The organism is Streptomyces sporangiiformans, from assembly GCF_005768555.2.
Lineage (GTDB): Bacteria > Actinomycetota > Actinomycetes > Streptomycetales > Streptomycetaceae > Streptomyces > Streptomyces sporangiiformans.
In genome coordinates this window covers 1-83,166 of record NZ_VCHX02000147.1, presented here as the reverse complement: position 1 = coordinate 83,166, position 83,166 = coordinate 1, and the positions used below count along the sequence as shown (strand labels likewise).

General features: G+C 70.1%; 67 protein-coding genes and 1 riboswitch. Of the genes, 36 read left to right on the top strand and 31 right to left on the bottom strand.

The window, feature by feature from the left end; translation table 11 throughout:
- A partial coding sequence (locus tag FGD71_RS22675) for a hypothetical protein (protein ID WP_140935931.1) occupies positions 1 to 445 on the bottom strand: 445 nt, incomplete at its 3' end.
- A 225-nt stretch (positions 446 to 670) separates the two neighbouring features.
- Between FGD71_RS22675 and FGD71_RS22670 the strand changes: the two genes are divergently transcribed.
- Positions 671 to 2,356, top strand: a complete 1,686-nt coding sequence (locus FGD71_RS22670) for an AMP-binding protein (protein ID WP_219925797.1) — start codon at positions 671 to 673, stop codon at positions 2,354 to 2,356.
- 42 nt (positions 2,357 to 2,398) lie between these two features.
- Complete coding sequence (locus FGD71_RS22665; protein ID WP_119102333.1) at positions 2,399 to 3,199, top strand: thioesterase II family protein; 801 nt, start codon at positions 2,399 to 2,401, stop codon at positions 3,197 to 3,199.
- Between the two features lie 72 nt (positions 3,200 to 3,271).
- Here the strand turns inward: FGD71_RS22665 and FGD71_RS22660 are convergent, their stop codons facing one another.
- Positions 3,272 to 3,988, bottom strand: a complete 717-nt coding sequence (locus tag FGD71_RS22660; RefSeq protein ID WP_162931205.1) for a response regulator transcription factor — start codon at positions 3,986 to 3,988, stop codon at positions 3,272 to 3,274.
- Positions 3,989 to 4,295: 307 nt separating this feature from the next.
- Between FGD71_RS22660 and FGD71_RS22655 the strand changes: the two genes are divergently transcribed.
- The 10 genes from FGD71_RS22655 (at position 4,296) to FGD71_RS22610 (ending at position 16,996) form a co-directional block, all read left to right on the top strand.
- A complete protein-coding gene (locus tag FGD71_RS22655; RefSeq protein WP_119102331.1) occupies positions 4,296 to 5,444 on the top strand; it encodes an FAD-dependent oxidoreductase in 1,149 nt (382 codons plus the stop codon).
- 928 nt (positions 5,445 to 6,372) lie between these two features.
- Positions 6,373 to 7,281, top strand: coding sequence for an endonuclease/exonuclease/phosphatase family protein (locus FGD71_RS22650; RefSeq protein ID WP_119102329.1), 909 nt, complete (start codon positions 6,373 to 6,375; stop codon positions 7,279 to 7,281).
- An 87-nt stretch (positions 7,282 to 7,368) separates the two neighbouring features.
- A complete protein-coding gene (locus FGD71_RS22645) occupies positions 7,369 to 8,511 on the top strand; it encodes a phosphotransferase (RefSeq protein ID WP_119102328.1) in 1,143 nt (380 codons plus the stop codon).
- A 181-nt stretch (positions 8,512 to 8,692) separates the two neighbouring features.
- Entirely contained in the window at positions 8,693 to 10,033 is a 1,341-nt protein-coding gene (locus tag FGD71_RS22640) for an aminotransferase family protein (protein WP_119102327.1), read from the top strand.
- Positions 10,030 to 11,853, top strand: a complete 1,824-nt coding sequence (locus tag FGD71_RS22635) for a 1-deoxy-D-xylulose-5-phosphate synthase N-terminal domain-containing protein (protein WP_119102326.1) — start codon at positions 10,030 to 10,032, stop codon at positions 11,851 to 11,853. Before FGD71_RS22640 ends, FGD71_RS22635 begins: the two co-directional genes overlap by 4 nt.
- Positions 11,850 to 13,295, top strand: coding sequence for a glycosyltransferase (locus FGD71_RS22630; RefSeq protein ID WP_240436715.1), 1,446 nt, complete (start codon positions 11,850 to 11,852; stop codon positions 13,293 to 13,295). Before FGD71_RS22635 ends, FGD71_RS22630 begins: the two co-directional genes overlap by 4 nt.
- Positions 13,292 to 14,122: an SDR family NAD(P)-dependent oxidoreductase gene (locus FGD71_RS22625; RefSeq protein ID WP_119102325.1), complete on the top strand. Its 831-nt coding sequence runs from the start codon at positions 13,292 to 13,294 to the stop codon at positions 14,120 to 14,122. The genes FGD71_RS22630 and FGD71_RS22625 overlap by 4 nt, the downstream gene beginning before the upstream one ends.
- Positions 14,119 to 14,748, top strand: coding sequence for a DUF1349 domain-containing protein (locus FGD71_RS22620; protein WP_119102324.1), 630 nt, complete (start codon positions 14,119 to 14,121; stop codon positions 14,746 to 14,748). The genes FGD71_RS22625 and FGD71_RS22620 overlap by 4 nt, the downstream gene beginning before the upstream one ends.
- Before the next feature lie 11 nt (positions 14,749 to 14,759).
- Positions 14,760 to 15,761, top strand: coding sequence for an acetylserotonin O-methyltransferase (locus tag FGD71_RS22615; protein WP_240436714.1), 1,002 nt, complete (start codon positions 14,760 to 14,762; stop codon positions 15,759 to 15,761).
- Positions 15,752 to 16,996: a hypothetical protein gene (locus tag FGD71_RS22610; protein WP_140935930.1), complete on the top strand. Its 1,245-nt coding sequence runs from the start codon at positions 15,752 to 15,754 to the stop codon at positions 16,994 to 16,996. Before FGD71_RS22615 ends, FGD71_RS22610 begins: the two co-directional genes overlap by 10 nt.
- Positions 16,997 to 17,069: 73 nt before the next feature.
- Here FGD71_RS22610 and FGD71_RS22605 read toward each other — a convergent pair whose 3' ends face one another.
- Both FGD71_RS22605 and FGD71_RS22600 read right to left on the bottom strand, forming a co-directional pair.
- Entirely contained in the window at positions 17,070 to 18,119 is a 1,050-nt protein-coding gene (locus tag FGD71_RS22605) for a Gfo/Idh/MocA family protein (RefSeq protein ID WP_119102321.1), read from the bottom strand.
- Positions 18,120 to 18,236: 117 nt separating this feature from the next.
- Positions 18,237 to 19,175 carry an aldo/keto reductase gene (locus FGD71_RS22600; RefSeq protein ID WP_119102320.1) on the bottom strand — a complete coding sequence of 313 codons (939 nt, stop codon included), beginning with the start codon at positions 19,173 to 19,175 and terminating at the stop codon, positions 18,237 to 18,239.
- Positions 19,176 to 19,546: 371 nt separating this feature from the next.
- On the opposite strand from FGD71_RS22600, the gene FGD71_RS22595 reads away from it, so the two are divergent.
- From FGD71_RS22595 to FGD71_RS22550, 10 genes are all read left to right on the top strand, one after another.
- Entirely contained in the window at positions 19,547 to 20,272 is a 726-nt protein-coding gene (locus FGD71_RS22595) for an HAD family hydrolase (RefSeq protein ID WP_240436713.1), read from the top strand.
- Positions 20,266 to 21,561 (top strand): ferritin-like domain-containing protein, encoded by a 1,296-nt coding sequence (locus FGD71_RS22590; RefSeq protein WP_162931204.1) that lies wholly within the window; start codon positions 20,266 to 20,268, stop codon positions 21,559 to 21,561. Before FGD71_RS22595 ends, FGD71_RS22590 begins: the two co-directional genes overlap by 7 nt.
- Positions 21,558 to 22,415: a hypothetical protein gene (locus FGD71_RS22585; RefSeq protein WP_140935929.1), complete on the top strand. Its 858-nt coding sequence runs from the start codon at positions 21,558 to 21,560 to the stop codon at positions 22,413 to 22,415. Before FGD71_RS22590 ends, FGD71_RS22585 begins: the two co-directional genes overlap by 4 nt.
- Positions 22,416 to 22,586: 171 nt before the next feature.
- Positions 22,587 to 23,996, top strand: coding sequence for an APC family permease (locus FGD71_RS22580; RefSeq protein WP_119102317.1), 1,410 nt, complete (start codon positions 22,587 to 22,589; stop codon positions 23,994 to 23,996).
- 204 nt (positions 23,997 to 24,200) lie between these two features.
- Positions 24,201 to 26,816 (top strand): helix-turn-helix transcriptional regulator, encoded by a 2,616-nt coding sequence (locus tag FGD71_RS22575; RefSeq protein ID WP_140935928.1) that lies wholly within the window; start codon positions 24,201 to 24,203, stop codon positions 26,814 to 26,816.
- A gap of 197 nt (positions 26,817 to 27,013) precedes the next feature.
- Positions 27,014 to 29,869 (top strand): type I polyketide synthase, encoded by a 2,856-nt coding sequence (locus FGD71_RS22570; protein WP_162931203.1) that lies wholly within the window; start codon positions 27,014 to 27,016, stop codon positions 29,867 to 29,869.
- Between the two features lie 46 nt (positions 29,870 to 29,915).
- Positions 29,916 to 31,007 carry a prephenate dehydrogenase gene (locus FGD71_RS22565; RefSeq protein WP_119102314.1) on the top strand — a complete coding sequence of 364 codons (1,092 nt, stop codon included), beginning with the start codon at positions 29,916 to 29,918 and terminating at the stop codon, positions 31,005 to 31,007.
- Between the two features lie 355 nt (positions 31,008 to 31,362).
- A complete protein-coding gene (locus FGD71_RS22560) occupies positions 31,363 to 32,208 on the top strand; it encodes a sugar phosphate isomerase/epimerase family protein (protein WP_119102313.1) in 846 nt (281 codons plus the stop codon).
- A 95-nt stretch (positions 32,209 to 32,303) separates the two neighbouring features.
- Positions 32,304 to 32,996, top strand: coding sequence for an EboA domain-containing protein (locus FGD71_RS22555; RefSeq protein ID WP_181359257.1), 693 nt, complete (start codon positions 32,304 to 32,306; stop codon positions 32,994 to 32,996).
- Between the two features lie 2 nt (positions 32,997 to 32,998).
- Complete coding sequence (locus FGD71_RS22550; RefSeq protein ID WP_119102312.1) at positions 32,999 to 33,865, top strand: TatD family hydrolase; 867 nt, start codon at positions 32,999 to 33,001, stop codon at positions 33,863 to 33,865.
- Positions 33,866 to 34,061: 196 nt separating this feature from the next.
- Here FGD71_RS22550 and FGD71_RS22540 read toward each other — a convergent pair whose 3' ends face one another.
- The 4 genes from FGD71_RS22540 to FGD71_RS22520 all read right to left on the bottom strand — a co-directional run bounded on the left by FGD71_RS22540 (position 34,062) and on the right by FGD71_RS22520 (position 39,685).
- Complete coding sequence (locus FGD71_RS22540) at positions 34,062 to 34,730, bottom strand: thymidine kinase (protein WP_119102311.1); 669 nt, start codon at positions 34,728 to 34,730, stop codon at positions 34,062 to 34,064.
- Positions 34,731 to 35,007: 277 nt separating this feature from the next.
- A complete protein-coding gene (locus tag FGD71_RS22530; protein WP_119102310.1) occupies positions 35,008 to 36,252 on the bottom strand; it encodes an alkaline phosphatase family protein in 1,245 nt (414 codons plus the stop codon).
- Positions 36,252 to 36,839, bottom strand: a complete 588-nt coding sequence (locus FGD71_RS22525; RefSeq protein WP_171059775.1) for a DUF5998 family protein — start codon at positions 36,837 to 36,839, stop codon at positions 36,252 to 36,254. Before FGD71_RS22525 ends, FGD71_RS22530 begins: the two co-directional genes overlap by 1 nt.
- A gap of 41 nt (positions 36,840 to 36,880) precedes the next feature.
- Complete coding sequence (locus tag FGD71_RS22520) at positions 36,881 to 39,685, bottom strand: bifunctional acetate--CoA ligase family protein/GNAT family N-acetyltransferase (RefSeq protein WP_119102308.1); 2,805 nt, start codon at positions 39,683 to 39,685, stop codon at positions 36,881 to 36,883.
- 153 nt (positions 39,686 to 39,838) lie between these two features.
- On the opposite strand from FGD71_RS22520, the gene FGD71_RS22510 reads away from it, so the two are divergent.
- Positions 39,839 to 40,120: an HPr family phosphocarrier protein gene (locus FGD71_RS22510; protein WP_119102307.1), complete on the top strand. Its 282-nt coding sequence runs from the start codon at positions 39,839 to 39,841 to the stop codon at positions 40,118 to 40,120.
- 141 nt (positions 40,121 to 40,261) lie between these two features.
- Here the strand turns inward: FGD71_RS22510 and FGD71_RS22505 are convergent, their stop codons facing one another.
- The 4 genes from FGD71_RS22505 to FGD71_RS22490 all read right to left on the bottom strand — a co-directional run bounded on the left by FGD71_RS22505 (position 40,262) and on the right by FGD71_RS22490 (position 45,057).
- Positions 40,262 to 40,957 carry a GntR family transcriptional regulator gene (locus FGD71_RS22505; protein WP_119102306.1) on the bottom strand — a complete coding sequence of 232 codons (696 nt, stop codon included), beginning with the start codon at positions 40,955 to 40,957 and terminating at the stop codon, positions 40,262 to 40,264.
- Positions 40,958 to 41,167: 210 nt separating this feature from the next.
- A complete protein-coding gene (locus tag FGD71_RS22500) occupies positions 41,168 to 41,950 on the bottom strand; it encodes a M23 family metallopeptidase (RefSeq protein ID WP_119102305.1) in 783 nt (260 codons plus the stop codon).
- A gap of 12 nt (positions 41,951 to 41,962) precedes the next feature.
- Positions 41,963 to 42,121, bottom strand: a riboswitch (cyclic di-AMP (ydaO/yuaA leader).
- Positions 42,122 to 42,334: 213 nt separating this feature from the next.
- The gene (locus FGD71_RS22495; RefSeq protein WP_119102340.1) at positions 42,335 to 43,705 is read right to left on the bottom strand and encodes a M16 family metallopeptidase; all 1,371 of its coding nucleotides are present in this window, start codon (positions 43,703 to 43,705) and stop codon (positions 42,335 to 42,337) included.
- Between the two features lie 17 nt (positions 43,706 to 43,722).
- Positions 43,723 to 45,057 carry a M16 family metallopeptidase gene (locus tag FGD71_RS22490; RefSeq protein WP_119102339.1) on the bottom strand — a complete coding sequence of 445 codons (1,335 nt, stop codon included), beginning with the start codon at positions 45,055 to 45,057 and terminating at the stop codon, positions 43,723 to 43,725.
- A 236-nt stretch (positions 45,058 to 45,293) separates the two neighbouring features.
- On the opposite strand from FGD71_RS22490, the gene FGD71_RS22485 reads away from it, so the two are divergent.
- Positions 45,294 to 47,741: a DNA gyrase/topoisomerase IV subunit A gene (locus FGD71_RS22485; protein ID WP_119102304.1), complete on the top strand. Its 2,448-nt coding sequence runs from the start codon at positions 45,294 to 45,296 to the stop codon at positions 47,739 to 47,741.
- Positions 47,742 to 47,812: 71 nt separating this feature from the next.
- Here the strand turns inward: FGD71_RS22485 and FGD71_RS22480 are convergent, their stop codons facing one another.
- Entirely contained in the window at positions 47,813 to 48,919 is a 1,107-nt protein-coding gene (locus tag FGD71_RS22480) for a CobW family GTP-binding protein (RefSeq protein WP_240436712.1), read from the bottom strand.
- Between the two features lie 356 nt (positions 48,920 to 49,275).
- Between FGD71_RS22480 and FGD71_RS22475 the strand changes: the two genes are divergently transcribed.
- The 3 genes from FGD71_RS22475 (at position 49,276) to FGD71_RS22465 (ending at position 50,774) form a co-directional block, all read left to right on the top strand.
- Complete coding sequence (locus FGD71_RS22475) at positions 49,276 to 49,827, top strand: DUF6082 family protein (RefSeq protein WP_338120074.1); 552 nt, start codon at positions 49,276 to 49,278, stop codon at positions 49,825 to 49,827.
- A gap of 193 nt (positions 49,828 to 50,020) precedes the next feature.
- Positions 50,021 to 50,257, top strand: coding sequence for a hypothetical protein (locus FGD71_RS22470; RefSeq protein ID WP_119102301.1), 237 nt, complete (start codon positions 50,021 to 50,023; stop codon positions 50,255 to 50,257).
- A gap of 283 nt (positions 50,258 to 50,540) precedes the next feature.
- On the top strand, positions 50,541 to 50,774 hold the full coding sequence (locus tag FGD71_RS22465) for a hypothetical protein (protein ID WP_119102300.1): 234 nt from the start codon (positions 50,541 to 50,543) through the stop codon (positions 50,772 to 50,774).
- Positions 50,775 to 50,808: 34 nt separating this feature from the next.
- Here the strand turns inward: FGD71_RS22465 and FGD71_RS22460 are convergent, their stop codons facing one another.
- Positions 50,809 to 51,972 (bottom strand): citrate synthase/methylcitrate synthase, encoded by a 1,164-nt coding sequence (locus tag FGD71_RS22460; RefSeq protein WP_119102299.1) that lies wholly within the window; start codon positions 51,970 to 51,972, stop codon positions 50,809 to 50,811.
- Positions 51,973 to 52,082: 110 nt separating this feature from the next.
- Between FGD71_RS22460 and FGD71_RS22455 the strand changes: the two genes are divergently transcribed.
- From FGD71_RS22455 to FGD71_RS22440, 4 genes are all read left to right on the top strand, one after another.
- Positions 52,083 to 53,342: a citrate synthase gene (locus FGD71_RS22455; protein ID WP_119102298.1), complete on the top strand. Its 1,260-nt coding sequence runs from the start codon at positions 52,083 to 52,085 to the stop codon at positions 53,340 to 53,342.
- Positions 53,343 to 53,394: 52 nt separating this feature from the next.
- Positions 53,395 to 54,345: a ferredoxin family protein gene (locus FGD71_RS22450; RefSeq protein ID WP_119102297.1), complete on the top strand. Its 951-nt coding sequence runs from the start codon at positions 53,395 to 53,397 to the stop codon at positions 54,343 to 54,345.
- Positions 54,346 to 54,417: 72 nt separating this feature from the next.
- A complete protein-coding gene (locus tag FGD71_RS22445; protein ID WP_119102296.1) occupies positions 54,418 to 56,142 on the top strand; it encodes a sensor histidine kinase in 1,725 nt (574 codons plus the stop codon).
- Positions 56,139 to 56,819 carry a response regulator gene (locus FGD71_RS22440; protein WP_119102295.1) on the top strand — a complete coding sequence of 227 codons (681 nt, stop codon included), beginning with the start codon at positions 56,139 to 56,141 and terminating at the stop codon, positions 56,817 to 56,819. The genes FGD71_RS22445 and FGD71_RS22440 overlap by 4 nt, the downstream gene beginning before the upstream one ends.
- A gap of 109 nt (positions 56,820 to 56,928) precedes the next feature.
- On the opposite strand, the gene FGD71_RS22435 is transcribed toward FGD71_RS22440, so the two are convergent.
- From FGD71_RS22435 to FGD71_RS22425, 3 genes are all read right to left on the bottom strand, one after another.
- Positions 56,929 to 58,521: a solute symporter family protein gene (locus tag FGD71_RS22435; RefSeq protein ID WP_119102338.1), complete on the bottom strand. Its 1,593-nt coding sequence runs from the start codon at positions 58,519 to 58,521 to the stop codon at positions 56,929 to 56,931.
- Between the two features lie 20 nt (positions 58,522 to 58,541).
- Positions 58,542 to 59,105, bottom strand: a complete 564-nt coding sequence (locus tag FGD71_RS22430) for a DUF485 domain-containing protein (RefSeq protein ID WP_119102337.1) — start codon at positions 59,103 to 59,105, stop codon at positions 58,542 to 58,544.
- A gap of 160 nt (positions 59,106 to 59,265) precedes the next feature.
- The gene (locus FGD71_RS22425; protein ID WP_119102294.1) at positions 59,266 to 61,389 is read right to left on the bottom strand and encodes a DNA gyrase/topoisomerase IV subunit B; all 2,124 of its coding nucleotides are present in this window, start codon (positions 61,387 to 61,389) and stop codon (positions 59,266 to 59,268) included.
- 454 nt (positions 61,390 to 61,843) lie between these two features.
- Here FGD71_RS22425 and FGD71_RS22420 point away from each other — a divergent pair, with 454 nt between their 5' ends.
- Positions 61,844 to 62,074: a DUF7455 domain-containing protein gene (locus FGD71_RS22420; RefSeq protein ID WP_119102293.1), complete on the top strand. Its 231-nt coding sequence runs from the start codon at positions 61,844 to 61,846 to the stop codon at positions 62,072 to 62,074.
- A 128-nt stretch (positions 62,075 to 62,202) separates the two neighbouring features.
- On the opposite strand, the gene FGD71_RS22415 is transcribed toward FGD71_RS22420, so the two are convergent.
- From FGD71_RS22415 to FGD71_RS22390, 7 genes are all read right to left on the bottom strand, one after another.
- Complete coding sequence (locus FGD71_RS22415; protein WP_119102292.1) at positions 62,203 to 63,021, bottom strand: S1 family serine peptidase; 819 nt, start codon at positions 63,019 to 63,021, stop codon at positions 62,203 to 62,205.
- A 133-nt stretch (positions 63,022 to 63,154) separates the two neighbouring features.
- Positions 63,155 to 64,699, bottom strand: a complete 1,545-nt coding sequence (locus FGD71_RS22410) for an RNA polymerase sigma factor (RefSeq protein WP_119102336.1) — start codon at positions 64,697 to 64,699, stop codon at positions 63,155 to 63,157.
- 428 nt (positions 64,700 to 65,127) lie between these two features.
- Complete coding sequence (locus FGD71_RS22405) at positions 65,128 to 66,015, bottom strand: FadR/GntR family transcriptional regulator (RefSeq protein ID WP_119102291.1); 888 nt, start codon at positions 66,013 to 66,015, stop codon at positions 65,128 to 65,130.
- A 163-nt stretch (positions 66,016 to 66,178) separates the two neighbouring features.
- Positions 66,179 to 67,939, bottom strand: coding sequence for an ABC transporter ATP-binding protein (locus FGD71_RS22400; RefSeq protein WP_119102290.1), 1,761 nt, complete (start codon positions 67,937 to 67,939; stop codon positions 66,179 to 66,181).
- Positions 67,940 to 68,031: 92 nt separating this feature from the next.
- Positions 68,032 to 68,790 carry an NUDIX hydrolase gene (locus FGD71_RS22395; protein WP_119102289.1) on the bottom strand — a complete coding sequence of 253 codons (759 nt, stop codon included), beginning with the start codon at positions 68,788 to 68,790 and terminating at the stop codon, positions 68,032 to 68,034.
- 82 nt (positions 68,791 to 68,872) lie between these two features.
- Positions 68,873 to 69,049, bottom strand: a complete 177-nt coding sequence (locus tag FGD71_RS47480; RefSeq protein WP_162931202.1) for a hypothetical protein — start codon at positions 69,047 to 69,049, stop codon at positions 68,873 to 68,875.
- 88 nt (positions 69,050 to 69,137) lie between these two features.
- Positions 69,138 to 70,766, bottom strand: a complete 1,629-nt coding sequence (locus tag FGD71_RS22390; protein WP_119102288.1) for a DUF4192 domain-containing protein — start codon at positions 70,764 to 70,766, stop codon at positions 69,138 to 69,140.
- Between the two features lie 133 nt (positions 70,767 to 70,899).
- Between FGD71_RS22390 and FGD71_RS22385 the strand changes: the two genes are divergently transcribed.
- Both FGD71_RS22385 and FGD71_RS22380 read left to right on the top strand, forming a co-directional pair.
- Positions 70,900 to 73,062, top strand: a complete 2,163-nt coding sequence (locus FGD71_RS22385; protein ID WP_119102287.1) for a RecQ family ATP-dependent DNA helicase — start codon at positions 70,900 to 70,902, stop codon at positions 73,060 to 73,062.
- A 222-nt stretch (positions 73,063 to 73,284) separates the two neighbouring features.
- Entirely contained in the window at positions 73,285 to 73,911 is a 627-nt protein-coding gene (locus FGD71_RS22380; RefSeq protein ID WP_119102286.1) for a hypothetical protein, read from the top strand.
- Positions 73,912 to 74,181: 270 nt separating this feature from the next.
- Here the strand turns inward: FGD71_RS22380 and FGD71_RS22375 are convergent, their stop codons facing one another.
- The 3 genes from FGD71_RS22375 to FGD71_RS22365 all read right to left on the bottom strand — a co-directional run bounded on the left by FGD71_RS22375 (position 74,182) and on the right by FGD71_RS22365 (position 76,283).
- Positions 74,182 to 74,811: a hypothetical protein gene (locus FGD71_RS22375; RefSeq protein WP_119102285.1), complete on the bottom strand. Its 630-nt coding sequence runs from the start codon at positions 74,809 to 74,811 to the stop codon at positions 74,182 to 74,184.
- Between the two features lie 68 nt (positions 74,812 to 74,879).
- Positions 74,880 to 75,581 carry a ribonuclease HII gene (locus tag FGD71_RS22370; protein ID WP_119102284.1) on the bottom strand — a complete coding sequence of 234 codons (702 nt, stop codon included), beginning with the start codon at positions 75,579 to 75,581 and terminating at the stop codon, positions 74,880 to 74,882.
- Between the two features lie 60 nt (positions 75,582 to 75,641).
- A complete protein-coding gene (locus FGD71_RS22365) occupies positions 75,642 to 76,283 on the bottom strand; it encodes a TetR/AcrR family transcriptional regulator (RefSeq protein WP_119102283.1) in 642 nt (213 codons plus the stop codon).
- A gap of 172 nt (positions 76,284 to 76,455) precedes the next feature.
- Here FGD71_RS22365 and FGD71_RS22360 point away from each other — a divergent pair, with 172 nt between their 5' ends.
- The gene (locus FGD71_RS22360) at positions 76,456 to 78,003 is read left to right on the top strand and encodes an MFS transporter (RefSeq protein ID WP_119102282.1); all 1,548 of its coding nucleotides are present in this window, start codon (positions 76,456 to 76,458) and stop codon (positions 78,001 to 78,003) included.
- Positions 78,004 to 78,133: 130 nt separating this feature from the next.
- Here FGD71_RS22360 and FGD71_RS22355 read toward each other — a convergent pair whose 3' ends face one another.
- The 4 genes from FGD71_RS22355 to FGD71_RS22340 all read right to left on the bottom strand — a co-directional run bounded on the left by FGD71_RS22355 (position 78,134) and on the right by FGD71_RS22340 (position 82,438).
- Positions 78,134 to 79,903: a DUF4153 domain-containing protein gene (locus FGD71_RS22355; RefSeq protein ID WP_420878335.1), complete on the bottom strand. Its 1,770-nt coding sequence runs from the start codon at positions 79,901 to 79,903 to the stop codon at positions 78,134 to 78,136.
- Between the two features lie 259 nt (positions 79,904 to 80,162).
- Positions 80,163 to 81,080, bottom strand: a complete 918-nt coding sequence (locus FGD71_RS22350; protein ID WP_119102281.1) for an ADP-ribosylglycohydrolase family protein — start codon at positions 81,078 to 81,080, stop codon at positions 80,163 to 80,165.
- A gap of 11 nt (positions 81,081 to 81,091) precedes the next feature.
- Positions 81,092 to 81,751, bottom strand: coding sequence for a histidine phosphatase family protein (locus FGD71_RS22345; RefSeq protein WP_119102280.1), 660 nt, complete (start codon positions 81,749 to 81,751; stop codon positions 81,092 to 81,094).
- 81 nt (positions 81,752 to 81,832) lie between these two features.
- Positions 81,833 to 82,438 (bottom strand): YdbC family protein, encoded by a 606-nt coding sequence (locus tag FGD71_RS22340; RefSeq protein WP_119102279.1) that lies wholly within the window; start codon positions 82,436 to 82,438, stop codon positions 81,833 to 81,835.
- A gap of 107 nt (positions 82,439 to 82,545) precedes the next feature.
- On the opposite strand from FGD71_RS22340, the gene FGD71_RS22335 reads away from it, so the two are divergent.
- Positions 82,546 to 83,115, top strand: coding sequence for a TerD family protein (locus tag FGD71_RS22335; RefSeq protein WP_119102278.1), 570 nt, complete (start codon positions 82,546 to 82,548; stop codon positions 83,113 to 83,115).
- The last annotated feature ends 51 nt before the right edge of the window (positions 83,116 to 83,166 follow it).

Here is an 83,166-nt window from a genome sequence, read left to right as displayed (position 1 = left end):
CATTCCCCAACGCGAAAAACCCGCCACGGCCCAGCAGATACGCCTGCTGCAGATCCGTCAGCCCGAACGGCTCGAACCGGGCCTCGTCGTCCGGTGCCACCACGTTGCCCGTCAGCGGAGCCGACGCGTCCTCCAGCAACTCCAGGATCCGCTCGGCGAGTTGCCGCGCGCTCAGGGCGCGACGCAGCTCCTGGAGGCCGAGCTCCACACCGAGCCGGGCTTCCACAACCGCGTTGAGTTCCACCGCGACCAGCGACTCCAGCGCGGTGGTCGTCTCGATGTCCGCGCCCCGGTCGAGGGAGCCGGTGCGGACGAGGAACGACAGCAGGGCACCGGACAACAGGTCGCGGCGTCGCGCGATGTTCTCCTCCCGCAGGAGCAGTTCCACGAACTCGGGGTCGGTCAGGTCGAGTCCGGTGGGGGTGGGGAAGGACGCAGCATCCACGGCGGTCACTCCTCGTGCTTTCGAGGTTCAGGGCACAGGGCCTTGACGCTTCCTCCCGGGACGGCACGTCACAACGCCCGTCGGAGCAGAGAGATGGATGGTGGCCACATGGCTACGTCTTCCGACCATCCGCCTCGCCCCGAAGAGGTAGCCGTCGGCCGCATGCGGCATCGGCTGCAGACCTCCTAGCGTCGGCGCCACACATCACCGATGGCGGAGGTAGCCGTGGCGTCCCACCCTGTCCCGAACCGGTCCTTCCTCGTATCGGAGGCGAGTGGTTATTCGATCAGCGAGGGGTTGCTCAAGGCTCGCGCCGGCGCGGGGCTGACGGTGCTCGGCGCCGATCTGAGCCCCAGCCGTATCGGTTACGACGAGCTCGCGGAGCTGGCCGAGCAGGCGGCCCGGGCACTGCGGGCCAAGGGAGTCTCCGCGGGCGACCGCGTCTGTCTGCTGTCGCCCACGACCAAGGACCTTCTCATCACGCTCTTCGGCATCTGGCGGCTCGGCGCGGTCCCGGTGGTCCTGCCACGCCCTCAGCGCACAGACGCCGAGGCGTTCGTCGAGGAGGTGCGGCGGAGGATCAAGGCCGCGGCGCCCGTGCTCCTGGTGACAACCGAGAAGAGCGCCGAACTGTTCGCCGGGCGGGTCGCCGTGCCCACGGTGAGCCTGCGCCAGCTGCGCACGTGCACCACCGCCCCTGGCGCGGAGCTGCCGATGCCGTCCCCGGACAGCATCGGCCTGCTGCAGTTCACGTCGGGGACGACGGCGCTGTCCCGCGCCGTCCCGGTGACCCAGGCCCAGCTGATAGGCAACATCGCGGCCGTGGGCGAGCGCACCGGGTTCGGTCCCGACCACACGTACGTCAGCTGGCTCCCCCTCTACCACGACATGGGGATCGTCTCCCTGGCGGGCGTCGCCGCCGGCGGAGCGCACTCGGTCATCATGGCCACCGAGACGTTCATGCAGCAGCCCGCATGCTGGATGCGGACGATCAGCGACTACGGCGGCACGCTCACCGCGGCCCCCAACTTCGCGTACGGCCTGGCCGCCAAGATGCAGGCACTGCGCCCGGCCGCGCTGAACCTGTCCGGGCTGCGCGTCGCCATCAACGGCGCGGAGGCCATCGACGCCGACGCCCTCGCCGCGACCCAGGATGTACTCGGCCAGTACGGCTTCGGCGCCGACGCCATGTGTCCGATGTACGGCCTGGCCGAGGCGACGCTCGCGGTCTCCGGTAGCGACCACGCCAGTCCGGTGCGTGTCGTCGCCCCTGTCGGCGACCGCGGAGAGGGTGGATCCCCGGGCGGCCAGGCCGCACCGACACGCCCTCTGGTGAGCTGCGGTCGGCCGATCCCCGGAACCGAGGTCCGTATCAGCGACCCGGAAGGCCGCGCCCTCTCTGCCGGCACGGTCGGTGAGGTCTTCGTCAAGGGCCCTGGTGTGACGCCGGGCTACTGGACGGCGGGAGGACAGGTCGATTCCGACGACTCCCACCAGGACGGCTGGCTGGCCACGGGGGACCTGGGGTTCCTCGACCAGGGGGAACTCGTGATCTGCGGCCGGCTCAAGGACATGGTCATCGTGGGCGGTCGCAACCTCTACCCCGAGGACTACGAGATGGTCGCCGAGCGGGTTCCCGGCGTGCGGGCGGGCAACGTCGTGGCGTTCTCGCTGCCGGACCGGGAGCGCATGGTGGTCGTGGCCGAGGGGCGCAGCGCCGGCGCCGATCTGGAGGCACTCTGCCGTCATGTGATGGACAGCCTGTGCGAGACGTCCGAGCACGCCCCGTACGAGGTCCTGTTCATCAAGCCCGGGACGCTCCCGAAGACGTCATCCGGAAAGAGGCAGCGGCAGGCAGCACGCCGCCTCTACGAACAGGGCGGCCTGGACGTTCTGCACTCGGTTCGGTGAGCGCTCGGCAGCGCCGAGACCACCACGGAGGAGAGATCACGCATGTACCAGTCCAGTTCGACCGCCTCCCGCCCCGGTGGGGGCACGGCTCCGTGGCTCCTCAAGCCTCAGGTGCCGGTGTCACCTCAGGCCCTGACCCTGGTGTGCGTACCGCACGCGGGGGCTGGGCCCGGTGTGTACCGGGCTTTCGCGCGGCAGCTCGCCCCACACGTCTCTCTGCGGCTCGTGCATCTACCGGGCCGGGAGTCCCGGGTCGGTGAACCGGCCCTGGACAGTCTGCCGCGTGTGGTCCGGGCCGCCTTGCCCGCGCTGGTGCCCGAGCTCCGCGGCCGGTTCGCCCTGTGGGGACACAGCATGGGCGGCTTCGTCGCTTTCGAGCTGGCCCGGGTACTTCAGGCCCGCTTCGGTCTGCGAGCGGAGGCCCTGGTGGTCTCCGGCTGCCAGGCACCCCGGTCGCCCGAGCGGGCCGCTCTGCCGCAGCGCCGCCTGATGGAGGACGACGAACTGTGGCTGAGCGCGGCCGACTTGAACGGGATTCCTGCGGAGATCACCGGCAACGGTGCCTTGCGGGAGCTTCTGCTGCCGACGCTGCGTGCGGACTTCGCCGTCTTCGAGACGTACGAGTACCGTGCGGGTCCGCCCTTGAGCTGTCCGCTGCACGTGTTCGCCGGCCGGGACGATCCCGAGGCGTCGGCTGGGGACATGGAGGCATGGAAGCTGGAGACTCGGTCGGACTTCACGCTCACGGAGCTGGCCGGTGGCCACTTCTTCCACCTGGAAGATCCAGTGGGGTTCAGCGACCGGCTTACGTCGGTCCTGTGGCCTCGGCACGCCACGCGATGACAAGTGTTCCAAGCGGCCGTGGGGCTTCCCCGTATCTCACCGGAAGAGGACCGGACGGAAGCCCCGCGGCTCCTAGTTTCTGGTCGCCGTGTCCCAGTCGACCAATCCCAGTCGCAGACCCAGCGTGACCGCCATGGTGCGGTTCTGGCAGCCGAGCTTCACCAGGATGTTGGCCACGTGGCGTTTCACTCCGTGCACGGTGATGCACATGCGCTTGGCTATCTGGCGGTTGCTCAGCCCCGCGGACATGAGCCGCAGCGTGTCCAGTTCACGAGCGCTGAGCGGTGGTCGGGTCGCTGCCCAGGTCCCCGCCGAATCCGTGGCGAGTGCCAGCAACTCCCGCATCGTGTTCCTGGTGACGGAGACCATCCCCCGGCGAAGTGCACCGAGCATCTCGGCCAGCGACTCCACGGAGAGATCCTGCTCACGCACCACAGCATCGACCGGCAACTCGGCGGCAAGATGCAGCCGGTCCCTGTCCAGGGCACCGGCGAGCAGAACAAGCCGCGTGCATGGGCGGGCCAGCAGTGGGCTCAAGGAACTCGGCACGCCCGAGAGAGATCTGACCGAGAGCATGAGCGTCACGCAGGTGCCAAGGCGTTCCGCCGGTACGTCGTCCGGAGTCGCGACGGCCACGACGTCGGCCCCCAGGCCGGCCTCCTCGAGCATGTGCCGCAACCCGGTGCGGGTCACGGTGTGCGGCTCGATCAGGACGGTGGTGGTGCTTTCGCAGTCGGGGCACGCGTCGGTCAGCGGAGCAGGGGTGTGTGCTGCGGTCGCTCCGATCATGGGCCCACCGGACATCGGACCCCCGCGGTGTTGCTGCGAGCGTTCCGTGCCTGGTGATCGTCCGTTAAGGACAAGGGCGTCCTGCCGCCCCCATGCCTCCTGCCTGCCTCGTACCTGCTTCCGGTGTTCGCTTCACCGTTCGCCTCACCAAAACTCCACATGGCCAGGCCTTCCCCGTTGTTCACAAAGCCCCCATTGAACTGAAGGTATGTCGCATACCGACGTCATGTACTGTGGTCCGCAGTAGTTCAACCTGTCAAGTACGTTCACGCTCTGTAACCAGCGTCGCCGAGGGGAAATCGTTTCCATGAAATTCGATGTCGTGGTGGTCGGAGGAGGTGCGGCGGGCGTGGACGCGGCGGCCGCCGTGCGGCGACAGGCCCCGGACGCGAGCGTCGCGCTCATCAGTCCGGAACCCGACCTGTTCTACCGCCCCTGGCTGGTCTACCTCCCCGCAGCCGCCGTCCCTGCACAGGATCTGTCCATCCCGCTGTCCGGCATCGCCTCCCGTCACGGTTTCGAACACATCGAGGACGGGGTGAGCACAGTCGACCTGGCGGCCCGCGAGCTCGCCCTGACGTCCACCGGCAAGCGCGTGGAGTACAGCCAGCTGATCCTCGCCCCCGGCGCTCCCGCGGACCGGCAGCGCATCCCGGGCGGCGACGAGCACGCCGCGTTCCCCTGCGACCCCTCCGAGGCGCGAGAGCTCCTGGACCGGCTGAAGGAACTGGAGGAGGGAACCGTCGCATTCCTCCTGACCGGTGAACGGATCGGTCCGGGACTGGAGTACGCCGGCTGGGTCGCCCGGGCCATGCGCGCCGCCGGGCGGAATGCCCTCCACATCCTCGCCGTCGAGCACGATGACGCCTTGGACCGTCAGTTCGGCACTAAGGCGGCCGATCGGCTGGTGACCGTCGCAAGCGCCGTCGGCTTCGACGTCGTCCGGCACGCTCGCGTCGAGCGGATCGGCGATGGCGAGCTGGTACTGCCGGACACCACCATCGGCGCCGACCTGATCGCTGTCACCAGCCCTCTGCGCGGACCCGACCTCGGTTTGCCGGCCGAACTTCTCGACCCACGAGGCCTGCTGAAGGTCGACGCCACGCTGGCGGCACCGGCGTTCCGCAACGTCTTCGCCGCAGGCGACTTCAGCGACGTACAGGGAGTTGGACTGGAGTTGCCCAAAACATGGATCATGGCGCGCCTCCAAGCGGAAACAGCGGCCCGCAACGCGGCAGCGGCACTCGCAGGGGGCAGCCCCGTCGAACTCGACGCACGCAAGGCAGCACGGATGGCTGCCATTTCCATGCCGGACGTCGGCGGCCGCACCCTCTTCGTCCGGAACCGCAAGCCGGTGGTGGCCGGAAGCTGGCCGCTCAGGTTGCGCTACCGCATGGACGGCAAGTACCTCTCCCGATACCGCGACCGCCCCGGGGCGACCCGCCCCGCCGCGTAAGCACTTCCTCTGGATGCCGGTGTGCAGCACGAACAAGATCCCGCACAAGGCCTGCCGGTCCGGCACCCAGGACCGTCCCTCGACCTCGCCCTGGGTACGGCCCTCTACAACCTCAGCAGTGATCACCAGACGTCTCTTCGACATCGCCAGACCCTGCCCCCGAGGTCATGCTGATGTCTTGAGACACCCCGTTCCCATGTCCTGAGCGAGCACACCGCCCGGGATTCCTGCCTGCGCGCAGACCCGTCGTCGAACCGACGGGTCCCACGCTCACAGCAAGACCGCTGCCGTGACCACCAGCAAACCCTCGCCAGCCCACGCCGACCCGGCTTTCCAAGTTCTGCGGCTCCTACCGGGGACTCGAACCCGCGGCCAGCGCCCGCTCCGAGTCACCACCCCATCTCGCTGACGAACCGTCCGCTACATCCCGCGCCGATCCAGCAACGGTACGGATAGCCAGGGACGACGACAGGTGACGACGTATCACCCCAGCGGAGACCGCATGTGACCTGCTCTGATGCGCCGATTGGTGACAGAAGACGCAAACGGTTTGGTGGGTCGTTGCCGCGAGCAGGGGGTTCACGCGCGCCTGACGGCCTGGGTGACCCGCCACAGGTGCGCACGCACGTACAACGCGGTATCCAGAAGGGGGTGCTCTTCGTTCACTCCGGTGTCCAGAACACACATCGCCGGGGGGGCGTCGGGCGGGGCGGCCTCGACGCGTCCGACGAGGTTGTCAGGCGCTGCCCCGACCCGCGCAACCACCGTGCGGTCATCGAGTCCGGCAGTATCTGCGCCAACACCCCAGGGGGCAACCGGAGACTGCGACGACGTCGCCAATACCGCGCATTCGTGTGTTCTGCGGCGGTCGTGCGCGCTTCGATGATGAGGGCGATTCGCAATTGGCGATCACCAACCGGAGGCATCTGTGCAAGAGGTGAACATCCTCTGCTGTAACTTCGAGAACAACGGCTTCGGGGATCCGGCACGTCGGGCGAAGATGTACAAGCTGCTGGCGGAGTTGGAGCCGCATGTGCTGTTCCGCCAGGAGATGTGGGACGCCGCCGACGACGGCAGTGGTATCGCATACGAGATGGAGCACGCGCTGGGGCTGCGCTGCTGGCTTGGGCCCGAAAGTTGCACGGCGCTGTTGGTCGACACGAAGGTCTTCCGGCCGCTGAAGGAGTGGCCGTGCACAGGGCCGATGTGGACTCAGCCGCCCACCGCTCTGACGTTCCAGTACGCGGCGGCCGGACCCGCCGCCGTCCCGTTGCTGCTGGTCAGCTATCACCTGAACTACGCCTCGTCCGCGCTGCGTACCGTCGAGGCCGAGTGGCTCACCACATGGAACGACCAGAAGTGGCGGGGCGGCGATGGTCCGGCCGTACCCCTTCCTGCCGTCTTCGGCGGGGACAACAACTCCTTCCCGGTGCCGGGCTCCGAGGGAGATCCGGCCGTGCCGGCACTCCTGGAGATCGAGGACCGGCCGCACCGGGTCCACCGGTCGCGGGTCGGCGCGGGCGGCACGCGGATCATGGACACGTGCCCCGACGACATCCTGCGGAGCGCCGGGATGGAGGATGTCGCGCGTCATGTCGCCGAGGCGAAGGGAGAGCGGGCGGCCTTGCGACCCACCGTCCACGCGAGTCCCACCCATGGCCCCGCCGCCCGCATCGACCGGGTGTACGTGTCACGGGCCCTGCTGCCCGCCGTGGCTTCGGCCGAGTCCGTCGACCCGGCCGGTTTGTCCGACCACCATGTGCTGCTGGTGAAGCTGGACGGGGATGCGCTGAGCGAAATCCTCTGTGCGGAAGGCCAGTTACGAAAGGGCGAGTAGTGCCACTCACTGCTTGATCGGGTGATGCGGCGGCCGCGGCCCCGGCGACAGCATTGACATCGCAACCCATCGAACCTGGGAGTGCCGATGGCAGGCAGCGAACTGGGGCACGCGACCGCGGAGTCTCTACGGAACACCGATTTCGACGAAACACCGCGACCCGGCAGCGCGGAATGGGTCACGCAGGTCGTCGAGGCTCATTGGGGCGTCACTCTTGGTTCGGCCGTTCTCCGGCCGCTGGCCTCCGCGTCGGGGGAGCGCCCCCTCAGCCACACCTCCGGGCTGTGGCGGGTGAGCCTGCCGTGGGGGCGGGACGGCGAGCGAGCCGCGTTCGTGTTCAAGGCGCAGCTCAACGCGGCGGCGATCCGGCCGCTGGAGTTCCATGGGCTCAAGCGGCGGATCATGAAGATCTGTGCCGAGCAGGGCGTCCCCGTCGCGGTCGCCGTACCGGCCGTCGACGGCTCCCCCGTGGTCAGGCGGGACGGTGTCGACTGCGAGCTCGCCCCGCTGCTCCCCGGCACTGCCCGTAGAACCCTGACATCCGCTCAGGCGGCGGGAGTCGCGTCCACCGGGCTGACCTTGCGGTCGGTCCTGGACGGGCTGCCCGACAGTCTGGTCCAGGCACTTGAGCCGTATCCGGTGGATCCGCTGGTCGAGGAAGAGCGATGGCAGGTCGCCCTGGACGACGCGCTGGGGCGCCTGCTGCCGCTGGCCGTGCACCGCACGGATGAGTGGGGTCGGGTCATCGCCCCCGTTCTGCGACAACTGGAACACTGCAAACCGCTCCTCGACCGGTTCGTGGCGGCAGATGGTGACGCCGCACGGAACACCTCCGTCGTCCATGGCGATCTGCACCGCCATCACTTTCTGTTCGACGAACTGCGGGAGGATCGGGTCAGCGCGGTCCTCGACTTCGACAACCTCCGCCTCGGCAACCGCCTGCTCGACCTCGCCTGGATCGCCAGGACCGCCGACCACGTGGCCGGGACCCGGGCCGTACGGCAGCGCAGTACGACCGCGTTCGTAAAGGCCGCCGAAAGCGCCGGCCTGCTGGGGCCAGGTGAGACACGGCTGCTGATGCCCACTCTCATGGCCTACGCCGTCCCGGTCGTCGTCGACATCGCCAAGGACATCCTGGAACGGGACATTCTCGACGACCTCTGGATCGAGTACCTCGACCTGCTCTCCCCGGCCCACATGACCGAGACTCACGCCCTGCTCACGGGCTGACCTCCCCCTCTCCCCCTCTCTCCCCCGGGCCAAGCCACACGCCCCGCTCAGCGACCCGACTGCCCTTTCCCCCCTCCTTTCTCATCGCCCCTTCCCTGCTCTGGCGGCCCGCCATGGCCGGCTCCCTCCGAACCACGCCGCATCCCCCGTGAAGTGTGGCCCGATCCGAAGGATGAAGACGATGCCGTCTACCCAGAAGAGCACCCAGCCCACGCCTTGGGACTTCACCGACAAGTCCGCGTTCTGCTTCGAAGTGCCCTACTCGACCGACTCGATTCTGTTCGAATCCGCCAAGGGCATCCGGCTGACCGACGCCTCGGGGCGCGAGTACCTCGACTCGATGTCGGGTGTCTTCGTGACCTGCTTCGGGTACGACTGCGAGCCGATCGTCAACGCCGTCACCGAGCAGGTGCGCCGGCTTCCGTTCAACCCGCCGCTGCACGGCACCAGCCGCCCGGCCGTCGAGCTGGCGGCTGAGCTCGCGGGCCTGGCCCCGGCTACGTTCTCGCTGACCAAGCTGGTCAACGGCGGTTCGGAGGCCGTGGAGGCCGCCGTCCGACTGGCCCGCCTGTACCACCGGGAGAAGGGCAACGCGGGCAAGTACAAGGTGCTCAGCTACTTCCACGGCTACCACGGCGCGACCTTCGGCTCGCTCACCGTGACCGGCCGCCCCGATACCAGCCGATTCGGGCCCGGGGTTCCTGGAGCCGTCCACGTGTGGACGCCCCACTCGGTCGCCCGGCAGCTGGGGGTGCCGCTGGAGGAGGCCGCCGATCTGGCGCTCACCCTCATCGAGCAGACCATCGAGGCGGAGGACCCGGGCGCGATCGCCGCCCTGGTGGTGGAGCCGGTGGTCCATCTCCTCGGGATGGCGACGCCGCCGCCCGGCTTCCTGCCCGGGCTGCGCCGTCTGTGCGACAAGTACGGCATCCTGCTGGTCTTCGACGAGATCGTGACCGGCTTCGGCCGTACAGGCCAGGCGTTCGCCGCCGACACCTTTCACGTCGTCCCGGACCTGATCTGTGCCGGAAAGGGCATATCGGGCGGCTACGCGCCGCTGGCCGCTGTGCTCATCAGCGAGCGGATCGCCTCCGTCCTGGCGACCAGTGACGACGCATACGCCTTCGCCCCATCCCACACATACGCGGCCAACCCGGTCAGCGCGGCGGCGGGACTGGCGTCGGTGCGGCTGTTCAAGGAGCTCGACGTGCCCGCCAGGGTCCGGCGCCTGTCCACGAAACTCACCGCCCTGCTGGAGAGCGCGGTGCGCGAGCGGGGTGTCATCCGCGCGACCGGGCTGCTGTACGGCGTGACGCTGACCGCCGAGCCGGTCGCCGCGGAGGCGAAGGCATCCCCGGGGCAGGCGCTGGCCCAGGCGTGTCTGCGGCGCGGACTGATCATCCGTGGTGAGGACGATTGGGTGGTACTGGCTCCGGCCTTCGTCGCCACGGACGAGGACCTGGACGAGATCGTCACCGTCCTGGGCGACGCGCTCGACGAGGTCTTCGGCGGTGCCCGATGACGACCGTCGCCTCACAGTCCCTCGACCTCGCCGAACGCGCCCCGCTGCTCGACCGCTTCGAGGACGTGGCCCGCGCGGCCATGCCCAGGCTCACCCCGGACGAGGCCGCGACCGTCGAACGCGAACTGGCAGCTTGGACGCGCCTGGACGCGCGGTACCCGACGCCCTCGGCGGAGCTGGCCGGCGTGGCCGCGGCCGTGCCCGAGCGGCTGTACGATGACAGCGCCCAGGTCCTGCTGCGCATGCACGAGATCGCCGGATCCGGCAACTACCAGAGCTGTCTGTCCTCGCTCCCCCTCGTGAGGGCCTGCTTCGACCTGGGCCTGGTCCCAGGCCACCACCCCGGTGACGCGGAGGCCACGGACGCCGAACTCATCGTCGGCCGAGGCCACATCGCCCCCAGCTTCTACGCCGAGCGCTACGTACGCGGCGCCTTCCCGTTCGCTCCCCTGACCACCCTGCACCGCGACGGCCTCACCGGTGTGGTCCACCAGAACTGGGGCTTCCGCAACACCATGCGCTACAGCCTCGGCGTCGGTGTGGCCCAAGCCGTAAGCCTGGCCTGGGAGCTGCGTCGCCGGGGCAAGCAGCGCAAGGTGGTGTGCCTGGCGGGTGACGGAGAACTGCATGAGGGCGTCACCTTCGAGTGCCTCCGCTTCGCGTACGAGGCGGGGCTCGACAACCTCATCCTCGTCGTCGACGCCAATGGCAAGGGCATCGAGCCGCTGCGCGCCCCGGTCAGCCGGGAATACCTGTCCCACTACCTCGGCACGGCCACAGACGCCGACGGCCAGGACACCGAGTCCGTCGCCAAGGCACTGCGGGAGCTTCTGGACACGCCGGGCAGCGGGGTTCTGCTGTGCGCCACCCGGAAGGAGGGCCACAGCTTCAAGCCGCCGGCAACCCCGTCCGCACCCGCGCCCCGGCCGTCCTTCGCCACCACCTCCGGCAAACTGCTGGCCAGCTTCCAGGAAGCGACGGAACGTCAACTAGCGGTCTTCACTGGTGACATGGCCGCCCGCTTCGGGCTCACTGGCGCGGTGCCGTACGAGAACGTGGGACTCGCCGAGACACTGTCCCTCGGGCTCACACTGAGCCTGCCCGACGACACCGTCAAGGTCGTCGCGACCGACGCCATGTACTACATGGACTCCCTGAGCATGCTCACCGAGGCCACGACGAGCACGCGGAACCTCCTCGTGCTGGCCGGCCGCAGCTGGGGCGCCTGGGGCGGTGCGAGCAACGCACTGAACCTGCTGGACCAGGTCATGGGCACCAAGGTCTACGAGCCGGTCACCGCCGCCGAGTTCACGGCCTGCGCGGCCAGGCTGCTGACCGACCCCTCCACCGCGCACGTTCTGAGCATGGTGGACGCCCGCTTCGCCGAACCGGGCACGCACTGCGCGGCCGACATCGACGGCGCCGTATGGATCACCCCTCCCGGAACGGACGGACAGGACGCCCCGGACCTCGACTGCGCCGTGATCAGCTTCGGCTACGCGACCGTGCTCGTCGAGGAGGCCAACCGCGAGTTCGGCGTGCCGCATCTGCACTGCGCGGCGCTGCGTCCCCACCTGGACCCGGCCCTGACCGAGCGGCTGCGGCGCTGCCGGTCATTGCTGAGCGTGGAGTACAACGGGGTGCCCGGCGGCTTCGGCGAAGGGCTGCGGGCCCGCCATCTGCTGCCGGTGACCGCGCACGGTGTCACCGGGGACATCCTGAACTGCGTCCACGACAAGCAGCTGGCCCGGCACGACATGGCACCCGCCCAGCTCACCGAGCGGTTGCGGGACCTGCGGGAGAACGGGCCCGCCGCATGAGCGTGCGATGGCACTTCCACGACTACCGGTCCCCGGATCTCGACGGGATCGTGGACGGCGCGATCCTCATGCACCGGGAGATGGCCGAGCTGCTGGACGGCCGTGGCGCCGTCCCGCACGACCTGACCCGGGGCCCGGACGGGCTCCATAGCCTGCTGAGGGAGGGCGGGCCGCAGGACGCCGTGTACGCCGGCAGCGGCCCGTACGCCTTCCTCTACCATCTGTGGCGCGAGCGGACCGGGGGCGCGTACCGCATCGTGCGGGAGGTCCACACCAGCCTCTGGTCCGGTTACTGGGCGCAGGAAGAGCTGTGTCGGCCGCTCGTCCGCGACGGCGATCTGGTGCTGTTCCCGACGGAGTTCACCCGGCGGCTCTACCTCCGCGAGTTCGACAGCGTCCGTGAGGAGAGCTCGGCGGTCGCCTACCCACTGCTCCACCGGCTGCCGACGCGGCGGCCGGTGGCCGCGCCACCAAGCACCGCGCCGCTGCGCATCGGGTACCTGGGGGCGCTGTCCGAGGCGAAGAACTTCGATCAGGTGGTGAACATCTTCGCCCGGGTGCACCGGCTGAGCGGCGGCCTGGCCAAGCTGTTGTTCGCGGGGAAGCCGAACGCGGACCGGTTCGCGCCCGTCCACGTCCTCGAATCCCTTCGACAGCAAGGCATCGACCCACGGCACGTCACCTCAGCGGGCGTCCTCGGCCCGAACGATCTGGGCCGGTTCTTCCAGGCCGTCGACGTGCTGCTCTTTCCGAGCACGGCCTCGCGCGAGACGCTCGGCCGGGTGGTCGTCGAGGCGCTGGCGCACGGTGTCCCGGTCCTCGCGGCGGACGTCGGCCCCGCCGTGGAGCTCCTCCCGGCGACCAACCTGATCCCCACGGTCCTGGACACGGCCACGGAGTTCACCATGGGCCGGATCCTGCCGCTCGGCCGGGTCGACGAGGAGTGCGCCGCCGACCGGCTGCTCCGCCGCGCCTACGCACCGGCCCGGCTCGCGGACACCGCTCCGTACGGTATCGACGCGCTGTGGCAAGCCCTGGAGGGGCGGGCCCCGAGCGTGCAGACCCCCTACGACCGTCGCGTCATCGACGCCCTGCGGGTGGAGCCGCGGCCCACCGACCACCCCGGCCTCGACCCGGAGCGGGCCGAGCGGCTCTTCCTCGACTACTTCCAGCGGCACGACGACGAGCTGCTCGTGGCCATCGCGGACCTTGAGGCCCGTACGGGCCGACCGCACCCGGAACTGCGCGAGATCGTCGCCCGTCCTGGACGCAACCTCGCCGACTACCGGGCCTTCCCCCGGCTGCTGGACGCCCTGCTGCTCGAACCCCTGACATTCCGGCAGACCGCCGCTCAACCGCCGTGCCCGGCAACGGACTTCGCCGCGGCCAGGGGGCCCGCCGGCTCGCCGGGCCCGATCGCCATGGACAAGGAGAGCTCATGACCACGCACCCGCAACGGTACGACGGCCGAGTCGCCCTGGTGGTCGGCGGGGGCCGAGGCATCGGTGCCGCCGTTGTGGAGACGTTCGCCCAGCAGGGCGCCACCGTGGTGGCCGCCGACGCGGAGTTGCTCACCTCGGACGTCAACCACTACCGCAGCAAGCGGGTCGGCGGATACGCCGCCGCCCGTGAACTCGCGCAGAATCTTCAGGACAAGGGACTCAGCGTGTCCGCCGCCGATGTGGACGCCGGCGACGAGGACTCCGTACGCGCACTGCTGGCCCGCGTCGACGAGGAGTACGGTCGGCTCGACGTGGTGGTGAACGCCTTCGGCATCACCCACATCTCCAAGGTCGAGGACATGACGCTCGCCCAGTTCGAGTCCGTCGTCTCCGGCAACCTCAACGGAGTCTTCCTCTTGTCCAGGTACGCCATTCCGTTGCTGCGCCGTGCCGGAGGCGGAGCCATCGTCAACTTCTCCTCCATCTCCGGACGGATGGGCTTCGCGAAGGAGGCACACTACTGCGCCGCGAAGTTCGGGGTGATCGGTTTCACCGCGTCCCTCGCCAAGGAACTCGCGACGAGCGGCATCCGGGTCAACGCCGTGTGCCCCGGCATCGTCCGCTCGAACATGTGGGACTACCTGCTGAGCGAGTTCGTCCGCCCCGGGGAGACGCAGGAGGAGTGCTGGGAGCGGATGCGGGCCCTGATCCCGCAGGGCGATTTTCAGACCCCGCAGGACATCGCCGACGCCGTCCTGTACCTCGCCTCGGCGCCCCGGGTCACCGGCCAGGCCATCAGCGTCGACGGCGGGATGGCCCAGCCGTGACCCAGGTCTCCAGGGCGCCCCGGCCCGAACCCGGGGCGCCCTTCCCTGGCGAGTGGTCCTGGCTGGGACCGCCGGCGGAGTGGACCGCGGGGCCGTCGTCGGGCGAGCTCCGGCTGACGGCCGGGGCCGGTGCCGACCTGTACGCGATGCCCGCCGTCCGGGAGGTCGACGCCCTGCCGGCCCTGGTGCGGCGCTTCGACGGCGACTTCCGACTCCAGGCCCACGTCACCGTCGAAGACGGCGACACGTTCGCGGACGCGGGCGGGCTCGTCGTTCTGACCGGCGCCGGCTCCGTCAAGGTGTGCGTGGAGCGCACCACCTCCGGGTCCTGGGCCGTCGTCACTGTGGCGTCCCTGCCGCACTCCGACGAGGCCATGGGACCCTCCCTTCCCGGCCCTGCTGCCGAACTCCTGGTGACCCGTCAGGGACAGCGGTTCGCCGCACTGTTCCGCACTCCGGTCCGCACTCCGGCGGACGGGGACTGGCGGTTCGCCCGCACGTTCACCCTGCCCGATTCCCGTGAGGTCTGGGCGGGCGTGTTCGCCCAGGCCCCGCTGTCCGACAGATGTACGGCCGAATTCCGCGGCCTGTCGTCCAGTCCCGTACCCCTGCGCGACCGCAGATGAAGGAGCCCGACGTGAACGTCGTCGCACCGACCCTGTTCAATGAACTCCATTGGAACTACTGGAAGACCAAGGTCTTCGTCAGCGCCATGCAACTGGGTGTCTTCACCCAGCTCACCGAAGGACCCGCCGACTCCACGACCCTGGCCGACCGCCTCGGGCTGAGCGAGCGCACCGCCCCCGACTTCCTCGATTGCCTGGTGGCCATGGGGCTGCTCCGGCGCGACGCCGGCGTCTACACGAACACCGAGGAGAGCGCCCAGTACTTCGACCGCGGCACGTCCCACACCTACCTGGGCGATGTCATGCTCACCGAGGCCGGCCACCTCGGCAACGACCTGACGGCCGCCCTCAGGGCGGAGCGGTCCCGGGAGGGCGCCTCCAGTGCCCGCGAGTTCTACGACAACACCTACGCCGACGCCGACCGCACCGCTTCGTTCCAGCGGGCCATGACCGCGATGAGCTACGAGTCCGGGGCGGCTCTGGCCGACCGTCTGCCCTGGGGGCGGTACCGGACGTTCGTGGACGTCGGCTGTGCCGAGGGCGCCGTGGGCGTGCACCTGCTGCGGGCACACCCGCATCTGAACGGCATCGGCTTCGACCTGCCGGGTGCCCGGGCCGGCTTCGAGAAGTACACCGCCGCCCACGGTCTCGCCGACCGGGCCGTCTTCCAGGGCGGCGACTTCCTCCGGCAGCCGCTGCCCGCCGCCGATGTCGTGATCTTCGGCCACGTCCTGCACAACTGGGACCTGGACGTCAAGCTCCACCTGCTGGGCCAAGCCCATGCCGCGCTGCCGCCCGGCGGGCTCGTCGTGGTGTACGAGGCGCTGATCGACGACGACCGCGAGCGCAACGTCGTCGGACTGCTGCTCAGCCTGATGATGCACCTGTCACTGCCCGGCGGCTTCGACTACACCCCGGCGGACTGTGCCGAGTGGCTGCGCGAGACCGGGTTCACGGACATCCGCGCCGAGCACCTGGCCGGGGCGGAAGCGATGGTCGTCGGATGCAAGTGAGCGGACTGGAGCGGCTGGCCCGGCGGGTGCCCGGCGACGCCACCCCCGAGTCGTTCGCCGGCTACCTGGCCGAGGTCTCGCGGGACCTCCTGGACACACCCGAGCCGTTGTCCGCTCAGGAGGCCATTGCCTGGGCCGGGCGCAAGGCACGTGCGCTGGGCCTCGCCCCCGGCCGGCTCGCGGAGGACCTGGGGCGGGCGCTCGCCCAGACGGGCTCCCTCGGCCCGGACGAGGTCGCCGAGTACCGCCGCAACCTCGCGACGCTGCTGCCCGGGGCCGCCGTGACCCAGGGCGGGCGTCCGCCGGACCCGGCCGAGCTGTACGAGGCGCTGTACCAACTCGGCCGCGAGACGGTCGGGTTCCTGCGGAAGGCTCTCCTCGGCAACGACCGGACGGTGGTCTTCCTCGGCACGGACGCCGAGTTCCTGAAGATCTCGTACGACGTGTGGACGGGGACCTCGGACGCGTCCCGCGCCTTCTACCTGAGCCGACTCTCGCTGCTCAGTGGTGCCGAGCAGCGGATCCTGGCCCGTACCCGGCACGAGGTGTTCGGCGCGGACGGGATCTGTGACAACGCTGTCGGCGGTGCCGGTGGCGGACGGCACTTCGCCTGGATGGACAACGGGCTCCTGGCCTCGCAGCTGTACCTGCTGATCACGGCCGCCCGGGAGCGGGCGGCAGCCGGTGAGGCGGTATTCGGCGAGTTGTTCCCGCGGATGTTTCGCGAGGAGCTGATCCACGGCCTTGAGCAGGCCAAACGGCGCGACCAGGGGCCGCTGACTCTGTTCGGGACCGCCCACCCCCAGGTGGACGCGGTGATCCGGCAGGGCATCGACGAGGGTTTCTTCGCGGCGCGCTGCGGTGAACTGACCCGGCGTTTCCGCACCGAGGTGGGCCGCAACGCGTCCAACCCGGTGATCGTGGACATCGGGGCCAACGGCACCCAGCCCTGCCTGCTCCTCGGCGTCCTGACATCCGGGCTCGTACCGCCGCCGTCCGTGGTCCTGTTCACCTCGGGGCGCCGGGCCTGGGGCCCCGATTCCCCGGCGTTCCGCAGCATCGCGGTGACAGGGCGTTTAGCCATGGCCGTGGAGTCCGTGAAGACGTACATGACGAACTACCGGGGAACGGTGGAGGGTGACGCCCGGGAACTCGCCGTGGCGCCACCGGACCAGCAACTCCTCGCGTTTTTCAAGCAGTTGGCCTTCCATCGGGCGGCTTTGGAAGAGCGTTGACCCACTCCGGAGGATCACGGAAGCCGTACGACGGACCGCTGTGGTCCGTCGTACGGCTTCCTGCTGATGTCTGTCAGGACGCGGCGCCCGCCCGGGCCACCCGCACTCGCCCGCCGGTCGTCAGCGACTCCCGTACCGCCATCGCCAGCCGGACAGCGCGCACCCCCTCGGGGACGCCCGGCGCCGGGGGCGTGCCGGCTCCGACACAGTCGACGAAGTGGCGCAGGGCGGCGGCGCTGATCCGGCCTCGGGAAGGCAGCTCCCAGTTCTCTCGCACGGCCTCGGTGTGCTCGGCGGTGGCCCACGTCAGGGCGTTGACCATGTGGTCGCCTCCGGTCAGCACGGCCTGCCCCCGCTCGGTGCAGACGGACAGCCGGGCCGGGGTGCGCAGGGCCTCGACGCCGAGGTTGCCGCCGGTGACGACCGCGGTGCCGCCACCCTCGTACCGGATGGTCACGGCGATGCCGTCCTCCAGGGAGCCGCTGCGGTAGGCGCCGCCCTCGGCGTGCACGGAGACCGGCTCGCCCAGCAGGAAGCCCAGGGTGTCGAAGGTGTGGCAGGTGTTCTCGTTCACGATGCCGTTGCCGTTGGCCGGGTCCCACACCCAGGCGGGGCTGTCGTCGCGGGGCAGCACCAGATCGGCGTTGGCCACCAGGGGCCGGCCGAGCGGACCGTCGAGGAGTTCCCGCAGCCGTACGACCGCGGGCAGGTGCCGCAGGCAGAAGTCCAGCATCACCGGTGTCGCCGGGTACTCGGCGCACAACTGGGCCAGTGCCTCGGCGTGCGCGTCGTCCGTGGCGAACGGCTTCTCCAGGAAGAGGGCGAGCCCCGCCTGAGCCACCTCGCGGATCAGCTTCTCCCGGCCGCGCGGCGGCACGGCGAGGACGACGGCATCCAGCTCCTCCTCGGCGATCATGCCCAGGCCGTCGCGGTAGGCCCTGGCGCCGAGTTCCCCGCCGAAGGCATCCAGGTCAAGGCCCTGGCTCTCGGGGTCGAGATCGGCAACCGCCACCAGGTCGGCACCGTCCATCCGGGCGATCTCCTGGGCGTGACACCGGCCGAAGCCCAGCCCCACCACCCCGAACCGGAGCGGACGGCCGGACCGGCCGTCGGACACAGTCATACAAAACCTCCTGAGTCGTCGGGAAAAGCGGTACTCGGCGGGGCGGCCGGTCCGGCTGTCGAGAAAGTCACGGACTCGGGGAAGCCACGCGTTCGCCGCAGTCACGGGGCAGAAAGGTCACGAACCCGGCGCGCCCCACGCGCCGTCGCCGCTCGGCCACGTCCTCTCGGCGACATCGGCGAAGCACCCGAGCACCGCCTCAAGCAGCCCGGGCTCGGCGGCCGTCTCCACCGCCAGCAGGTTGCGGTCGAGGTGGACCGGATCACCTGCGCCGGTGAGCACCGCGTCAAGGTGCGGGCAGGCGAGGGCGTACCGCATGGCGAGGGAGGCGAGATCGGTGCCGTGTGCGGTGCACAGGGCGGCGGCCTCGCGGGCGGCAGCCTTGAGCGCCGGGTGAGCCGGGTGCCATTCGGGCGGGCCTGCCTGAGTGAGCAGGCCCATGACCACAGGGCTGCCCAGTATCGTGGCCACCCCCCGGGCGCGCCAGCCGGTGGCAGGTTCGGCCAGGCTCTGGTCGTGGAGGCCGTAGCGGCAGTACGTCTGTACGACATCGGCCCCGGCCTGCTCGACGGCCGTACCCAGTGGTTCGAGCAACAGCCCGGACACGCCGACGGCGCGGGTCTTGCCCTCGTCGCGGAGCGTGGCGAGCAGGGGCAGTACCTCGCCGAGTATCTGCTCCGGCCGCCCGTACTCGATGTCGTGGGCGAAGAGCACGTCCACATGGTCGGTGCCGAGTCGGCGCAGACTGTCCTCCAGGCCGGCGCGGATCCGGCCGGGGGAGAAGTCGAAGGTCTCGGGTACGTAGCTACCCACCTTGGTGGCGAGCACCACCTCGTCGCGGCGGCCGCGCAGCGCCCGGCCCACCATCTCCTCGGCCAGGCCATCGCCGTACGAGGGCGCGGTGTCGACGAGTGTGATGCCGGCGTCCAGGCCGCGTCGCAGGACGCGTACGCAGTCGTCCGGAGAGCGGCGGGCGAAGATGCCCATGAACGTCGTCGTCCCGAGGCCGAGCCGGGAGACCTTCAGCCCGGTACTCCCCAACGTGCTGTATCTCATGACGGCACCCTCCGTTAGGTCCCGGGCCGGTCCGCGCCCGGGTGGCGCCGGACCAACGGCTCCTGCCTGGGGAAGCGTCGCACCGAGACGCGGGGTGCCACACCACGTGATCGAGTAGTGCGCTCGGCGCGGCACCGCATCCAGTAGGGGGCCTGTGGAGGGATCGCTTCCGCTTGGCCCTGAACAGGGCCCGCACCCGGCCGGCTTACCAGCAGGTAATGATCGATCGGGTGGTGTGGGCGGGCAGGCCTGGCCGCAAGACTGGACCCCGGGCCCGATCACGGTGGCAGGCGCCCCCGTCCGCTGTGTCGGCCGAGCGCTGAGTCCGGTCCTGCCCGGCACCGGAGAGAGATAAATCTGAGGCTGTCATAGTGATAACAGAGGCACAGGACGATCGCGAGCGGACCGCGCTACCGGTCGCCGCGGTGATCTTCGACTTCGACGGCATCATCGTCGATTCCATCCAACCCGACCTGCTGGCGTGCAGCGCCCTGTACCGCGAGTACGGCCACGGTGAACTGCCGGTCGAGTGGTGGGCCAGGGAGGTGTGCGGCCAACCCGCCAGCTATGAGCGGCTGTTCGACCGCCTGCTCGCGGCCCGCGAGGGCGCCCGCCACCCCGACCGCACCCGGCTGCGCCAACGCCTCGACGAGTTGTGGAACGTGTACTTCACGGACGAACACGTACGGCTCATGCCCGTCGTGCGGGAGACCCTGGCCTCGCTGCACGCGGCCGGACTGCCGCTGGCCATCGCCTCGGCCTCGCCCCTGCGATGGGTGGAGCGCTGGCTGCGGCACTACGAGCTGACCCAGTGGTTCACCACCGTCGTCACCAGCGACGACGTCACCGATCGGAAACCGGACCCGGCCGTATACCTTGAGGCGCTGCGCCGCTTGGGCGTCCCCGCCCAGGCGAGCGTGGCGTTCGAGGACTCGCTCAGCGGCATCGCGGCGGCACGGGCCGCCGGGATGACGGTGGTGGCCGTCCCCACGTCGGCCACCCGCTTCCTTGACCACTCCACCGCGCATGCGGTGCTCGACGATCTCTCGGCCGTCTCACCGAAGTGGCTGGCGAAAGTGAGGCGTACGGCGTGCTGACCGACGATCGGGCGTGGGCCGCGCGGGCCCAGCTCACTGAGGCGCTCTGCGAAGTGGCGGAGCTGGAGCACTCACTGTGCCTCCAGTACCTTTACGCGGCCTTCTCCCTCAAGACACGGCCCGACGAGGGCGGCCTCGACGAGGTCCAGGCCGAGTTGGTCCGCGAGTGGAAGGGCCAGCTGCTGCTGCTGGCCCGCGAGGAGATGCTCCACCTGGGGCTGGTGCTCAACCTGCTGGCCTCCGTCGGTGGCGCCGCGTACCTGCGTCGCCCCAACTTCCCGCAGCCCGAGCGGTATTACCCGCTGGGCACGGTCGCCGCGCTGGAGCCGTTCTCCGCGACATCGCTGGAACGCTTCCTCTCCTACGAGTTACCGTCCGCGCTGCTGCGCGCCCAGCCGTCCGACGACGAAACGGGAGAAGACCTGCGGCTGACGGTGGGCCAGCTCTACGACCGGATCCGGCACATCATCACGACGGTGGAGGAGAAGGATCTGTTCATCGGCTCCGAGCTCCGCCAGGTCGACACGGCGGCCGTGATCGACCCCGAGGGCGTCTTCGACGACGACGTGACGGTGGGATACGGCGTCGAGCCCTTCGTGATCAACAACCGGGCCTCGGCGCTGCGTGCCGTCGATCTGATCGTGGAGCAGGGCGAGGGGGCCACCGAGGACGAGGAAGACTCCCACTACAACCGGCTGCTGCGCATCAAGGCCCAGCTCACCGCCGAGGTGGAGGAGGCCACCCGTAGCGGCCGGCCCTTCGAGCCCGCCCGTCCCATGCTCGACAACCCGGTCGTACGGCTCGCCGCCGACGCCGAGGGTGCGACCGTCATCCGCGAGCCGCTGGCCCGGGAGGCGGCCGAACTCTTCGACGCCGGTTACAGCCTGCTCGTCCTGATGCTGCTGCGCTTCTACAGCCGAGTGGACGAGTCGCCGGCCGAACAGAAGCGGATCCAGCGAATCGCGTTCTTCCCCCTGATGACGATGTTCACCCGCCCCCTCGGCGAGATCCTCAGCGAACTCCCGGCGCTCACCGGGAACCCGTCAGTCACGGCAGGCCCGCCGTTCGAGTTCCAGCGAGGCCTGGCCCTGATCCCCGAACGCGACGTGGCGCACCGGGTGTTCGCCGAGCGCCTGGCCGACCTGGCAGGCCGCGCCCGCCGCTTCGCCGACCACATGAACGCGGCGCCCGTGCCACCCCGTCTGCGGCACCGCGCGGAACTCATGGCCAAGGACGTGGAACGGATGTGCCGCTCCTTCGTCGAGGACGAGATCGGGATTCGCCCATGAGTGATGAGCGGGCAATGCGCATCGAGTTCGGCGGCTGGTTCATGTGCCGACTGGCCACGGACCCGGACCCCACGGACGAGCCCAGGGGCGCGAGCGGCAGCACCTTCGCGCTGGCCGGAGAGCCTGACCTGGACCGCGTGATCGTGCTGCACGACCCCCCGCCCGGCACCGTACGCAGCCACGCCCCCGAAGTCGGTGTACGGGTGACTCGTGCCACCGTCGCCGGGACGGACCTGCCCGACGGTCTGGTGGGGGGCCGGGTGGAGCTACTGGACCGCCCCCGGTTCGAGAACCGCAACTTCGTACTGAACGTGGCCGGCCAGGAGCCGATCGTGCCGTTCCGCCTGAGGGTCGGCGGCGCCGACGGGAAGCCCCGGCTGGAGCGGACCATGGTCATGGCCCCCGAGGCCCCGGATGCCGACGTGCACAGTGTGCCGCAGTCGGTGCTCCAGGCATACGGGGGCCGCTCCTTCCGCACGGACGCGGCGCTCGTCGCCTCGGCCACCGGCATCCATGGCCCGTACGTCAACCGCGTCGAACGGCGGGCCGAGCTCGCCGCCGAACTCGGCGACCCCAGCCTCTCCCGGCTGCAGAAGGCGGCCCTGGGCAAGCGGATCCGCGAACTCGACATCGCGCTGAAGAACCCCGCCGACGAGCGCGTCGTCAACATGACGGCCGTCGAAGAGTTCGACTTCCCGCTGCTGGGCACGCCCATCCTCCACGGCGAACTGCCCGGCGGCGCCGGACTGGACCTCAACGCCCCCTGGCGCGTGACGTTCTGGATGGGCGGCTGGGACCCGGACGTCCTGTGCGGATTCATGCGCGGCGACCTGACCGTACCGCTGAGGGCGTGACCCTGCCTGCGGACGGGATCCGCCGTACGGATATCGGATGCATGAACGGCGAGGCTCGCCGCACGCCTGAAGACCGTTGCCGCCCCGTCCCACGACCGAGGTGAGACCGACGTCCTCGTCCACCGACGCCCACTCCACCACCGCCGACCGAAAGGACCGGGTAGCACAGCCATGGTCGAATCCCTGACCCCGCAGGCCGTCGCGCCTCCCGACCGACGGCTCAGGCAAGGAGCCCTCGGGACCTCCGGGATCACCCTCATGGTCCTGTCCGCCGCCGCGCCGCTCACCGTGATGGCCGGCATCGCGCCGCTCAGCATCCTGCTCGGCGGCATCGGCGCCCCCGCGGGCTATCTGATCGCCTGCCTGGTCATGGCCCTGTTCGCCGTGGGGTTCATCGCGATGACCAAGTACGTCGACCGTCCTGGCGCCTTCTACGCGTACGTGGAGCGAGGGCTGGGCCGACGGGCAGGCTCGGGCGCGGGGCTGCTGGCCCTGCTTGCGTACAACGGCATCCAGATCAGCGGCTACGCCATCCTGGGCAGCTCCGCCGACCTGGTCCTGCGCACCTTCTTCGGGGTGGGCGTGCACTGGGCGGTCCCCGCGCTGTTGGGCGTCCTCCTGGTGTGGTTCCTGGGGCACCGGGGCGTCGAGGTCGGGGCGCGGGTGCTCGGGGTGCTGCTGGCCGCCGAGGCGGTCGCACTGGCCCTGGTGGCCGGGGCCGTCGTCGTCCAGGGCGGGGCGAACGGGCTTTCCCTGGAGTCGTTCCACCCGTCGCACACCTTCACCGCCGGTATGGCGGCCGCCCTGACGGTGTGTTTCGGCTCCTTCCTCGGCTTCGAGTCCACCGCCGTATACCGCTCGGAGGCGCGTGACCCCGACCGGTCCGTGCCCCGGGCGACCGTGGTGACACTGGCCTTCCTCGGCATCTTCTACACCTTCGTGGTGTGGAGCGTCATCCAGGCGTTCGGGCCGGAGCGGGTAGTCGCCGTCTCGGTCGAGAACACCAAGAACATGTTCTACATCGCCGCCGAACGCTACGCGGGCGCCTGGATCGCGGACGTCATGAAGGTACTCATCCTCACCAGCGTGATCGCCTCGGCGCTGGCCTTCCACAACACCGTGAACCGCTACGCCCACTCCCTGGCCGTGCGGGGCATGCTGCCCGCCACGCTGTCGCGGGTGCATCCCCTGCACCGGTCACCGTCCACTGCCGGGACGTGGCAGAGCCTGGTGTCCATCGTGGTGATCAGCGGTTTCGCGGCGGCCGGCAGCGACCCGTACCGGACGATGCTGATCTGGCTGAACACCCCAGGGATCATCGGTGTGGTGCTCCTCCAGGCAATCACGGCCCTGGCGGTCGTGGTGTTCTTCTGGCGCAACCCGCAGTTGCCGCGCAGATCGTCCATCCTCGGCGTGGCGCTTGTGTCGCTGGTCCTGATGGCGGGCGTCACGGGAGTCCTGGTCCGCTACACGGACATCCTCACGGGCGCGGGCATGACGACCAATGCCGTACTCGTCGGTCTGGTTCCGGTCGTCCTGCTACTCGGGTTCACCCGGCCCGCGCCCCGCTCCGGTAAGTGACCGATTCTCGATGGCGTCCAACTGGGGGCGGCCAGGAAAACGCCATCCTGATGGATCACGGCGGCGCATCTTTCGGCGCGACATGGGAGGTGTCAGATGACTTGCCTATACGGACGCAATAAAGAACTGGGTCTTCTGGACACGCTGCTGACGAGAGGCGATGAGACCGGAACAGGACTCATGATCATCACCGGTGCTCGCGGCATGGGGAAGACACGGATCCTGGAATCGTCATGCCGGCACTCCGCCAAGGCCGGATTGGAAGTCGTACGGCTCAACGGCGCAGGATTATCTGGAATATCACTCCGGTACTTCCTCGACGATCTGTCCGACGCCCCGACACTCGAGCAGTTCGCTCACCGGTGGTCCGACTGGGTCGACTTCTACCACCCGGGCAACAGCCTGGACGGGCCCGTCGTCATCGCGATCGACGACATAGACTGGGTGAGGTCCGTCATGTCGGGCGCACGGATCTTCCGAATCATCGGGCGGCGGCTGCGCCGACCCCTCGTGGTCCTGCTCTCCTGCTCCGACGACTGCACGGACCCGCTCCAGTCCGACGACGAGCAGGTGCAGCAGCACGGCGACCAGACCTTGGCCGTGGTCCGCTGCAGGCTGCTGCCGCTGTCGCACGAGGCGGTCGGGCAGATCGCAGCCGAGGTCCTGGGGATGCCCCCGGGGCCCGCGATCATGGACATCTGCGCCTATGCCGATGGCGTACCAGCACAGCTCTTCAGCATCCTGGATGGTCTCGTCGAGGCCGGCGTCGTCGAGGGGCAGGACGGTACCGCCCGGCTCGACCCCCAGGGTGTGCTGCCGGCGAAGATCCGTTCACTTGCCCGCAGCCGGCTCGTGGGCCTGTCCGTCGGTACTCGCCGGATGGTCGATGTCGCCTCGGTCATGGGGGAGTCGTTCAACCTGGAGGAGCTCTCCACCGCCCTCGGCCAGACCCCGCTGAGCCTGCTGCCCGCCGTCCGGGAGGCGCAGGAAGCGGGGGTGTTGGTCGACGGCGGCTCCTGCGCCACTTTCAAGGACACGCTCGTCTGGCAGGCCGTCAGGGAGAATGTGCCGCTCCCGGTCCGAGGTGCCCTCCTGCGGGACGTCGGTCACCAGCTCCTCGTCTCCGGCGACCAGGACACCGTGGGTGACGAATATCTGCTGCGCGCGGCCCAGAGTGGGGACCGCCGGGCCGCCACGAGCCTGCCCGAGGCGGTGGCGCGCAGGGCGACGACCGATCCCGGCGGCGCCGCGGACCTCGCCGCCGAGGCGCTGCGGCTGTCGCTGCTGGACGAGTACGAACAGTTCCGGCTGCTGCGAATCAGGGCCGACGGGCTGGCTTTCCGCGGCCTCATGACAGAGGCCGTCAGCTGTCTGAGCGACGCCCTGAAACGGCCGCTGAAGCCGGACTCGGTCGGCGCGCTGCGGACCAAGCTCACCTTCCTGCACATACTCAGCGGCGATTTCCAGGCCGCCACCGCCGAGGCCCAGCAGCTGCTGGACCGACCCGACCGCGCCTCACGTGAGATCGCGCTGCTGGTGGACTACCTCGCCCACCGGTGGGGCTACGCCGATGCGGGGCCGCAGATGTCAGGGATCGCCACACAGGAGAACGATTTCGGCGGGGCGGCTGACCTTCGGTATCTCAGCAGTTTCCGGTCTTGGTGCAACGGGCGTATTGGGGAAAGCCTCACCTTGCTCAGCGACCACACCGAGACCGGCCTCTCGCCGGCCGGAGGCAGTCAGGCGGGCGCCTTCCTTTGTCAGTCGATCCACATCCAGTGCCTGGTGAGCCTGCGCCAGTTCGCTGAAGCGGAGGTGGAGCTGCGGGCGCTCGTCGCGGAGGCCGACGAACGAGGCAGCCATGGGTGGCACGCGGTGACCGAGAGCCTGCGCGCGCTGCTCGCACTCGAACGGGGAGACATCGGGGCCGCGGTGGCGGCCGCCACCGCGGGGCTCGAGCTCGGTGAGCAGTACGGCACGGGTACGCTCGCCCTCCTTGCCCACGCGGTCCTGGCGATCGCGGCGCTGCGGCGCACGCAGATGCAGGCCGCCGTGAGGCATGCCGGAATCCTCAGCGACCCGCTGCTGGCCGGCCGGTCCAGCGGGGTCACGCAGCCGACGCTGTGGGCCGTGCTTATGGTGACCGAGGCCCACGAGGGCCCCCGGGCCGCCGTGGACCTGGCCGAGCGGCTGCTCGCCGAGGGAATCACGACGTACGCGATGCTTCTCTACGCCCCCTACACCGCGCCCTGGCTGGTGCGCACCGCGCTGGCCGCCGACCGGCCAGAGCTCGCCGCCCGGACCGTGGTCGCCGCGGACTCGCTGGCCGACACCAACGCCGACTGGCACGTCCTCAGTGCGGCGGCCGAGCACGCGCGGGGGCTGCTGGAGGGCGATGCCGACGCCCTCCGGGTCGCGGCCGACCTGCACCAGGACCCGTGGTCACGAGCCTGGGCGGAGGAGGACCTCGGCGGTATGACCGAGGACCGGGACACCGCCATAGGCCATCTGGAGACGGCCGCCGAGACCTATGTGCGGTCCCGCGCGCTTCGGGACGCCGCCCGGGTTCGCCACAGCCTGCGGGAGCGGGGTGTGCGCAGGCGCCATTGGAACAACGTCGATCGGCCGAGTACGGGATGGATGGCGCTGACGGATACCGAGCAGGCCATCGCTCGTCTGGTCGCTGCGGGGATGACCAATCGTCAGACGGCACAGCAGATGTCGCTGTCGCCCCACACTGTCAACTTTCATCTGCGAAACATATATCGAAAGCTCGACATATCGTCACGCGTCAAGCTGGCGGCAATAGTTAACCAATAGTGAACCCAGGGTGGCGACGCCCCCGGGAAAGGGTGAGGGAAATGTCACGAGAGGCTGCGGGAGACACTCATTTTCAGCCTTTGGGGAATCCGTCGTTCCGTTCAACGGAACATCGCCCCTATAGCTCGTCTCAAAACAGCTTGCTCCCGTCGGAGAGCACGTCTCCCCCGCCACCGGAAAATTCCCGGCAGGACACGTTGGAAAGGCTGGCGGAGCTGTCGCGGGACGACCGTCTGCGTGCCCTGGAGGACCTCGTACTCAACGTGATGGCACAGACCGGGAAACGCATACGGCGTTGGGACATGCACCGCTCGTTCAGGGAACTGGGGGTGAGCGGTGGACGGGCCATGCGGCTGCGCCGGGCGCTCGCCGACCGCACCGGACAGACCGTGACGAACTCCGTCTTACTGGACCACCCCACCCCGCAGGCGCTCGCCCGGCACTTCGAAGCGAGCCTCCTGCGGGACGGCGGCGCGTCGGTGGGGCCGGCCGGCTCCGAGAACGGGGGTCCCGCCCCGCGCGACGAGGACGAGACGGTGGCCGTCATCGGCATGGCGTGCCGCTACCCCGGGGGCGTGCAGGGCCCCGACGACCTGTGGCGGCTCGCGGATCAGGGCACGGACGCGATCACCCCGCTGCCCACCGACCGAGGCTGGGACCTCACGGCGCTGACCGACACCGAGCGCGGGAGCCACAACACGACCTATTCCCGAGGCGGCGGATTCCTGACGGAACCCGGTCTGTTCGACGCCGAGTTCTTCGGGATGACTGACGCCGAGGCGTACGCCACCGACCCCCAGCAGCGGCTGTTGCTGGAGACCTCGTGGGAGGTGATCGAGCACGCCCGGATCGACCCCTCATCCCTGCGCGCCACCCCGACCGGCGTGTTCGTCGGCGTGGCGCACCAGTCCTACTCGGCGCCCCTGGACCAGGAGCCCGAGGAACTTCAGGGCCACAGCCTGGTGGGCAGCCTCGGCAGCTCACTTTCCGGGCGGATCGCGTACGCGCTGGGCCTGGAAGGTCCCGCGCTCACCATCGACACCGCCTGCTCCTCGGCCCTGGTCTGCGTCCACCTGGCCGCGCAGTCCCTGCGTTCCGGCGAGTCGTCCCTGGCGATCGCGGGCGGGGCGTCCATCAACTCGACGCCCGGCGCATTCGCGGCGATCAGCCGGCAGCGGGGGCTCGCGCCCGACGGCCGCGCCAAGTCGTTCTCGGCCCACGCGGACGGCTTCGCGCTCAGCGAGGGCGTCGGCCTGATCCTGCTCGAACGGCTCTCGGACGCGCGCCGGAACGGGCACCCGGTGCTCGCCGTGATCCGCGGCTCCGCCGTCAACCAGGACGGCACCAGCAACGGCATGACCGCCCCCAACGCTCCCGCCCAGGAACGGCTGATTCGCCGCGCGCTGGCCGACGCCCGTCTACGCCCCGACCAGGTGGACGTCGTCGAGGCACACAGCCCCGGTACCGAGTTCGGCGACCCCGTCGAGGTACGGGCACTCCAGGCCACCTACGCCCGGGACCGCGCCCCCGAGCGCCCACTGCTGCTCGGCACGTTCAAGTCCAACATCGGCCACTCGCTCGCCGCCGCGGGAGCGGCCGGCGTCATGAAGATGGTCATGGCATTGCGGCACGGTCGCATCCCCCGGACCCTCCACGTCGAAGAGCCCACCACCCATGTCGACTGGTCCTCGGGGACTATCCGGCTGCTCGCCGAGCCCGAGCCATGGCCCGAGACGGGCGAACCGCGCCGGGCCGCCGTGTCCTCCTTCGGGATCACCGGCACCAACGGACATGTGATCGTGGAGTCTGCGCCGCAGGAGAGGGCCGATGAGACGGTGGCGCTCGTCGGAGCCGGCAGCCCTGCCGGGGATGTCCCCGCTGCGGTCGCGATCGCCGACAAGTCGTCACCTTCCGTTCCCGTACCAGGTTCCGCGGACGCTTCCAGCGACCCGGCCGTGCCCTGGCTGCTCTCCGCGCGCACCGCATCCGAGCTGTGCGACCAGGCGGCCCGGCTGCGCGAGCACGTGGCCGCCCGGCCAGGTCTGTCGGACCTGGACATCGGTTGTTCGCTCGCCACCACCCGGGCACGCTTCGAGCACCGCGCGGTCGTTGTGGCCCACGACCGCTCCGCCCTGCTGCGTGGCCTGGACGCTCTCGCGAGCGGTGGCACCTCGCCGGGACTCCACCGCTCCCGCGCCGACGACCCCGACGCGGACGCCTCATGCGTCCTCACCCTCGACGCTGCCGGAGCGAGGCTGGCGGCCGAGGAAGCCCCTCGCCTGCACCAGGCGTTCCCGGCGTTCGGCGCCCAGCTCCGCGCGCTGTGCGAGCGGGCCGGGGAGGAGCTGGGCGAGTCGGTCGACGCCGACGAACTCCTGCGAGCCCCGGAATCCGGGGCGGCTCCGGCCGACGAACTGCGAGCCTTCCTCTCGGGACTGGCGCTGCTGCACCTCTTGGAGAGCTGGGACGTCCGGCCCGGCAGCGTGACGGCTCACCCGGACGCCCTTGCCCTGGCCGCCCACGTGACGGGCGCGCTGCCGTTCGCCGACGCCCTGAGGATTGCCACGGTCCGGGCCCATCGGGCGGAGGGCGGACCGGACGAGGACCGTCAGGAGGCCGCGGAGCACCTTACGAAGCTCGTGGCCGAACTGTCCCCAGAGACGCCGTGGATCCCGCTGTCCCTCACCGCCGGGCAGCCACTCACCCCGCACGACCTCCGCGACCCCGCCCTCTGGCTGCGGAGCCACGCCTCGGAGAGCACCCCAGCCCCAGGCACCACCCTTGAGCTGCGCGGCAGCGGCACCGACATGACGGCACGGCTCCCCCTGCTCCCGGACGAAGTCGGCACCGGCGCACCGAACGTCGAGGACCGTGCGATGCGCCGGGTCGACGGCCTACTCACGGCCCTGGCCCAGTACGAGGCCCACATCGGTGGCGTGGACTGGGGAGCCGTACTCGCTGAACGCGGAGCCCGTACGGTCGACCTGCCGACGTATCCCTTCCAACGACGCCTCTTCTGGGCGCCGTTCAGGGCTGCTCAGGAACAATCCTGAGCCGCTGATCCCGATCGGCAAGTCCGCTCAAGAAGGCAGGATCCCGATGATTCGTACGACGGCCATAGTGGGTACGGGGCTGATCGGCACCTCCGTCGGACTGGCACTCACCAGCCGAGGTGTCGATGTGCACCTCATCGACACCGACGAGCGGACCGCTCGCGTCGCCGCCGCGCTGGGGGCGGGCACGGTCGGTGCTCCGTCCCAGCAGGTGGACATCGCGGTGCTCGCGGTGCCGCCCCAGCGGATCGGCGAAGTTCTGGCCGAGCAGCGGGCACGCGGTCTGGCCCGTGCCTACACGGACGTGGCCAGTGTCAAAGACCCCGCGAGCCTGGGGTTGCCCAGCGGCCACAGGCCGGCCGACTACGTGGGCGGTCATCCCATGGCGGGCGGCGAGCGGGCCGGGCCGCTCGCCGCCCGGCGGGAGCTCTTCGAGGACCGCACCTGGGTGCTCACCCCGAGCCCCGACAACAGCCAGTCGGTCCTCAACGGCGTCCTGGAACTCGTCGCCCTGTGCAAGGCCGTTCCGGTGGTCATGGACAGCGCCGAACACGACCGCGCCGTCGCCCTGGTGTCCCACACCCCCCACCTGGTGTCCTCCTTGATGGCGGCGTGCATCCAGGAGGCGCCGAGAGAGGCCGTGCGGCTCGGCGGCATGGGACTGCGGGATATCACCCGGATCGCGGGAGGCGATCCACAGTTGTGGACAGAGATCCTCCGCGCCAACGCGTCGGCCGTGGCAGAGGTGCTCGGCGACCTGGCCAAGCAACTGGACTCCGTACTCAGCGCGTTGCACGATCTCGCCCTCGACGACCCACAGGGGCGGCAACGGGCTCTCTCCGGCCTCGAGGACCTGCTGTACCGAGGGCAGACGGGCGCCAGTGCTGTCCGCGGCAGGGCCGCGAACCGCGGAACCCGCGCCGAGACCGTCAGCGTTGCCGTCGCCGACCGCCCCGGCGAACTGCGTCGGCTCCTCTCGGTGGTGGATGAGTTCGAACGCCACACAACCAGCGTCAGCGTCGTACAGTCCACCGAGCCCTCCGGCCTCCAGCTCCAGATATCGGCCCCACCGTTGGCCGCCGGGTTGCTTGGGGCGCGGCTGGAGAAGGAGGGGTGGAACATCCTTGTACCCGCCTGAGCCCAACACCGCCTTGTACCCGCCTGAGCCCAACACCGCCGCAGGAATCCAGTCAGCAGGTTCACTCCCCGGGGCTCGGGACACCGCACCGGTGCGCGGGGGCGTGCCGGTCGAGTTCGTAGGCGACCCGGATGAGGGGCACGGGGGTGAACACCTATGGGAAGTTGCCGAGTTGTCGGCGGGGACATACTCCTCGGCGACCAGGCCGACGTCGTTGAGCAGCGGGAGCGGCCGCTTGCCCCTGAAGTCCACCCTGGCCGGCGCCGCCGCGATGGCCGGCCATCACACCGCGGGACGCCGGCCCGGCGCATGTCCCCGATCTGAGACCCCCGCCTCCGTGTGAGGAACCGCCCGTATGAACGCACCCCCCACCCACCTGAAGTTCGGCTACGGCACCAACGGCTTCACCCACCACCGCCTCGCCGACGTCCTCACCGTCCTCGCCGACCTCGGCTACGACGGCGTGGCCCTCACCCTGGACCACGGTCACCTCGACCCCTACGCCGACGACCTGCCCCGGCGCGTGGCCGTGCTCGCGCGGCAGCTCGCCCGGCACCGGCTGGACGTGACCGTAGAGACCGGCGCCCCCTACTTCCTCGACCCCTGGGGCAAGCACCGGCCCACCCTGATGTCAGGCGGCGCCGAGCAGCGGATCGACCTGCTGCGGCGCGCCATCCGCATCGCGGCCGACCTCGGGTCGCCCACGGTCCACCTGTGCAGCGGCCCCGCACCCGACGGGCTGCCCGAGCAGGACGCGTGGAAGCGGCTCGCCGACGGCGTCCGCACGGTCCTGGAGACCGCCGAACGGTGCGGGGTGGCCCTCGCGTTCGAGCCCGAGCCGTACATGTTCGTCGACACCGTGGAACGCTGCCTGGAACTCGCCCGGCGGGTCGACGGCCACGAACTGTTCGGGATCACCCTGGACATCGGGCACGCCCACTGCGTCGACGAGCATCCGGTGCTGGACTGCGTGGCTCTGGCCGCCCCGCTGCTGCGCAACGTCCAGATCGAGGACATGCGGCGGGGCGTCCACCAGCACCTCGAATTCGGCGCCGGTGAGATCGACTTCCCGCCCGTCCTGGCCGCGCTCCGCGATCTCGGACACCACGGACTGGTCTCCGTCGAGATCCAGGGCGGCTCCCTCGACGCGCCCGACGTGGCCCGCCGCTCCCTCGAGTTCCTGCGCGCCGCGGCGGACTGACCACGCCCGCCGGCCGTGTCCCGGCCGAGCCGTCGTCACCCCGGCCCCGGCCACCCCCTCCAGTGACCCGACCCCCCCCAGGAGGTCGACCCTCCATGGCTGTCACGACCCCGAACCCCTCAGCACCGGCGGACCCCCGCCCGGCGCTTCCCGCCGCTCTCACCCCGCAGGGCCGCGCCTGGCTCGACGAGGCCACCGCCCGGCCCACCGCGATACGCGCCCTGTTCCCCGCCGTCCGAAGGCGCTGCGGGCACACCCCCCTCACCGGTCACCGGACCGTCGACGAGGCCGCCCGCGCCGTCCTGCTCACCGCCCTTCCCCTGCGCGGGCCGGCCCTCGCCGACGAACTGACCCGCCTCCACCACCACGGCGACCCCGCGGAACAGCGCGCCGTGCTGCGCGCCCTGCCCCTGCTCGACCCCGGCGGCCCCGACGGCGCCGGAGACCTCGGCGACCTCGCCCTGCCCCTCCTCCGCGAGGCCCTGCGCGGCAACGACAACACACTGATCGAGGCCGCCCTCGGCCCGTACGCCGCCGCGCACCTCCCGGACGCCGTGTACCGGCAGGCCGTCCTCAGTTGCGTCTTCTGCGAGATCCCGCTCGACCGAGTCGCCGGACTCGGCGACCGGGCCGATGTCGAACTCGCCCGGATGCTCGCCGACTTCGCACGTGAGCGCATCGTGGCCGGGCGCGCCGTGCCCGAGGACATCCTGCCGATCGTCCGTTCCCTCGCCTCGGCCGACGCCGCCGCCCTGTATGGAACCGATGGACTCGATGGAGTTACCTGACCATGCGTATCTTCGATCCCCACATCCACATGACCTCCCGCACCACCGACGACTACGAGGCGATGTACGCCGCCGGGGTGCGGGCCCTCGTCGAACCGGCCTTCTGGCTGGGCCAGCCCCGCACCTCGCCCGAGAGCTTCTACGACTACTTCGATTCCCTGCTCGGCTGGGAGCCGTACCGCGCCGCTCAGCACGGCATCCAGCACTTCTGCACCATCGCCCTCAACCCCAAGGAGGCAAACGATCCGCGCTGCGTACCGGTGCTGGACGAGCTGCCCCGCTATCTCGCCAAGGACCGGGTCGTCGCCGTCGGCGAGATCGGCTACGACTCGATGACCCCCGAGGAGGACGACGCGCTCGCCCGCCAGCTGCACCTCGCGATCCACCACGGCCTGCCCGCTCTCGTGCACACCCCGCACCGCGACAAGGCCGCCGGCACCCGCCGCACCCTCGACGTCGTCAAGGAGTCGGGCATCGACCCCGCCCTCGTCGTCCTCGACCACCTCAACGAGCTCACCGTCGGCATCGTCCTCCAGAGCGGCTGCTGGGCCGGGTTCTCCATCTACCCCCGGACCAAGATGAGCGAGGACCGCATGGTCGAGGTCCTCAAGGAGCACGGCACCGAACGCGTCCTCGTCAACTCGGCCGCCGACTGGGGTCGTTCGGACCCCCTGAAGACACGAAGGACCGGCGACGCGATGCTCGCCGCCGGGTTCGACAAGGCCGCGGTGGAGCGCGTCCTGTGGGACAACCCGGTCGCCTTCTTCGGGCAGAGCGGTCGCCTCGAACTCGACCCCGAGCCCGACGCACCGGAGCCCGACGAGTCGTCGTCCTTCGAGGGCAACTCCATCCGGCGCGGGGGTGCGTGAGCGGGCCATGCGCTTCCGGCACCGGACGGCTCCACCGTCCACCTCGGCTCCTGCAGCAACGTCCACCAGGCGGAGAACCTGGACGGCGTGATCGACCACTCGCCCGCTACGCCGGGCCCGTCCGCGAACGCCCCGCCGTCGACCGGCTCGCGTTCCCACGCTGCGATCTTCGCCATGTCACCCTCCGGCGAGCCCTTCAAGCAGCCCCTTCATCCACCTCTGCCCCAACCGGCAACACGTCCGGGGACAGGGCCGCTGCCCGAGCCGCGGCACTGGTCATCCGCTTACGGTGGTGGCGCCGACACAGCACCTCGTACCCCACGTCCTCCGCCGGCCGGTGCACGTCTCCGACAACGACCTGCTCGCCCTCGATGACCATCTCCCCGCCTACCGTCCGCGCATTGTGCGTTGCCCGGGCACCGCACCAGCACATCGCCTCGACCTGCAGCGTCGCCAGCCGGTCGGCCAGCTCAATCAGCCGCTGCGAACCAGGGAAAAGCCGGGTGCGGAAGTCGGTGGTGATACCGAACGCGAACACGTCCAGATTCAGGTCGTCGACGATGCGGGCCAGCTGGTCGACCTGCTCCGGCGCGAGGAACTGCGCCTCGTCCACGATCACGTAGTCGACCTTGCCGCCCCGCGACAACTGCTCCACCACATAGCCGTACAGATCCCTGCCCGGGCCCGCCTCCACCGCCTCGGTCACCAACCCCAGCCGAGAGGACAGCTTCCCCTCCCCCGCGCGGTCGTCCCGCGTGAAGATCACACCCTGGAGCCCTCTGGCCGACCGGTTGTGGCCAATTTGAAGCGCCAAAGTTGACTTCCCACAGTCCATCGTCCCGGAGAAAAACACCAATTCGGACATCAGGGCCGCGAGACCTTCCGGATCGAACGAAGACGGCACACACCGCCAAGGCGAACAACAGCAACAGACGACACAACCCCGCCCACAACACCAGCAACACATGGCGAATGCCCCAGCAAATCAGTGGACTTCCCGCAGTCCATGGTTCCTGAGAAGAACACCAGCTCGGGCATGGAGAGTTGAGGACCTTTCGGCAGCGGGGACGTACAGCGGCGGTGGGAGGCGATGAGGGCCGGTGAGAGGCGTCAGAGGCGTCAGAGGCGTCAGAGGCAATGAATCAGGAACGTACCTCGAGCAGCGGGACCAGTTGCTCCACGGGGGTCAGCGAGCCGTGGTTGCCGACCATCGCCGACTCCTTCGGCTCCCGCTCGGAGGCGATGATCAGCACGTCGTCGCGAGCCGCCGCGATCACGTCGCCGATACGGGCGTACACCCGCTCGTCGACCTGATCGGGCCGACCGAACCAGCCCGCCGCGATCGCCTCGTCCCGGGACGCCACCCAGAACTGCTCGCCGAGCACCTCGCGCCAGCAGGTCAGGACGTCCGACTCGGCACCCGGGACCGCGTACACATGCCGGGCGCGGCCCTCGCCGCCGAGCAGGTTGACGCCGGCGCGCAGCTCCCAGTCCGCATCGAAGTCGATGCGGTGCTCCTCGTCGAAGGGGATGTCGATCATGCCGTGGTCGGCGGTGACGTACAGCGCCGTGCGGGGCGGCAGTTGCTCCGCCAGACGCTGGACCAGGCGGTCCACGTACATGAGTTGTCCGCGCCAGGGGTCCGAGTCGACGCCGAAGCGGTGGCCCTTGCCGTCCACCTCGGAGTAGTAGGTGTATACCAACGAGCGGTCACCGGCGGCCAGTTGCTCGGCCGCGAGGTCCATGCGCTCCTCGCCGGAGAGGCGCCCGTGGAAGGTGCCGCCGCTCAGCGCGATCTGGGTGAGGGGCGTGTTCTGGAAGGCCGGTGACGAGACCTGCGCCGTGTGCACGCCCGCCTGGTCGGCGAGTTGGAAGATCGTGGGGTGCGGCTGCCATACGCGCGGCGCGGTCCACGGCTGCCAGCGCAGCTGGTTCATCAGCTCGTCCGTCTCCGGGTTCCGCACGGTGTAGCCGGGCAGCCCGTGCGCGCCCGGCGGCAGGCCGGTGCCCACGGAGGCGAGCGAGGTCGCGGTGGTCGCCGGGTAACCCACGGTGATCGGACGGCCCGTGCCGCCACGTGACGACGCCAGCAGCGAGGTCAGGAACGGGGCCTCGTCCGGGTGCGCCTTCAGCTGCTCCCAGCCCAGCCCGTCGATCAGAAACACGCAGTTCCGGTCGGCGGTGGCCAGCTCCGGGATGAGGGCGGTCGTCCCGGGCACGTCCATGCCTGCCGCGAGGGTGGGCAGGAGGTCGGCCAGCGAGCCGACGCCGTACTCGGGCACGGGCGCGGAGCCGACGGCCAGCGGTTCCGGGTGGTCCCAGAAGGGAGAGGCAGGGGCGGACACGGAGCGCCCTCCGTCATGGGCCGGCGGAGACGGGTGGGACATCAGTGCGTGACATCCGCGGTCGCCTCGGAGAGCGACTGTGCGAAGGCGAGCGTCTGCCGTACGGCGTCCGGGCCGTCCCCGGCCTCACTGACGCGCAGGCTGAGGTCGTCCGCCGTCGCACTGCCCGTATACCCGTGGTCTGCCTCGCAGTTGGGGTCGCCACAGGCGGCCGGCTCCAGGTCGAGGCGGGAGACCGCGCCCCAGCCGATGGTCAGCACGACCTCGCGCGGCAGCGTGCCCGGCACGTACTTCTCCGGGTTGGCGACGACCCTGCTGAGTACGACCGACGAGATCCGGCCGAGCTTCACGGATTCGGTGGACGTCGTCGCGTACGGCGTCGGCGACGTGCTGTCCGCCGCCTGCTCGTCGGTGTGGCTCACGATGAAGCGGGTGCCGGTGAGGACGAGCACGGTCACATGGCGACGCACCTCGTTGGCGTCGAAGGTCGTCTCCTGATGGACCAGATACGACTGGATGGCCTCGCCGCCCACAGCGGCCTCCACCGCCTCGGCCACGAGGGCCGGGTAGTAGCCGCTGCGCTCGATCGCCGCTCGCAGCCCCTGCGTCGTCGTACTGGTCTTGGCCATGACGCCCATCCTACGGGGGCGCACTGACTGCGAGGCACCGGTCAGTACACAGGAAGTGTGCGCGGGCCGAGGTCGTCGCGGGCGGGCGGGGGCGCGAGCCGCACGGAGGCGCCGAGCACGGTCAGACCGCGCGGGGCGACGACCACGGGCTCCAGGGCTACGGAGACGACCTCCGGGTGGTCGTCGACGAGGCGCGACAGGCGCAACAGCAGTTCTTCCAGTGCTTCCGTGTCGACCGGTGCCGAGCCCCGCCAGCCGAAGAGGAGCGGCGCGGTCCGGATCGACCGGACCAGCGAGGCCGCCTCCCGGTCGGTGACCGGAATCAGTCGCTGCGCGGTGTCCTCGAGCAGCTCCGACGCGGCCCCGGCGAGCCCGAACGAGAGCACCGCTCCCACCGCCGGGTCTATGACCGCGCGGACGACGGTGTCCACCCCGCGCGGCGCCATCGGCTGCACCACCGGACGCAGCACTTCGGGCGTCCCGAAGAGGCTGGTCAACTCGGCGTATGCCCGCCGCAGTTGCTCCTCGTTCGCCAGATCCAGCCGTACGCCGCCCAGGTCGGCGCGGTGCCGCAGGTGCGGGGCGGTGGTCTTGAGCGCCACGGGATAACCGAGGTGGTCCGCCGCCGCGACGGCGTCGTCGGGAGCCGGCGCGGGCAGGGCGCGGCGTACGTCGATGCCGTACCGCCCGAGCAGCGTGTGGGTGTCGTCGGGGCCGAGGGTGAGCCCTCCCAGGGATCCGCTGCCGAGGAGTCCGTCGATCTGCTCGGCGGCGCCCTTCTCGTCGATGTCCTCGTATTCGGGCACCCGGCCGGGCTCGGCCGCCTCGCGGCGCCACTGGCTGTAGTTGACCGCTTCGGCCAGGGCCCGGACGGCACGCTCGGCGGCGGGGTAGGCGGGGATGGGGCGGGTCTCCTCGACAGGAGTGCGCACCGCGGGGCGTTCCGTGACAGGGGGCACCTGGGGCTCGGTGACCTGGGGCGCCGTACTGGTGGCCGCGGAGAGGGCCTGGGCGAGCCCGCCGAGTTCGACGTGGACCACGAGCACCGGCTTCGCCGGCAATGCCGCCGCGGCCGAGCGGAGCGCCTCGGCCAGGGGCGCGTCGGCCGGGGTCCTCTCCCCCACCGCAGGGATCGCGGTGACCACGACGGCGTCACAGGCGTCGTCGGCCAGCGCGTGCGAGAGCGCGGCATGGAAGTCCTGCGTGGAAGCCGCCGTGGTCAGGTCCCTGGGCGGCAGCGGCCGCAGTCCCTCGGCCAGACACGCGTCGTACGTGAGCAGTCCCAGCGACTCGGAGTTCCCGAGGATGGCCACGCGAGGCCCGGCGGGGAGAGGCTGGCGTGCCAGCAGGAGTCCCGCGTCGACCAGCTCGGTGATCGTGTCCACCCGGATGACCCCGGCCTGCCGCAGCAGCTCGGAGACGGTCGCGTACGGCAGCCGCGTGGCGCGTACGGCGTGCCCCGGAGGTGTGGCGCCGCTGTGCCGCGCCCCCTGCACGACGACGAGCGGCTTGGCCGCGGCGGTACGCCGCGCGAGGCGCGTGAACTTCCGCGGGTTCCCGATGGACTCGAGGTACATGAGCGCGACATCGGTGTCGGGGTCGTCGTACCAGTACTGCAGTACGTCGTTGCCGGACACGTCCGCGCGATTGCCCGAGGAGACGAACGTGGACACTCCGGTCACGCCCGTGACGCCGCCGCCGCGCCGGTACAGCCGGGACAGCAGCGCGATCCCGATGGCGCCGGACTGCGCGAACAGACCGATCCGCCCGGGCCGCGGCATCTCGGGCGCGAGGGAGGCGTTGAGCCGCACCTCCGGGGAGGTATTGATGACTCCGAAGGCGTTGGGGCCGATGATGCGCATGCCGTACGTGCGCGCCTGGCGCACGAGCTCGCGCTGGCGGTCCCTGCCCTCGGGGCCGCTTTCCGCGTAGCCCGCGGAGATCACGACGAGTCCCTGTACGCCGTGCTCACCGCACTCCGCGACGATCTGGGGGACATGCTCGGCCGGGACGGCGACGACAGCGAGGTCGACGGGCTCGGCGATGTCGCGGATGGAGCGGTGCGCCGGAACACCGGCGAGCTCCTTCTCCTGAAGTGCGCTGTTCACCGCGTACAGACGCCCGGTGAACCCGACGTCACGAAGGTTCTCGAGGACGCTGCGGCCCACGCCCCCCGGAGCGCGGCCCGCGCCGATGACGGCGACCGAACCCGGCGCGAGCAGTCGCGCCACGGACCGGGCCTCGGCGCGCTGCTCCCGCGCGCGCTGCACGGCCAGCGAGCGGTCGGTGGGCTCCAGGTCGAACTCCAGGCGCACGACGCCGTCTTCGAAGCTGCGCTTCTGCTGGTAGCCGGCGTCCGTGAACACCTTGATCATCTTGGAGTTGGCGGGCAGTACCTCGGCGGCGAACCGGCGGATGCCGCGTTCGCGGGCCACGGCGGCGACGTGTTCGAGGAGCGCTGAGGCCACGCCTCGGCCCTGGTGCGCGTCCTGCACGAGGAAGGCGACCTCGGCCTCGTCGGCGGGAGAGGAGGCGGGCAGCCCCTCGGCGTTGATGCGGTCGTAGCGTACCGTGGCGATGAACTCGCCGCCGACCGTGGCCGCGAGTCCCACCCGGTCCACAAAGTCGTGGTGCGTGAAGCGGTGGACGTCCTTGGCGGACAGGCGCGGGTACGGCGCGAAGAAGCGGTAGTACTTCGACTCGTCGGACACCTGCTCGTAGAAGCTGACCAGGCGGTCGGCGTCCTCGGCCGTGATCGGCCGGATGCGCGCGGTGCCGCCGTCGCGCAGCACGACGTCGGCCTCCCAGTGGGCGGGGTACTCGTGCCGGTCCGACGAGGTCTGCATGGGCCCCAGAGTACGGCTCGCCTCCGACAGGAGCGCGAAGCAGGCTCGGGCCCGACGTCCGGCCCGGGTCGGGACTCCACGCCCATTCCGGAGGCGGCTTCACGTATGGAACAATGGTCTAGACAACTGTGAACACCTGAAGGGCAGCATCACATGGCTGAGCGCCGCGTCAACGTCGGCTGGGCCGAGGGCCTCCACGCCCGCCCCGCCTCCATCTTCGTCCGTGCGGCCACTGCCGCCGGCGTCCCTGTGACGATCGCCAAGGAAGGCGGCAACCCCGTCAACGCCGCTTCCATGCTTGCGGTACTGGGCCTGGGCGCCCAGGGCGGCGAGGAGATCGTCCTGGCCTCCGACGCCGAGGGCGCGGACGCCGCGCTCGACCGCCTCGCGAAGCTGGTCGCCGAGGGCCTCGACGAGCTTCCCGAAACGGTCTGAGCGCAAGCCGGCCTTTCAAAGAATCACTCGCACACACCAAAGGGCTCGCCTGGAATATCAGGCGGGCCCTTTGCATTTCCGGATCGCGGGCAGCAGAAATAATCCCCCGCGAATTACTCCTCTTTGTATACGGTGCTTGTGTTAATGCCGCAGGCCCGTCACGTTTACGGGATGTTGCGAAGTCCTCACACGCTCCACGCGATCGCCGCGGCCGGGAAAGCGCAGCCGGTGCGTGGTCGCCGCCCGCTCGGTGTGCAGCGCCGTGATCGACCGGGCCCGCTCGCTGTCGCCGCGCGCGACGGCGTCCACGATGCCGCCGTGCTCCGCCCAGGACTCGGCGGGCTGGGCCGACGCCTCGACCGCGTACATCCACGCGATCTTGTGCCGCAGCTGGGTGAGCATCGAGGTCAGCGCGGGGCTGCCCGAGGCCTGGGCGAGCGTCTCGTGGAACCAGCCGCCCAGTGAGCGCAGATCCTCGCTGTGCCCTCTCCTGGCCCGCTCCTGCCCCAGCCTGACCAGGCCGCGCAGCACCTTGAGGTGCGCCTCGGTACGGCGCTGGGCGGCGCGTGCGGCGCCCAGCGGCTCCAGGAGCATGCGCATCTCCAGGAGGTCGGCGGCCTCCTGCTCGGTGGGTTCCGCGACGCACGCGCCCGCGTGCCGACGGGTGACGACGAAGCCCTCGGCCTCCAGAGTGCGCAGCGCCTCACGCACGGGGACGCGCGAGACGCCGTAGCGACGCGCGAGCAGTTCTTCGGTGAGCCGGCTGCCGCGCTCGTAGACACCCGCGACGATGTCGTCACGGATCGCTGTGCATACCGAGTGCGCGGGAATACGCATGACCGGACCTCCGCCTTAATCCCCGCGAAAACGCGGTCGATCGACGCTTGCCCGGTGACTCTATTGCAGAAAGCCGGAAATTCCGACGGCGGACCGGAATCCGTGGGTATTTTTTGGACACACGGTGACTTGGAACGGGCAGTCATCCCGTCATACGCAGGAAAGCCCCGGCTCGGTGAGCCGGGGCTTTCGAGAGCGATGCGGTGGTCGTCAGACGTTCACACCGTGCGAGCGGAGGTAGGCGAGGGGGTCGATGTCCGAGCCGTACTCCGCGGACGTACGCGCCTCGAAGTGGAGGTGCGCCCCCGTGACGTTGCCGGTGGCCCCGGAGAGGGCGATCTGCTGGCCCGGAGTGACCTTCTGGCCGACGGAGACGGAGATGGACGACAGGTGCGCGTACTGGGTGTACGTGCCGTCGTTCATCTTGATGATGACCTGGTTGCCGTACGAGCCCTCCCAACCGGCCTCGACGACGCTGCCGGCGCCCACGGCGTGCACCGCCGTGCCGCTGGCGGCGTGGAAGTCGATGCCGGTGTGGCTGCCGGAGGACCAGAGGGAGCCTCCGCTCTGGTACCCCGTGGAGACGTACGAACCGCTGATCGGCGCCTTGTAGGAGCTGAGGAGCTTGCGCTCGGCCTCGCGGGCCGCGCGCTCCTTGGCCTCGCGTTCCTTCTCGGCCTTCTCCTTGGCCTGCTCCGCGGCCCGCTTCCTGGCGGCCTCCTGGGCGGCCTTCTTGAGAGCCTCGGCCTCCACGGCCGCCTGCTCCTGGGCGGCGGCCTGAGCGTCGAGCTGCTCGGCGACCGAGTCGCGGATGGTGATGGCCTGGGTAAGCCCGGTCTGCTCGGCCGAGGGCTCCTCGGCGGCGAGCGCCGGGGCGGCCAGGGTGCCGATGACACCGGTGGTGGCGAGCGCCGCGACCCCCACGGTCTTCGTGGACGTGCGCTTGGTACGGCTCGGACGACGGTGCTTCCCGGTGGCGCGCGTGAACGCCATGAAGTGGCTGGTCCTTTCCTTCCCTCTCGCCTACCGGGTTAGCTGACGGGTTCGGAGCAGGAAGGTCTCCTACGAGCCCCCTCCAGGAGGGCGCCCGATTCACCCCAGGGACTGCGATGGGTCCCCGGCTCCCCTGGCTCGCGCCGTACGGGGACTCGGCGATGACTGTCCGGTGCCGCGGATGCGACGCACTGCCTGACGAACAGCCGGACCGACGCTAAGCGGGCCGTCGTGCAACCAACAAACGGAACACGGGATTTGTAGCGCATGCCACAGGGCAGACAGGCAACCACCCTGTCAATACGGACAAACTGTCCGACAGGTCCGACAGGCAGGGGCCCTGGAGCCTCTTCGGTCTCCGGGGCCCCACCGTGCCGGCCGGCACTACTCGGCCGCGACAACGCTCACTTCACCGATTCCGAGCGCCTTGACGGGCTCCTCGATCGTCGCGGCGTCCCCCACGAGGACGGTCACCAGACGGTCCATCGGGAAGGCGCTCACGGCGGCCGCGGTGGCCTCCACGGTGCCCGTGGCGGCGAGTTGCTGGTACAGCGTCGCCTGGTAGTCGTCGGGCAGATGCTGCTCGACCTGATCGGCGAGCGTGCCCGCGACGGCGGCCGCGGTCTCGTACTTGAGGGGCGCCACACCCACCAGGTTCTGTACGGCGACGTCGCGCTCGGGGTCCGTCAGACCCTCGGCCGCGAGCGTGCGCAGCACCTTCCAGAGGTCGTCGAGCGCCGGTCCCGTGTTCGGGGTGTCCACGGAGCCGCTGATGGCGAGCATCGCGGCACCGGTGCCGTCCGGTGCGGAGCGCAGCACCTGGCCGAAGGCCCGCACTCCGTAGGTGTATCCCTTCTCCTCGCGCAGGACGCGGTCCAGGCGCGAGGTGAGGGTGCCGCCGAGGCAGTACGTGCCGAGCACCTGGGCGGGCCAGACACGGTCGTGCCGGTCGGCGCCGACGCGGCCGATGAGCAGCTGTGTCTGTACCGCTCCGGGGCGGTCGACGATGATCACGCGGCCGGTGTCGTCGGCGGTCACCGGCGGCACGGGACGCGCCTCGGCCGACGAGCCGGTCCAGGCGCCGAGCGTGTCGCCGAGCAGCGCGCCGAGGTCGACGCCGGTGAGGTCGCCGACGACGACCGCGGTGGCCGTGGCGGGGCGTACGTGCTTCTCGTAGAAGGCGCGCACGGCCGCCGAGTCGATGTTCTCGACCGTCTCCTCGGTGCCCTGGCGCGGGCGCGACATGCGCGAGGCCGCCGGGAAGAGCTGCTTGGAGAGCTCCTTGGCGGCCCGGCGGGCCGGGTTGGCGGTCTCGTGCGGGATCTCGTCGAGCCGGTTGCGGACGAGCCGTTCAATCTCGCTGTCCTCGAAAGCGGGTGCCCTCAGGGCGTCGGCAAGCAGGCCGAGCGCCTTGGGGAGCCTCGAGACGGGGACTTCGAGGCTCAGGCGTACGCCCGGGTGGTCGGCATGCGCGTCGAGCGTGGCGCCGCAGCGCTCCAGCTCGGCGGCGAACTCCTCGGCGGAGTGCTTGTCGGTGCCCTCGGAAAAGGCACGCGCCATGATCGTGGCGACACCGTCCAGGCCCTGCGGCTCGGCCTCCAGCGGTGCGTCCAGGAGGACCTCGACGGCCACGACCTGCTGGCCCGGGCGGTGGCAGCGCAGCACCGTCAGGCCGTTGTCGAGCGAGCCGCGCTCGGGCGCGGGGAAGGCCCAGGGCTTGGGTTCGCCGGCCTGCGGCTGGGGGTGGAAGTCCATGGTCACGGTGACTCCGGTCACTGGGCCGTCTCCTCGTCGTCCTCGTCGGTGGCGATCGGCTCGTACACGAGCACCGCGCGGTTGTCGGGGCGCAGGCGGGCCTTGGCGACCTCCTGGACCTCCTCGGCTGTGACGTCGAGCACGCGCTGGACGGCGGTCAGGGCGAGCTGCGGGTCGCCGAACAGCACCGCGTACCGGCACAGCTCGTCGGCGCGGCCCGCGACCGTACCGAGTCGGTCCAGCCACTCGCGCTCCAACTGGGCCTGGGCGCGCTCCATTTCCTCGGCCGTGGGGCCCTCCTCGGCGAACCGGGCGAGCTCCTCGTCGACGGCGGCCTCGATGACGGGGACCTCGACATCGCCGGAGGTCTTCACGTCGAGCCATCCCAGGGAGGGCGCTCCGGCGAGGCGCAGCAGGCCGAACCCGGCCGCGACGGCGGTGCGGTCACGGCGTACGAGCCGGTTGTAGAGGCGGGACGACTCGCCGCCGCCGAGGACGGTCAGAGCGAGGTCGGCCGCGTCACTCGCGCGCGTGCCGTCCTCCGGCAGCCGGTAGGCGGCCATCAGCGCGCGCGCCGGGACCTCCTCCTCGACGACCTCGCGCAGCTGCTCACCGATGGTGTCCGGCAGGGAACCGTCGCGCGGAGCGGGCTTGCCGTCGTGCCCGGGGATGGAGCCGAAGTACTTCTCGACCCAGGCGAGCGTCGCCTCCGGGTCGATGTCGCCGACGATCGACAGGACGGCGTTGTTCGGCGCGTAGTAGGTGCGGAAGAACGCGCGCGCGTCCTCCAGGGTCGCCGCGTCCAGGTCGGCCATCGACCCGATCGGGGTGTGGTGGTACGGGTGGCCCTCCGGGTACGCGAGAGCGGTCAGCTTCTCGAAAGCGGTGCCGTAGGGGACGTTGTCGTAGCGCTGGCGGCGCTCGTTCTTGACGACGTCCCGCTGGTTCTCCATCGACTCCTCGTCGAGCGCGGCGAGCAGCGAGCCCATGCGGTCGGCCTCCAGCCAGAGGGCGAGCTCCAGCTGGTGGGTGGGCATGGTCTCGAAGTAGTTGGTGCGCTCGAAGCTGGTCGTGCCGTTGAGCGAACCGCCCGCGCCCTGCACGAGCTCGAAGTGGCCGTTGCCCTTCACCTGGCCCGAGCCCTGGAACATCAGGTGCTCGAAGAGGTGGGCAAGTCCGGTACGACCCTTGACCTCGTGGCGCGAGCCGACGTCGTACCAGAGGCACACCGCCGCGACCGGGGTCAGGTGGTCCTCGGAGAGCACCACGCGCAGACCGTTGGCCAGGCGGTGCTCGGTCGCTGTCAGCCCGCCGGAGCCGGCCTCGATGGTGGCCGTGTGACCCATGGGCATGTACATCCCTTCGATCGCGGAAAACTGCCGAATTCCTGCTAGTCATGCCACTGTATGCAAGCGCACCGACAGCTGGCGAAGTTCCCGGAGCGGGTACGCCGAGAGCGAGCGGACCTGGGTCCCCTGGGGCTTCAACAGATGGGTCGTGGTCCGCGTTGTCAGTGGCGCGGTCCACAATGGAGGGCGTCAGATCCCGTTCTTGCCCCGGCAGACACTGTGAAGGAGTCGCAGCAGCGATGGCCCGCCGCAGCACGAAGACCCCGCCGCCCGACGACTTCGAGGAGCGGATCCTCGACATCGACGTCGTCGACGAGATGCAGGGCTCCTTCCTCGAGTACGCGTACTCGGTCATCTATTCCAGGGCCCTGCCGGACGCCCGCGACGGCCTGAAGCCCGTGCACCGCCGCATCGTCTATCAGATGAACGAGATGGGGCTGCGCCCCGAGCGCGGCTATGTGAAGTGCGCCCGCGTCGTCGGCGAGGTCATGGGTAAGCTCCACCCGCACGGCGACGCGTCGATCTACGACGCCCTGGTGCGCCTGGCTCAGCCCTTCTCCATGCGCCTGCCCCTGGTCGACGGCCACGGCAACTTCGGCTCGCTGGGCAATGACGACCCGCCGGCCGCCATGCGGTACACCGAGTGCCGGATGGCCGACGCGACGTCGTTGATGACGGAGTCGATCGACGAGAACACGGTCGACTTCGCCCCGAACTACGACGGCCAGGAGCGGGAGCCGGGCGTCCTCCCGGCCGCGTATCCGAACCTGCTGGTGAACGGCGCGCAGGGCATCGCCGTCGGCATGGCCACGAACATGCCGCCGCACAACCTCGGAGAGGTCATCGCGGCTGCCCGCCACCTGATCCGCCACCCGGGAGCCGATCTCGAAACGCTGATGAAGCACGTCCCGGGGCCCGACCTGCCCACCGGCGGCCGCATCGTCGGCCTCTCCGGGATCAGGGACGCCTATGAGTCCGGCCGCGGCAGCTTCAAGATCCGCGCGACGGTCTCCGTGGAGAACGTGACGGCGCGCCGCAAGGGCATCGTCGTCACCGAGCTGCCCTTCACGGTGGGCCCGGAGAAGGTGATCGCCAAGATCAAGGACCTGGTCGGCGCCAAAAAGCTTCAGGGCATCGCCGACGTCAAGGACCTCACGGACCGCACGCACGGCCTGCGTCTGGTCATCGAGATCAAGAACGGTTTCGTGCCGGAGGCCGTCCTGGAGCAGCTCTACAAGCTGACGCCGATGGAGGAGTCCTTCGGCATCAACAACGTCGCGCTGGTGGACGGCCAGCCGCTCACCCTCGGCTTCAAGGAGCTCCTGGAGGTCTACCTCGACCACCGCTTCGAGGTGGTACGCCGCCGCAGTGAGTTCCGCCGCGGCAAGAAGCGCGACCGGCTGCATCTGGTCGAGGGTCTGCTGGTCGCCCTCCTGGACATCGACGAGGTCATCCGCCTCATCCGCTCCAGCGAGAACTCCGCGCAGGCCAAGGAGCGCCTGATGGAGCGCTTCTCACTGAGCGAGATCCAGACGCAGTACATCCTGGACACCCCGCTGCGCCGTCTCACCAAGTTCGACCGCATCGAGCTGGAGTCGGAGCGTGACCGGCTCCATCGCGAGATCGACGAGCTGACCGCCATCCTGGAGTCGGACGCGGAGCTGCGCAAGCTGGTGTCGGGCGAACTGGCCGCGGTGGCCAAGAAGTTCGGCACCCCGCGGCGCACGGTGCTGCTGGAGTCCTCCGGTGCGCCCGCCGCGGTGCCGCTGCAGGTGGCCGACGACCCGTGCCGGGTGCTGCTGTCGTCGACGGAGCTTCTCGCGCGTACGGCGAACGGTGACCCCTTCGGGGACAGCGACGCCAAGCGCGTCAAGCACGATCTGATCGTCTCCGCCGTACCGGCGACGGCCCAGGGCGAGGTGGGCGCGGTCACGTCGACAGGACGACTGCTGCGGATCAATGTCATCGACCTCCCCCAGCTGCCCGAGACGGCCGCGGCGCCCACCCTCTCCGGGGGCGCTCCGATCTCGGAGTTCCTCACCCTGGACGCCGACGAGAAGGTGATCTGTCTGACGACCCTCGACGAGTCGTCGCCGGGCCTCGCACTCGGCACACAGCAGGGTGTCGTCAAGCGTGTGGTGCCCGACTACCCCTCCAACAGGGAGGAGCTGGAGGTCATCACGCTCAAGGAGGGCGACCGGATCGTCGGCGCGGCCGAGCTGCGCACGGGCGAGGAGGACCTCGTCTTCATCACCGACGACGCCCAACTGCTGCGCTACCAGGCTTCCCTGGTCCGCCCGCAGGGCCGGCCCGCGGGCGGTATGACGGGCATCAAGCTGACCGAAGGGGCCAAGGTGATCTCCTTCACCGTCGTCGACCCGGCCGTGGAGGCCGTCGTCTTCACGGTGGCGGGCTCGCGCGGCACGCTCGACGACTCGGTGCAGACGACCGCCAAGCTGACGCCCTTCGACCAGTACCCGCGCAAGGGCCGCGCCACGGGCGGGGTGCGCTGCCAGCGGTTCCTGAAGGGCGAGGACTGCCTGAGCCTGGCCTGGGCCGGTCCGACCCCTGCACGGGCCGCGCAGAAGAACGGCACGCCGGCCGAGCTGCCGGAGATGGACCCGCGCCGCGACGGCTCGGGCGTCTCGTTGCCGAAGACGGTGTCGGTGGTGGCGGGGCCGGTGTGATCAGTCCGGGGAGACGGGTGCAGTCACCTGGGGTGCCGGTGTAGTGAGGCCTCGGTGATCCGTTCCGTGGCTCACGGGCTGTGTTCCGTGGCCTGCGGGCTGTGTTCCGTGGCCTGCGGGTCTTGCTCCTGTACATAGCGCAGGACGCCCCACATGCTGTGCTCGTCGGCGTGTGGGGCGTCCTCTTTGCACGCCTCCAGTTCCTTGCCGAGGGCCGGGGTGTCGATGCCGGAGCCGATGAGGACGAGCTGGGTGAGGCGCTCGCCCGGGGGCCAGGGCTCCGGGTAGAAGCGCAGGAAGCGCCCCACGGCGTGCACGGCGTACCGGTTACGGGTGTCGGCGGCACCGAAGTCGACGTACCCCTTGATGCGGTAGAGGCCCTCGGGCCTGCTGTCGAGGAAGTCCATCAACCGGCGGGGGCTGAGGGGCACTTCGGAAGTGAAATCGACGGACTCGTAGGCGGAGTGCAGGTGTCCGGCGTGACGGTCGCCGTGCTCATAACCGGACCCATGTCCGTGCTCGTCAGCGTCGTCATGGAGGTCGTCGAAGGACAGCTGCCCGATCCGCTCCCTGGATGGTTTGCAGTCGAAGAGGAGCTCGGGGTCGATCCGCCCGTACACGGCGGAGACGACGGCGGCGCGGTCGGTGAGTGTCCGGACGAGACGGAGCACCCGCTCGGGATCCTCGGCCCGGTCCTCCTTGTTGACGACCACGAGGTCGGCGAGGGCGAGGTGGCGGTCGATCTCGGGATGCTTCTCCCGGGTGTCGTCGAACTCGGCGGCGTCGACGACCTCGACGAGTCCGCCATAGACGACGCGCGGGTTCTCGCTGGCAAGGAGCATCCGTACGAGCTCCTGCGGTTCGGCGAGGCCGCTCGCCTCGATGACGATGACGTCGATGCCGGCGGAGGGGTGGGCGAGCCGATCCAGATAGTCGTCGAGTTCACTGGCGTCGACGGCGCAGCACAGGCAGCCGTTCCCGAGAGAGACGGTGGAGTCGCCGAGGGCGCCGGCGACCGCCATCGCGTCGATCTCGATCGCGCCGAAGTCATTGACGACGGCCCCGATACGGCTGCCTCCGCTGCGGTGCAGAAGGTGGTTCAGCAAGGTGGTCTTACCGGAGCCCAGGAAGCCGGCAAGGACGACGACCGGGATCTGCTGGGGGCTCGCTGGACTCAACGCGCGACCTCTCTCACACCGATGCGTGCACCGGCTCGTGAACCGGCGCTCGTTACGAGGAATGAATGCCGACTCAGGATACGAGCCGGTGGAAACCCCGCGAAGTGAACGATTGTTAGCGGCGCTCACGGGGCACACGTTGGGCATGGCGCCAGGAAACGTGACCCGCGCTTCCCTCTGTGCGCCCTCCTCGCCGCCTCCCAGCCGATCAGAGCCGCTCGGCACTCTGGAAGGCGGCAAGCGTGCGCCGCCCATCGCTCGCCGGTCCGCTCCCTGTCGACCCGCACCCGACGACCGGCGGACGGTCGCCTGATCCGGGGGTTGACATGGTCACACAGAATCACGGGGTACGTGGGTTGAGCGCCGCAGCCGCGGTGCTCGCGCTGACGGCCGCCGGTGCCGTCGCCGCCCTGGCCGCACAGCGCCGCGCCCTGGAGGGCCAGTTCCGCGACTACGCGGACCTGCTGCTGCGCATGGAGACCCTCGATGAAGAGCGCCGGCGCGAATCCCGGCGGGCCGAGCTCATCGAGTACCAGCGGGATCATCGAAACCTGCTGATGAAGGCGATTCACGACCCGAGTCTGCTCCCGGTGGTGGACACCTACGACCGCGAGTTGCCGCCGGAGACGCAGCGCCAGTACCTCTTCGCCAACGCCCTCTACGTTCACGCCCTGCACGGTTACCGGATCGGCGTCCTCACCCTCCCCGAGCTGCGCGGTCACATACGGGGGATATTCCAGAGCACCAAGGTCCGCGAGTACTGGGACGCCACCCGGCACCACAGGGCGAGCCTGCGGGAGGGTTCCGAAGAGGCTCAAATCGGAGCAATGGTGGATGAGTTGCTGCAGGAGCTGGACGAAGCCGAAACCGACGAATGGTGGGTCGTCGGCGAGACGCCAGACGAGTGAGGTCACGGAATCACTCACACGGAGCCCGTCCCGCCACACCACCGGTCGCCACAGGCGCTAGGTTGTCCCCGCCTGCCCGGAGCACACCCGCCGTCACAGCAGGCGTCATGCGTCTTCGCCTGCCTCGGCCACACCCCCGGTCTCGGCAGGCGATGTCAACACTGCCAGCCACCACCCAAGGACCGGGATCCACTTGAAGATCGTGCGCCGTATCGGTGCGTCTCCCCGCGAGAGAGGAAGTGTGTCGGGCCAGACCTGCCCCGACATCTTCGAACTGCAGGACGGACGTTTTGCAGTGATCGGCACCGACAGTACGGAACAGCTCGATGCCGAGCTGCCCTCCGACGCCGCCCGTGCCGACTACGAGCGGATCGTAGTGATCAGCCGAGAGACGCTCATCCGCGCAAAAGCCGATATTCCGGACGCATAGTGGCCGCCCTCGGATCGGGCCTCGCCTGAGATCCGATCCGAGGCTTTGTACCGGCGGCACGAGGCAGGCGTCGATTCATCCCGAGGGATGAGCCGCCCACGGTTCACCACCGCCTGCGGGCAAACCGGTACTGCGCGCCACCACCAGTTCCCCCTCCGGCATGAGGAAGGGGAGCCCCCTGGTTGCGACACCCTGTGCTTTGGCGGGCGACGGGTGACGCGGAGGGACTCCCCTTCAGTCAGACCGGCCACATCCCCGTGAACAGCCCGTTCAAGGAGTTTGCATGCCCAACCCGACGACGCACGACGGTAGCGCACGAGAGCCCGGAGAACAGCAGCCATCCAGGCGTATCTTCCAGCTCCTCCCGGGCCTCATCGCCCTGCTGGCAGCGATCGGCATCATCCTGCTGATCATCACTGGCCAGACCGACCACGTGACCGCCGTGGCCACTTTCGGTGGCAGCGTCTTTCTTGCCGACGCGGTGGCCAATGTCACGATCAATGTGATCCGTCGCTGATCTGCCGGACCTGAGCGTCTGCGCTCCGAGACCGTTACCAGCCAGGCACGGGCTGGGGCGCAGGCGCTCCCACATACCGGGCCCCCGGACGGATGATCTTCGAATCCTCCGCCTGTTCCAGGATGTTGGCACTCCAGCCGACGACGCGGGCCGTGGCGAAGGTGGGCGTGAACATCTCGCGGGGCAGGCCGCACAGCTCCATGACGACGCCCGCGTAGAACTCGACGTTGGCGTGCAGTTCACGACCGGGCTTGAGCTCCGCGAGGATCGCCTCCACACGGCGCTCGACTTCGACGGCGAGGTCGACGCGGGGGCCGCCGAACCGCTGGGCGATACCGCGGAGCATGCGGGAGCGCGGGTCCTCGGTGCGGTAGACGGCGTGACCGAAGCCCATGATGCGGTCGCCCGCCAGGACGCGTCCGCGCACCCAGGAATCGATCCGGTCGGGCGTACCGATCGCATCCAGGGTGTCCAGGGCCCGGCTCGGGGCGCCGCCGTGCAGCGGTCCGGACAGGGCCCCCACCGCACCCACAAGGCAGGCCGCCACATCCGCTCCTGTCGACGTGATCACCCGGGCAGTGAATGTTGATGCATTGAATCCATGGTCAATGGTCGAGATCAAGTACTGCTCGACGGCCCGGGCGTGCTCCGGGTCCGGCTCCGAACCGGTCAGCATGTAGAGATAGTTGGCGGCATGGGGCAGATCCTCGCGTGGCTCGACGGGCTCGAGACCACGGCCGAGCCGGTGAAGCGCCGTCAGCAGCGTCGGTACGGCGGCCGCCATGGCGAGCGTGTCCGCGCGACGCCGGTCCGCGGCGATGTCGTACACCGGCCGGAACCCGAGCGCGGCGCCGAGCAGCGACAGCGCGGTCCGCATCCCGGCCAGCGGCCCGGAACGCCCGCTCGCCGCCGCGATCGCGGGCAGCACCGCCCGCACCTCGTCGGGCAGCCGCCGCATGGCCGCCGTCCGCGCCACGAAGGCGGAGCGCTGTGCCGCGTCCGGCAGTTCACCGTGGACCAGCAGGTGCCACACGTCCTCGAAGCCGCGTGACTGCGCGAGGTCGACGGCGGAGTACTGGCGATAGTGATAGAAGCCCTCGAACCCCCTGACGTCACCCAGCACGGTGTCGGTGACGACGACGCCCGCGAGTCCTCGCGGCACGTCGACGGAGGCGGTCGCGGCCTGGTTGATCGACATGTTTCCTCCCTGGACTTGATTCGACTGTCCATGCTTGACTTAATTTCTGTCAATATTGATTCGATCAACCATCGGTCAGCCAGAACCCCACCGCGGATACGGTGACGCACATGAGAGATCAAGAACCGGCCCCCGGACAGGAAGGCCGGCGGATCAGCACCACGGAGACCGCCGACCTGCTCGGTGTGAAGCCCGAGACCGTGTACGCGTATGTGAGCCGCGGACAGCTCAGTAGCCGACGCGATCCTGGTGGCCGCGGCAGCACCTTCGACGCCAAGGAGGTGGAGGCGCTCGCGCGACGCAACAGGCGGGGCCCGAGCGAGGGTTCACCGGGCGCGGGCAAGCTCTCCCTCCGCACCCGCATCACCCTGATCGACAAGGACCGCTACTACTTCCGGGGCGTCGACGCGACCGAACTGGCCGCGCGCCACTCCTACGAAGAGGTCGCCGAATGGCTGTGGACGGGCACGATGCGCCGGGGGGTGTCCTTCACCGCCCCGGAGGCGTCCGTCGCCGTCGCCCGCCGCGCCGTCGACGCGCTGCCCGAGCACACGAGTCCGACAGACCGGCTCCGCGTGGCGACCATCGCCGCGGCGAACGTGGACCCCCTGCGCTTCGACCTCGCCGAGGAGTCGGTGCTCGGCACCGCGCGCACCCTCATCCCCACGCTCGTCGCCGCCCTCCCGCCCCGGCGCGGCGACCATCGGGACGGAGGTCCGCTGGCGCACCGCCTGTGGGCGCGGCTCAGCGCCAGACAAGCCGACGACGCCTCACTGCGGGCCCTGGACACCGCGCTTGCCCTGCTCGTGGACCACGACCTGGCCGCCTCGACCCTCGCGGTCCGCGTCGCCGCGTCGGCCCGCGCACACGCGTACGCCGCCGTCTCGGCGGGCCTGGGCGTCCTGGAAGGCCCACTGCACGGAGCGGCCGGCGGACTCGCGCACCGGCTGCTCCTGGACGTACTGGACCGGGGCTCAGCGGCGCCGGTCGTCGCGGACGAACTGCGCGCCGGACGCCGCATCCCGGGACTCGGCCACACCCTCTACCCGGCCGAGGACCCACGTGCGCGTGCGCTGTTCGCCCTCCTGGAGGACGTCCCCGGGGCAGAGCCCGCCCTGGCGGCGGCTCACGACATCGTCGCCACCACCGCCCGCCACGCCCCTCTGCACGCCAACGTCGACCTGGCCCTCGCCGTCCTCACAACCGCGTCCGGCATGCACGCGTCCGCGAGCGAGACGGTCTTCGCCGTCGCCCGCACGGCGGGCTGGATCGCCCACATCCTGGAGGAGTACGAGGAGGCTCCGATGCGTATGCGTCCGAGCGGGCAGTACGCGGGGCCGCGGCCACCTCAGCCACTTCCGAACCACTGACAACAGGAGCACCGGAAGTCACTCCAGCCCAACTCAGGTTAGGCTCACCTATGTGAGTACGTGCACGAAGGCCTCCTGGGATCTGGACGAGCCCCTCGCGGGGACCGCCGCCACCGCGAGGACGTGGCTGCTGCTGGAGCAGCCCGGCCCGTGGGGTGCCTCCGCGCTGACCTCGAGCCATCTGGACCCCGCACTCGGTCGCGCCCTTGAGAAGGCCGTGGAGAACACCGGCGTGCGCATCGCCCTGATCCGCCGGCCGGGACGGCACGCCGACTGCCGCACCATCACCGAGCGCCAGGTGTACGCGGCCCACACCGCTCCCGGAAACACATGGCTCCGCAGCGCCACCACGGCGGCCCCCGAGCAACTGCTCGAGCTCGACCTCGCCGCGCTCGGCGCGGGCATGCCCCGGACCTTCGACGAGGTTCTCGACGGCCGCCCCCACGCCGGCGATCCGCTCGCCCTCGTCTGCACCAACGGCAAACGCGACCGCTGCTGCGCCCTCCTAGGCCGCCCTCTCGCGGCCGAACTCGCCGCCTCCGGAATGGACGGCGTGTGGGAGGTCACCCACCTGGGGGGACATCGCTTCTCGCCGACGCTTCTCGTACTGCCGTTCGGATACGCGTACGGGCGTGCCGAGGCCCACGCCGTCAAGGAGATCCTCCAAGGCGTCCGGGAAGGGCGTGTGGTCACCGAAGGGTGCCGAGGGAGCTCCGCCTGGGAGCGCCCCGGACAGGCCGCCGAGCTGGCGGTGCGCAGGGCGACGGGCGAGGATGCGGCGGACGCGCTGACCGTCGTCCGCACGGACGGCGTGGCACCGCGCTGGGAGGTGACCGTCGCTCACACCGACGGCCGTGTCTGGCAGGTCACGGTCGCCCAGGGCGCGGCGCTGCCGCCCCGGCCGGAGAGCTGCGGATCGCCCCTCGGCTCCCCGGCCCGGATGGACGTGTCGGCGGTACGCGAACTGCTCCCCGCAGCCCTGGCGAGCCTCGTACCCTCCTGATCCCCCTTCACCACACGAGATCCACGCCACACCCCTACGGCACGGCGCGCCTGCGGCCGTACCGTCATAGGCATGAGCCCCACTCCCCCTGCACGACGAATCCGCCTCGGCATGCCGAGGCGGATGTTCTCGCAGGTGCTGCTGATGCAGCTGGCGATCGCGGCCGGAGTCGTCGTCCTCGCGACCGGTCTGTTCCTCGCACCGCTCAGCGACCAGCTGGACGACCAGGCGATGCGCCGCGCGCTCGCGATCGCGCAGACCACGGCGGCGCAGCCGCAGCTCGCCGAGGAGCTCATGTCCACGCGCCCCTCCGCCGACGGGCCCGTGCAGGCGGAGGCGGAACGGATCCGCAAGGCCAGTGGAGCCGAGTACGTCGTGGTGATGAACATGGACGGCGTGCGCTGGTCGCACACCGACCCCACCCGGATAGGCGGCGAGGTCTCGACGGACCCGCGCCAGGCCCTGGCCGGCCGCGAGGTCATGGAGATCGACAGCGGCACATTGGGCCGCGCGGCCCGCGGCAAGGTGCCGTTGCGCGACTCCGAGGGCGACATCGTCGGCGCGGTCTCCGTCGGCATCGAATACGACAGCGTGCGCGCCCGGCTGATCCACGCGATCCCGGGCCTCTTCGCGTACGCGGGCGGCGCCCTGGCCGTCGGCGCGCTGGCCGCGTATCTGATTTCCAGGCGGGTCCACCGGCAGACTCGCGACCTGGCGTTCTCCGACATCGCGGCGCTCCTCGCCGAACGCGAGGCGATGCTGCACGGCATCAGGGAGGGCGTCGTCGCGCTGGACCGCGGTGGCAGGATCCGGCTCCTCAACGACGAGGCGAGACGCCTGCTGGGCATCGGCGACGAGGCCGTGGGACAGCCGCTCGACGAAGCCCTCGGAAAGGGGCGTACGACCGACGTGCTGGCCGGGCACGTGACCGGCACCGATCTGCTCACCGTCCGTGGTCAACGCGTCCTGGTGGCCAACCGCATGCCCACCGACGACGGCGGCGCCGTGGCCACACTGCGCGACCGCACGGAACTGGAGCAGCTCGGCCGTGAACTCGACTCCACCCGCGGCCTGATCGACGCCCTGCGCGCCCAGGACCACGAGCACGCCAACCGTATGCACACACTCCTGGGTTTGCTGGAACTCGAGATGTACGACGACGCCGTGGAGTTCGTCGGCGAGGTGGTCGGCGACCACAGGGCCACCGCGGAGCAGGTCACCGAGAAGATCCACGACCCGCTGCTCGCCGCCCTGCTGGTGGGCAAGGCGACCGTCGCGGCTGAGCGCGGGGTGGCCCTGTGGATCTCGGACAGGACACTGTTTCCCGACCGGCTGATCGACCCCCGGGGTCTGGTCACCATCGTGGGGAACCTCGTCGACAACGCGCTCGACGCCGTCGCGGGCGACCTCCACGCGCGCGTGGAGGTCGAGTTGCGCGCGGAGGGACGTACGGCAGTGCTCAGGGTGCGGGACACCGGCCCCGGAGTCCCCGCCGACCAGCGCGAGTTGATCTTCACGGAGGGCTGGTCCACCAAGAAGCCTCCGGCGCACGGCAAGCGCGGGATCGGCCTCTCCCTGGTACGAAGGCTCGCCGAGCGGCAGGGTGGCAGCGCGCGCGTCGACCAGGCGGGCGGCGGGGGCGCGGAGTTCACCATCGTGCTGCCGGAGGCGCTGGCGGAGCCGGATCTCGCATCAGGGCCCGGGCCCGCACAGGGAGCACGCACCGCAGCCGAGCCCGGTCCCTCCCGGAAAGCCGCCGCCGCGGGCACCACGACCACCAAGGAGGAGCCGCGATGATCGAGGTACTGGTCGTGGACGACGACACCCGGGTCGCTCGGGTCAACGCCGCGTACGTGCAGAAGGTCGCGGGCTTCCATGTCGCGGGCGAGGCGCACTCCGCGGCGGAGGCGCTGCGGCAGATGGAGACCCTGCCCCGCCTGGACCTGGTACTGCTCGACCACTATCTGCCCGACAAGACGGGCCTCGCGGTGGTCCAGGAGATGCGCCGTCGCGGCCATCAGACCGACGTGATCATGGTGACCGCGGCGCGTGACGTGTCGACGGTCCAGGCGGCGATGCGGCACGGAGCACTCCAGTACCTGGTCAAACCGTTCGCCTTCGCCGGACTGCGCGCCAAGCTGGAGGCCTATGCGGCGCTGCGCCGCACGCTGGACGGCGGCGGTGAGGCCGAACAGGTCGAGGTCGACCGGATCTTCGGCGCCCTCTCGGCGGGTTCCGAGCCGGACCTGCCCAAGGGCCACTCCCCCACCACCGCGGAGGCAGTGCGCCGGGCGCTGGTGAACGCCGAAGGCCCTCTGTCGGCCCAGGAGATCGCGGACCGGACCGGGCTCAGCCGGCAGACCGCCCAGCGTTATCTGAAGCTCCTGGAGCGCACGGGACGGGCCACACTGTCACTCAAATACGGCGATGCGGGCCGCCCGGAGCATCGCTACGTCTGGGCGACCCGCACCTGAGGCGACTGGCGTCGTTGTCCGCGCAGGGGCGGGCGGCGTACGCGTACGAGGACGGCTCTGGCCGTGCCGTTGGACGCGCCGGGCCGCGTACGGGCGTACGCGCGCGTCCTCAGACCGCCCCCGCCCCCGTGAGCGACCGCACCTCGGTCTCCGCGTGCTTCGCCTCGTCCGGTGTCTCCGCCGAGGTGACGGTGCCGAGCCAGCCCGCGAGGAAGCCCAGCGGGATCGAGACCAGGCCGGGGTTCTGCAGCGGGAAGTACTGGAAGTCGGCGGCCGGGAACAGCGATTCGGGGCTTCCGGACACCACGGGCGACAGCACCACGAGCACCACCGCGGGCACCAGTCCCCCGTACACGGCCCACACCGCGCCACGCGTCGTGAAGCTCCGCCAGAACAGCGAGTACAGCAGCACGGGCAGATTGGCCGACGCGGCGACGGCGAAGGCGAGGCCCACCAGGAACGCCACGTTCAGGTCGCGGGCGAGCAGGCCGAGAGCGATGGCGACCACTCCGATGCCGACCGCGGCGACGCGCGCGACGGACACCTCGCTGCGCGGCTTCGTCCGCCGGCGCCGCAGCGACGCATACAGGTCGTGGGCCACGGACGCCGACGAGGCGAGCGTGATCCCGGCGACCACGGCCAGGATGGTGGCGAAGGCGATCGCGGCGACGATCGCGAACAGGACCGTTCCGCCGGTCGACGCCGCGCCGCCGCCTACTTCCAGCGCCAGCAGCGGCACCGCCGTGTTCCCGGCCGCGTTCGACCCGCGTACGGCGTCGGGGCCGACGATCGCGGCCGCGCCGAACCCCAGCACGATCGTCATCACGTAGAAGCCGCCGATCAGACCGATCGACCAGACGACCGAGCGACGGGCGGCCCGCGCGGTCGGGACGGTGTAGAAGCGCGACAGGATGTGCGGCAGACCGGCCGTGCCGAGCACCAGCGCAAGGCCCAGGCTGATGAAGTCGAAACGCGCGGTCCAGTCCCCGCCGTACTTCAGGCCGGGCGCGAGGAACGCGTCACCGTGCCCGCTGCGCTCCGCCGCCGTACGCAGCAACTGGTCGAAGTCCCCCTGGAACCGCACCAGCACGAGCACGGTCAGGGCGATCGCCCCGCCCATCAGCAGGACCGCCTTGACGATCTGGATCCACGTGGTGGCCCGCATCCCTCCCAACGACACATACAGGACCATGAGCGCACCTACGCCGATGACCGTCCAGGCCTGCGCCGCCTCGCTCGTACCCCCCAGCAGGAGCGCGACCAGGCTGCCCGCGCCCACCATCTGCGCCACCAGGTACAGAACGGACACCGTCACCGAGGAAGTTCCCGCCGCGATCCGCACCGGCCGCTCTCTCATCCGCGCCGCGACCACGTCGGCGAGTGTGAACCGCCCGCAGTTGCGCACCAGTTCGGCGACCAGGAACAGCACGACGAGCCAGGCGACGAGGAAGCCCACCGAATACAGCAACCCGTCGTAGCCGAAGAGCGCGATGAGCCCCGAGATACCGAGGAAGGAGGCCGCCGACATGTAGTCGCCCGCGATGGCAAAACCATTCTCCATGGGCGAGAAGAGCCGGCCGCCCGCGTAGAACTCCTCCGCCGAACCACGTCGTTTGCGGCTCGCCCAAGTGGTGATCGCCAGGGTGACGGCGACGAACGCGCTGAACAGCAGCAGCGCCAGGGTCTGATGGCCGCCCGGCACCAGCGTCTGATGGTTGCCCGTCACCGCTCACCGCCTCTGACGCTGCGCGTCAACTCCTGTGTGTCCCAGCGCAGATCCAGCGCGGCCCGGTCCCTGCGCAGCCGTGCGTGGCGCGCGTACGCCCAGGTGAACAGGAACGTGGTGAGGAACTGCCCCAGCCCCGCGATCATCGCCACGTTCACGGAGCCGGCGAGAGGTCGCGCCATGAAACCGGGCGCTGTCGTCGCGGTCACCACATAGCCGACGTACCAGGTGAAGAAGATGGCGACGGCCGGGACAACGAATCTTCGGTACCGGCCGCGCACCTCCTGGAAGGCCGCACTGCGCTGCACCTCCAGATAGATGTCGGCCGGGCGCGCGGTACGGCCCTCGTGCTCGCCGCGCGCGGGCGGCGCGAGGGGAGCGGGCGCGCCCGTGCCGTCCAACTCACCCCAGCCGGAGGCGAACGCGTCGTACCAGGGGTCGTCGAACGGCACCTGCCTGGCCCCCGCGTCCACGGGGGCAGGGTCACGACCTGCGTGGTTCTCCACCGAACTCTCAGGTCGGTCCCCGCGTCGGCGGGGACGACCGGTGCTTGACTGCATGCCCAAGGATGGACAGAACGGGAAGAGCCCTGACTCTTCTCTCCACGCTCTTCACCCCATCAGGTGACCGAGGTGTCCTGATCCCGGTCCTCGACCGGCCTCCATCCACGGGTGGAGGCGCCCACGTGGACGCCTCCTGCCCCCTGGGAGCTCCGGCCCCCTACGCGTCGATGCGCGAGCGGTCCAGTGTCGCCGCCGAGTTGGAGATGAACTCCTTGCGCGGCGCCACCTCGTTCCCCATCAACAGGTCGAACACCTGCTCAGAGGCCTCCAGGTCGGTGATGTTGATACGGCGCAGGGTGCGGTGCCGCGGATCCATCGTGGTCTCGGCCAGCTGGTCGGCGTCCATCTCGCCCAGACCCTTGTAGCGCTGGATCGAGTCCTTGTACCGGATGCCCTTGCTCTGGAACTCCAGCAGCTTGTCGCGCAGCTCGCGGTCCGAGTACGTGTAGACGTACTTGTCCTGGCCCTTCTTCGGCTGGGTGAGTTCGATCCGGTGCAGCGGGGGCACCGCGGCGAACACCCGGCCCGCCTCGACCATGGGGCGCATATATCGCTGGAACAGCGTGAGCAGCAGAATGCGGATGTGCGCACCGTCGACATCGGCGTCGACGAGCAGGATGATCTTCCCGTAGCGAGCCGCGTCGATGTCGAAGGTCCGGCCGGACCCCGCCCCTATGACCTGGATGATCGCGCCGCACTCGGCGTTCTTGAGCATGTCCGACACGGACGCCTTCTGAACGTTGAGGATCTTGCCGCGGATCGGCAGCAGCGCCTGGAACTCGGAGTTCCGGGCGAGCTTGGCGGTGCCGAGCGCCGAGTCCCCCTCGACGATGAACAGCTCGCTGCGCTCGACGTCGTCGCTGCGGCAGTCGGCGAGCTTGGCAGGCAGCGAGGAGGACTCCAGAGCCGTCTTCCGGCGCTGTGCGTCCTTGTGCTGGCGGGCCGCGATGCGCGTACGGGCGGCTGCGACGGCCTTCTCCAGGACGGCGCGGGCCTGGGCGGCGGCATCGCGCTTGGTGGAGGTCAGGTACGCCTTGAGCTCCTTGGAGACCACGTTCGTCACGATGCGGCGGGCGGCCGAGGTGCCGAGCACCTCCTTGGTCTGCCCTTCGAACTGCGGCTCGGCGAGGCGCACCGTCACCACCGCGGTGAGGCCTTCCAGGGCGTCGTCCTTGACGATGTCGTCCTCGGCGACGCGCAGCAGCTTCTTGGACCGCAGCACTTCGTTGACCGTCTTCGTGACGGCCTGCTCGAAGCCCGCCACGTGGGTGCCGCCCTTGGGCGTGGCGATGATGTTCACGAACGACTTGAGCGTCGTGTCGTAACCCGTGCCCCAGCGCATCGCGACGTCGACGCCGAGCTCACGGGTGACCTCGGTGGGGGTCATCTGGCCGTGGTCGTCAAGGACCGGGACGGTCTCCTTGAAGGTGCCCTGGCCGGAGAAGCGGAGTACGTCACAGACGGGCTTGTCGCCGGCCAGGTACTCGCAGAACTCGCTGATGCCCCCGTCGAAGCGGAAGGACTCCTCACCCTTGCTGCCGTCTGCGCCCAGGCCGTACTCGTCGCGGACGACGATGGTCAGCCCGGGTACCAGGAACGCTGTCTGGCGGGCGCGCTGGTGCAAATGGTCCAGGGAGAGCTTGGCGTCCTTGAGGAAGATCTGGCGGTCGGCCCAGTAGCGCACGCGCGTGCCGGTGCGGGTCTTGGGAATCCTCTTGAGCTTGCGCAGGCCGGCCGACGCGTCGAAGGCCGCGTCCGGTCCGGACGCCTTGAACGCGCCCGGGGTACCGCGCCGGAAGCTGACGGAGTGCGTGTGCCCGGCGCGGTCCACCTCGATGTCCAGGCGGGCCGACAGCGCGTTCACCACGGAGGCACCCACACCGTGCAGGCCGCCGGAGGCCGCGTACGAACCACCGCCGAACTTTCCGCCGGCGTGCAGCTTGGTCATCACGACCTCGACACCGGAGAGGCCGGTCTTGGGCTCCACGTCGACGGGGATGCCGCGGCCGTTGTCCCGCACTTCCACCGAGGCGTCGTCGTGCAGGATCACCTCGATATGGTCGCAGTACCCGCCCAGGGCCTCGTCCACGGAGTTGTCGATGATCTCCCAGAGGCAGTGCATCAGACCGCGGCTGTCGGTCGATCCGATGTACATGCCCGGGCGCTTCCGCACGGCCTCGAGCCCCTCGAGGACGAGCAGGTGCCGCGCGGTGTAGTTGGAACCGTCCCGGTCTGCTCCGGTCAGCAGTGCTGTGGACGGCACGGACGTCTCGGCGGTCACGCGGTTCGCTCCTCGCTGAATTTCAGGTGGGGCCCTGTTGGGTAAGGGCCCCGGCTTCGGTCGCCGGTCCGAGGGTACCGAGGCCTGGTAGAGCCGTTGTAACGCCACCCTCGTCCGAAAGTCAGACTAGACCAGGCCCACCCAGAGTCGCATGCATGTTCGATCCCTCGATCGAGTGAAGTACACATCACGTTCCCTTCCAGGCATGAACCATTTAGGCTCCGGGCACGTCCTCATGAACAAACCGGCAATCCAGCCGGGAGGACCGACCCTGACAGACAGCGCGAACCCGTAAGACACAAAGACACGCAATACGGCTCATTCGCCGCCAACCGGCAGCAGACAGCCGACTCGGAGAGAAATTTTTCGAGGAAGAGCCACGAGCGGGAACGTTTTAGGCCTGGTTGGATGTTGACCCTGGTACGACAGCTCGTCGAGCTAGAGAAGAGGCGACGTGACTACTGTTCTGACCCCCGCGAGCCCGCTGACGGCCGCTGACCGCTGCGACCGTTGCGGCGCCCAGGCATATCTGCGCGTCGTGCTCCTCAGCGGTGGTGAACTGCTCTTTTGCGCCCACCACGGACGCAAGTTCGAGCCGGAACTCAAGAAGATCGCCGCTGAGATACAGGACGAGACGGAGCGGCTGACGGCCGCCCCGGCAAGCGCCAACGACGAAGAGCGTTGACACTTCGCATCCACGACGAGCCAGCTCCGGCACAGGCCGGTTGCCCGGGCGGCCACCTCTCCTTCGAGGGGTGGCCGCCCGGACTCGTGCACAGCGGCTCTCCTGTGTCCCTGCCGGCGGCATGCCCGTCAGCGACCCATACGCAGCGCCCTGACGACGTCAGAGACCCGCGTGTACACCCCTGGGCTGCCGGCCCGTCCGCAGCCCCTCCCCCACGACACCAGGCCGATCAGCCGCCCCTGGGCGACCAGCGGCCCACCGCTGTCCCCCTGGCAGGCATCCCGGCCACCGGCCGGCTCCCCGGCGCACAGCATGGCACCGGACCGATACGTTCCGCCCGCACTGCCTGGATACGCCTTCTCGCAGACGGCATCGGACAGCACATCCACCCGTGCGGCCCGCAGACCGCGCACATAGTCGCCTCGGCCCGTGATGTCGCCCCAGCCGTAGACCACAGCGTCCGTACCCGGCCGGTAGGCCGCGTCGCCGGGGCCCGCCATGCCGATGACGGAGCTCGCGGGGAGCGGCTCGGCGAGGGTGAGCACAGCGAAGTCACCGGCGTTCGTGTACGCGTTGTACGCCGGGTTGATCCACACACTGCTCAGGGAGATCTCCCTGCCTCCGTCCGCCAGTAGATCCCCGCGCCCGGCGATCACCTTGAGATCGCGGATCTGCCGCGCGGGCGCTCCCAGCACCTGTCGGCTCATGCAGTGCGCCGCGGTCAGCACGGTCGACCGGCCGATCACCACACCCCCGCAGAACTGCCCCGCACGCGTGCCCCCGAACCGGTCACGGCTGGACAACGCCACCGTCCACGGGCTCTGCGAGATCTCTACGGGATAGCCGCCGAGTACGACGCTGTCGGCCGCCGCGGGGGCAGGAGACGCCAGCGGTGACACGGCCGCCGCGACCGCGAGAGCAAGCGCTCGGGCGAAGGGACGGGACATACGGACTCCTCACTCTGGGTTGACAACAGTAAAACCCAGAGTGACTCACCGGATGGTGGCGCGCACTCCGCGCAGACCAAAGGGCCCGGCTCCCTGTACGGGAGACCGGGCCCTCGTGACGTATGGACGAGACCTAGTCGAGGTAGTCGCGCAGCACCTGCGAGCGCGACGGGTGACGCAGCTTCGACATCGTCTTGGACTCGATCTGGCGGATACGCTCACGCGTCACGCCGTACACCTTGCCGATCTCGTCGAGGGTCTTCGGCTGACCATCGGTGAGACCGAAACGCATGGAGACGACGCCCGCCTCGCGCTCGGACAGCGTGTCGAGCACGGAGTGCAGCTGCTCCTGGAGGAGCGTGAAGCTGACCGCGTCGGCCGGGACGACAGCCTCGGAGTCCTCGATGAGGTCACCGAACTCGCTGTCACCGTCCTCACCCAGCGGGGTGTGCAGCGAGATCGGCTCGCGGCCGTACTTCTGGACCTCGATGACCTTTTCCGGGGTCATGTCGAGCTCCTTGGCCAGCTCCTCCGGGGTGGGCTCGCGGCCCAGGTCCTGGAGCATCTGACGCTGCACACGCGCGAGCTTGTTGATGACCTCGACCATGTGCACCGGGATACGGATGGTGCGGGCCTGGTCGGCCATGGCGCGGGTGATCGCCTGACGGATCCACCAGGTCGCATACGTCGAGAACTTGTAGCCCTTGGTGTAGTCAAACTTTTCTACCGCGCGGATCAGACCGAGGTTGCCCTCCTGGATGAGATCCAGGAAGAGCATGCCGCGACCCGTGTAGCGCTTGGCGAGGGAGACCACCAGGCGGAGGTTGGCCTCCAGGAGGTGGTTCTTGGCGCGGCGGCCGTCCTCGGCGATGATCTCCAGCTCGCGCTTGAGCTTCGGGGCGAGCTTGTCGGCGTTGGCGAGCTTGTCCTCGGCGAACAGGCCGGCCTCGATGCGCTTGGCGAGCTCGACCTCCTGCTCGGCGTTGAGCAGCGGGACCTTGCCGATCTGCTTGAGGTAGTCCTTGACGGGGTCAGCCGTGGCACCGGCCGCGGCGACCTGCTGCGCGGGCGCGTCGTCCTCGTCCTCGTCCGACAGGACGAAGCCCTGGGCGCCGTCCTCGGTGGGCTCTTCGGCACCGGGCTTGCCGGTACCCGGGGTCTCCTCGACCGCCGCCTCCTCGTCGATCAGCTCGACGTCGTCCTTCTTGGCGGTGGTCTTCTTGGCCGTCGTCTTCTTGGCGACGGTTTTCTTCGCGACGGCCTTCTTCGCCGTCGTCTTCTTGGCAGCGGCCTTCTTGGCGGGGGCTTCCTCGGCGGGAGCGTCAGCGGCAGGCATCGCGGGGGCGGCGGTGGCGGTGGCCTTCTTGGCCGTCGCCGTCTTCGCCGGGACGGTCTTGGTGGCCGTGCGCTTGGCCGGACTCTTCGCTGCGACGCTCTTTCGGGTGCGCTTGGGCTCCGCGGCACTGACCATCAGCGTCACACCCTCTTCCTCGAGGATCTGGTTGAGGCTGCGCAGTACGTTCTTCCACTGAGTGGCCGGAATCTGGTCAGCTTCGAAGGCCCGACGCACGTCATCGCCGGCGATCTGCCCCTCAGCCTTTCCCCGCTCAATGAGCGCCATGACAGAGATGGACTCGGCGATCTCCGGCGGGAGCGTACGGGATGTGCTGGCCGACACGAACAACCTCTCGGAACGTTGGAAAACGGCTTCCGGCCCCGTCCAATGTGGACCGGAGCCGACGACCGACGACTTGGGGATAGCCGACGGCGCGGGCGGGGGCCGGGAAGATGCACAGCGCCGTGAGCGGCGTCCGTATTCCCTCCTCGACTGTCACCTCTTAAGTCATCGCGCTGCCCCGTGGAGCGTTACGCCCAATCTGCGTGGCCCGAGTCACACCCCGTAAGCACCCAAAAGCGGCCAGATACGGTCAAACATGGTCAGTCAATGAGCTCGGCGTCTCGTCCCGCTGCCGGACTCTGCCGGATTCCAGAGGATTTCCGGCAGAGCCCAGCAGAGTCCGGCAGAGTCCGGCAGCGGATCGTTCGCCGATCGAGCGTTGCCGCGCGAGGGGGCACGCCCCCGAACGCGCCGCCCTCGGTATGCGGTCAGTGCTCGCGCGGCGCGGGCACCACGCGTTCCACCTCGGGGTGGACGGTGAGCAGTTGACGCATGGCAGCCTCCGCCCCCACCCCGTCACTGGCGACGAGGGCGTCGACGATCCGGGCGTGGTGCGCGAGGGAGGTCTCGTTCGGCCGGTCACAGCCGGTGACCGGACCTCCGGAGACCTGCAGCGCGGCCGACACGATCCCTGACAGGTGCTCCAGCATCCGGTTGCCGGCGACCTGAATGAGGAGCGAGTGGAACTCCGCGTCGGCGCGCGAGAAGGTGAGCGAGTCACCCTGCGCCATGGCATGGCCCATGATCTCGACCATGTCGGCGAGCCGCTGATTCACCTCCTCGCGTCCGTGCCCGGCGGCGAGGCGGGCGGCCAGCGGCTCGATCGTCCAGCGCAGCTCGCTCAGCTCACGCCGCTGGTCGTCGCGCTGCGGCCCGAAGGCCCGCCACTCGATGATGTCCGGGTCGAGAAGATTCCAGTCACTGACGGGCCGTACACGCGTGCCGACATTGGGGCGGGCGCTGACCAGGCCCTTGGCCTCGAGGACGCGGAGTGACTCACGGACGACGGTGCGGGAGACCTCGAACCGCTGGCCGATCTCTTCGGGCACGAGCGGGCGGTCGGCTCCCAGGTCTCCGGACACAATCATCTGGCCCAGCTGCTGGACGAGTTGGCCGTGCAGGCCGCGGCCGCGGCTGCCCGCGGCCCGCCTGCCGACTCGGCCCAGCTCCGGGTCCGCGCCGTCCCACACTGGGGCACCGACACGGTCGGCACCAGGGGCCTCCACATAGGGGTAGCGGTCGAGTTCGCCCGGACCGGCGAGGCCGGAGTCGGCGGAGCGGGCGGCGGTCATCATGGTGTGCGCAAGGGTACTCACGCATCCTTTGTCGGCGTCGGCCCCAACTCCCTTGAGGTCTTTGGTGAAAAGCACACGAAAGGGTGATCGCTCACCCCATCGCAATTGACGCCTTATCGGAAAGAAATGGGCGTTCTCCGAGGAGTTGTGCGCACGCGAGGAACACCTCGGCCACGGGTGATCGTCATCGGAACCTGCTGCGCAGGGTCGTGAGCAGATACGCGCAGAGCAGGGCCGTGAGCGACAACGCCAGTGCACCGCCCACGGGTTGGGCGATCATCCGCGCCCCGGCAGCCAGATATTGCTCGCCCCCGAAGGGCCACGGCACCAGCATGAGCTCACGCAACCGCGTCGAAAACCCGGCCGCGGTTCGCACAGAGGGCCCCTCCAATGCCTTCTGCAGAAGGGGTACGACCACGACCGGTACGGCCAGAACCGCGGCGAGTCCGGCGGTCGTCGACCGGAAGATCCCCGCGGCCAGCACGCCCGCCCAGGCACAGCCCACCATGAGTCCGAGCCAACTCGCGCTCATCGAAGGCCAGTCGATGGGAACTGCGGTGAGCTCCCCTCCGTAGACGATGTAGAGCAGTTCGGCGTCCACACCCACCGTGAGGACGGCCAGAGCCAGCGCGACGGCGGCGGCGACGAGGAGTTTGGCGGCGAGCAGTCCCAGGCGCCGCGGGACGGTGCCGCGATCCGCCGCCAGGGCGGGGTGGCGGAACTCGTCGCCGAAGGCGATGGCGCCGAGCCAGCCGGCACCGAGCGCCGCGGGCGGCAGCGGCAGTTCCTGCGGCCACGCGGCGAGCAGGCGCGGCTGCGGTGTGTGCCCCACCCGCGCCAGGAGTACGGAGAGAACGGCGGAGGCGGCGAGTACGGCGGCCGCGATCAGATAGCCGGTGCCGACTCCTGCCACGCGGCGCAGTTCGTAACGCACAGGACGCAACGGGCTGGGCCCTTGGCGAACGGAAATGGGCGGCGGAAGGGCGGACAGCCCCTCCGCGCCCTCCTCATCGGTGCGCCCCGGGGACACGTCCCCCTGAGGCTCGCTCGCGGCCTGCCGTCTCGCGTAGGGCCCCATGTCACCGATTTCCTCGGCGAGTTGATGCACCAGAATGCCGTGGCGGTGCGCGGTTTCACCGACATCGGCGCATGTACTGCCGTACACCGAGAGGCGGCTGCCGTCCTCTCGCACCACTTCGACGGAACGTCGTGTTCTGCGTGCCTCCTTGGCGAGAAGGGCGCCGAGTCTGCCGGCATGCGGGCTGCGGACGGCCACACGGGGCCGGAGCCGGGTGCGGGCGAAGTCCTCGACTTCCTGGTCGGCGACGAGCCTGCCCTCGTCGATCGTGACGACCCGGTCGGCGGTCCGCGCGGCCTCCTTCGGGTCGTCCGTGGTGAACAGCACGGTGCCGCCCTCGGCGGCGTGCGCGCGCAGAATGCCGTGCAGCCATCGGCTTTCGCGGGTGGAGAGTCCGTCCGCGGGGTCGTCGAGAACGAGTGTGTGCGGGTCGGGCAGCAGCGCGCAGGCCAGACCGAGGCGACGGTCCATGCCGCGTGAGAGCATGCCCAGGCGCTCCTCGCGCAGACTGACGAGGCCCACCACTTCGAGGACCTCGTCGGCACGCCGGACGGGCACGCCCACGGCGGCACACAGCATGCGGAGTTGCCCCTGAACGGTGCGCGCCGGATGGCCGGGCACCTCTCCGAGAAGAACGCCCACTTCACGCGAGGGATGGGCGATTCGGTGCAGCGGACGGCCTCTGAAATAGGTGATTCCGCGGCCTGGTTGGAGTTCGAGCATGAGTCTCAGCGCCGTCGTCTTGCCCGCACCCGGGGCTCCGAGGAGCGCGGTGACGCGGCCCGCGTGCGCCTCGAAGGACACGTCATCGACGACGGGCGGAAGCTCCTTGCGGGGGTCGCTGGTCAGTCCGATGGCCTGGATCACCCAAAGCAAGATAGCGCGATATTTACGTTTTTTCGGTCATCTGTGACGCGCTTCGAGGAGCAGGCCCCGCGCCCGTCCGGCCTTGTCGTGCGTCAGACCTCGGGGCGCAGCATCGGGGGATTGAGCAGCGTGGCGCCGCCCGCGCGGAAGAGCTGGGCGGGGCGGCCGCCCTGCCGGGTGGTGGTACCGCCGGTCGGGACGAGGAACCCCGGTGTGCCGGTCACCTTGCGGTGGAAATTGCGGGGATCCAGCGCCACGCCCCACACCGCCTCATACACACGGCGCAGCTCGCCGACGGTGAACTCGGCCGGGCAGAAGGCCGTCGCCAGCGACGAGTACTCGATCTTGGACCGGGCCCGCTCCACCCCGTCCGCCAGGATCTGCGCATGGTCGAAGGCGAGCGGCGCCGCCAGTTCCCCTTCGCGGCCGTAGCCGCCCCGCTGGAGCAGCTCCTCGACGGGGGCCCAGCGCGCACTGTTCGCGTCGCCGCCCGCCCGGGGAGCCGGCAGATCGGGCGCGAGCGCGAGATGGGCGACGCTGACGACCCTCATCCGCGGGTCGCGCTTGGGGTCGCCGTACGTGGCGAGCTGTTCCAGGTGCGCGCCGTTGTCCTGAGCGGCAGCGTCCGGGTCGTGGGCGCGCAGCCCGGTCTCCTCGGCCAATTCCCGCGCGGCCGCCTGTGCCAGGTCCTCGTCGGCCCGTACGAAGCCGCCGGGCAGCGCCCACCGCCCCTGGAACGGAGGCTCGCCCCTCCGCACCGCCAGCGCACACAGGGCGTGGCGACGCACGGTCAACACGACCAGGTCAACGGTGACGGCGAAGGGTGGGAAGGCTGACGGGTCGTAGGGCATGCCGCGATCATAGTCGTCTCCCTGACGATAAACACGCCCTTCATCGGTCGCGCGGGTGGCTGATCCACTTCGGTACGGACCGTCACGGAGCGCGGTGACGAGGAGCACCCCGACGGCGGTCGCCGTGGCCGCCGGACGGCAGTCCACCGGGGACGGAAGGCCGCCCGCAGCACTCGCCCCGCAGCGGCGAACTCACCTCCTTCTCGTTGCGGGCGGCGGCCAGGGCGGCGACGACGACAGCCGTCTCGTGGATCCGCACGGCCCCACCGCGGTGCCGATCACCCGGAGCAGACAGACACGCGCCCGGCACCCGGCCGCCCGCGCCGCCGCGTGTACCTCTCCGGCCCTCATGTGTCGTTCTTTGCCCCCTGACGGGGCTCCGGACGGCGGGGCCTCCTGCGGGAGCGTGAAGCGCTGCCCGTGCTGTCGGCAGCGCGGACGGGCCCTTCTGCCGCGGGGGAGGCGTCCGCGGCCGGCCGGGGACGGCCGGCGCCTCCCCTCTCGGCGGAACGCCGGTTCGGACGGCTGCCGGCACTCCCTGTGGACCGCGTCCGGCGTCGGCGCCGGGAAGCTGCCCTTGTCGACTCGGGCGGGACATGCCCCGATGACCGCTCCGCGTCGGCCCCCGGCGCGGAGGACACCACAGCTCCTGCCCTCGCCTCCGCACCGCCGCGCTCGGCACGCTCCCTGCGCAGGCACCGGCGAATCGACTCCGGATCCAGACCCTCGTTGCACGCCTGGTGCAAAAGGCGGGCGAAGAGATATCCGGGATCCGCGCCGAGCGCCATGGCCAGGGCTTCGCGCGCCTCCAATTCATCGCCGGAAGACCAGGCGACCCATCCCGCGAGAGTGAGCGGCGCCGCGGCGTGCTCGCCGTACGAGCCAACGCAGCGGCGGGCCAGGGCCCGCCACAGACGCAGCGCGGGTCCCGCCTCGTCGCCCTCCATCCACTCCGCCACCCTGTCGCGCGTCGTGCGGTCCTGGAGGCCGAGGATCAGGGTGGCGGCCTCGTCGTGGGCCAGTAGTTCGTCGTCCCGGAGGTCCGCAGGGAGTGTTCCGGACACGGGTGGGGCATCGGTGAACCGGCGCATGACCAGACCCGCCAGGTCGACCGTCTGGGCCGCCACGTCCGTGCGGCTCTCGTCGTCCAGGATCCTGGGGATGAGGGCCAGGCTCACGGCGTCCAGCGCGGACTCCTGCTCCAGCGCCGCCGCGGTCTCCCAGGGCGCGAGCCTCGCCCGCAGCTCACGCAGAGTGCCCCGCACCTGGAGACCGGCGTACGTCGCGGCGGCGGCCAGCACCGAGGTACCGGGCAGTCCCATGGGAGTACCTGCCGACGGACAGCACTGCTCGCTGGGGCAGCAGTACGACCAGAAGCGGCCGTCCGAGATGCACAGGGCCTCGATCACGGGGACGTCCAGAACGCCGCACGCCGTGCGCAGCAACTGCGCCAGCGGGCGGAGGCGCTCCATGACCTCCCGGCCGGACTCGCCGCCTTCGGGGTCCTGACAGAGGAACGCGACCATTCTCTCGATCGGTGCGCCCCTGCGTTCGCTTCCCTTGACGAGCCCATGGGCGAGCTGCTCCGCCACGGACGGCCAGTCCTCCGCCTGGTCGGGAATGCCGAGCCGGGCGCGCCCGCCGAACCGTCCGCGCCCGTCCCGGTCGTGCAGGGCGACGAGCACGATGCTGTCCTCGGGCCGGTACCCGAGCAGGTACGGCAGGGCATCGGCCAGCTCCGCCGGAGTACGGAGTGTGACCTGCTGCTCGGTGCACGGGACATCGGCCGCGACTCCGCCCGCATGGGTGTCACCTTCGCCATGGCCGCCATGGCCGCCTTGCCCGCCGCGCTCGGCCGCTTCCGCATACTCGTCGCGCCCGTCATGCGCGTCGCACCCGTCATGCCCGTCGCACCCGTCATGCGCGCCGATGTCACCGTCGCCGGAAGTCCCGGCCGCTTCGCTGTGATTCGTCATGCGGTGACCATCCCGCGGATCTCAAGATTCCGCTTTGTCCTGTGGACAACCACGACCATGACCACGTCAGAAGCTGTCCACAGCCTGACCGGCTCATTCGCGCGATGTCCGACCCATCGGGTTGCATGGGGCCATGAGCAACGAAGACCTGCGCACCGCGGCCGATACCGTTCTCGCCCGCCTCATCGGCGCCCAGGCGGGCGAGGCCCGGCTGCGCGAGGACCAGTGGCGCGCCATCGAGGCACTCGTCGCGGACAAGCGCAGGGCGCTGGTGGTGCAGCGCACCGGCTGGGGCAAGTCCGCGGTGTACTTCGTCGCGACCGCGCTGCTGCGGGAGCGGGGGGCCGGCCCCACGGTCATCGTCTCCCCGCTCCTCGCTCTCATGCGCAACCAGGTCGAGGCGGCCGCGCGCGCGGGGATCCAGGCGCGGACCATCAACTCGTCCAACACGGAGGAATGGGACACGATCCAGGACGAGGTGGCCGCAGGCGCGGTCGATGTGCTGCTGGTGAGCCCGGAGCGGCTCAACAACCCCGACTTCCGCGACCAGGTACTGCCCAAGCTCGCCGCGGCCACCGGCCTCCTCGTGGTCGACGAGGCGCACTGCATCTCCGACTGGGGTCACGACTTCCGGCCCGACTACCGTCGGCTGCGCACCATGCTCGCCGATCTCCCACCGGGCGTTCCGGTCCTGGCCACCACCGCGACCGCCAACGCGCGCGTGACGGCTGATGTGGCCGAGCAGCTGGGCACCGGCGGCAGCACGGACGCGCTCGTCCTGCGCGGCCCTCTGGACCGGGAGAGCCTGAGCCTCGGTGTGCTGCGGCTGCCGGACGCCGCGCACCGCATGGCCTGGCTCGCCGAGCACCTCGCCGAACTGCCAGGTTCGGGAATCATCTACACGCTCACGGTGGCCGCCGCCGAGGAGGTCACCGCGTTCCTGCGGCAGTCCGGGCACACCGTGGCGTCGTACACCGGGAAGACGGAGAACGCGGACCGTCAACAGGCCGAGGAGGATCTGCTCGCCAACCGCGTCAAAGCCCTGGTCGCGACGTCCGCACTGGGCATGGGCTTCGACAAGCCCGACCTCGGCTTCGTGGTGCACCTGGGGTCGCCGTCGTCTCCGATCGCGTACTACCAGCAGGTGGGGCGCGCCGGGCGTGGTGTGGAGCATGCCGAGGTCCTGCTCCTGCCGGGTAAGGAGGACGAGGCGATCTGGCAGTACTTCGCCTCCATCGCCTTCCCTCCCGAGGAGCAGGTCCGGCACACGCTGGACGCCCTCGCGCAGGCAGGAAGGCCGCTCTCGCTGCCCGCGCTCGAACCGCTGGTGGAGCTGCGCCGGTCCCGGCTCGAGACGATGCTCAAGGTCCTGGACGTGGACGGCGCGGTGAGGCGGGTCAAGGGAGGCTGGATGTCCACGGGCGCCCCGTGGACATATGACACGGAGCGCTACGCGTGGGTTGCCAAGCAGCGTTCCGCCGAGCAGCAGGCGATGCGCGACTACGTCTCGACGACCAGCTGCCGGATGGAGTTCCTGCGGCAGCAGTTGGACGACGAGGGGGCGGCCCCCTGCGAGCGCTGCGACAACTGCGCCGGTCCCCGGTTCACCGACTCGGTCTCCCCCACCGCTCTGGACTCGGCGCGCGGTGAGCTCGGCCGTGCGGGTGTCGAGGTCGAGCCCCGGAAGATGTGGCCCACGGGTCTGCCCGCCGTCGGCGTCAACCTGAAGGGACGGATCCCGGCCGGTGAACAGGCCGCGTCCGGGCGGGCCTTGGGACGCCTCTCGGACATCGGCTGGGGCAACCGGCTGCGTCCGATACTCGCTCCCCAGGCTCCGGACGGCCCCGTTCCGGACGATGTGGCGAAGGCCGTGGTCGGAGTGCTGGCCGACTGGGCGAAGGGGCCAGGGGGCTGGGCTTCGGGAAGCCCCGACGCGCAGTCGCGCCCGGTCGGTGTCGTCACCATGGCCTCGCACAGCCGGCCGCGTCTCATTCAGTCACTGGGTGCGCGGATCGCCGAGGTCGGACGGCTGCCGCTGCTGGGTTCCCTCGAGTACGCCGCTGAAGCCGCGGCCGCGCACGTCTCCAGGAGCAACAGCGCACAGCGGCTCAAGGCGCTCGATGGGGCCCTGACCGTGCCCACCGCCCTGGCCGAAACCCTCGCGCAGGCCCAGGGGCCCGTACTCCTCGTCGATGACATGACGGAGACCGGCTGGACACTCGCGGTGGCCACGCGCATGCTTCGACGGGCCGGTGCGCAAGCGGTATTGCCGCTGGTCCTCGCCGTACAGAACTGACCCATGCGTCGCTATGAAGAACCCTGGGCAGGGATATAGGAGACGCATCGGCAGATAACGGTCGGTGGTCCCAATTGCTCGTTGCCGCAACCAAGTTCGACAGGAAGAATTGGGGGTGCGCCCCGCACGGCCGGTCCAAGGCCGCCCGTTAGGGCTGTGCCGCGGTGCGCTCCCCCTGTCCGACCCCGCCCGCAGTGTGGGCGCGTAGCCGAAGGGAGGACCGTGACCTTCGGATTCGCTCCGTCCTCGGCGGCATCGATGTCGACGTCCGCCGCTTCCGCCAACCCCCTGGCCCGGATGCTCGAACCCGCGGAGTGGGCCGCCGCGGGGATTCCGCTGCTGCGTAATCCCCGGGAGGTCGTCAGCGGGCTGCACTCCCGGCACCGCCCCCGGCCCGCGACCGCGGTCGTGGCTGTCCTCGATCCGGATGAACGACTCGCGGCGAGCGCCTCGTTCACCCGTCGCCCGGCTCCGGCGGACGGCTGGATGTTCCGCAATTCGCTGCTCGCACAGCTGCGCCGGGTGATCCCGCACGACCTGCGGCGCCGCACCCCGGTGCGTACCGCCGTGCTGCTCTACTGCCGCGAGGGCGACGCGCGTTGGACGGAGGAGGACGGAGCCTGGATGTGGGGGCTCCGAGACGCCTGCACTCTGCACGGACTGCGCTGCGGGGCGTACATCACGCTGACGAGTGACGGCTGGCAGGTGCTGGGCGAGGGACGCGGCGGGCGTCGGCCCAACGCGGACGCACCACCGGAATCCTTCGAGTCGTTCGCCGCGGCCGACACACCGCAGCCGCGCGCCGGGGGCGCCGCCTCCGAGGTGCTGCGCCGAGCGGCCGCCCGCTGAGCCGACGCAACGCAGCCGTCGGCACCGGCAGCCGCCGGCACCGGCGTTTCCCACGCGGCACACAGCCTCAGGGCTCGCCATCAACCTCCCCGCGGCATGTGATGGCCACCCCCAGAACGTCCATATGGACAGAACGTCCATATGGACACGTGGACATGGCCACATGACTCAACGGCGCCCGCGCCGACACGTCCCCCGTGCGGCACACGTCAAACCATCCACCGTGCAAAAGCCGCCACAGCGGCATGCCGCCACCCGTGGATGCCTCGGTCAGACTCCCGCGCCCAACACCGAGTTGATCTTCTGCGGGTCGCCGCAGACGATCAGCAGGGCGCCGGCTCGGCCGTGGGCCAGTGGCAGGGCGGTGGCGGCGACAGTGTCGGATCCGCCGTTGACGGCCACGACGACCACGGGGCGAGACGCGGCACGGGCGACGAGGGAGGCGTCGGTGTAGAAGACGTCGTCGCCCGCGTCGTGCTGCGCCCAGTACGCGGCGTCGCCGAAGGACAACTCGTGGGCGGCCCACGGGTGCGGTTCGCCGGTGGTGATCACCAGCACCTCACCAGGGGCACGGCCCGAATCGAGAAGCAGATCGACCGCTTCCTCGGCAGCGTCCAGCGCCCCCTCGACCGAGGCCGGGATCAGCTGGATCTGCGGAGTCGAGGCAGCGGCGGGGGCCGCCGAAGCGGACGGCTCCGGCTTGGCCACAGGCGTGTCGCGCGGCGCACGTTGCGCCGGCGGCATCGGCCGGACGGGACCCGGGCGGCCGGGACGCGGCGGAGCCGCGGGACGGGGGCCGGGTACGGGGCGGGGGGTCGGCGCGCTACGGCCGCTGGCCGGAGTGGCGCGGGGACCCTGGGCACTCTCGTGAATCTGAGGCTCCTCGGGAATGAGAGGCATGAGCTGATTTTTATCAAACGCCGGTGCGACGCGCCTCGGCGGGTGGCACATGAGTGCGAGCGGAGACGTCAGAAATCGAAGCCGAGCTGACCTTCGATCTCCGGAACGCTTCCGTCCGCCCAGCTGCGGACCTTCTTGAGGTGCCGCCACTGGGGCAGCGCATCAAGATACGCCCACGACAGCCGGTGGTACGGGGTGGGGCCCCGCAACTCCAGCGCGGCCTTGTGCACCGGTGACGGATACCCGGCGTTGGCCGCAAAACCGAAGTCTGCATGGTCGATACCCAGTTCGGCCATCATTTTGTCGCGCTCGACCTTGGCGATCACCGAAGCCGCCGCGACGGCCACACACGACTGGTCGCCCTTGATCACCGTACGTACCCGCCACGGAGTGCCGAGATAGTCATGCTTCCCGTCGAGGATGACCGCGTCGGGGCGGACCGGCAGGGCCTCCAAGGCGCGTATGGCAGCGAGCCGCAGTGCGGCCGTCATCCCCAGGCTGTCGATCTCCTCCGGAGAGGAATGCCCCAGGGCGTACGACGTCACCCAGCTCAAGAGCTCCCCGGCGAGCTCCGTGCGTCGCTTGACGGTGAGGAGCTTGGAGTCGGTGAGACCTTCGGGCGGGCGACGCAGTCCCGTGACGGCCGCGCAGACGGTGACCGGTCCGGCCCACGCGCCGCGCCCCACCTCGTCGACACCGGCAATGACCTTCGCTCCAGTGGTGGCGCGCAAGGAGCGCTCGACAGTGTGGGTGGGTGCTTCGTACGGCATGACGCCCTTAGCCTACGCCGCGCCAACCCCGGTCCGACACCGAGGTTTCCCCGGGCGACCTCACGCTCCGGCCGGCCGCAGCAGTGGAACCATCATCTGGTCGATCATCTCTTCCAGATCCTTGTCACTCCATTCGCTCACGCACACCTTTGAGCGGTACATCATCATGGCCGGGATGGCGTCGAAGACATAGGAGTTCGCCGCGTCGGGCCGCACTTCTCCCCGCTCGATACCACGGAGAATGACCTCTCGCACCAGCCGCACCCCCGGCTCCACGACCCCTTCGAGGATCACGGCGTGAAAGCGTTCAGCGGCACTGAAATCGCATTCGTGAAGCACTGAACGCAGGGCGAAACCTGGGCGCGAGAACATCGCCCCGCGTACCCGGCGGCAGAGTTCCAGAAGTTCCTCGCGTGCGTTCCCGAGGTCGGGCGCGTCCTCAAAGGTGGGCAGCCCGAACCGGAGCGCGTCCACGACGAGATCCTCCTTGGACGGCCAGCGACGGTAGACCGCGGCCTTGCCGGTCTGGGCGACCGCGGCGACGCCCTCCATGGTGAGACCGTTCCAGCCGACCGTGCCGAGCTGCTCGAGCGCCGCCTCGAGGATCGCGCGTTCGAGCACGACGCCGCGTCGGCGGAAGGAGGCCGTCTGAGCGGGGGCGGCCGTCTGAGCGGGGGCGGCCGTCCAGTGCGAAGTAGCCATGTGAGTTTCTCCGTTGAGCATGGGGGGAGCGGGGGTTTCGGGGAAAGCGGGCTGTCCGGTGAAGCGGCACGGAAGTAATCCAGTGAACGGTTGCGTTCACTGAAGGGGACTCACTACCTTTGACGCGACAGTGGACGCGAGCGTTCACTAACGCACTTGTGGGGGACCCATAGTGACAACCTCTCAATTGACTAAAAACCAGAAGCCGGGGGCGGCCCGCCGGGAGGGGCGCCCCGGCATCGCGCTCACCGTCATCGCTGCCTGCCAACTCATGGTGGTACTCGATGCGACGATTGTGAACATCGCGCTCCCGCACATACAAGACGCGCTCAAGTTCTCCACGACCGACCTCACCTGGGTCGTCAGCGCGTACACACTCACGTTCGGCGGTCTGCTGCTGCTCGGCGGCCGGGCCGGCGACATACTCGGTCGTCGCCGGGTCTTCATGGCCGGCATCCTGCTCTTCACCTTCGCCTCGCTGCTCGGCGGTTTCGCACAGGAACCCTGGCAGCTGCTGGCGGCGCGCGCCCTCCAGGGCGTGGGGGGCGCGATCGCGTCGCCCACCTCGCTCGCGCTGATCACCACGACCTTCCCCGAGGGCCCCGAACGCAACAGGGCGTTCGGTGTCTTCGCCGCGGTCTCCGCCGGAGGCGGCGCCATCGGCCTGCTGGCGGGCGGCATGCTCACCGAGTGGCTCGACTGGCGCTGGGTGCTCTTCGTCAACGTACCCATCGGCCTGCTGATCGCGTTCCTCACGCCCCTCTACATCAGCGAGTCCGAGCGGCATCCGGGACGCTTCGACTTCGCGGGCGCGCTGACGTCGACGGCCGGCATGGCGTCCCTCGTCTATGGCTTCATCCGGGCCTCTGAGGAGGGCTGGCGGGACAACCTCAGCATTGGGTCCTTCGGAGCGGCGGTGGTCCTGCTGCTGGCCTTCGGACTGATCGAGTCCCGGGCCAGGGAACCGATCACGCCGCTGCGCATGTTCGCCGACCGCAACCGATCGGGCACGTATGTGATCATGCTGAGCCTGGCCGCGGCGATGTTCGGCATGTTCTTCTTCATCGTGCTCTTCGTGCAGAACGTACTGGGGTACACCCCGATCGAGGCAGGCCTGGCCTTCCTCCCGGTGACGGTCGCGATCGCGTTCGGCGCCGGGTTGTCGCAGCGGTTCCTGCCCGTGCTCGGCCCCAAGCCGTTCATGCTCGTCGGCTCGGTGCTCGTCGTGATCGGACTGAGCTGGCAGACCTTCATCAGCCCCGACAGCTCGTACATCGGCGGAGTGCTCGGCCCGATGCTGGTGTTCGGCTTCGGCATGGGTCTGAACTTCGTGACCCTGACCCTCACCGCGGTCTCCGGTGTCGCCCAGCACGAGGCGGGCGCGGCGTCCGGCCTGCTCAACGCCACGCAGCAAGTGGGCGGTTCGCTGGGTCTCTCCATCCTGACGACGGTCTTCGGCACGGCCAGCCGTGATGAGGCGGAGAAACAACTGCCCGCGTTCATGGCCAATGCCTCGCCCGAGCAGAAGGCGGAGTTCGCGCAGACGCAGCAGCTGCCGGCGCCGTGGGGTCACGAAGTGCTGTCCCAGGGCATATCCACCGCCTTCATACCGGCCGCCGCGATGGCCGTACTGGCCCTGGTGACCGCCGCGTTGGTGATCCGGGTCCGCAAGAGCGACCTCGACGCCCTCGCGGGCACCGCCGGCCCCGCCGGAGGCTGACNGCTGCCGCGGAGGCTGACGCTGCCGCGGGAACGTACGGAGGCCGGACCGCGTCCTCGGGACGCCGGCCCGGCCTCCGTACGTTCCCGCGTTCCCTGGCAGCTCGTACGCAATCCGTGCAGCCGGTGCCTCAGCGGTACAGAAGCTCCGTCTGAAGCCGATTGCACTCGCGCCAGTCCGCCTTGGCCGACAGCGGCCGGTCGTCGAGAATGCCTCGGGCACGGACCTCGCCCCAGCTGGTGGCGAACCAGGGTTCGCTCTCCCGCCTCAAGTCCCTCGCGATGGACTCAAGAGCGCAGGAGCGAAGTGGCTCTTTCAGCTCGTCGAGGGCCGGTACGGCGTCCGCGGACAAGCCGCGCGCGTAGGCGAGGTCGAACTTGCCCGTCGCCTCGTACCGTTGGACGTTGCGCTCGGCGACCAGACCGTCCGGTGACGCGAGCCCGAAGACGAGCACACCCCCGGCGGCACTGGCCACGACGGCGCGCGGCAGCCAGCGGGCGCCCCACACACCGGCCACCATGATGAGCACGATGACCAGACCGAGCCAGACCTCCACGGTCACCACCGAGATCCTCAGCCGCGTCAGTCCATAGGCCTCCACGTACATGTGCATACGTCGCACCGCGGATGCCACCACAACGAGCGCCAGGACACACAGGGTTCCCAGCACGCCATGCACGAGCCTCCGGTCGCGCGCACCGTCGCGCGGAGCCCAGCGCAGGGCGACGACGATGACGAGCAGGGTGAGCAGTGTGACCATGAGCAGCTGCCAGAAGCCCTGGCGCGCGTACTCGGCGTACGTCTGGCCCGTCTCCTCCAGCACGGCGTCGTATCCGCCGAACAGGACAGCGAGCTGGACGGCGTTGAAAGCCGCGAAGAGCGTCGCGAGCACGATGAGAGGCAGTGCCCACTCGAGACGGCCACGGGCCCGGCCGGGAAGCACCTCGATGCGGTCCCACAGGACGGGCGCGGCGGCCACGTGCGCCGCCGCGAGGGCCCCGACCACGCCCAGTACGAGGAGTACGACGTGCCAGGGGCCGCCGGAGACGGACGCGTCCGGCACGAGTCCGCCGAGCAGATCCGCGAAGGCGGCGTCGGCCCCTGCGAACAGCGCACCGAAGACCAGCAGCAGAACCGCCGCCACCGCGAGCGCGCGCAGCACCGGGCCCAGGTTGCCGCGGGCGCCACCGGTCCGCTCGCGCAGGCCGCGCCACCCCCAGGCCGGGCCGGTGAGGATCGCGGTGTTGAGACCGATCGGGCCGAGCAGCACTCCGGGCCAGGTACGGCCTCCGTGCAGGGCCAGGGAGCCCACGGCCAGCGCGGCCACGACCGCGAGGAACGACGGCCAGTCGGCGTCGCGCAGGGCCGGCACGGCCAGCAGGGCTAGCCCGCCCATGCCCCAGACGAGCGTCCAGCGGCGTGGACGCCGGCCGGCCGCCTGGGCGGCCCAGTACGCGGCGAGCGCGGCCGGAATCGCCACCATCATGAGGTTGAGGGCCAGTCCGTCGCCGAGCAGAAGCATGCTCAGTACGCCGGTGGCCAGGGCGGCCCAAAGGGTGGCGGTGCGGACCGGGGCCGGGGGCTCCGCCTGAAGCTCGGCGAACGACCAGGAGGACCTGGCGACGGGGTATGTCCCGGCGGAGCCGTTCTCTCCCAAGTCGTCCTCGTCGGAGTCGTCCTCGCCCAAGTCGTCCTCGCCGGAGTCGTCCTCGTCGTAACCCCCTCGGCCGGGCGTGCCCTTCGACGACACGTCGCCGGAATGGGACGCCGGGACGGCGTCCTCCGGCTCATCGGTGTCCAGGGCGGACTTCCTGCTCAGGGCAGCGGTACTCCCCTCGGCAACCGCCCCATCCTCCGCTTCCGGCCCTCTCGGCTCGGCCTCGGACGGCGTGTCGGACACGGGACCCCCTCCCGACCGGCCCGCGCGCGGCGCGCGGCAGATGGCTGCGGCGGAAGCCCGGGGACCGGTGTGTCTCGTCGTGGCACGCTCGGGATGATCAACGAGCGGCGTGGCGGACAGGGTATTCCGCGGAACATCCGACGAAGTGGGGCGTGGGTGCTCTGTGGCAGGTCTGTGACAGTCGCCGATGTCTGTGCCAGGAGAAACAGGGAAGACGCGGTGTCGCCAGCCCCTGCGGGCCCCCGGCACCGTACGCGACCTACTCCGCGCCCTCCGCCCGCAGCCAGCCCGGCAACGCCTCAGTCCGCTCCGCCCACTCGGCAGGGGGCGCCCCCGCCTTCCCGGCGGCCAGCACACCGCCCACGATGGCGCAGTTCGTGTCCACGTCCCCGCCCACCTGGGCGGTCGCCCAGAAGGCCTGTTCGTAGTCCCCGAGGGCCCGCGCGGCCGACCAGAGGGCGAACGGCACGGTGTCATGCGCGCTTGTGCGCCGCCCGCAGCCGAGGACGGCGGCGACCGTCGTCGCGTCACCGTAGTCGAGCATGTCCCGGGCGCGCCGCAGTCCGGCGCCCACGGCGCTGCGCGGTACCAGGGCGACGACCCCGTCGAGCAGCGACTGCGCGCTGGGCGGACCTCCCGGCGCGGCGGCCAGCGCGGCGGCCGCGGCCACGGCCATGGCACCGGCCACGGCTTCACGGTGCTGGTGCGTGGGGTACGCGGAGATCTCCGCCTGGTGCGTCGCCTGCTCCGGGTCGTCCGCGTACCAGGCACCCAGCGGAGCGATCCGCATCGCCGCGCCGTTCCCCCAGGAGCCCTGTCCCTTGAAGAGGGCGGAGGCCAGTTCGCGCCAGTCGCCGCCCTCCCGGACCAGTCGCAGCAGCCGGTTGACCGCCGGCCCGTAGCCCCGGTCGAAGTCGTGGTGCTCCGCGAAGGAACGGGCCAGCTCGTCCTGGTCGATACGGCGGTGTGCGGCCAGAACGGCCACGACGGAGCAGGCCATTTCCGTGTCGTCGGTCCACTGCCAGGGGCCGGACGGCAGGGCGCGACGCTTGAGCAGCGGGTAGTTCTCGGGCACGAAGAACTGCGAGCCCAGCGCATCCCCCACCGCGAGTCCGCGCAGGCTGGCCAGGGCGCGGTCCAGGCGCCCGGCGGGAGGGGAATCGGAGTCAGCGGTCATCGCCCCGCACTCTATCCGGTGGCTCCGTACGGTTCCGGATCACGCCAGCGGTCGAACGGCCGGTCCAGCGTGTACTTGCCGTCCTCCCCGAGCACGAGCATGCGCATCTCGCCGTTCCCGGGATTCGACAGTGATTCGAACTCCGCGACCGACCAGTGGAACCAGCGCATGCAGAACAGCCGCATGGCCAGACCGTGGGTCACCAGCAGCACGTTCGGCGGATGGTCGGGCGCCTCGAAACTGCGGAAGAGGCTCTCCAGGAAGTTGCCGACCCGGTCGTACACGTCGGCGCCGGACTCCCCTTGCGCGAATCGGTAGAAGAAGTGCCCGTACGCGTCGCGATACGCCTTCTGCAGGCGTACGTCGTCCCGGTCCTGCCAGTTTCCCCAGTCCTGCTCACGCAGCCGCGGCTCCTCGCGTATGCGTACCAGCTCTGGGTCGAGATGGAAGGCGCGGAACGTCTCGTGCGTACGCCGGTACGGAGAGACATAAACGCTGACGCGCTCGCGGCCGAACACCTCCCGCAGCCGCTTGCCGGTCTCTTCCGCCTGCTGCCATCCCGCGTCGGTGAGTGGCAGGGCGTGGTCGGGTTCGCGTTCGTACACGGAGTCATCGGCGTTGCCCGCCGACTCTCCGTGCCGGACGAGGACGATGCGCCGTGGTCGTGCCATGCCAAAACCCTAGATCGGTTCAGCGTCGATCGAGCACCCCTACGGGCTCCATACAGCGTATGTCACACAGATACGGCCCTTTCAGACCGTCCAGCTCGGTTCCAGCTCCACGATGTCGCCCGTGAGAGCCGCGACGTCCGCCTCTATCTGGGCCCTCAGAGCGAGCCGCTCCACGCGCTCGACGCGGTACTTGCCGTGCTCGGCGGCCGATTGCCACATCGACAGGACCAGGAACTCATGCCCGGGCGCCTCGCCGAACAGGCCGCGCACCATGCCGGGCGAGCCGGCCATCGCGGGATTCCACACCTTCTCCTGCATCAGCGCGAAGTGCTCGGCTCTCTCTTCGTGCACACGGCAGTGCGCCACCCGCACCAGGTCGGCATCCGTGAAGCGCGGCTCGAAGCCGGTCTTCACATCGAACCGGTGATCAAAGAGTTTGATGTGTGGATCCTTGAACGTGCCCGACTGCGCGGCGGCCAGCCGATCATGGGAGCGGGCCATGAAGGAGTCGTAGAACGCACGGCTCTCCCAGAAGGCGAAGACGTGGGCCACTCCCGGGCGCCCCCGGCTCCAGCCCCCGCCCTGTCCCCTGAACCCCGGCTCCCCCAGAAGCCCCGCCCATTTTCGCTGCCCCCGCTCAAAACCGCGGCGGTCCACCACGGTGCAGCGAATCCACTTGACCAGCACCGCGCCATCGTAAGGCCACGGAGCGTGGCGGCGGTCACACTCCGGCGGAGTGCACCCGAGCGAGCGTCCCCGCGCCCGTGACAGGATGGGCAACTCGCCACGAAGATATGGCGGTTGAGGCGGCAAGCACCGCGGGACGGGGAGGAGAACTGGTGAACAAGGGCATCCGCAAGGTCGAGGTGGCGGTGAAGTGGGACCCCAGTCCCACGGGTGAGGCGCCCACTGACCTCGACCTCGTCGCGGCGACCTACCTGGCGGCAGATCCGCAAGGAGACCCCGACTATGTCGTGCACTTCGACAGCCGCTCCCCGGACGGCACCATCACCCTCGACCGCGACAGCAAGACCGGCCAGGGATTCGGCTGGGACGAGGTCATGGTCCTGGAGCTCAACCGCCTCGACAGCCGCTACGCGCGCGTGGTGGTCGGCGTCGCCATACAGCAGCGGACCGGCAAGAAGACCTTCGTCACCGTCCACGGCCCCGCGCTGCGCATCCGTGAGGGGTACACCGTCCTGGCCGAGGACGACTTCGGCGGCGTCCTCGGCGCGACAGCCGCGACGGTCGCGGAGTTCGTGCGCGACGACTCCGGTGAATGGACCTTCTATCCGGGCGTCCACGGTTACGACGCGGACCCTGCGGCGTTCCCCCAGGTCATGGGTCGCCCTCGCGAGTCCTGAGTCCACGAGGGCTATCGACGCCGAAGGGCGGCACGGCCTGTGGCCGTGCCG

Excerpts from the sequence above, each read along its gene's own strand:
- FGD71_RS22665 (WP_119102333.1), top strand. The coding sequence starts at position 2,399 with ATGTACCAGTCCAGTTCGACCGCCTCCCGCCCCGGTGGGGGCACGGCT.
- FGD71_RS22660 (WP_162931205.1), bottom strand. The coding sequence starts at position 3,988 with ATGATCGGAGCGACCGCAGCACACACCCCTGCTCCGCTGACCGACGCG.
- FGD71_RS22655 (WP_119102331.1), top strand. The coding sequence starts at position 4,296 with ATGAAATTCGATGTCGTGGTGGTCGGAGGAGGTGCGGCGGGCGTGGAC.
- FGD71_RS22645 (WP_119102328.1), top strand. The coding sequence starts at position 7,369 with ATGGCAGGCAGCGAACTGGGGCACGCGACCGCGGAGTCTCTACGGAAC.
- FGD71_RS22640 (WP_119102327.1), top strand. The coding sequence starts at position 8,693 with ATGCCGTCTACCCAGAAGAGCACCCAGCCCACGCCTTGGGACTTCACC.
- FGD71_RS22635 (WP_119102326.1), top strand. The coding sequence starts at position 10,030 with ATGACGACCGTCGCCTCACAGTCCCTCGACCTCGCCGAACGCGCCCCG.
- FGD71_RS22630 (WP_240436715.1), top strand. The coding sequence starts at position 11,850 with ATGAGCGTGCGATGGCACTTCCACGACTACCGGTCCCCGGATCTCGAC.
- FGD71_RS22625 (WP_119102325.1), top strand. The coding sequence starts at position 13,292 with ATGACCACGCACCCGCAACGGTACGACGGCCGAGTCGCCCTGGTGGTC.
- FGD71_RS22610 (WP_140935930.1), top strand. The coding sequence starts at position 15,752 with ATGCAAGTGAGCGGACTGGAGCGGCTGGCCCGGCGGGTGCCCGGCGAC.
- FGD71_RS22605 (WP_119102321.1), bottom strand. The coding sequence starts at position 18,119 with ATGACTGTGTCCGACGGCCGGTCCGGCCGTCCGCTCCGGTTCGGGGTG.
- FGD71_RS22600 (WP_119102320.1), bottom strand. The coding sequence starts at position 19,175 with ATGAGATACAGCACGTTGGGGAGTACCGGGCTGAAGGTCTCCCGGCTC.
- FGD71_RS22585 (WP_140935929.1), top strand. The coding sequence starts at position 21,558 with ATGAGTGATGAGCGGGCAATGCGCATCGAGTTCGGCGGCTGGTTCATG.
- FGD71_RS22580 (WP_119102317.1), top strand. The coding sequence starts at position 22,587 with ATGGTCGAATCCCTGACCCCGCAGGCCGTCGCGCCTCCCGACCGACGG.
- FGD71_RS22575 (WP_140935928.1), top strand. The coding sequence starts at position 24,201 with ATGGGGAAGACACGGATCCTGGAATCGTCATGCCGGCACTCCGCCAAG.
- FGD71_RS22565 (WP_119102314.1), top strand. The coding sequence starts at position 29,916 with ATGATTCGTACGACGGCCATAGTGGGTACGGGGCTGATCGGCACCTCC.
- FGD71_RS22560 (WP_119102313.1), top strand. The coding sequence starts at position 31,363 with ATGAACGCACCCCCCACCCACCTGAAGTTCGGCTACGGCACCAACGGC.
- FGD71_RS22555 (WP_181359257.1), top strand. The coding sequence starts at position 32,304 with ATGGCTGTCACGACCCCGAACCCCTCAGCACCGGCGGACCCCCGCCCG.
- FGD71_RS22550 (WP_119102312.1), top strand. The coding sequence starts at position 32,999 with ATGCGTATCTTCGATCCCCACATCCACATGACCTCCCGCACCACCGAC.
- FGD71_RS22540 (WP_119102311.1), bottom strand. The coding sequence starts at position 34,730 with ATGTCCGAATTGGTGTTTTTCTCCGGGACGATGGACTGTGGGAAGTCA.
- FGD71_RS22530 (WP_119102310.1), bottom strand. The coding sequence starts at position 36,252 with ATGTCCCACCCGTCTCCGCCGGCCCATGACGGAGGGCGCTCCGTGTCC.
- FGD71_RS22525 (WP_171059775.1), bottom strand. The coding sequence starts at position 36,839 with ATGGCCAAGACCAGTACGACGACGCAGGGGCTGCGAGCGGCGATCGAG.
- FGD71_RS22520 (WP_119102308.1), bottom strand. The coding sequence starts at position 39,685 with ATGCAGACCTCGTCGGACCGGCACGAGTACCCCGCCCACTGGGAGGCC.
- FGD71_RS22510 (WP_119102307.1), top strand. The coding sequence starts at position 39,839 with ATGGCTGAGCGCCGCGTCAACGTCGGCTGGGCCGAGGGCCTCCACGCC.
- FGD71_RS22505 (WP_119102306.1), bottom strand. The coding sequence starts at position 40,957 with ATGCGTATTCCCGCGCACTCGGTATGCACAGCGATCCGTGACGACATC.
- FGD71_RS22500 (WP_119102305.1), bottom strand. The coding sequence starts at position 41,950 with ATGGCGTTCACGCGCGCCACCGGGAAGCACCGTCGTCCGAGCCGTACC.
- FGD71_RS22495 (WP_119102340.1), bottom strand. The coding sequence starts at position 43,705 with ATGGACTTCCACCCCCAGCCGCAGGCCGGCGAACCCAAGCCCTGGGCC.
- FGD71_RS22490 (WP_119102339.1), bottom strand. The coding sequence starts at position 45,057 with ATGCCCATGGGTCACACGGCCACCATCGAGGCCGGCTCCGGCGGGCTG.
- FGD71_RS22485 (WP_119102304.1), top strand. The coding sequence starts at position 45,294 with ATGGCCCGCCGCAGCACGAAGACCCCGCCGCCCGACGACTTCGAGGAG.
- FGD71_RS22465 (WP_119102300.1), top strand. The coding sequence starts at position 50,541 with ATGCCCAACCCGACGACGCACGACGGTAGCGCACGAGAGCCCGGAGAA.
- FGD71_RS22460 (WP_119102299.1), bottom strand. The coding sequence starts at position 51,972 with ATGTCGATCAACCAGGCCGCGACCGCCTCCGTCGACGTGCCGCGAGGA.
- FGD71_RS22455 (WP_119102298.1), top strand. The coding sequence starts at position 52,083 with ATGAGAGATCAAGAACCGGCCCCCGGACAGGAAGGCCGGCGGATCAGC.
- FGD71_RS22445 (WP_119102296.1), top strand. The coding sequence starts at position 54,418 with ATGAGCCCCACTCCCCCTGCACGACGAATCCGCCTCGGCATGCCGAGG.
- FGD71_RS22440 (WP_119102295.1), top strand. The coding sequence starts at position 56,139 with ATGATCGAGGTACTGGTCGTGGACGACGACACCCGGGTCGCTCGGGTC.
- FGD71_RS22430 (WP_119102337.1), bottom strand. The coding sequence starts at position 59,105 with ATGCAGTCAAGCACCGGTCGTCCCCGCCGACGCGGGGACCGACCTGAG.
- FGD71_RS22415 (WP_119102292.1), bottom strand. The coding sequence starts at position 63,021 with ATGTCCCGTCCCTTCGCCCGAGCGCTTGCTCTCGCGGTCGCGGCGGCC.
- FGD71_RS22395 (WP_119102289.1), bottom strand. The coding sequence starts at position 68,790 with ATGCCCTACGACCCGTCAGCCTTCCCACCCTTCGCCGTCACCGTTGAC.
- FGD71_RS22390 (WP_119102288.1), bottom strand. The coding sequence starts at position 70,766 with ATGACGAATCACAGCGAAGCGGCCGGGACTTCCGGCGACGGTGACATC.
- FGD71_RS22385 (WP_119102287.1), top strand. The coding sequence starts at position 70,900 with ATGAGCAACGAAGACCTGCGCACCGCGGCCGATACCGTTCTCGCCCGC.
- FGD71_RS22375 (WP_119102285.1), bottom strand. The coding sequence starts at position 74,811 with ATGCCTCTCATTCCCGAGGAGCCTCAGATTCACGAGAGTGCCCAGGGT.
- FGD71_RS22370 (WP_119102284.1), bottom strand. The coding sequence starts at position 75,581 with ATGCCGTACGAAGCACCCACCCACACTGTCGAGCGCTCCTTGCGCGCC.
- FGD71_RS22365 (WP_119102283.1), bottom strand. The coding sequence starts at position 76,283 with ATGGCTACTTCGCACTGGACGGCCGCCCCCGCTCAGACGGCCGCCCCC.
- FGD71_RS22350 (WP_119102281.1), bottom strand. The coding sequence starts at position 81,080 with ATGACCGCTGACTCCGATTCCCCTCCCGCCGGGCGCCTGGACCGCGCC.
- FGD71_RS22345 (WP_119102280.1), bottom strand. The coding sequence starts at position 81,751 with ATGGCACGACCACGGCGCATCGTCCTCGTCCGGCACGGAGAGTCGGCG.
- FGD71_RS22335 (WP_119102278.1), top strand. The coding sequence starts at position 82,546 with ATGGCGGTTGAGGCGGCAAGCACCGCGGGACGGGGAGGAGAACTGGTG.